Here is an 84,049-nt window from a genome sequence, read left to right as displayed (position 1 = left end):
TCGCTGTGTCGGGTTCTGTCTTTTGGGTTGCGCGGTCGCCCGTTGCCTTCTGGGGCCGTGTACCGCGAGCCGATGGGCTGTCCGTCGCCATGCCGGGCCGTGTCTCCTGGGCTGTTCGGCTGTCTGCTGCCATGTGGGGCCATACCTCTGGGGCCGACGGGCTGTCCGTCGCCTGTCGGGTCCTGTCTTCGAGGCTGCCCGGCTGTCGGTCTCCTCGTCGGCTGCCGTCTATCGGGCTGCCCGGGCGTCTGGCGTCTCGTCGGGTGCCCTCTTGGGGGCCGTCCGGCTGTCCGTCGTGTTGCCGTGCTCCGTCTCCTGGGCCGTCCGGCTGTCGGTCTCCTCGTGGGGTCGTGTCTCCCGGGCCGGCTGCCCGGTCGGGCGGGTGTCGTTCGCCGCCGCGGCTTCGTCCTTCCGGCGGCCGAAGGCGCGAGCTGCCCGTCTAACCACACTCGTCACACGCGTCATGCGCTGCGAGTATCCGCGTGACCGGGGGTTTCACGCCGCCTCATGCGAGCGGACTGTCGCGCAGGGACGACAGAAGATGCGCGGGGTCGGCGTAGACCGCGTCCGCGCCGGACTTCTCCAGGTCGGTACGCGGGATGCCGCCGCACAGGACCCCCACACAGCGCACCCCGGCGCGGCTGCCCGCCCGCATGTCCCACACGGTGTCCCCGACGAAGACCGCCCGCTCCGCCGGCACCCCGGCCAGGTCCAGGGCGTGCTCGACGGGCTCGGGCGCGGGCTTGCCCGCGTCCACGTCATCGGCGCCGGCCGTGGCGGTGATGACGTCGTCCGCGTCGATCGCCCGGCGCAACGCGCTCAGCTCCGCACCGCCCGCCGAGGTGGCCAGCACCACGGCCCAGCCGTCCCGGTGCAGCCGCCGCATCAGCGCCCCGGCCTCCGGCAGCGCGGGCAGCCGGTCGAAGTACTGCCCGTACAGCGCCTTGTGGGCGGCGCTGATCCCCGCGTCCTGGCCCGTGTCCCGGTCCTCGCCGAGCAGGTGCGCGACGAGGTCGGTGGAGGCCAGGCCCACGGCCCGGTGGACGGCGTGCATCGGCACGTCGTGGCCCGCCTGGCGGAAGGCCTCCCACCACGTCACGACGTGCAGGTGATTGGTGTCGACCAGCGTGCCGTCGACGTCGAACACGGCCGCCCGCTCCGCCTTCGCCATACGTGCGATCCCTTCCTCTCCGGCCTGCTCTCCGGCCCGCCGGGTACCACCTCAGCCGCCCGCCACGCCGGACGGCACCCGCCGTTCACGGGTCCAGGCCAGCAGCTCGTCCAGGGACCACGTCGTCACCACCCGCTCGGGCGGCACCCCGCACTCCTCCGCCCGCGCGCACCCGTTGATCTGCCAGTCCAGCTGTCCGGGCGCGTGCGCGTCGGTGTCGACGCAGAACAGCACACCCGCGTCCACGGCCCGGCGCAGCAGCCGCCGCGGAGGGTCGAGCCGCTCCGGCCGGCTGTTGATCTCCAGGGCCGTGCCCGTCTCCGCGAGCGCCGCGAACACCTCGTCCGCGTCGAACTCCGACTCGGGCCGCCCCCGCCCGGTCAGCAGCCGCCCCGTGCAGTGCCCGAGCACGTCCGAGTGCGGATCACGAACGGCGGCCACCATCCGCCGGGTCATCGACCGGGCGTCCATGCGCAGTTTGGAGTGCACCGACACCACCACGACGTCGAGCCGGTCCAGCAGCTCCGGCTCCTGGTCGAGCGAGCCGTCCTCGAGGATGTCGCACTCGATGCCGGTCAGCAGCCGGAACGGCGCCCAGGTCTCGTTCAGCTCCGCCACCACGTCCAGTTGCTCCCGCAGCCGCTCGGCCGACAGCCCGCGTGCCACCGTCAGACGCGGCGAGTGGTCGGTCAGCGCCGCCCACTCGTGCCCCAGCGCCGCCGCGGCCCGGCCCATCTCCTCGATCGGGCTGCCGCCGTCCGACCAGTCGGAGTGCAGATGGCAGTCGCCCCGCAGCAGCGCCCGCAGCCGTTCGCCGCCCCGCACGGCTCGCGGCTCCTTCGCCTCTCCCTCCAGTTTCCGCAGATAGCCCGGCACCTCACCGGCCAGTGCCTCCCGCACCACCTGCGCGGTCTTCGGACCGACCCCCTTGAGCGACCCGGCGTCCGCCCGCCGGCGCACCTCGTCCTCACCCAGCTCCTTCAGCACCCGGGACGCCGTACGGAAGGCGCGTACGCGGTACGTCGGCGCCAGGGACCGCTCCAGCAGGAAGGCGATCCGGTCCAGTGCCTCGACGGGATCCATCGCCACCTCCACCCCACAAGGGTTCCCCAGCGCCCGGCGGGCCGCACGACGGGCGGGTGGTTTGCCCGGTACGCACCCGGGTACTGCGATGCCTCGTCCCGAATCCTCGACGAGGAGGCCTGTCATGTCCGCCCCCACCGCGCCCCGCCACCAGGTCGCCGTGATCACCGGCTCCGACTCCGGCATCGGCAGGGCCACCGCCGTACGGCTGGCCCGGGCGGGCATGGACGTCGGCATCACCTGGCACAGCGACCACAAGGGAGCGGAGGAGACGGCCGAGGAGGTCCGGGCGCACGGGCAGCGGGCCGAGGTCGCCCGGATGGACCTCACCCGGCTGCCCGAGGCGGCCGACACCGTCGACGAGCTGTGCGAGCGCCTCGGCCGTATCGACGTGCTGGTCAACAACGCGGGCACCGGCACCATGACGCCCTTCCTCGACCTGGAGCTGTCCGACGTGCGCGAGGTCCTCGACGTCGATCTCGTCGGGCCCTTCCTGTGCGGGCAGAAGGCGGCCCGGCGCATGATCCGGCAGGGCGACGGCGGGCGGATCGTCAACGTGACGTCCGTCCACGAGCACCAGCCGCGCGTGGGCGCCGCCCCGTACTGCGCCGCCAAGGGCGGTCTCGGCCTGCTCACCCAGGTCATGGCGCTCGAACTCGCGGAGTACCGCATCACCGTCAACGCCGTCGCACCCGGCGAGATCTCCACGCCCATGACCGGGCAGGAGGACACCGACCCGCACACCGAGAGCCGCCCCGGCGTGCCGCTGGGACGGCCCGGCGACGCCCGCGAGGTCGCCGCCGTCATCGCCTTCCTCGCCGGCCCGGACGCCTCCTACGTCACCGGCGCCTCCTGGAGCGTCGACGGCGGCATGCTCCGCATGGGGCCGCAGGCCGGCTCGCACCTGACGAGCGACGACTGGCGCCGCCCCTGAGCGCACCGGCCGGACCGGCCGGCCGGTGCCTGGACTCCGCACTACCGCGGGATGCGCTCTACGCTCGATGCATGACCGAAAGCGCGAGCCCGTACATATCCCACCCGCGGATCATGGTGCTCGGGGTGCAGCCGGGCACACCGCCGTTCCGGATCGTGGAGATCGACGGCCAGGTGATCGGGGAGGCCAAGGCCGTCACCGACGTCCTGGCGGCCGCCGCCGCGTTCGGCATCACGGTCCACGACCTGGACGATCCGGACGTGGTCCGCTGGGTCGGCGGCGACAAGTTCACCTGGACCGTGCACTAGCCACCCGACCGTGGGCTGGACCTGACCGTGGCCTAGGACCTGCCGGACGCCGGCTTCTTCCCCGCCCGGCCGCCGCGGGGCCTGCGCGCATGGACCGCGCGGCTCAGCCGGCGGCCCAGCAGCAGGTAACCCACCAGCGCGCCCGCGGTGTTCAGGATGACGTCGTCGATGTCGAAGGCGCGGCCGGTGACCAGCGCTCCCTGGGCGAACTCCACCAGCAGCATCACCACGGTGGTCAGCAGCAGCAGGCGCAGGATGCCGCGGGTGCGGGGCGCGACGACGGGCACGAGGACGCCGAAGGGGACGCCCAGCAGGATGTTGCCGCCGATCTGCCGGACGGCGTCCCGCAGTTCCGGCTGGTCGAGATAGGCCTTCAGCGAGCGGCCCGGATGCAGATTGGTGTGGGTCAGCGCCTCCGACGCGGGCGAGGGCTGGAGGGTCAGCCTGGCCAGCACCACGGCGAAGGCCACCATGAACGCGAAGGCGCACAGCATGGCCAGCAGCCGGACGAGCAGCGGCAGCGGGCGTCGCTCGCGGCCGGAGCCGGCCGTACGGAGACGTGAGGCTGCACCGGCCATTCTGTCCTCCAGACTTCAACTTTCTTGAGTGATAAGGCGGTTACCCACGGGCGCGCCGACGATGCCGCCACGGCCCGTTCCCGGCCACGGCTTCCCCGCGCTCCGTCGCGTCCCTCAGTTCCCGTACGAGACGCGTACCTCCTTGAAGCCCAGGGAACGCAGCAGGCCTTGCAGCATGCCGGTGGTGTTGGTCTCGGCGCGGGCGGTCAGCTCGCTCTCCTTCGCCGCGTCGCCGATGTGGCGCACCGCGAGTTTCTGCACGGCCTGTTCGCCGTTGGGGTTGTCCGAGAAGAGGTCGCCGAGGCGGTCGAAGAGGCCGCGCTGCTTGGAGACGGCGTAGGAACGGTCGGGGTCGAGGGCAGGCTTCCCCAGTTGCGCGTGGGGCAGCCGGAGCGTGGCGGACGTGCGGTCGCCGTTGACCTGCACGTCGTTGTCGCCGACCTTGCCCAGGTCGACGTAGGCGTCGACGGTGCCCGCACCGACGTACAGGGTGCGGGTGCCGCGGATCGCGTCGGGGAGGAACTTGGCGTCCTTCTCCAGGTCCACGACGACCTGGAAGTTGCCGGAGGCGGCGTCGTAACGGCTGAGGTCCTGGATGGATTTCAGCAGCGCGGGGCCGGACCGGTCGTGGGTTTCGGTGCCGAACAGGTCCTTCAGGCCAGGGATCACGCTCAGCCGGATCCCGGCGAAGAACACGACGAGCACCAGCACCAGCGCGCCCACCACCTTCGCCCAGCCGGGCACGCGCCTGGGGAGACGCTTGACGGGAGTCGTCATGCGACGGCCCTCCTTCCTACTGTCCGGATGCCCGCCACGGGCCGTGCCAGACCGGCCGGTTGAGGATGGAGGACGTCAGCGGAAGCGCTGAAGGGCGCACTCGGGCATCACATCGGGCCGGACGCCGCCTCCGGCTGCTCCAGGGCCGCGTCCAGCGTCGGCTGTGGGGGCAGCACCCGGGACAGGCCGGTGATCCGCAGGACGCGCAGCGTCAGCGGGTGGGCGCAGACGAGGAGCAGATGCCCGTCCCGGTCGAGCACCCGGCTCCTGGCCCGGTACAGCAGCCGCAGGCCCGAGCAGTCGAAGAACTCGATCCGGCTGAGGTCGATCACGACCCGGGCGGCGCGGCGGTTCGTCTCCCGGTCCAGGTGCGGGGCGATCTCCGTGGCCGCGGCGAGGTCGATCTCGCCACGGAACTCCAGCACCGTGTGCCCCCGTTCCTGGCGGACGCGCAGATGCCGGGTGAGCGGTGCAGGTTCCTGCCGCACGACGAGATCGCCTCCAGCCTGCTCCGTGCGTGGGGAGGGGCCGCGGTCCTCAAAACCGTTCCCCGCCCTGCAAGTTACCCTCCAACGAGTGAATTTGAGCATGTTCGATTGACATATGTCTCTGAATTGCGGCCGAGTTGGCCGAGGTTCGCGCGGGGGCGTGCGCGGGCGTGAGTGCGGGCGTGATCCCCGGCGTGTGCCTCGGGTTACGACAGGGCGTGCCAGGCCTTGGTGAGGGCCTGGCGGAACTGCTCGGTCTGGTGTGCCGTGAGGTCGCGCACCATCCGCTCCTCCAGCTCCCGGACGGGCCCGGCGTGCCGTGCGAGCAGCTCCCGGCCGGCGTCGGTGAGCAGGATCAGCAGCTCGCGGCGGTTGCGGGGATTGCGCTCCCGGCGCACCAGCCCGCGACCCTCCAGGGAGCGGACGAGGTCGGCGATGGACTGCGCGGTGACGAAGGAGTCCCGCGCCAGCTGGGCCGCCGACAGTCCGTCGTGTCGCTCCAGCACGGTCAGCGCGGTGTACTGGAGAGCGGTGATCCCGGAGGGTCTGACGAGCTCGTCCAGATGGGAGCGCACGACGAGCTCCACCTGCTTGACCATGTAGAGCAGGGAAGGGGGCGCCTTGGTCACCTGTGCGTCGAGCATGGACGCAGGCTAGAGCATTGACAGGAAACCTGTCTGTAAAGAGACTGCGAACCAACAGGAATCCTGTTTGTTGAAATCTTGGCGACGACGCTGAGGAGCGGCGATGACCACCTTCGAGAGGGAACCCGGACAGCTGTTCATCGGGGGACAGTGGCGCGAGGCCGCCGACGGGGCGCGCACCGAGGTGGTCGACCCCTCCCGGGGCACGGTCGTCACCACCGTCGCGGAGGCGGGTCCGGCCGACGTCGACGCGGCCGTACGGGCCGCCCGCGAGGCCTACGACGACGGCGCCTGGTCCGGTCTGAGCGGCCGCGAGCGGGGCCGGGTGCTGCACCGCGTCGCCCAGTTGATCCGCGAGAACGCCGACGAGATCGCCGCGCTGGAGAGTCTCGACGTCGGCAAGCCGATCACGCTGTGCGGCGCGGTCGACGTGACGAACGCGGCCAACGACTACGAGTACTTCGCGAACCTCGCGCAGAGCCAGCACGGCGCCCTGCGCGACACCCCCATGAACGCCCTCGCCTACACCAAGCGCGAGCCGCTCGGGGTGGTCGCCGCGATCACCCCGTTCAACTTCCCGCTGATCCTCGCCGGCACCAAGCTCGGCCCCGCGCTGGCGGCCGGCAACACCGTCGTCCACAAGCCCGCCGACGAGACCCCGCTGAGCGCCCTGTACATGGCCCGGCTGTTCCAGCAGGCGGGCGTGCCCGACGGCGTGGTCAACGTCGTGACCGGCAGCGGGCCGGTGGCCGGCGAGGCGCTGCTGCGCCACCGCGGTGTCGACAAGGTCGCCTTCACCGGCTCCACCGCGATCGGCAGGCATGTCGCGAGCGTCGCCGGCGAGGCCCTCAAGCCCGTCACCATGGAGCTCGGCGGCAACGCGGCCCACCTCGTCTTCGAGGACGCCGATCTGGAGAAGGCGGTGGGCGCGGTCATCAAGGGCTTCGTCTTCAACACCGGCCAGTTCTGCATGGGCGGACCGCGCCTGCTGGTGGCCCGCTCGGTGTACCCGACGCTGCTCGGCATCCTCGCCGAGGCCGTACCCGGCGTGCCGGTCGGCGACCCGCGCGACCCGGCCACGGTCATCGGCCCGATGGCGGCCGAGAAGCACCTGAAGAAGGTCGAGGAGTACGTCGCCCTGGCCCGCAAGGAGGGCGCCCGGATCGTCTGCGGCGGCGAGCGGCTCGACCTGGACGGCGGCTACTACTACCAGCCGACCGTCATCGCCGACCTGTCGAACGACTCCCGCGTGATCCAGGAGGAGATCTTCGGCCCGGTCCTCACCGTGCAGCCCTTCGACGACGAGGACGAGGCCGTCGCCCTCGCCAACTCCACCTCCTACGGCCTGGCCTCGGGCGTCCAGACCACCAACCTCGCCCGCGCGCACCGGGTCGCCGACCGGCTTCAGGCCGGCATCGTCTGGGTCAACGACTGGGCGATGCTCGACTCCGCCATGCCCTTCGGCGGCGTGAAGGACTCCGGCTACGGCCGCGAGTACGGGCCCGAGGCGCTCGCCGGTTACACCAAGGTCAAGTCCGTCGTCGTCTCGCTCGACTGAGACAGTCGTCAAGGAGCTCTTGCGATGCCCACCACCACCCGTGCCGCGGTCGTCGAGTCCGGCGGCGCGCCCTTCACCCTCTCCGACGTCGTCCTCGACGAACCCGGCCCGCACGAGGCGCTGGTCCGCATGGTCGCCACCGGCCTGTGCCACACCGACCTCGGTGTGGCGAGCGGCGGACTGCCCTTCCCGCTGCCCGGGGTCCTCGGCCACGAGGGCGCGGGCGTCGTCGAGGCCGTCGGCGCCGCCGTCACCGGCGTCACGCCCGGCGACCACGTCCTGCTCTCCTTCACCTCCTGCGGCGACTGCCGCAACTGCCGCGGCGGGCACCCCGCGTACTGCGCGACCTGGCTGCCGCTGAACCTGCTCGGCGGCGGCCGGGCCGACGGCACGAACACCATCAGCCGTGGGGGTCAGGCCCTGGGCGGGCACTTCTTCGGCCAGTCCTCCTTCGCCGAGCGGGCGCTGGCCGACGAGCGCAGCCTCGTCAAGGTCGACCCGGACGTGCCGCTGGAGTCCATCGCCCCGCTGGGCTGCGGCGTACAGACCGGGGTCGGCGCCGTCTGGAACGTCCTGAAGCCGGACACGGGCAGCACGGTCGTCGTCCTGGGCGCCGGAGCGGTCGGCCTGTCGGCCGTGATGGCGGCGGCCCTCACCCCGGCCACGCGGATCGTCGCCGTCGACCGGGTCGCCGAACGCCTTTCGCTGGCGAGGGAGCTGGGCGCCACGCACACCGTCGACACGAGCGGGACGGACCTCGCCCCGGCCCTCGCCGAGATCACCGGCGGCCAGGGCGCGGACGGTGTCGTGGAGACCACGGGCAACGTCGGCGTCCTGCGCCAGGGCGTCGACGCGCTCGCCGCCCGCGGCACCCTGGTCGTGGTCGGCGCACCGCCCTTCGGCACGGAGGTCGCCCTGGACGTCAACGGCCTGCTCGGCGGCAAGCGGATCGTCGGCCTCACCCTCGGCGACAGCGAGACCCAGACCGTGATCCCCGCCCTGGTCCGCCTGGTGAAGGACGGCCGGCTCCCGCTGCACCGCCTGATCAGCACGTATCCCTTCGGGGACATCGACCGGGCGGTCCAGGACATGAGGTCGGGCAAGACGATCAAGCCGGTCCTGACGTTCTGACGCGGCCGGCCGGGCGGGCCCGGGCAGGCCGGCGTATGACAGGCGGGTCCGGGTGGCCGGCGCCGGTCGGCTCCGGAGGTGGTCGAACGGCCAGAGCCGACCGGCGGGGCACCACCGTCCGGCGCGCCGACCGCCACACGCCTCTGCCGCCCCGGGCCGTCGGGCCCTGTCGAGGCCGTGCCGTCTCACCAGCCATCCGGTGCCCGTGACCGGCCGGCAGATCCGGTACGGCCGAACGTGGGCGGCCGGCCCGGCACGCGGAACCGACCGCAACGGGCTGCCCGGCCGTTCGGTTCAGTCGTTCACCAGGACCAGCTTCCCCGTCGTCCGGCCAGTGTCGCCCGAGGCGTGCGCCTGCGCGGCGGCGGCCAGCGGGAAGGTCCCGGCGATCGTGGCGCGGAGCCTGCCCGTTTCGGCCAGTTCCGCGATCGTCTCCATGCCGGTGCGGTCGGCGTCGACCAGCATTCGGACCGCTCGCACACCGAGCCGCTCGGCCTCCCGGTAGAAGTCGTCCGAGCCCCCCGGCAGGATCGACACCACGACCCCGCCCGGGCGCAGCACGCGCAGCGAGCGCAGGGCGTTGTCGCCGCCGATCGTGTCCAGGACGACGTCGACGTCCTTCACGGCCTCGGTGAAGTCCGTCTCCCGGTAGTCCACCGCCTCGTCCACGCCGATCTCCCGCAGGAACTCGTGCTTGCCGGCGCTCGCGGTGCCGATCACATAGGCGCCGCGCGCCTTGGCGATCTGCACCGCCACGTGTCCGACCCCGCCCGCCGCGGCGTGGATCAGAACCCGCTGCCCGGGCCCGAGGTCCGCGTGCTCGACCAGTGCCTGCCACGCGGTCAGCGACACCAACGGCAGCGCGCCGGCCTGGACGTGGTCGATCCCGGCCGGCTTGCGGGCGAGGGCGCGGACCGGAGCGATCACGTACTCGGCGTGCGAGCCGTGCCCGAACGGATACGGCAGCATGCCGAAGACCTCGTCACCGGGCGCGAACGCCGCGACGCCGATGCCGACCGCCTCCACCACCCCGGAGACGTCCCAGCCGAGGACGAAGGGCGGCTCGCCCAGGAAGCCCCCGGTCGCGCGGTGCTTCCAGTCGGTCGGGTTGACCCCGGCGGCCCGCACCCGGACCAGCACCCCGTTCGGCCGGGGTTCCGGGCGCTCGACTTCCACTTCCTTCAGTACCTCGGGGCCGCCGAGGACGTCCTGGCTGATGGCTCGCATCGTGTTCTGTGTGCTCATGGTGTCCCAGCGTGCCGGTCCGCCCACCGTCCGCCAATGGCAGAATTGCCAACCTTCGATAGGATCGTGCCATGCGGCGTGAACGAGTGGTGGTCCTGGCCCTGGACGGCGTGTACCCCTTCGAACTGGGCATCCCCAGCCGGATCCTCGGCGCGGCCGACGGCCGGTACGAGGTCCTGACCTGTTCGGTCGACGGCGGCCCGGTGCGCACCAACGCGGACTTCGGCGTCACCGTGGAGCACGGCCCGGAAGCCCTCGCCACGGCCGACACCGTGGTGATCGCGCCCGTCGAGCCGGCCCGTCTCAGCGACGACGTGCCCGACAAGGTCCTGGCCGCGCTCGCCCTCATCCGCCCCGGGACGCGCATCGTCTCCATCTGCACCGGCGCCTTCGTCCTGGCCTCCGCCGGGCTCCTCGACGGACGCAGGGCGACCACCCACTGGCAGGTCGCCGACCGGTTCCGGCGCTTGTTCCCGCACGTCGACCTCGACCCGGACGTGCTGTTCGTCGACGACCACCCGTTCCTCACCTCCGCCGGAGCCGCCTCCGGCGTGGACATCTGCCTGCACCTGGTCCGCAAGGACCACGGCAGCCGGCTGGCCAACACCGTCGCCCGCCGCTGCGTGGTCCCGCCGTTCCGGGACGGCGGCCAGGCCCAGTACATCGAACAGCCCGTCCCCGAACAGGGCGCCGCGAGCACCGCGGCCACCCGCTCCTGGGCCCTGGAACGCCTCGGCGAACCGCTCACCCTGGCCGACCTCGCCGCCCACGCTCGGATGAGCCTGCGCACCTTCGCCCGCCGTTTCCACGACGAGGTGGGCCTCAGCCCCGGCCGCTGGCTGATCCAGCAGCGCGTGGCCCGGGCTCGGCACCTGCTGGAATCCAGCGACCTGACGGTGGATCAGATCGCCGGCCGGGTCGGCTTCGCGACCGGCGCCTCCCTGCGCCAGCACCTGAACGCGGCCATCGGAGTCACGCCGCAGGCCTACCGCCGCACGTTCCAGACCGCTCGCTGACCCGGGCGCGACGCCGTGGCCGCCCAACTGGGCAAACTGCAAAACAATTTGCCGACGTGTTTCTTTCTGTCGGAGCGTGACCGGAACCCTCGCGTCGGGCGGGGATGAGGTTGATCCTTGCGGGTCCAAACCCGATAAGGTTCCCATCAGCGCTGCGAGTTGAGGCGATCGCGTCCAGTCGACTCGCGGTGCGTACTCATGAGTGCGGTCCCCCCCCGTTCGATCGTGTTGCTTCTAAGGATGCAGATGGAACTCGCCACTCCGCCACCGGCGGCGCGGGCCCCTGTCGCCTGGTACAGCTGGTGGTTGATGCCGCTGGGCTTGGGAGGCGGGACGGTTGCCGCCACGTTCATGAGCTCGGAGCGAATTACCGCGGCCGTCGCCGGTGTCGCGGCGACTGCGGCCGGTGCCGTGTGCGTACGCCTGCTGCTGCGCACACGGGCCCAACTACACCGGGCGGAGGGCTCCTTCCGCACCACGCAGGCCGAGCACAACCAGCAGTGGCAGCAGCACGTGGCGGGCCTGGAACGGAAGTTCTCCGCCGAGCGCGCCGCCCTGGAGTCCCAGCTCACCGAGCAGAACGCGGCCTACGAGCGGCGCCTCGCCGACCAGAGCGCCACGTACGAGTCGCAGCTCGCCGACCAGTCCCGGGCGTACGAGGAACGGCTGACCGAGCAGGCAAGGTCCTACGAGGCCCAGCTCGCCGACCAGGCCGAGGTCTGGCAGGAGCAGCTGTCCCACCAACTCGCCGCGGTCGCCCGGCTCGCCGACGAGCAGCTGCCCGACGCGATGGAGAAGCTGCGTTCCGGCGAGGCCATCGACGACATCCTGCCGACCGTCAACCAGTGCGCGAAGGTCAGTGCCGACCTCCAGGCGGAGCTGCGCAAGCTGCTGCGCACCGCCCTGATCGGCCTGGAGGCGGAGTTCGACCGCTCCACCTCCGCCGAGCAGTCCGTGATCAGCATCGGCAACCGCATCCACGTGCTGACCAGCAAGCTCCGCGGCCGGCTGCACGAGATGCAGGGCGAGCACGGCAGGCTCCCGGCCGTCGCCCGGGGTCTGATGGAGCTCGACCAGGAACTCGGCCCCGCCGACTCGCTTGCCGCGAGCATCGGTGTGCTCGGCGGCTCGGACCGGCCCGGCCGGCAGTGGCAGGAGCCGCAGCGGCTGCTGAGTGTGGTGCGCGGCGGCATCGGCCGGATCAAGGACTTCCACCGCGTCCAGGTGCGCCATCTGCCCGAACTCGGCGTCGACGGCGGCCTGGTGGACCACCTGACGCTGATCTTCGCCCACCTCCTGGACAACGCGGCCCGCTACTCGCCGCCCACCGAGCCGGTGCTCATCTCCGGCAAGGAGGTCCCCAACGGCGTCGGCATCGAGATCCAGGACTCCGGCAAGGGCCTGAGCGAGGAGAAGAAGCGCGAGGCCGAGCACGCCCTCGTCGGCACCGCGCCCGGCGCGGGCCTCGGCGGCATCACCGAGGACGCGAGCATCGGCCTGCGCGTCGTCGGCGCCCTCGCCCGCCGCTACGGCATCCGTGTCACCTTCGCGGACTCGCCGTGGCTCGGCACCTCCGTGGTGGTCGTGGTTCCGCACAAGTACTTCAGCCCGCTGCCCGCGGCCGCGACCACCCAGGCCGCGCCCGCCCCGGAGGCCCGCCCCGCCGCGGCCCCGGCCCGAGAGACGGTCACCGCACCGGAACCGGCCGCGGAGTCCGGGGCCGTGGAGACCACTCCCGGCGGACTGCCCCGGCGCCGCAGCAAGCGGAACGAGGCGGACGGGCCCAGGCAGGTCGAGCGGACCGACCGGAGCGCCGTCTCCGCCGTTCCGCCGGATGCCTCCTTCTCCGGTCTGGCCGCCTTCGCCACCGCCGGACGCGACGCCCAAGAGGCTGCCCAGGCGGCCGACGACCGCGGCACCCCCGCCGGACGCGAGTCCACAGAGCACCGCATCGAAGAGAGCGACTAGTCCTCATGACGCAGCAAGGAACAGATGTGAGCTGGGCGCTCCGCGATCTCGTCGAGAGCATCCAGGAGATCCGCTTCGCCCTGGTGGCCTCCAGTGACGGCAAGGCCATCACCTCCTACGGCGCCGAAGACCCCGACGACGTCGACCGCTTCGCCGCCGTGGTGGCCGGCCTCCAGGCGCTGGCCCAGCCGGTCGCCGAGCAGTTCCCCAAGTACGCCGGGCAGCTGCGCCTCGCGATGATCGAGGTCGATGGCGGCCATCTCTTCGTCGTCCGCGCGGGTGTGGAGACGTACCTCGGTGTCCTCGCCAGGGAGGGCCTCGACCAGGGCCTGCTCGGGCACCAGATGAGAGACCTGGCCCGCAGGATGGGCGAGCTCCTCGGCACCACTCCGCGCCTGGAGGAGCACTCTGGATGAGTGCTCCCCGCAGGCCGTCCGACCCGTCCGGTCTCGAGCGTTACTACGTCCTCACCGGAGGGCGCAGCGGACCGGGCGGTTCGGCGTCGAGCCTCGACGTGGCGACTCTCGTCGTCGCCCGCGCCGCCCCGTTACCGGGCATGCAGCACGAGCACGAGGAGATCCTCCGCCGCTGCCGCGATCCGCTGTCGGTCGCCGAACTCGGCGCCCACCTCGGACTGCCCTTCAACATTCTCGCCGTGCTGCTGTCGGACCTGCTGGACGCAGGTCGCGTCGAAGCCCGTAATCCCATCCCGGCACACGACGCCGGCCGCGGGCCCGACCTCGCGCTCCTTGAGGAGGTACTCAGTGGACTTGAAAGGCTTTGACCAACCCGGAGGGCGGGCGGCCGGGGACACCCGCTCGGTGAAAGTGATGATCGCCGGCGGTTTCGGCACCGGGAAGACCACCATGGTCCGGTCGGTCAGCGACATCAAGCCGCTCACCACCGAGGAGACCCTCACCCAGGCCAGCGTCGACGTGGACGATCTCATCGGCGTCGCCGACAAGACGCAGACCACCGTCAGCCTGGACTTCGGCAAGATCAGCATCAACGAGAGCCTGGTGCTCTACCTGTTCGGCACGCCGGGCCAGGAGCGGTTCTGGTTCCTGTGGAACGGGCTGTTCAAGGGGGCGCTCGGCGCGATCGTCCTGGTGGACACGCGCCGCCTGGATTCCAGCTTCCGGGCGATCGAGGAGATGGAGCGGCAGGAAGTCCCGTTCGTCGTCGCGCTGAACGTCTTTCCCGACTCCCAGAACTACCCGGTCGATGAGATCCGGGACGCCCTGGACATCCCCGAGCACACCCCCGTCGTGGCCTTCGACGCCCGCGACCGGGCCTCCAGCCGTGACGTCCTCGTCGCCCTGATCCACCACCTGAAGGAACGCTCGGCCGTGGCCTTGGAGCCCCGATGAACGATTCGACCGACCACACCCTCCAGGCCGGTCGGGGCTGCCCCGTCGCCCACCACGGGGCCGATCTGACCCGGCTGTACGGACCGGAGGCGGCGACCGACCCGGCGGGCATCTACGAGCGGCTGCGCAAGGAGCACGGCTCCGTCGCGCCGGTCCTGCTGGAGGGCGACGTACCCGCCTGGCTGGTGCTGGGCTACCGCGACAACCGGCGGGTGCTCGACAACCCCCGCCAGTTCAGCCGCGACGCGCGGATCTGGCGGGACTGGCGGGAGGGCCGGATCGAGGAGACCTCGCCGATCATGCCGATGGTCGGCTGGCGCCCCGACTGCGTGTCCCAGGACGGCGAACCGCACCGCAGGCTGCGCGGCGCCGTCACCGACGGGCTGCAGGCGGCGGCCGTCCGGGGCATCCGGCGGCACGTCACGCACTTCGCGAACAAGCAGATCGACGCGTTCGCCGACGCCGGGCGCGCCGACCTCGTGGCCGACTACGCCGAGCAACTGCCGATGCTCGTGCTCACCAGGATGCTGGGCCTTCCCGCGGCGGACGGGCTACGCCTGATCGAGTCGTGCGCCCAGGTCCTCAAGGGTGGTGAGGGCGCCCTCGAGCACAACGACCAGATCATGCAGATCCTCGCGGAACTCGCCGAGCGCAAGCGGGCCGAGCCGGGCTCCGACTTCGCCACGGCCCTGCTGGAGCACCCGGCCGGCCTCGACCACGACGAGGTCGTCAGCCATCTGCGCCTAGTGCTGATCGCCGCGCACACCACCACCAGCAACCTGCTGGCCCGGGTCCTGCAACGGGTCCTCACCGATGCCGCCCGGCTGACCGGTCTGGTCAGCGGGGAGCTGAACATCTCGTCAGTGGTGGAAGAGGTCATGTGGGACACCCCGCCGCTGTCCGTGCTGCCGGGCCGGTTCGCAACCGCTGACCTGGAGTTCGGAGGCCATCACGTCCAGGAGGGAGAACTGCTCATCCTGGGCCTGGCCGCAGGCAACCTCGACCCGGAGGTACGGCCCGACGCGGCCGTCGCCGTGCAGGGCAACCAGTCGCACCTGGCGTTCAGCGCCGGACCGCACGAGTGCCCGGGGCAGAACATCGGCCAGTCCATCATCGAGATCGGCGTGGACGTCCTGCTGCACCGGCTGCCGGACCTGCGCCTGGCCGTACCGCCGGAAGAACTCAGCTCGACCGCCTCCACGTGGGAGTCCCGGCTGGACAGCCTGCCGGTCGAGTTCGCCGTCTAGGCCACGCCGGCAGACCGTTGCCCGGCCGGTTTCCGGCCGGGCAACGCCGTGCGTGGGTGCAGGCGGTGGCTCACACGCCCAGCAGGTCGTCAACCGAGCTGCGTCCGGGGAGTTCGGCACGGGGCACTCCTCGGTGGCGGCGTAGCGGCCGATGGTCCGCTCGACCTTGGCCTGGACGGCGTGGTGGAGGCCGTCGCCGCGCTGCGGGCGGCCACGCCGGCCTTGCGGTGCCGCGGCGCTGTCCTCTTCATCGCCCTTCAGCAGGGGCCGTTCGTGGCGTTTGCGGTGGGGACGATCAGGCCGGTGTCGAGGTAAGCGCCGTCGCCGGGTACGGCCATGCCCTGGCAGTGCTTTCGCGTCCGCGGTGGGGCCGGGCACAGGCCGGGCCCTTACCACCACCAGGCGGGTGCGAGCAGCGGCCCGAGCCTTCAGGACCGAGGCGTCAGCCGTCGAGCCAGTCGCCTGCGACGCCCGTGGGACGGTATCCCGTGGCGTTCCAGAGGAAATGCGGGTGGGCACAGCCGAACATGTAGGCGAGCAGTGCGGTGTCTTCCCTCCCGGTCTGAGGGTCGTGCAGGGTGTGGAACCTCTCGGATCCGACTACGCCGGCGTCTTGTTGGACATGACGGGCGCGGTCCGGCGATGGTGCGCTGGATGCCTCCACGGCGGCGATGTAGGTGCGGCGCAAGATCTCCCATGTGCTGTCCGTGTTGCCGTACCAGGGGCCGTGCAGTGCTTCGAAGGCATGAAGCTCGGCGTCGAAGAGGGCCCATGTCCGAGGGTATTGGGCTCGACAGCGTGCGGACAGCTCGGCGGTCCGGGTGCTCAGTGCTGGTGCGGTGGGCCGCGGGGCGATGGTGAGGGTGGTGCCGTGGGTGAGGATGCCGGTGCATGGGTTGGGCTGCAGGTCGCACAGCGGGCACTCCTCGGCCGGGGGGAGGCCCTGGGTGATGCCGTCGAACCACAGGGCGTGGCGGCCCGTGAGCCCCATCCAGACGATGGTGGTGGTCATCAGCCAGGTGTTCCACATCGGGCTGTGGGCCTCGGGCATGCAGCCGTACTTGACGAGGGCTATCGCGCAGGCAGCGTAGAGCGCCTTGGTGTGGGTGGGCATTTCGGCGAGCCAGAAGTTGCTGATCTCGCCGGTGAGGGCGTCGGCTCGTACATCGGCCATGTCGTCGATGACGCGGCACAGCAGCAGGGAGGCGAGGTTTTCCTCCTGCCAGAGTTCGGTGTCGGGGGCGACTTGCCAGAACAGGCAGTCCAGCATCTGCAGGGCTGAGTAGGCGCTCTGGTTGAGCGGGTTGGTCTGAGGGAGCATGACGCTGCCCGCGTCGTGCTGCTGGAGCCAGTACTCGTCGACGGATCGCTTGTGAGCTGCGAAGAGTCCGGAGACCAGAGCCCGTGCGCTGTTGGTGCTGAAATTCTCGGCCAGGCGGCCTTCGACGTGTTGGGTGAGGCGCGTTGTGTCGATGGTGTCGATCACGCGTTTGTATTCGTGGAAGACGAGGATGTCGTCCTCGAAGCGGTGGCGGTGGCCGAGGTCTCGTTCGAGGTCGTTCATCTGCCGGGTCCAGGACCATCCACCAGTCAGGACGCTGTCGAGTTCCCGGCGGTATGGCCAGGTCTTGACGGTGAGGGGACGACCGGCGCTCTGCCGCCAACGGTAGTCGTCCAGCGTGCGTGCGGGGGGCGTGGGCAGCCGACGGCACAGAGGGCAGGCGCAGACGGTTGTCTGCTCCTCCTCGCGCGGCGGGGTGAGTGCCCGGCTCCTCCAGGCCCCTTCCAGCATCGTGCAGGTCAGTCTGCAGACCTCAATGTCGGTGCTGACTTGGGGGAAGGCCGCTTCGATCATGCGCAGGCTGGTGTCGAGGTGCCTCAACCTGGCGTAGCCCTCCTCGTCGGGCGGGAGGAACGCGGGCCGCGCCAGATGGAGGGCTCCCTCCACATGCAGCGTGGTGCTGGAGTGGGGGGAGCCGAATGCGTTCAGCCGCTGCTGAGCGGCGTTCTGGGACCTTCGGTACTGCTCCGTGCTCCCATTGATGTGTTTCACCAAGAGGCGGGCCAGGGTGTTCCCCGCCTCCGTGGGCTGGAGCTGGGCGCTTGGCTGCGCCGGGAGCGAGCTGTCGGCGGACGCCTTCGGAACAGCACCTGCGACTCGAGATTTCACACCGGTCTCCCAATAAGCTGTGGTCCTGGCAACGGAATCGATCGACCGTGGTCGTTGACCGGCCGTGTCCGGGAATCTTCTGTACTTTCCGTGACGGCCTCGCCGGACAGCCGGACTCACGCGACCGGCTTTGGATCCTGCTACGAACGACCGCGAGGGGCACGACTGCTGCGTTGACGGCACTCCTGCTGCAACGCGAGCACCTGCATCGCCGCCTCAGCTGTGTTGATCAGGAAGCACTCGCGGCCCGTCAGGTGTGGCGCGACCACTGGATCCGAGATGTGCTACTTCGCCCGAGGCGTGTGGGTAGCTGACAGGGGGGTCGAAGGGCAGGTCGAACCGGACGTCCTGAGGCATGCGCTTCCTTTCGGGAGACGGACCGCAGAGTCCCCCCACCCCTGAGAACGGACGGTGCCGTGACCGCCCGCACACTCGAACTGGGCTTCGCAGTCCGAAAGTTGAACCGAGAAGCGGTACGAGGCTGCCCACGACGTGAATGACCATTCCGTGGCCCTGCCGTGATCTCCGTTACTGCCCGAAGCGCATGAGCTGCGTATACTCCCTCGTCCCTCACCCGGTACCGGCTTGTCCGCCGAGCCTTCGGAGGCCCGGAACGCCACACTGGTCGGAGTCCGTTCGACGACTCTCCAGGAGGCGCACCGACGATGATGTCCGCTCCCGCACGCAGCGCTGAGCAGCGTACGAAGGACACCCTGCACCGTCTCGAACACGACGTGGACGCCTGGGTCGCCACGGCCGACGGCACGTCGGGGACGCCGTACCTCGTCCCGCTGTCGTTCCTCTGGAACGGCTCGTACCTGCTGTTCGCCACCCCCGCGTCGAGCCCCACCGGACGGAACCTCGCCGCGACCGGCCGGGCCCGGGTGGGCATCGGGCCGACCCGCGACGTCGTCATGGTGGAAGGCGTGGTGGAGACCGTCCAGCCCGCCGAGCTGACCGAGCAGGACGCCGAACTCTTCGCCGCCAAGACCGGGTTCGACCCCCGCCGGCTGGCCACGCCGTACCTCTACTTCCGTGTCGTGCCGCAGCGGGTACAGGCCTGGCGGGAGGCCGACGAACTGGACGGCCGCGAACTCATGCGCGACGGACGGTGGTTGACGGCCGACTGAATCGGCCGGACCGGGATAACCGCAAGGTAGGGCCGTGGGGCACGACCGCCCCACGGCCGGAATCCTGCGGAGGAGACATGGCACTGGTGAAAGCGGGTGTCCTGGTGCTCGACTGTGCCGAGCCCGAGAAGCTCGCCGTGTTCTACAAGGAGCTGCTGGAGGGGGAGGAGGCGGACGCGACCGCCAACCGGGTGGAGATCAAGGGCGCCGACGGTTTCCGCATCGCCCTGCGCCGGGACGTCAACGCGACACCGCCCAGCTGGCCCCGCCCCGAGAACTCCCTCCAGGCGCACCTGGAGTTCGTGGTGGACGACCTCGACGCGATGGAACGCCGGGTCGTCGCCCTCGGAGGCCGGCCCCTGGAGGCCAAGGAGGCCTCGGGCCCCCTGGAGGAGCGCGGCTACGCCGACCCGGCAGGCCACTCCTTCGTCCTGCGCCGCACCCCACCGACCGCACCGAAGCAGGGCTGATCCGGCCGGGGTGTCCTTCGGATCAGGCGGTGGAGGTGAAGGGCGAGGTCGTGTGCGCTGCGGGCCGGGGCGCTGTCGTGGTCGGCGGTCCCCGGCTCGGCGGGCGAACACGGTGCTGGACGCCGTCCGGGATGAGGGAGCCGAGCAGGCCCCGGCGATCGCGCTGCCGGCCCGGCTCGGTGGCAGTCAGCGCGTACGCCTCGTCGGTGAGCGCGAATGTGCTGTACGTCCTGGTGAGACGCCCCCGCACCCGGTGCAGGGGGAAGGACAGGGCGTAGAGGACGTGCCGCGCCTGCACCAGGAACGCGGCCACGGCGATGGACGCCGGCGGCGCGGCGGGGTCGTGCCCGGCGGCGCGCCGCAGCAAGGGCCCGTCCGGGCGGTGGACGAGGGTGTTCCGGGAGCGCAGACCGACGACGTCCTCGCGCAGGAGAGAGAAAGGCGGCCCATGAAGACGATCAAGGCGGACGGCTGAGGACACAGGCCGACCTCGCCCGGCCGGGGCCGGGCGAGACCGAGGCGCGCTGTCAGTCGCGGCCGCCCTTCTCCCCGGCCGGCCACGTGCCGGTGGAACGCTCGATGGCCTTGGCGCCCGCGCGGTCCACCGCGCTGCGCACCACGGCGAAGATGGCGCCCTGGACGGCGGCGGCCAGCAGGATCTCCCCCCAGCCGCGGTCCTTGTCCAGCGCGTCGGGCGCGTCCTCCTCGTTCCGGATCGCCATCCATGTCTTGCGGAAGGCCAGCCCGGCCAGCCAGCCGCTCGACCAGCCCAGCACGAACCCGAGGGGCTGGTAGGCGAAGGGAAGCTTCTTCTTCTTGGCCACGTGAATCTCCTTGCTCGGTGAGGGTGGGTGGAAGTGGTCAGGGTGTGCCCGCGGCCGGGACCCGCTCCTCGGCGCGGACCGGCCCGGGCGGCGTGCCGTCACCGAACGGCCGGTCGCCCAGTTCCTCGCGGTGGTGCGGGGTCAGCCAGCCGGACAGGTCCGGGCCCAGCGGCACGACGCGGGTCGGGTTGATGCCCGTGTGCACCTGGTAGTAGTGGCGCTTGATGTGGTCGAAGTCGACGGTGTCGCCGAAGCCGGGCGTCTGGTAGAGGTCCCGGACGTACCCCCACAGCACCCGGTTCTCCGTCAGCTTCCAGCGGTTGCACTTGAAGTGGCCGTGGTAGACCGCGTCGAAGCGGACCAGCGTGGTGAACAGCCGGATGTCCGCCTCGGTGATGGTGTCGCCGACGAGGTACCGCTGCCGCTCCAGCCGCCCGGCGAGCAGCTCCAGCCGCCGGAACACGCCCGCGCAGGCGGTCTCGTACTCCTCCTGCTCGGTGGCGAAACCCGCCCGGTACACGCCATTGTTGACGTCCTCGTAGACGTCCGCCATCACCTCGTCGATCTCGTCGCGCAGCTTCTGCGGGTACAGGTCGGGCGCGCCCTCCCGGTGCAGGGCCGTCCATTCGGTCGCGAGGTCGAGCGTCAGCTGCTGGTAGTCGTTGGTGACCAGCTTCCCGCTGGGCACGTCCACGACGGCCGGCACGCTGACACCGCCGGGGTAGTCGGTCTCCCGCCGGTCGAAGGCCTCACTCAGATAGCGGATGCCGAGGACCGGGTCGCGGCCGTCCTCGTCCAGCGTGAAGCGCCAGCTGCGGTCGTCCTGGATCGGGTCGGCGACGGCCAGGGACAGCGCGTCCTCCAAGCCGAGCAGCCGCCGGGAGACCAGCGACCGGCTCGCCCACGGGCAGGCTCGGCTGACGACCAGGCGGTAGCGGCCGGCCTCCACCGGCCAGCCGTCCCGGCCGTCGGCCGTGATCCGGTCCGTGAAATGCGCCTTGGACCGCTTGAACGCCCTCCTTCCGTAGGCGCTGTTGCCGTCGTCGCCGTCGTCGCGGCTCATGGGGATGACCTCCTTCGGCGTACGTGTGGCCTGCTTGTCGTGCGTGTGCCCTGGTGAACGCGTTCCCCTTTTTCCGCCGACGGCACGGTGTGAGCACCGCCGACCGGGGCAATCGGCGGGGGTGACTGGAGAAGGATCTGATCGGAGGACACGCGTCACCGTGCTGGTGGCGCTCGCTGCCAATCTCGTGATCGCGGCGGCCAAGGCGGTCGGCGGCCTGGCCGCGGGATCACCGGCACTGCTGTCGGAGGCGGCCCACTCGGTGGCCGACAGCATGAACGAGGTGTTCTTACTCGCGGCGCTGCGCCGCAGCCGCCGCCCCGCCGACCGGCGTCACCCCTTCGGCTACGGCAAGGAGCGGTTCTTCTGGTCGCTCCTCGCGGCCGTCGGGATCTTCGTCATGGGCGGGTGCTTCTCCTTCTTCCAGGGCTTCGAGGCCCTGGCGAGCGGAGGGGAGGAGAAACTCGGCGGCTATGTCGCCGGCCTGATCGTGCTCGGTATCGCCCTCCTCGCGGAGGGTGCCTCTCTGCTGCGCGCGCTGTACCAGGTGCGCCGGCAGGGCGGCACGGGCGCCGGGCTGCGCGACCCCGCCCTGCGCACGGTCGTCGCCGAGGACGGCACCGCGGTGCTCGGCGTCACGCTGGCCATGGCCGGTATGGCGCTGCACATGGTCACGGGCCAGGTGGTGTGGGAGGCGTCCGCCTCCCTGGCGATCGGCGCGCTGCTGGTCTACGTCGCCTACCGGCTGGGCCGTGACGCCCGCGACCAGCTGATCGGCGAGGCGGCCGACCGGGAGGCGAGCGGGCGGATCCGGGAGCTGCTGTGGGCACAGCCCGAGATCGACAGCGTGGAGGCGCTGTTCACCATGAAGACGGGCCTCGACTCGGCCCTCGTGGCCGCCCGCGTGGATCTCGTGCCCGGCATGGACAGCGAGCGCGTCGAGGACGTCGCCGTCCGCATCAAGCGCTCCATCGCCCGAACGGTTCCCGAGGCCGACCAGATCTTCCTCGACGTCACCGACCGTCGCGCGCGGGAGGCAGCAGAAAGCCCCGCCGCGACGGGGGAACGCGGCGGGGCCTGACCCACGCGTGCCCCGTCGCCGACGGTTCATGCAGCGCCCCGGAGAAATTTTTCGCCGACCGTCCCGGACAGGCGGGTCGGCTTGGCTTCTCCGGCCCGCTCCGGGAGGTCGTCGTTCCGGGCGGGGCCAGGTGGTCGTCGATTCCGGCGGGGCAGGCGGGACTTTGCCGCTTCACCCCTGCGGCCGGAGACATGGCACCTGGCGGCGGGCCGCTGCCGGCCCGCCCGAAGCCCCCGGGGACTCACCCGCCGTCAGCCGGCTCCAGCACGAACACCGGTATCTCCCGGTCCGTCTTCTTCTGGTAGTCGGCGTACGCCGGATACGCCGCTACGGCGCGCTCCCACCACTCGGCCTTCTCCTGGCCCGTGACCTCACGGGCGATCATGTCCTGCTTCACCGGACCGTCCTGGAGCTCCACGTGCGGATCGGCCTTGATGTTGAAGTACCAGACCGGGTGCTTGGGTGAGCCACCGAGGGAGGCGACCGCGGCGTAAACCCCCTCGTGCTCCACCCGCATCACCGGTGTCTTGCGCAGCTTGCCGCTCCTGGCACCGCGTGAGGTCAGCACGACCACCGGCATCTTCGAGCCCTGGAGGGTCGTCCCCTCCGTGCCGCCGGAGCTCTCGTACAGTTCCACCTGCTGGCGCACCCACTGCGTCGGGCTGGGTTCGTACTCGCCCTCGAGAGGCATGGCATCCGTCCCATCGTCGCGTCTCGGCTGACCGGTTCCCGCCTTCAACACCGGTACGCCCGCGAATCATCCGCACCACGACACATCCCGGCCGGGTCGCGCACCTCACCCCGGCGCCACCGCCATCCGCACGGCCAGGACCGTCATCACCCCGCTCGCCACCAGCGCCGTCGCCAGCCGGCCCCGGTGGCCGGTCAGCGCCCGCCCCAGCAGGGCTCCGCTCCCGGCGAGCAGCACCTGCCAGCTCGCGGAGGCCGCGAAGGCGGCGAGCACGAAGACGCCCTGCTCCAGGGGCCCGGCCGGGCCCGTCGCCTGGGAGCCCAGCACGAGCGCCGCGAAGTAGATCACGGTGGTGGGGTTGAGCAGGGTGATGCCGAGCAGTCCCAGGAAGGCCCGGGCGGGCCCCGGGGGAGCGGGGGCCGCCCGCGTGGTGAGCCGGTGGCCGCGGTACTCGCGCACGGCGGTGACCGCGCCCCACGCCGCCAGCGCGAACAGCACCAGGACACAGACCCACCGCAGCGGCCCGAGCACCGGCCGCAGCGCGCCGGCCAGGGCCGTGCCCCCGAGCGTGGCCGCGAGGGCGTAGAGCCCGTCGGCGGTGGCGACGCCGAGCGCGGCGCAGACACCGGTGCGCAGGGACGTGCGGGCGGTGAGGGAGACGAGGTACGTCCCGACCGCGCCGACGGGGATCGCGATGCCGTACCCGGCGAGCAGCCCCGCGACGAGCGCGGCCGTCATGACCGCGGCGGCGTCGGCCCTCCACGGCGGCCGGACCGCTGCTGTTGGCGCGCGGCAGGAGCGGCGGCGGACAGCGGCGGAAGGACGGCGAAGGTAGGCATGGCTGGATCCTGGGCCATGTCCCGTCCCACCGACAACCGGTTTTCGAACCAGCGTCGGCGCACCTCCGCTTCCGGGAAGCGCCCAGCTCGCAACCCGGCCCCCGACGCCCGGTGTTCGAACTGGAAGACGGCATTGCTCGGCCAAGTTGCCGCCGCCACCGATCTGGCCGAACTTCGCGTCGCCCCATAGATGCCCGAGGCATCTAATGAGGGTCGGCACGACGCACACTTCGTCTGCGAGGTCTCCATGACGGAAACGACCGCACCCGTCGCCTACCCCCAGAGCCGGACCTGCCCCTATCAACCGCCCGCCGCCTACGATCCGCTGCGGGGCGAGCGCCCCCTGACCCGTATCACCCTCTTCGACGGCCGTGAGGCGTGGCTGGTCAGCGGGCACGCGACCGCACGCGCGCTGCTGGCCGACCCGCGCCTGTCGTCCGACCGCAGCCGTCCCGGCTTCCCCTTTCCGACGCGGCGATTCGCCGGGATCAAGAACCGCAGGACGGCCCTCCTCGGCGTCGACGACCCCGAGCACCGCACCCAGCGGCGGATGGTGGTCGGCGACTTCACCCTCAAGCGGGCCGTCGAACTCCGGCCACGGATCCAGCAGATCGTGGACGAACGGCTCGACGCGATGATCGCCCAGGGCCCGCCCGCGGACCTGGTGAGCGCCTTCGCGCTGCCCGTGCCGTCCATGGTGATCTGCGCCCTGCTCGGCGTCCCGTACGCCGACCACGACTTCTTCGAGACCCAGTCACGACGGTTGCTGCGCGGCCCGGAGACGGCCGACGTGGAGGACGCGCGCGACCGGCTGGAGGCGTACTTCGGCGAGTTGATCGACCGCAAGCAGCACGACCCCGGCACCGGCCTGCTGGACGACCTGGTCCACCGGCAGTTGCGCGACGGCGCGCTCGACCGTGAGGGTCTGATCGCCCTGGCGCTCATCCTGCTGGTCGCCGGCCACGAGACGACCGCCAACATGATCTCGCTCGGCACCTACACCCTGCTCCAGCACCCCGAGCGGCTCGCCGATTTGCGCGCCGACCCGGGGCTGCTGCCGGCCGCGGTCGAGGAACTGATGCGGATGCTGTCGATCGCCGACGGCCTGCTGCGCCTGGCCGTCGAGGACATCGAGGTGGCCGGGACGACGATCCGCAAGGGTGACGGCGTGGTCTTCGCGACCTCCGTCATCAACCGCGACGAGACGGTCTACCCCGACCCGGACACGCTCGACTGGAGCCGCCCCGCCCGGCACCACGTCGCCTTCGGCTTCGGCATCCACCAGTGCCTCGGCCAGAACCTCGCCCGCGCCGAACTGGAGATCGCCCTGCACACCCTCTTCGACCGGCTGCCCACCCTGCGCCTGGCCGCTCCCGCCGAGGAGATCCCCTTCAAACCGGGCGACACGATCCAGGGGATGCTGGAACTCCCCGTGACCTGGTAAGAAGCTTCCGTCATGCACATCGACATCGACAAGGACGTCTGCATCGGTGCGGGCCAGTGCGCCCTGACCGCCCCGGACGTGTTCACCCAGGACGACGACGGCTACAGCGCCCTGCTGCCCGGCCAGGAGGACGGCGGCGGCAGCCCGCTGGTGAGGGAGGCGGCCCGGGCCTGCCCGGTGAGCGCCATCACCGTCTCCGAGACGGTGGGCTGACACCGGATCACGCGATCTCCAGGAGCAGCCGGGCCGCCTCGCGCGCCTCGGCCGCGGGCTCGGCGCTCCTGGTGACACCCGCCGTGACCATGGCACCCTCGGCGAGCAGGAACAGCTGCCCGGCCAGCGCGCCGGGCAGCCCCGCCGCGTCGACGAGTGAGGCGAGGTGGTCCCGGAAGGCCCGCTTGTGCGCGCGCACCTGGCCGGCCACGCGCGCGGACGTCGCGCCGAGCTCCCCGTACGCGTTGATCCACGCACAGCCCCGGAACCCCGGCTCGCCGAACCACCGGCCCAGCCAGTCGAACACGGCCAGGATCCGCTCCCGCGGCTCGCCGTACTGCTCGACGTACTCGGCCAGTTGCCCCCGCCAGCGCGCGTCACGCCGCTCCAGATACGCCTCCACAAGCTGCTCCTTCGCCGGGAACAGCTGATAGAGCCGCTTGAGCGAGACCCCGGACGTGCCGCGGACGTCGTCCATGCCGACGGACTGCACGCCCCGCCCGTAGAACAGCTCCTCGGCGGCGTCCAGCGCCCGCTCCCGGGCCACTGCGCTGTCCATGTACGACCACTCCTTGACGCGAGAACGAGCGTTCTCCTACGGTAGCAGCCGCTGCGGAGAACGCTCGTTCTCCACTGTCGATCAGGGAGGACCCATGACCGACCGCCCGCCGCTGCCGCCCTTCACCCGGGACACCGCAACGCAGAAGGTCCAGGCCGCCGAGGACGCCTGGAACACCCGCGATCCGCACAAGGTCGCCCTCGCCTACTCGGAGGACTCCGTCTGGCGCAACCGCGACACCTTCGTCACCGGCCGCGCCGAGATCGCCGAGTTCCTGGCCCGGAAGTGGGAGCGCGAGCAGGAGTACGCGCTGCGCAAGGACCTGTGGGCCTTCGACGGCAACCGCATCGCCGTCCGCTTCCAGTACGAGTGCCGGGACACCGAAGGCCGGTGGTGGCGTTCCTACGGCAACGAGCTGTGGGAGTTCGACGAGCACGGCCTGATGACCCGCCGCGAGGCGAGCATCAACGACGCACCGATCGAGGAGCGGGAGCGCCGCATCCTCGGCCCTCGGCCGGACTCGGAGCGCGGAGCCACGTTCCCCGTCCGGTGAACACCGCGGAGTCACTAGGGTTTCCGGGATGACCGAACAGTCCAACGGGAAGCCCTTCCTCTACGTCGTCGTCTGCGCCGCCGGCATCGCCGCGGACGTCAGCAAACTGATCACCGCCGCGCAGGAGCGCGACTGGGAGGTCGGTGTCATCGCGACGCCCGTCGCCATGAACGGCTTCTTCGAGACCGCGGCCGTCGAGGCACAGACGGGCCGCCCGATCCGGTCCGCCTGGCGAACCCCGGGCGAGCCGCGCCCGTTCCCGGCGCCCGACGCCGTCGTCGTCGCGCCCGCCACCTTCAACACCGTCAACAAGTGGGCGGCCGGCATCGCCGACACCCTCGCCCTGGGCACCCTGTGCGAGGTCGCCGGGCTCGGTGTGCCGATCGCCGTCCTGCCGTGCGTGGCCGACGCGCTGGCCTCCCACCCGGCCTACCGGGACAGTCTCGAACGGCTGCGGGGGATGGGCGTGCGGTTCGGGCAGCCGTACACCGGAGAACCGGACCAGGACGGCGGGCGGCCGGAGTTCGGCTGGGAACGGGCGCTGGACCTGGTCGAACGCGGCTGACGGTCAGGCGCAGCCGACCGTGGACCCCTCCACCATGCCGCCGGTGCGCAAACCGCGCACTGCCGTCGCCCTGTTCGCTGTCGCGGTACACCCGGTACGGCAGCGCGTCGTGGTGCCGGGGCGCAGGGTGCGCCCGTCGACCTCGACGCGGTGCGTGGGCTTCGGTTTCGGCGCGCTCAAGGTCAGGGTGGCCCGGACCGTGCCGCGCAGGTACACACCAGCCGGCTCGGAACGGACGTACACGGTGGCGGTGACGTCGAACGTCCCCGGGCCGGGGTACGGCTGCGAACCTGGCAGGGTCCCGGAGGCGACCGTCGCGCCCTCGCGTCGCGCCCTCGCGTCGCGCCGTCCAGGTGCCGGAGGTGAGACAGGCGTACCGGACGGACGTCCCGGGGCGGTGGCGGGTCGCGGGCGCCGAGACCGCCATCATCGGCGTGCCGCTCCCCGCGCACAGGCTGACGGCGGCCCGCTGACCTTCCGCGCCGCGCAGGACCCCCGCCGGTGCGCACAGCGTCGCGGGCCCGGCCGCCGCCGGTGCCTTGGCCCGGGCCTCGGGCCGCGGCGGAACCGGCCGGCTCCATGCGGTCCAGGCGAGAGCGAGGGACGCCGCGGCCGCCCCGGTCAGGATCCTGAGTGTCCTGCGTCGTGCCGCCACGGCCTCCTCCCGTTCGCACCGACCGGCCGGGCGCCGGTCACCTGCGCCGAGGATGCGCCGGCGGTCCCGCCGCCCGGCCGCTCCCACGCCGGTCGGTCACCTGGGGCAGCAACGATGACGGGCCGTCAGCCGGTGCCGCCCGACTCGCCTTCGAGTGCACACGAGCACGTACGCTCCGCCTGGAACACAGCCCGAAGGCAGGAGCAGCAACGATGCAGTACGTGAAGCTCGGTTCGACGGGCCTGGACGTCTCCCGGATCTGTCTGGGGTGCATGACCTACGGCCTGCCGGACCGCGGCAGTCACGAGTGGACCCTCGACGAGGAGGCCTCGCGCCCCCTGATCCGGCAGGCCGTCGAGGCGGGGATCAACTTCTTCGACACGGCGAACGTCTACTCCGACGGCACCAGCGAGGAGATCGTCGGCCGGGCCCTGCGCGACTTCGCCCGCCGCGACGAGATCGTGCTGGCGACGAAGGTGCACGGCAGGATGCGGCCCGGGCCCAACGGCGGCGGACTGTCCCGCAAGGCGATCATCAGCGAGCTCGACCAGAGCCTGACCCGCCTCGGCACCGACTACGTCGACCTCTACCAGATCCACCGCTTCGACCCGCACACCCCGGTCGAGGAGACGATGGAGGCCCTGCACGACGTCGTCAAGGCGGGCAAGGCCCGCTACATCGGGGCGAGTTCGATGTACGCCTGGCAGTTCTCCAAGGCCCAGTACACCGCCCGGCTGAACGGCTGGACCCGCTTCGTCTCCATGCAGAACCACTACAACCTCCTCTACCGCGAGGAGGAGCGCGAGATGCTGCCCCTGTGCGCGGACCAGGGCGTCGGCGTGCTGCCCTGGAGCCCGCTCGCCCGCGGCCGCCTCACCCGCGACTGGGACGCCACGAGCGAGCGCGGCGCCACCGACCCCTTCAGCAGCAACCTCTACCCGGAGGGCGACCGCACCATCGTCGAGGCGGTCACCCGCATCGCCGGGGAGCGGGACGTGCCCCGCGCCCAGGTCGCCCTCGCCTGGCTGCTCCACCAGGACACGGTGACGGCCCCGATCGTCGGGGCGTCGAAGCCGCAGCACTTGGCGGACGCCGTGACAGCGGTAGAGCTGGAGCTCAGCGACAAGGAACTCGAGGAACTGGAGCGGCCCTACACGCCGCATCCGATCGCCGGTCACTGAAAGCAGGGGTGCCTTTCCCGCGGAGCGCTCAGTGGGGCCCCTGCGGCGTGAACTCCGTCCCGCAGGGGCCCGCCCCCTCACTCTCCGGCAACTCCACCCTCGCCCCGTTCATCGTCAGCGTCCGGTAGAACCCCCCGATCCGCTCCGCCGACCGCCCCACGTAGTGCCCGATGAACGACCGCCGGAACCGATCCACCGCCCGGTTCGGCTGCGACCCGTGCACCAGACTGCCGTTGAAGAACAGAACATCCCCCGGCTCCATGTCCACCGGCACGGCGGCCAGGCCGGGCGGCGGCGGAACGTACTCCCGGGCGAAGGACACCTGCGCATCCGCCTGCTCCGGACAGAACAGGTCCATCCGGTGCGTGCCCGGCACGACCTCCAGCCCGCCGTTCTCCCGGTCGATCGCCTCGCAGGCCAGCCACGCCGCCACACACGTGCCCGGCTCCACCCGCAGATAGAAGTTGTCCTGGTGCAGCGCCTGTCCCCGGGCGCCCGGCGGCTTGAAGTAGAACATGCTCTGCGCGGCCAGGACCTCCTCCCCGAGGAGCACCTCCAGCACCGACCGCAGCCGGGCGTCCAGCAGGACGTCGCGAGCGAGGTCGTTGATCTCGTGCGGGTGCATCACCCGCGGCCAGGCGTGCAGCGGATCGGCGCCCGGCCCGGACTCGCGCGGCTCGAAGTGCCCGGGAACCGGGCCGGCCGCACGCAGCGCCGCGAACTCCTCGCACAGCCGCTCGGTCTCGTCGCCCCCGAAGAGTCCGCGCACGACCGTGAAACCGTCCTCCTCGAAACCCTCCCGGTACCGCCGGAGCGCGGCAGGGTCCAGGATGGGAGCGCCGGCGGCGCCGTTGCCCGTGACTGTCATGAGTGCACTCCTCGGTCAGTGGTCTCCCGGCACGACACGCTAGGTCACCGAGCCATCGAGGGGGATGCCCATGCGTGCTGACGGGTTGCCCGGTACTGCTGAGCACGGGCCCGACGGGGATCCCGCACCGCCGCCCGGTCTGGTCGTGCTCGGCCACTTCGACCAGCCGCCCGGATACGGCGTCAACCGGCCTCGCGGGTCCGCGAGTTGGCTCTTCACCTGGACCACGAAAGGCCGCGGACGGCTCTGGCAGGGCGGGGTGCAGACCTCGGCCGGCGCGGGCCACCTGGTGGTGCTCGCCCCGGGCACCCCGCACGGTTACGCGGTCGAGCCCGGCGCCCGGCGCTGGCGGTTCTGGTGGGCGCACTGCCAGGCCCGCCCGTCGTGGGCCGCTTGGCTGCGGCCGTACGACGCCGGTGACGGGCTGTACGTGGTCACCTCCGCCCCGGCCGGAGTGCACGGCCGTGTCGAAGCGGCGTTCCGGCGGATGCACGCCGACGCCCGCCGGCCCGGCGCCGGGGCACCGCCCGACGCGGCGGCCCCGGACGGGCAGATCGCCGTCGCGCACGGCAGTGCCGCCCGCGAACTGGCGCTGTGCGCACTGGAGGAGATCGTCCTCCTCACCACCGCCGGTGCCCGGCCTGCGACCGCCCGGGTCGGCCTCGATACACGGATCCACCGGGCCCAGGAGCTGATCGACGCCGACCCGGGCGCGCCGCACACCGTCCGCTCGCTGGCCGGACAGGTCTCCCTGTCGCCGTCCCGCTTCGCCCATCTGTTCAGCCGTCAGCTCGGCCAGTCGCCCATGCGCGCCCTGCGCGAGGCGCGGCTGCGGCACGCCGCCCGGCTGCTGGAGGCGACCGACCTGCCCGTGGAACGCGTCGCCACGGCCTCGGGTTTCGCCAGCCCGTTCCACTTCAACCGCGTCTTCCGCGAGCGGTACGGGACACCTCCCGGGGCGTACCGGAACGCGGTTCACGGCGGCCCGCGGGACTGAGCAGCGGTGGGGCCATTGGTTCCAGGGGAGTCCTCGAAAGAGTCATGCCGGGAAGGTCCGAGGGTGTGAGCTGCTGTGCAGGCGGCAGTTCAATGGTTTCCGGGCGACGCCCGTAGCCGGGCGGAAAGGCGTCGCAAAAAACAGAAGGGACAGCGCGGAAATCCCTTTTGCACTGCACCTTGACACTTTGTCAAAGGTCCTGGCCGCGTACGCAATGCACGAAACCGCAAGATCCCTTGTTCCTTGCCGCTGACCTGTGTAAAGGTGTGCCTTGTCGGCGTTCGGACAAGACGCCATTCTTCGTGTGCGCGAGGCCACCGGGCCGGCATACCCCTTGGTATGGACTTTCTTCCGCATGTCCTTGAGAGGAATGCAGCCGTGAACGACGCAGGCCCGTCGAATTCCCCGGGTCCGGCCCGCAGGATCGGCGCGACGGACGAGCAACTGAGCGCCGAGCTCAGGAAGTGGACAGGGGCGACCCCCGCGCTTCACCCCGTCGGCGAACTGCTGGACCGGCACTGGGAGGCGGCCTCCGCCTACGCCCGGCTGTGCACCGACGGTCCGCGTTCCGCCGGAATACTCACCACCGCCGCATTCACCCGTATCTTCGGCGAAACCCTGCGCCAGAACGGCCCCACCTCCGCGTGGCGGCCCCACCTGCTCGTCACCGTACGGCGTATCGCGGCCGAGTGGGCCACCGACCACAGACGCGACATGCTGCACCCGGAACTGCTGTCCGGGGCCGGCGAGGGGGAGCGGGTGGCCGCCCGGCTGCTGCCGCAGCAGCACCGGCGCCTGCTGTCCGGCGCCTTCCAGCGGCTGCCCCAGTCCGCGCGCTGCCTGCTGTGGCACGTCGAGGTCGAGGCCGAACCGCTCACCGTCCCCGCCGGGTTGCTCGGCCTGGACGAGGAGGGCGCCGGCGTCGAACTGGGCCGGGCCCGTGACCGGCTGCGCGAGGAGAGCCTCCAGCTGCACCGCGAACTCGCGCCCGACGAGGAGTGCCGGCGCTACCTGCGCCTGCTCGACGTCACGTACCGGCGTGGCGCCCTCGACATCGACCCCGATCTACGCGCGCATATCCAGGGCTGCGGGCACTGCGCCGCTACCGCGGACCAGCTCGACCAGTTCAACCACGGGCTCGGTCTCGCCCTGGCGGAGGGCGTGCTGGGCTGGGGCGGGCGGGAGTACGCTCAGAGCAGACCGAGCGCCGCCGCCGAGAGCGACGCGACCGGCGCCCCGGTGCCCGGCACGGAGACGGCCGCCGCGGAGAACGGGCTCCCCGGGGGTGTGGCCGGTGAGGCCTTCCCCGACCCCGTGGTCCTCGCGGGCATGGTCGGGGAGTCGTTCACCGACCCGGTCGGCACTCCGGCCGCGCCACCCGCCCCCGCCACAGAGGAAGCAGCGCAGGCTCCCGCCCACGACGGCTTCCCCGCCCCGCCCGACGCCCCGCCGGCCAGTGGAACCGCCCCTGCCCCCCGTGCCGAAGGCCACCGCACAGCGGCCCGCAGATCCGCACACAAGGCGGCCCGCCGTGCCGCCCGCCGCCGCAACCTCACCGCGGGCATCCTGACCGTCAGCGGCCTGGTCGTCCTCCCGCTCGTCGTGTGGTCCCTGGGCAACTCGGGCGAGGGCACTCCGCAGGCCGGTGCGGGCCGGCCCTCCGAGACGCCCGGCTCAGGTGCGGGCGAGTCGACGAGCGACTCCTCCTGGGTCGGGGCGGGCGACGCCGAGAAGGGCGCCCTGCGGGGCCGGCTGCACAACGTCGCCTCCGGACTGTGCGTCGGCATCGAGGGCGACAAGGCAGTCGAGGACGCGGAGGCCGAGCTGACCACCTGCTCCTCGGCCGCCGTCCAGCAGTGGACGTACGAGACCGACGGCCTGCTGCGCAACGGCGCCGACCCCGACCTGTGCCTGGACTCGCACCTCGGCTACTCGGTCCGGCTGGCCCCCTGCACGGAAGCGTCCCGGCCGGAGACCAAGAACATCCGCTACGACTTCACCCTCCAGGGCGCCCTGGTGCCCCGCTGGGACCAGGACCTCGCCCTGGCTCCGGCCGCGACCGACGGCTCGGGAGCCCTCGTCCTCAAGGCCCGGGCGGACGAGGAGGGCCAGCGCTGGGCGATCGACACCTCCAAGGCGGACCTCCAGTTGGAGGTCGTCAACTGGAGATCCGCCGCCCCGGCGCCGCGCTCCACGCCCTCGAAGACGCCCACGGCGACACCGACCCGGTCCGCCACCCCGTCGACGGCACCGCAGCCGACGCCGACCAGTGCGCCCCCCTCCGAATCGCAGTGCCACGGCTACCACTGCGACGGGGACGGCCAGTACGGCTACCCCGGTTATGGCTACGGGTACGGCGGCTACGGTGGCGACGGAGGCGGCCACCACTGACCGGACGCGGGCTCAGACCCCGACGACGCGCAGCGACAGCCACAGCGCCACCACGGCCGGCACCAGCGCGGCCGGCACCGCGAGCAGCCCGAGCCGGGTGAACTCCCCGAGCCCGACCCGGTGTCCGTGCTGCTGCACGATCCGCCGCCACAGCAGGGTCGCCAGCGATCCGGCGTAGGTCAGGTTGGGACCGATGTTCACGCCGAGCAACACCGCAAGCACGGCACCGGGACCGGCCCCGGCGGTCAGCGGCAGCAGCACCAGAACCGCGGGCAGGTTGTTGACGAGGTTCGCCAGGACGGCGGCCAGCGCCGCCACGCCCAGCAGCGTGAGCAGGCCCGAGCCGTCGGGCAGCACCCGGTGGAGCGCGTCGGCGAGCCCGTGGTCGACGACCGCCCGCACGACGACGCCGAGGGCGAGCACGAACGCAAGGAAGGCCGGAGCGGCGGACCGCACCACCGTCAGCGGGGTGGCCTTCCGCCGCAGCAGCGCCCGCCCTGCCACAACCAGCGCCCCGGCCAGGGCAGCCCACGCCGGCGCGATCCCGACGGCCGAGGCCACGACGAACCCGGCGAGCGTGCAGCCGACCGTGACGAGAGCGAACAGCGGCAGCGGCTCGGGAGGTGTCAGCAGGACGACGGTGGCGTCCAGACTCAGCACGGCCGTGATGACACGGTGACCGCGCATGCGAGTAAGGCCGCCCGGCGTACGGACTGAGACGTTGTGGCCATGCCCTTCCGGGTGTCCGCCGCGGCAATGGAGAAACGGCGGCAGCGGAGAAACAGCGTCCGATCACATCCCGTTGAGCAGTTCCAGCTCCGCCCAGATCGTCTTGCCCTCGGCGGTGTGCCTGCTGCCCCAGCGCTGGGTGAGCTGGGCGACCAGCAGCAGACCGCGGCCCCCCTCGTCCCAGGTCTTGGCGCGGCGCAGGTGCGGCGCCGTGTGGTTGGTGTCGGACACCTCGCAGATCAGCGTGGACGCGTCGTGGATCAGCCGCAGCCGGATGGGCGGGGCGCCGTAGCGGATGGCGTTGGTGACCAGCTCGCTCACCACCAGCTCCGCGGTGAACGTGGCCTCGATCAGCCCCCAGCGGTCGAGCTGGTCGACGACCTGCTTGCGGATGGGGGCCACCAGCGCCGGGTCGGCGGGGATGTCCCAGGTCGCCACCTGGGCGGACGGCAGGCCGCGGGTGCGGGCCAGCAGCAGGGCCACGTCGTCGGCGGAGCCGCCCGGCGGGAGCAGGGCGTGCAGCACGCGGTCGCAGATCTCGTCCAGGGAGTCGGAGGGAGCCGACAGGGCCTCGCGGAGCATCCGGTGGCTCGCGTCGACGTCCCGCTCGCGGCTCGCGAGCAGCCCGTCCGTGTGGAACGACAGGACACTGCCCTCCCGCAGCTCCACCTCGGCGGACTCGAACGGCAGCCCCCCGACACCGAGCGGGGGACCGGAGGGCAAGTCGAGCTGCCGGGCCGGGCCGTCCGGCGGGACCAGCAGGGGCTGCGGGTGCCCGGCCCGGGCCAGGGTGCAGCGTCGCGACACCGGGTCGTACACCGCGTACAGGCAGGTCGCGCCGACCTCCCCGGTGGCGGCGCCGCTGCCGGACTCCTGGGACAGCCGGACGACCAGGTCGTCGAGGTGGGTGAGCAGCTCGTCGGGGGCCAGGTCGATGTCGGCGAGGGTGCGGACGGCGGTGCGCAGCCGGCCCATGGTGGCCGAGGCCTGGATGCCGTGGCCGACGACGTCGCCGACGACCATCGCGACGCGCATCCCGGACAGCGGGATCACGTCGAACCAGTCGCCGCCCACGCCGGAGCGGGTGGCGGGAAGGTAGCGGGAGGCCGCCTCCACCGCCGGGGTGCGCGGCAGTGTGCGGGGCAGCAGGCTGCGTTGCAGGGTGAGCGTCGTCTCGCGCTCGCGGGAGTAGCGGCGGGCGTTGTCGATGCAGACGGCGGCCCGGGCCGTGACCTCCTCGGCCAGCAGCACGTCGTCGGCGGTGAAGGGCTCGGGGCGCCGGAAGCGGGTGAAGACCGCGACCCCGAGGGTCGAGCCCCTGGCCTGGAGCGGAACGGACATCGTGGAGTGGATGCCGTACTCGCGGACCCGCCGGAACCGGACCGGGTCCCAGGCCAGCCACTTCTCGAGGTTGCCGCCGTCCGCTCCGGAGGCCACGACCGCGTGACCGGCGATGAGCGAGGCGACCTGCGGGGAGTCCTCCGGATAGACGTCCACCTGCCCCGGCTTGGCCACGGCCTCGGGGCTGCCCGGGTTGACCGACTGGTGGGCGGCCCGGCGCAGGCTCACCGGAGGGGTTGGCGGGCCGGCGGACTCGCCGCCGTGCTCCCGTGCGTCGAGCAGGTCGACGCTGACGAAGTCGGCGAGCGCCGGGACGCACACGTCCGCCAGCTCCTGGGCCGTACGGGTGACGTCGAGGGTGGTGCCGATGCGCACGCTCGCCTCGTTGACCAGCTGGAGCCGCTCCCGTGACCGGTACTGGTCGCTGAAGTCGTGGGCGGTCACGCACACGCCCCGCACCCGCCCCGAGTCGTCGGTGAGCGGTGCGAGCCGGGCCAGCCAGGCGTGCGCGGCCCGGCTCTCGCCGCTGGCCTTCATGTACGTCTGCATGTCCTGCCGCCGGCCGGTGCTCAGCACGCGGCGCAGATACTCCTCGAGCTCCGCGTTCTGCGGCCGGCTGCCGATGTCGGTGGGCCGCAGGCCCCGCAGCCGTTCGGCCGGCAGCCCGACGAGGTCCGCCATGGCGTCGTTGACGCCGCGCAGCCGCAGCCGCTCGTCGAAGATCATCGTGGCGCAGGGCGACTGCGTCAGGGCCGCCCGCACCAGCGGGTCGTCCGGCAGCTGGGGACGGGGAGCCTCGGGCGGGGACACGGCGAGCCACTCGGCCGTCTCCGGGCCGTCCGGCGGCCTGCGGTGGGCGAGCACCCACGCGGAGACCGTGTGCCCGTCGCGGTGACGCAGCGTGAGCGTCCCGCTCCAGCGGGCGTCGGCCGGCACGGGCGGCGGTTTTGCTCCGTCGGCCAGCAGCTCGGCGGCCGGGCGGCCCAGGACCTCGGCGGCCGTGTGGCCCAGCAGACGGTATGCGCCCTCGCTCCACTCGGTGAGCGTGCCGTCGGCGGCGATGACGGCACGGGCGGCCACGCCATCGTCGAACGGCTCGTCCGGGCTCATCGTCGCCACTCCATACGGACACTCACAGTGATCAGGGAGGTCGCTTGAGTTCCAGCCTAGTCCGTGGGCGTCCGACGTGGACCGGTAACCCCTGTGCCACCCGGCCGAGCACGGTCAAGGCGCAAATCCGGCCGATGTGACGCCCGGGACAGAACGACGCTGCCGCACCCTTGACGGCCCTGTGTGACACCTCGACAGAATCTGTTTGTTCACGATGAGTTGTGAGTACTTCTGGGCCCTGATGAGGGAGAGCCGCCATGTCGGTCACGCGTAGATCGGTCCTGCTCGCCTCCGCCGCCGCGCCCGCGGCCGGAACACTGCTGGGCTCCCCGGAGGCGTGGGCCGCGGAGGTGGCGCGCGGGGTGTCCGGCCGCCGCACCGTCCCCCTGCGCGACGGCTGGCGCTTCGCGCTGGTCAACCCGGGCGGGCTCACCGACCCGACCGGCGCCTACGCCGACGCCCACCTTCCCGGACACGACGACTCCGGATGGCGCGAGGTCGCGGTCCCGCACGACTGGAGCATCGAGCAGACCCCCACCACCGAGCACGGCACCACCAGCGGCACCGGCTTCCTCCCCGGCGGCCTCGGCTGGTACCGCCTCGCCTTCACCCTGCCGCCCGCCCTCGCGGGCAAGCGGATCTCGGTGGAGTTCGACGGCGTCTACATGGACTCCTCCGTCTACTGCAACGGCAAGGAGGCCGGCCGCCACCCCTATGGCTACACCGGCTTCGCCTTCGACCTGACCGACCTGGTGCACACCGACGGCACCACCGAGAACGTGATCGCGGTCAAGGTCCAGAACCGGCTCCCCAGCAGCCGCTGGTACTCGGGCAGCGGCATCTACCGCGAGGCCCGCCTGGTGATCACCGAGCCGGTGCACGTGGCCCGCTGGGGCACCCGCGTCACCACACCCCGGATCTCCGCCGAGCGGGCCGTCGTCCGGGTCGACACGTCGGTCGTCAACGCGTCGGGCGCGGGCGCCGACGTCGAGGTCGTCTCCCGGATCGTCGACCCGAAGGGCCGGACGGTCGCCCGCACCTCCTCCACGGCCGCCGTCACCGACGAGAGGACCGAGACCCACGAACTCACCGTCCGGCGCCCCGAGCTGTGGGACATCGCGGCCCCGCACCGCTACACGCTGCACACCGAACTGCGCGTCGGCGGCAGGATCACCGACACCTACCGCACGCCCTTCGGCTTCCGCACCTTCCGCTTCGACCCGGACGAGGGCTTCTTCCTCAACGGCAAGCACCACAAGCTCAAGGGCGTCGACCTCCACCACGACCTGGGTGCGCTCGGCGCGGCCGTCAGCATCGACGCGGTCCGCCGCCAGATGGAGATCATGCGGTCCATGGGCGTCAACGCCCTGCGCACCTCCCACAACCCGCCCGCGCCCGAGGTGATCCAGGTCTGCGAGGAACTGGGCGTCGTCATGCTGGTGGAGGCGTTCGACTGCTGGCGCACCGGGAAGAACCGGTACGACTACGGCCGGTTCTTCGAGGAGTGGTGCGAGAAGGACGCCACAGAGATGGTGCTGGCGGCCCGCAACTCGCCCGCCGTGCTGATGTGGTCCATCGGCAACGAGGTCCCCGACTCCACCTCCACCGCCGGCCTCGCCATGGCCGACCGGATCATCGCCGCGATCAGGGCCGCGGACGACACCCGCCCGCTGATCATCGGCTCCGACAAGTACCGCCGCCTTCCCGCCAAGGGCTCCGCGGCCGACCTGATGCTGGCCAAGCTGGACGGCCTCGGCCTCAACTACAACACCGCCAAGTCGGTGGACCAGCTGCACGCGGCCTACCCTCACCTCTTCCTCTTCGAGTCCGAGTCCTCGTCGGAGACCTCGACCCGGGGCGAGTACCAGGAGCCCGAACACCTCAACACCGGCGAGAACTACACACCCGGAAGGCGCGGGACCTCCTCGTACGACAACAACCTCGCCTCCTGGACCATGAGCGGCGAGTACGGCCACAAGAAGGACCGGGACCGCAAGTGGTTCACCGGGCAGTTCCTGTGGTCGGGCATCGACTACATCGGCGAGCCCACGCCGTACGACGTCTTCCCGGTCAAGGCGTCCTTCTTCGGCGCGGTCGACACCGCGGGCTTCCCCAAGGACATGTACTACCTGTTCCAGAGCCAGTGGACCGACAAGCCGATGGTCCACCTGCTGCCGATGACCTGGAACCACGCCGAGGGCGACACGGTCGAGGTCTGGGCGTACGCCAACGTCGACACCGTCGAGCTGTTCCTCAACGGAAAGTCCCTGGGCGTACGGCGGTTCGACACCAAGAAGACCGTCGACGGCCGCACGTACCTGGAGACGACCGAGGCGACCGGCGACGACAAGAACTTCACCGACGGCCCCTACCCCGGCAGCTACACCAGCCCCAACGGCAGCGCCGGCAAGCTCCACCTGACCTGGAAGGTGCCCTACCGGCCGGGCGAGCTGAAGGCCGTCGCGCGGCGGGACGGCAAGGTGGTGGCCACCGACGTGCTGCGCACCGCCGGCGCCCCGCACGCGATACGTCTGACGCCGGACCGCAAGTCCCTGGCCGCGGACGGGCGTTCGCTGGTCTTCGTGACCGCCGAGGTGGTCGACCGGCGCGGTGTGGTGGTGCCCGACGCGGAGCACCTGCTCTCCTTCGAGGCGGCGGGCGGCTCCCTCGCCGGGCTCGACAACGGCCGCCAGGAGAGCGCCGAGCGCTACCAGGCGAGCACCCGCACCGCCTTCCACGGCAAGGCCCTCGCCATCGTCCGCTCCGGCACGAAGGCGGGCACGGTGAAGGTGACCGCCCGCGCCGACGGCCTGCGCGCCAGCACGGCGACCGTCCGCGCCACCCGGGCGGGGGACCGGACCGAGACCGCTCCGCCCGCCTTCCGGCCGGAGCACCCCGCGCCCCTCGACTACCCGCATGCGGACGCCAGTTACTCCGGCCGCCCGGACGCCCTGCCCGCCGCCATGCTCGACGGCGACCCGGCCACCGGCTGGTCCAACGGCTTCTACAAGCAGGCCACGGCCCTGCTGCCCGCCTTCGACGGGGCCCGCACCGAGGACTGGGTCACGGTCGACCACGGACGCACCCGCGGCTTCGACCGGGTGGACGTCTCCTTCACCGTGGACGCCACGCACAGCCTGCCCGCGGCGATCGAGGTGGCGGTGTGGGACGGCCGTGCGTGGCGGGCCGTGGAGGACGCGGCGATCGACTGGGCGACCGCCTCCGACGCCCCGACCGTGATCACCTTCAAGGCCGTCCGCGGCTCCCGGATCCGGCTCACGATGACGAGCCGCCACCCCGACGAGGCCCGGGGTGCCCTCCGCATCAGCAGGCTGGAGACCCCGGCCGCCTGAGCCCTCGGATGCGACGGTCCGGGCGGGCGGCGAACAGGCCAGTCCCGTCCGGACCGTTGACGGGGCGTCACATCAGCCACAACCATGGCGTGCATCCGCATCTGGGAGCGCTCCCACGCCGAGCGCCACCCGCACCTCCCCAGAGGAGCCCAGACGTGAAACGACGCAGAACCGCCCTGTTGTCCCTGACGGCCCTCCTGGCGACCGCGCTCACCGCGCTGCCCTCCGCACCGGCCGGGGCCGAAGAGACCGAGCAGGTCAGGAACGGCACCTTCGACACCACCACGGACCCCTGGTGGACGACCAGCAACATCACCGCGGGTCTGTCCGACGGCCGGCTCTGCGCCGACGTCCCCGGCGGCACCACCAACCGCTGGGACGCCGCCGTCGGGCAGAACGACATCACCCTGGTCAAGGGCGAGTCGTACCGCTTCTCCTTCAGCGCGACCGGCACGCCCGCGGGACACGTCGTGCGGGCGATCGTGGGTCTGTCGGTGTCGCCCTACGACACCTACCACGAGGTGACACCGCAGCTCAGCGTCTCCGGCGACACCTACTCCTACAGCTTCACCTCGCCCGTGGACACCGCCCAAGGCCAGGTCGCCTTCCAGCTCGGCGGCAGCGCGGACCCCTGGCGCTTCTGCATGGACGACGTCTCGCTGCTCGGCGGGGTGGCGCCGGAGCCGTACGAGCCCGACACCGGGCCCCGGGTCCGCGTCAACCAGGTCGCCTATCTGCCCGCCGGACCGAAGAACGCCACCCTGGTCACCGACGCCACGGCGAAACTGCCCTGGGAGCTGAAGACCTCCGGAGGGAAGGTGGTCGCCCGGGGCACGACCGTGCCGCGCGGCGTCGACGCCTCCTCCGGGCAGAACGTCCACTCGATCGACTTCGGCGCCTACCGCACGAAGGGCACGGGCCTCACGCTGGTCGCCGACGGCGAGACCAGCCGCCCCTTCGACATCGACGCGAGCGCCTACGAGCGGCTCCGGGTGGACTCGGCGAAGTACTACTACACCCAGCGCAGCGGCATCGCGATACGCGAGGACCTGCGGCCCGGCTACGGCCGCCCGGCCGGGCACGTGGGCGTGGCACCCAACAAGGGCGACACCTCCGTGCCGTGCCAGCCCGGCGTCTGCGACTACAGCCTGGACGTCAGCGGCGGCTGGTACGACGCCGGCGACCACGGCAAGTACGTCGTCAACGGCGGCATCTCCACCTGGGAGGTGCTGAGCACCCACGAACGCGCGCTGCACGCCCGCACCGGCGACGCCGGCAAGCTCGGCGACGGCACGCTCGCCATCCCCGAGAGCGGCAACAAGGTCCCCGACATCCTCGACGAGGCCCGCTGGGAGCTGGAGTTCCTGCTCAGGATGCAGGTTCCCGACGGAAAGCCGCTGGCCGGCATGGCCCACCACAAGATGCACGACGAGCAGTGGACCGGGCTGCCGCTGCTGCCCAGTGACGACCCGCAGAAGCGCGAACTGCACCCGCCGTCCACCGCGGCCACTCTGAACCTCGCGGCCACGGCCGCACAGGCGGCCCGCCTCTACCGGCCCTACGACAAGGCGTTCGCCGGCAGGGCGCTGGCAGCCGCCCGCAAGGCCTGGTCGGCGGCGCTCGCCCACCCCGACCGCTACGCCTCCGAGAGCGACGGCATCGGCGGCGGCGCCTACCCCGACAGCGACGTCACCGACGACTTCTACTGGGCGGCGGCCGAGCTGTACCTCAGCACGGGGGAGAAGCGGTTCGAGGAGTACGTCCTGAAGTCGCCGGTCCACAAGGCCGACATCTTCAGCCCGCTCGGCTTCGACTGGGCACGCACGGCCGCGGCGGGGCGGCTCGACCTCGCCACGGTGCCGAACAAGCTGCCCGGCCGGGACAAGGCCCGCCGGTCCGTCGTCCAGGGCGCCGACCGCTACCTGGCCACGCTGAAGGCACACCCCTACGGCATGCCGTACGCCCCGGACGGCAACAAGTACGACTGGGGCTCCACCCACCAGATCCTCAACAACGCCGTCGTCCTCGCCACCGCGTACGACATCACCGGCGTCACGAAGTACCGGGACGGAGCGCTCCAGAGCATGGACTACATCCTGGGCCGCAACGCCCTGAACATCTCCTACGTCACCGGCTACGGCGAGGTCAGCGCCCAGAACCAGCACAGCCGCTGGTACGCCCGCCAGCTCGACCCGAACCTGCCGAACCCGCCGAAGGGCACCCTCTCGGGTGGGCCGAACTCGAGCATCCAGGACCCCTACGCACAGAGCAAACTCCAGGGCTGTGTCGGCCAGTTCTGCTACATCGACGACATCCAGTCCTGGTCGACCAACGAGCACACGATCAACTGGAACGCCGCCCTGACCCGCATGGCCGCCTTCGTGGCGGACCAGGGGTAGGGGGTGTCCGCGAAGTCCCGCCTGCCCTGCGACGCCCGGCACGCTCCCCCAAGCTCTTCGAGCAGGGGGGACCCCCACTCGCCGCACCGGTCGAACACCCGCGTACAACCAGTACGCGGGCGTCCGCCCGGCACGCCGAGAGCACGCACCGAACGCCGCAGTGCCCGCCCTCCGGGCGGACGACGGGACTTCGCGGACACCCCCTGACCTGACGAGCGCGCCGGGTGCCGGGGGAGTGGGCCGACAGGACGCCTCCGGCACCCGCGCGTAGCGTGGTGACATGCACGCGGTGCGGGTAGACGGCATCGAGGTCGCCTACGACCGGGTGGGTCAGGGCCCGCCCCTGGTGCTCGCGCACGGCGCCACCACCGACGCCCGCCTGTGGCGTCCGCAGGTCGCGGACCTGGCAGACGAGTTCACCGTGGTCGCCTGGGACGAGCCCGGGGCCGGCCGCTCCTCCGACGTACCGCCCTCCTTCGTGCTGGCGGACTACGCCCGCTGTCTGGCGGCCGTCATCGAGGACGTGGGCCTCGGCCCCGCCCATGTCGCGGGCCTGTCCTGGGGCGGGACCGTCGTACTGGAGCTCTACCGGCACCACCCCGAGCTCGTCCGGACGCTGGTCCTCGTCGACACCTACGCCGGGTGGAAGGGCTCGCTGCCCCCGGCGGAGGTGCGGTCGCGGGTCGAAGGGGCGGAGCGGATGCTCGCCGTCCCGGCCGAGGAGTTCGCGCCGACGATGCCGGCCCTGTTCGCCGGGGAACCACCCGCCGAAGCCGTACGCCTGCTGTCCCTGATGTCGGGCGACACCCGCCCCCAGACCCTGCGGAACCAGCTCACCAACATGGCGGAGGCCGACCAGCGCGACCTGCTGCCCAGGATCGAGGTGCCCACGCTCCTGCTGTGGGGCGAGCTCGACACGCGCTCGCCGGTGGAGCTCGTCGCCCGCCCGTTCCTCGAAGCGATCCCGGACGCCACGCTGGTCGTGCTCCCGGGCACCGGGCACTTCAGCAACATCGAGGCCCCGGAGCCGTTCAACCGGACCCTCCGGGAGTTCTGCCGCGCCCGTTCCTGACCGGACCGGCCACGGCCCGGCGCGGCCTGTCGTGCCCGACGAGTTCCCCGGGCCGTTCGTGGGCGGTCAGGGTGTGCAGGCGGGCCTGGTCGAGCGGCTCGTGCACCTCGACGTACTCGCCGTGCGGCAGCCGCTTGATCACGCCGGTCTCCCGGCCGTGCAGCACCAGCTCCCGGTCGCGCAGCTGCAGCCCCAGGCAGATCCGCCGGGTGACGACGAAGACGACCGCCGGGACGAGGAACATCGCGATCCGCACCGCCCAGGTCACCGTGTTGATCGACAGATGGAAGCGGGTCGCCACGATGTCGTTGCCGCCGCCCGCCAGCAGCACCAGGTAGAGGCTGATCCAGGCCGCCCCGATCGCCGTGCGGACCGGGCGGTTGCGCGGCCGGTCCAGCAGATGGTGCTCGTGCCTGTCCCCGGTGAACCTGGCCTCCAGGAGCGGGTACACGCCGATGAAGAGCAGCAGCAGCGGGAACACCACGATCGGGATGAACACGCCCAGCACCAGCGTGTGGCCCCACAGTGTGATCTCCCAGCCGGGCATGATCCGCACCAGTCCCTCGGCGAAACCGAGGTACCAGTCGGGCTGGGCGCCCGTGGACACCTGGTCGGCGCGGTAGGGGCCGTACGACCACACCGGGTTGATCGTCGCCACCGCCGCCATCAGCGCGAGCACCCCGAACACCAGGAAGAAGAAGCCGCCCGCCTTCGCCAGGTACACCGGCATGAAGGGCGCGCCCACGACGTTGCGTTCGGTGCGCCCGGGGCCCGCGAACTGGGTGTGCTTGTGGTATACGACCAGCAGCACGTGGACGACGATCAGTGCCGCCATGACCCCGGGGATCAGCAGGACGTGCAGCGAGTAGAAGCGGGCCACGATGTCGTCGCCGGGGAACTCGCCGCCGAACAGGAACATCGCCAGGTACGTCCCCACGATCGGCACCGACAGCAGCGCGCCGTGCACGAACCTCAGGCCCGTGCCCGACAGCAGGTCGTCCGGCAGCGAGTAGCCGAACAGGCCCTCGAACAGGCCGAGGAAGAGCAGCAGCCAGCCGAACAGCCAGTTGACCTCACGCGGCTTGCGGAACGAGCCCGTGAAGAAGTGCCGCATCATGTGCGTCAGCATCCCGGCGACGAAGACCAGCGCCGCCCAGTGGTGCAGCTGCCGGATCAGCAGGCCGCCGCGCACGTCGAAGCTGATGTCCAGCGTGGAGGCGTACGCCTCGGACATGCGCACGCCGTTCAGCGGCGTGTAACTCCCCTGGTAGGTCACCTCGTTCATCGACGGATGGAAGAACAGCGTCAGATACACGCCGGTGAGGACCAGCACCACGAAGCTGTACAGGCAGATCTCGCCGAGCAGGAAGGACCAGTGGTCGGGGAACACCTTGCGCAGGTACTTCCGGCCGAGCGTGTGGGTGCCGAGCCGGCCGTCGAACCAGTCCGCGAGCCGCTCACCGCGTCCGGCGCTCACGCCGCCTCCCTGGGCAGGTGGGCGAGCTTGTCCGGGTTGGCGACGACGTAGATGCCGCACACCCGGTCGCCCTCCGGGGTGAGGTCCAGGACCAGGACGGCGTAGGGCGCGTCGCCGTCGAACAGGACCGCCGCGTCGTCGCCGTTGACGCGCCGGTAGCGGAACACCGGGTTGCTCGGGCCGCCTCGTCCGGAGGTGAGCAGCCGGGCCACCTTGTCCCGGCCGTGCACCGGGCGCAGGCTCGCCGGCCTGCGCTTGCCGCCGGCGTCCGTCCACGCCGTGACGTCCGGCGCGAGCACCTCCATCAGCTCGGCGATGTCCCCGCCGAGCGCCGCCCGCACGAACCGCTCGGTCGCCTCCCTACGCACCCGCGGATGCGCCTCGTACCGGGGCCGCCGCGCGTGCACATGCTCCCGGGCCCGGTGCGCCAACTGCCGTACGGCGGCGGGGGAGCGGTCGATGATCTCGGCTATCTCTGCGTGCGGGTAGCCGAACACCTCGCCCAGGACGAACACGGCCCGCTCCAGCGGGGTCAGCGCCTCCAGGACCACCAGCATCGCCAGCGACACCGACTCGGAGCGCAGGGCCGGGCCGTCGGCGGTGTCGGCTCCCTCGTCGGCGACCAGGGGTTCGGGCAGCCAGGAGCCCACGTACGTCTCCTGCCTGCGGCTGATCACGGCGCGGCGCCGCAGCGCGTGGTTGACCGCCACCCGAACCAGATAGGCCCGGGGATTGTCGACGCCGGCCAGGGGAGCGCCCCCGCCGCGGGCCGTCCAGGACAGCCATGTCTCCTGCAGGACGTCCTCGGTGTCGGCGACGCTGCCGAGCATGTTGTAGACGACGCCGAACAGCAGCTCGCGATGGTCGACGAACACCCCGGTCGCCTCGTCGAGCGGGGCTGCGGTGCCGGTTACGGGGATCTCGGTCATGCGTGGTCCTCCCAGAGACGCGCTCACTACTGCGAGCCGGGCGGGGCCCCGGAATGTGACATCGGGCGGTGTGATGTGATGCAGGTCTCAGCGGATGACCGACGGCGCACTTCCTCCGGTACCGTCGGTCCTACCATCTGACCTGGGGGTATTTACGAGTCAGTACCCGAGCGGTACCGTGAAGGCATGCCAGCTCTCAACGTGGAGTTCAGCGACCGCGAACTTGAGGACCTGCGGCAGATCGCCAAGGAGCGCGGTACGTCCATGAAGGCACTCGTGCGGGAGGCGGCCGCGGCCGACATAGCCCGCCACCGGGCCCTCCAGGAGGGCGCGGAGGCCTTCCGCAGGTTCTTCGCGACCCACGCCGATGAGTTCGCCGCCGCCTTCCCCGACGACGAACCGCCCAGCAAGGGCGAAGGGCGGGCCGCCTGACCGATGGCACCCGTCATCCATATCGACGTGCCGTGGCTGCTCCAGCGCCACGAGGAGGTCCTGCCGGACCAGCCCACCGTCAACGACTTCTCCGCGCTCGTCGCCGCCGTCGCCCGGCACCGCGTCGACCCGCCGCGCCTCGGGGTGAACTCCGACGCGGCCTGGCGGGCCGCCGCCCTGCTGCACACCATCACCGTGCTCCGGCCGCTGCCCTCGGCCAACGCCCGCTTCGCGTGTGCGACGGCCGTGGCGTACATGTTCGTCAGCGGTGTCGGCATCGACCCGCCCTACGGCGCCCTCGTCGACCTCGCCCGCGACCTGATGTCCGGCACGGCCGACGTCTACGGCGCGGCGGACCGGCTGCGGTCCTGGCAGATCTGAAAATGTCGAAAACCGGTGCGACCGGCGCGTATCCGTTCCCGTTTCTGACTTTCTGTCAAGGGCCTTGATGTTGCACGGGCGCCTTGTTGGTCGTGTGGGGGTTGTGCAAGAGTGAAACGCACGTGCGGGGGGAATGGCCGAGTGTCGCACGCGTTTTGCAGACCGGGTCCGATTCGCCGTCGGTGAATTCGCACCCCCCGCGCCGCGCCAAAAAAGGTACGCACCAACCGGGCTCCTTTTTCGGCGGCAGGACTTCTGTGTGTCGCTTGCGCGTGGGAAGGAACCATCTCAGTGCCCACCCCCCACCCCCCTCGTCCCCCCTATCCCCCGCCCGGCGGGGATCACGGGGAATCCGATGAATCTCTCGCCGCCCCGCTGAGAGGCAGCCCGGAGGGCGAGGTCGCCGCCCATTCCGTCGCGCTGCTGATGGCGCGGCACTGGCAGCCGGTGCACGAGTACGCGGTCATCTGTCTCGCCTCGTCGGCGCAGGTCGCCGAGATGGTCACGGGAATCGCCTTCCACCGGACGCTGAACCGCCTCGCCTTCGGCGAGTCGGCGGTCGCGCTGCGCCCGGCGCTTCTGGTGACCGTGCGCGACACGGTCCGGGAGTGGTCCGGCGACGACCGGATATCCGCCGTACTGTCGGCGTTGCAGAAACCGGCCGGAGGGCGCGGGCTGCGCGCGGCGACGTCCATGACGCCCGAAAATCGCGTCCTCGCGGAGCGGGCATTTCAGGCACTTCCCGCAGTCGCGCGCTGTTTGCTCTGGCACGTCGAGGTCGAGGCCGATCCTTTAAGCGTCCCGGCCGGTCTGCTGGGTATAGATACCGACATCGCGTCGGCCGCACTCGAACAAGCGCGTGACAAATTCCGCGAGGGTTGTGTACATGCCCATCGCGAACTCGCGCCGACCCAGGACTGCCGCTTCTACAACCGCCTCCTCGACGTCCCGATCCGCCGGGGCGGCGCACTGCTGCCCGACGTCCAGGAGCATCTGGCGGAGTGCCGTCATTGCCGGAACGCGGCCGAACAACTGAGCCATTTCGAGGGCGGGCTGGGCACGTTGATCGCCGAAGCGGTGCTCGGCTGGGGCGCCCGCCGCTACCTCGACTCGCGCCCGGGCCGGTCTTCGCACGGCACGCGGGGCGGGCGCGCGGGCCGGCGCGGCTCAGGGCGGGGCGACGGGCGGCCCGTGGGCGGGCGCCACCGCCTGCTGTCACGGATCCCCATGCAGGTCCGCCGGGTTCCGGGCGTGCGCATCCCGGGAGCGCTGCGCTCCTCACGGGCGCTGCTCTCGGGCGTCGGCGCGGTGTCGGCCGGGGTACTGGCGACCGTGCTCATCATCAGCGCGTCGTCCTACGACGGCGGCCAGGCCGACCCGGCCGGCTCCAACAGCGCCGCCGGCGGCAACGGCGCCGAGTCCCTCACGCCGCCCGGCACGGCCGGGCTTCCCACGGCACCGGGCGTGACGCGGCTGCGCAACGCCGGCGCCGGCCTGTGCCTCGACGTCCGGGACCTGCCCAAGGAGGGCTCGGGGACGCAGCTGGCGGAGTGCTCGACGGCGTGGACCCAGCAGTGGACGTACGAGAACGACGGGCTGCTGCGCAGCGTCGCCGATCCCGGCCTGTGCCTGGACTCGCACAAGGACGCCGGCGTCGTCGTCCTCGGCACCTGCGCCGAGGACGACGCCGAGCGGGGCCACGACGTGCGCTACGACCTCACCGTGCAAGGGGAGTTGCTGCCCCGCTGGGACGAGCAGCTCGCCCTCGCCTCCACCAACGACGACCCCGGTGCCGACGTCGTGGTCAAGGTCCGCGACCGCTCCGACGCACAGCGCTGGCAGGCCGAGCCCGTCCCGACGACGGCGGGTTCCCTGTCGATCGAGGAGCAGGAGGGGCCCACGGCCCGGCAGGTGACCCTGCCCCACGGCCGTACGGTGTGACCACGAGTCCCGGGGCCTGAGCGGGGCTGCGCGGCGCACGCGTCGCGCAGCCCACCTGTCAGGCCGGAGCCTCGATGAGGTCGCCCGGACCGATTGTGCCCGGCGTGGCGTGGCCCGACAGGGCCAGAGTGAGGTCGAGTTCGGCCAGCAGACACCGGATGACGTGTTCGACGCCCGGCCGGCCGTCGAGACCGAGACCGTAGACGTACGGGCGCCCGACGAGGACGGCGCGGGCGCCGAGGGCGAGTGCCTTGAAGATGTCGTCGCCGGTGCGGATGCCGCTGTCGAAGAGGACGGTGAGCCGGTCGCCCACGGCCTGAGCCACGCGGGGCAGCGCGTCGGCCGCCGCGACGGACCCGGCCACCTGGCGCCCGCCGTGGTTGGAGACGACGACACCGTCCATGCCCGCCTGTGCGGCCTGCCGCGTCGTCCGGGTGCAGCACTCCCTTGAGGACGATCGGGCCGTCCCAGTTCTCCCGCAGGAACGCCAGGTCCGGCCAGCTCTTCGCCGGGTCGGCGAACATCCCGACGAAGTGCATCACGGCCGCGTTCGGATCCTCGTGCACCGGCTTGGCCAGACCCGCCTGGAATGCCGGGTCCGAGAAGTAGTTGGCCGTGCCGACGCCGTGCAGGAACGGCAGATACGCCTGGTCGAGATCGCGCGGCCGCCACGCCAGCAGCGGCGTGTCCAGGGTGACCACGAGCACGCTGAACCCGGCCGCCCTCGCTCGGCTCAGGAAACTGCGGGCCACCTCGGGGTCCCTGGGCCAGTACAGCTGGAACCACCGCTCGGCGTCGCCCATCGCCTCGGCGACCTGCTCCATGGGCGTGCTCGACGCGGACGACAGGACGAAGGGCACGCCCTGCGCGGCGGCGGCCCGGGCCGCGGCGGACTCGGCGTCCGGGTGCATGATCGACAGCACGCCGACCGGGGCCAGCGCCAGCGGAGCCGGCAGGGCGCGGCCCAGCACCTCGACCGACAGGTCCCGTTCGTGCACGTCCCGCAGCATGCGCGGCGCGATCCGACGACGCTCCAGGGCCGCCCGGTTGGCGCGGGCCGTGCTGCCGTTGCCCGCGCTGCCCGCCACATAGCCGACCGGGCCGGGCCCGAGCCGCTGCTCGGTCAGCTCCTCCAGCCGGGTCAGATCGGTGGGCAGCCGCGGTACGGCACCCGTCATCCCGTTCAGATAGATCTCGTACTGGAAGTCCGCCCAGTGCTTGCCCACCGTACGCAACCGCCTCTCGCTGTCTCTTCGTTGAGACCGTGCCCCACGGCCGACGATACCGAGCGGTATGCGCGACGGCGGATCAGGGGCGGCTCCCCGCCGCGTCCAGGAGGCGGGCGAGTGCGTGCGGCTGCGAGAACATCGGCCAGTGTCCGGTGTCCAGCTCCACGAGCTCCCAGCTGTCGCTCTTGAGGAGTTCGGCCACCGCCGGCATCGGCTCGTCCCCGTCGAGCAGGCACTTCACATACGTCGCCGGGAGTTCGCCCAAGGAACCGGCGAGCACGGCCGGTTCGGTGAGCGTGGCACCCGGGTGCGGGGTCGAACCGACGATCCGGGCGATCTGCTCGTCCGTCAGCCCCTGCCCCGCGTAGTCCGGCGCGCCGAGCGGCGGCCAGAACCCGTCGTGCTCGGCGATCGACTGCCGTACGGGGTCGCTCGGCCAGCCCGACAGGAACGACTCGCCGTCCACCGGCACGTTCGCGTCGACGAACACCACGCGCCGCAACCGCTCCCCGATCCGCTCGGCGGCCTGCCCGACCGGTATGCCCGAGTAGCTGTGCCCCACGAGGACGACATCGCGCAGGCCGAGGCGCTCCACCTCGTCGACGATGTCCCGCACGTGCGTCTGCTGCCCGGCCGCCGCACCCTGCTTCTCGGCGAGGCCCGAGAGCGTCAGCGGATGGACGTCATGCCCGGCGCCGCGCAGCTCCGCGGCCACCTCGTCCCACGCCCACGCCCCGAGCCACGTCCCTGCCACCAGTACGAAGTTGGTCATGCCGACAACTTAGCCGAGGGGTCCGACAACGCCCCCTCGGCACCGGGCCCGGTGATCGGCGGCACCGGCACGTCGGCCGTCCGGGCCAGCCGCGCGCCCTGCGGCCCGTACACCGCACGGGGTTCGGGGAACAGCCGCAGCAGCGTCAGGAACAGCACCGCCGCCGCCACCAGCGACACGGGCAGACCGATGTCGACGCCGTTCGCGAGGTCGCCGAGCGGCCCGACGAACTGCCCGGGCATGTTGGTGAAGAGGACGCCGATCAGCGCCGAGACCCACCAGGCGGTCATGCCCCGCCAGTTCCAGCCGTGCGCGAACCAGTAACGGCCGCCGCGCTGACGGCGGTTGAAGACCTGGAGCGCCTCCGGGTCGTACCAGCCGCGCCGCGTCCAGTAGCCCAGCATCATCACGACCATCCACGGAGTGGTGCAGGTGACGATCATCGTGGCGAAGGTCGAGATGGACCGCACGAGGTCCAGCCCGAACCGGCCCGCGAAGACGAACCCGATCGACAACGCGCCGACCAGCAGCGTCGCCCGGACCCGGGACAGCCTCGGGAACACCGACGAGAAGTCGAGCCCGGTCCCGTAGAGCGCCGTCGTGCCCGTCGCCATGCCGCCGATCAGCGCGAGCAGGCACACCGGCAGGAAGAACCAGCCCGGCGAGATCGCGAGCAGCCCGCCCACGAAGTCGGGGGCTGCCGGATCGACGTACTGCGGCGCCTTGTTCGCGATGATGCTCGCGGTCGTCAGGCCGAACAGGAACGGCAGCAGCGTCGCGAGCTGCGACAGGAACGCGGCCCCGATCACCTTCCGGCGCGGGGTGCTCGCCGGGATGTAGCGCGACCAGTCGCCGAGGAACGCCCCGAACGACACCGGGTTCGACAGCACGATCAGCGCCGCCCCGATGAACGACGGCCAGAACAGTGCCGTCGTCGCCGCGTCCGCCGAGTCGGTGAAGACGCCCGCGTACGAGGGGTCGAAGTCATCCGCGAACGCCGCGGCGCCGAGCAGGAACAGCGCGCTCGCCGAGGTCACCGCGATCTTGTTGACGAACAGCATGAACCGGAAGCCGTAGACGCACACCGCGAGGACCAGCACCGCGAACAGCGCGTACGCGACGGCGTAGGACAGGTCTTCCCGGGCGAGACCGAAGAGCCGGTGGGCGCCGCCGACCAGGGCGTCGCCGGAGCTCCATACCGAGATGGAGAAGAACGCCACGGCCGTCAGCAGGGACAGAAACGAGCCGACCACGCGGCCGTGCACACCCAGGTGCGCGGACGACGACACGGCGTTGTTGGTGCCGTTGACCGGGCCGAACACCGCCATCGGGGCCAGGATCAGCGCGCCCGCGACGACCCCGAGGAGCGTGGCCGCGAGGCCCTGCCGGAAGGAGAGGCCGAACAGGATCGGGAAGGCGCCCAGGACGCAGGTGGAGAAGGTGTTGGCGCCGCCGAAGGCGAGCCGGAACAGGTCCAGCGGGGTGGCGGTGCGCTCGGCGTCGGGGATGCGGTCCACACCGCGGGTCTCGACCTCCGTCAGGGACGGGGGAGACGGGGCGGGGGAGGGGAGGTCGGTGCCCGGGGGACGTTCGGCCGACGAGGACAAGAGGGCTCCAGCGGAGACGGGGCGGTGGCGCGGCGGCGTGGCGGACGGCCGCTCGCCGGTGCCTGGGTGTGCGGCGGCGTGCGGATCCCGTCCTCTGGGGTGCTGCCGACGGTAGGGGGCCGCTGGCGAACGACACCAGAGGACGGTTCATCCAGTCGCGGTGTTGTCAGTGGACGAATCCTCCACTGAGGCGGTCACTCCTCGTCATCCGTGTGCTCGGCGTGATCCGCTTGGTCGGGCTCGGCGTCCGGCCCCTGGGCCCGGACCCGCTGTACGTGTTCGAGGGAGTCGCGCAACTCCGTGAGCCAGTCGTCGGTGTGACGCTGGACCAGGCGTACGCACCAGGCCAGCGCGTCGCTGCGGCTGCGGGCGACGCCGCCGGCGATCAGGGTGTCGAGGACCTGGCGCTCCGGCTGGCGCAGCCGCGTCATGACGGGCGCGGCCACGTGCGTGAAGAGGGTGCGCCGCCCGCCGCACTCCACACCCCAGGACACCTTCCGGCGGAACCGGTGCTCGGCCTCCCGGGCCACGGCCATCCGGTCCTCACGCGTTCGTTCCCGGAACTCCTGCACCCGGCTCTCCAGGGCCGCCTCCCGCTCGGCGGCCGGGGCGTCCTCGGCCAGCCGGGGTTCGGGGATGCGGCCGATCACGGTGATCTCCTCGCGGTCGACCGTGATCTCGGTCAGCTCCTCGAAGAGGTCGTCGGGAAGACGGCCGGCGAACCAGCCGCGCAGTTTCTCTCGCTGCTCTGTCGTAATCATGTAATGACGATTACTCGCCCGGAGCATGAACACAAGGGGCCGCAAAGCAGTCGGCCCAGAGCGGAATCGGAATGTTTCAGGCCTATTGACGAACACGCAGAAATCAGCCATCTGGCCGCTTCGTGACCTCGGAGTCCGCGCAGTTACGGGCTTCACGCGGGCGCATTCCGTAACTTCGCGCCACTGATTCAATACGCAATGTTACTGAAACCGGTGGGGTCGATGTGTGTTTCGGTGGCGGACTCGGCAGACTCGCGCTCGCCGTCCCGGGCACCGACCGAGCACGGGCCGGCACACCCTGTAATCGAGCGGAAGGATGCACACAATGCGGAACACCGCGCGCTGGGCCATGACCCTCGGCCTGACGGCCACCGCCGTCTGCGGACCCCTCACCGGGGCCGCGCTCGCCAGTCCGGGTCAGGCCCCCACCGCGCTCTACGCCCCGTCGGCCCTCGTTCTCACGGTGGGCCACGGGGAGGGCGCGGCCGCCGCGACTCCGGAACGCGCGGTCACCCTGACCTGTGCCCCGACGTCCTCCGGCACCCACCCGGTCGCTGGCTCCGCCTGCGCGCAGCTGCGCGGCGTCGGCGGCGACATCCACGCCCTGACCGCGAGGGACGGCGTGATGTGCACCAAGCAGTACGACCCGGTGGTCGTCACCGTCGACGGTGTCTGGCAGGGCAAGAGGGTCTCGTACGAGCGCACGTTCTCCAACGAGTGCGTGAAGAACGCCTACGGTTCCGGCGTCTTCGCGTTCTGATAGGCCGGGATCGCGCCGTTCCCGTGAGGCACAGGGGCTCGAGGCTGGGGAGCCGGGCCGCTGTCGCGGGGACCTGCGATCTCGTACAAGGGGGCCGGCGGGCGGTGTGGGGCCGCCCGCCGGCCCCTGGACTCACCGGCCACCGCGCACCGGGCTCAGACCCGGTCGCGGTGGCTCGTGTCGCACCACGGATAGCGGCGGCTGCGGCCGCAGGTGCACAGGGCCACGCGGAAGCGGTCCGAGGTGACGACGGAACCGTCCTCCAGCTCCACCTCCACCGGGCCCTCCACCAGCAGCGGGCCCTTGCGCTGGACCGTGATGCGGCGCGGCGCCGCGGACCGGTCAGACGGGGAGTTCGGCACGGACGACCACCAGCTCTTCCTTGTCCTCGGCGGCGGGCAGCAGCCCCCGCTCCCGCAGCCAGCGTTCCCGGCCGAGCAGCACCGGGCCGAACGCGATCCGTCGCCGGCGCGTCACCGCGGCCTTCAGGCCGGACGAGCGCAACTGCCCGACGCTCAGCTCCGGGCCGCTGAGCGCGGACTGCACCACCAGCAGCACCCCGCCCGGACGCAGCAGGCCGGGCGCCTCCCGGCAGATCCGGTCCACGACCAGCCGTCCGTCGTCGCCCGCGTCCCAGGCGCGGGCCGCGCCCCTCGCCCGTCCGGCACCGCCCGGCGCCGGCACGTACGGCGGGTTGGCCAGGATCAGGTCGAACGACTCCCCGCGCACCGGGTCGAAGAGATTCCCGTGCCGGATACGGACGGGGAGTCCCGCCCGCGCAACGTTCAGCCGCGCGGCCCACACCGCCCTCCATGACACGTCCACGGCGGTCGCACGAAAGCCCCGGCGCGCGGCCTCCAAGGCCAGGGCACCGGTGCCGGTGCCGACGTCCAGGACCTCCGCGCCCGGCGGCAACGGCTCGTCGGACAGGGCGCCGGCCAGCAGCTCGGTGTCCTCCTGCGGGGCGTAGACGCCCGGGGGTACCAGTGGGTTCACGGCGCTCGGGTACCCGGGTATTCAGGGTATATGGGCTGCTTCGCGGGCAAGCGGGGCATGTAGTGACGAACGTGACGCACGCCAGTCGGCGAGCAGCCGGGCGCCGAAGCGGTCCTCGACGAACCCGGTGGCGTCGATCCCGAGCGCGACGTCCGGGGCCAGGTGCGGTTCGGCCTGAAGCAGACCGCCGATGACGTCGTGGCGCACCACCTGTTCGTGGACCGCGTCGGCCTCGACGTGCTCGTCGTAGAAATGCTCGGCCGCGGGCCCGGCACCGGTGCGGCGCATCGCCTCGGCGAGTCGCCGCGATCCCGGTGACGAGGTGATCTCGACCGTCGCGAAGTGGCCGACCAGGGCGCCCCTGAGGGCCCGGTGCAGGCCGAAGAGGGACATGAGGTTCACCGTGACCAGGGCCTCGGCGCACGCCGCGTCGAGGTAGCGGCCGTACGTGGTGTCCAGGCCCAGGTCCGTCATCAGGTCCGCGAACAGCCGGGCGTGCACACGGTCGGCGCGGCCACCGCCCCACTCGTCGAACTCCACCGCCGCCATCGCCGCCTTCGCCCGGCCCCACAGCCGCGGCAGCACCCAGGCGTGCGGGTCCGCCTCCTTGAGGTGGTAGAGGGAGCGCTGGGCCGCGTACTCGCGCAGGTGCCACAGCTCGCCCTCGTCGCGCAGGAAGTGGGTGACGCCCGTGCCGTCGACGGGCTCGACCAGGAGGTCCGCCAGTGCCTCGTCCACGCTGTCGTGGACCCGGGCGTCGGTGCGCAGAGCGGACAGGAAGCGGTGCTCGAGGGCCGCCCGGGTGCGCAACAGGTCGGGGTCCCACTCGCGATCGGGGGACACACCCGCGAACCCGCGGTAGTGCAGCTCGTAGCACAGGTACAGGGCGAGCTGGAGATCCTCGCCGTACACCGAGGCACGGACGACCTCCTCAAGGCCGGGCAGCCGGCCCGCGCCCCGCAGGTATGCCGCGACGGCCCTGCTCAGCGGGCCGCGCGGGGCGGGCAGTCCTGGCTCATCACGGTGGTGCTCCATGCGCGCCGGGTACCCGGCCGGCGTGTGGGGTCACCCACTCGCGCAACACCGGCGCGGCGGGGTACTCCGGCACCCCCGGGGGTGACCAGCGAGCCGGTGCACGAGGGCGACGCCTGGCCGGGCGTGCACGACCGGCTGCTGGAGTCCGAGATCCTCGTCATCGCCTCGCCGACCTGGCTCGGCGGGGCGTCCTCCGTCGCCCAGCGGGTGCTGGAGCGGATGGACGCGATGATGTCCGAGACCGACGACGAGGGCCGGCCGGTCGCCTACGACCAGGTGGCGGGCGTGGTCGCACCGGCAACGAGGACGGGGCGCATCATGTGATCAACGAGATCCCGGGCGTCCTGGAGGACATCGGCTGCACGATCCCCGGCCAAGCGTGGACCTACTGAACCAGGGGCCGGGCCCGGGCCCGGCTTCATCGACGCCGAGCGCGGCCGCGACTGGTCGCGGTCGACCGGGCGGGCCATGGCGGCCAACCTGCTCGGCGTGGCCCGGGCCCTGGCGCAGCGGCCGCTCGGCCCGCCGCCGCAGTGGCCCGGGCCCGCCCGGCCCCTCCTTATCGGTCCCCCTGGGACTCCTCCTGGGCGCGCGTGTTCGGGGTGATGGCCTCTGCGGCCTCGCCCCGGTGGCGTCGCTGCTCGGCGGAGTCCTGGGTGTGGTTCTCGGCGTCCTCGATCTCGCGCAGGACCTCCTCCAGCGCCGTCTCGGGCTTCTTGTCGGAGCCGTCGTGGTTCTTGTCCTGGGACACGGGGGTCTCCTTCCTGCGTTCGGTGCGTTCCTTGTCGTCTGCCGGTGCTCAGCTGGAGGCGATGCGCAGCGGCACCGGGTCGGGCGGGGCCGCCTCCTCGTTGCGGCGGGTGACTTCCGCCCACCAGGCGGGGCCGTCCTCGATGTGCCGCAGCAGCACGCCCTCGCGGATCGCCCAGGGGCAGACCGTGACGGACCTGATGCCGGTCAGTTTCATCGCGGTGTGCCCGACCACCGCTCCGGCCAGGCTCTGCGCGGCCCGCGGCGCTGAGATGCCGGGCAGCTGCGCGCGTTCGGCCGCGGGCAGGGCGGCCAGCCGAGGGATCGCCTCGCGCAGCGCCGCGCGGTGCAACTGCCGGTCCACGAACGGGCCGTGGCGTCCGGGCGGCGTACCGCACAGCCGTCCCAGTTGCTGGAAGGTGCGGGAGGTGGCGACCGCGGTGCGCGGGCCCTCCCAGCGGATCCGCGCCGCGACGTCCCGCAGCTGGTGGCGGACCTTGCGGCGCAGCGCCCGCACTCGCTCCGGCGACGGCGGGTCCTCGTCCTTGAAGAACTCGTGGGTGAGCCGCCCCGCGCCCAGCGGCAGCGACGCCACGAAGTCGGGCAACCGGCCGCGCCCGAAGGCGACTTCGAGCGAGCCGCCGCCGATGTCGAGCAGCGCGAGCGGCCCCGACCGCCAGCCCATCCAGCGCCGGGCACCGAGGAACGTCAGTTCCGCCTCGACCTCGCCCGGCAGCGTGCACAGGTCCACGCCGGTACGGGCCCGGACGGTGTGCAGCACCTCGTGCCGGTTCGGCGCGCTGCGCACCACGGCGGTCGCGAACGCCAGCGGGCAGGCCGCACCCCACCGGGTGGCGGTCCGGCTCGCCTCGGCGACCGCGTGCACCAGTTGTTCCACGGCCGGCTCCGGGATGGGTCCCCCCGGTGTGACCTGCTCGGACAGCCTGAGCCGCCACTTGGCGGTGTGCACCGGAAGCGGTACGCCACCGTCCGCGTCCGCGACGACCAGTCTGACCGTGTTCGATCCCACGTCCACCACGCTGATTCGCATGGGCCGTGGGTACCCACTTCTGGGAGAGGCCAACGATCGGGCCCCCGGAGTACGGCGAAGACACGCCACCGGGCAGGCCGGGGATCGTCACGCCATCTGGCGCCGCACCAGCTCGTGCAGCCGGCCGCTCGTGTCGGCGAGCAGCTGGGCGGGCGGGCCCTGCTGGACGACCTTGCCGTCCTCCATCACCACGACCCGGTCGGCGTCCAGCACGGTCGACAGCCGGTGGGCGATGACGATCCGGGTGGCGTTGAGGGCCTTGGTGCTCTCGATGACCGTGCGCTGGGTCTCGTTGTCGAGGGCGCTGGTCGCCTCGTCGAAGAAGAGGATGCGCGGCCGGCGGATCAGCGCCTGGGCGATCATCAGCCGCTGGCGCTGGCCGCCGGAGACGGCGCCGCTGCCCGAGACGATGGTGTGCAGGCCCATCGGCATCCGCTTGATGTCCTCGGCGAGACCGGCCATCTCGGCCGCCGCCATCGCCTCCTCCGGCGTGTACGGCTCCGTGCCGCAGATGACGTCCAGGATCGAACCGGTGAACGGCTGCGCGTGCTGGAGCACCACACCGCACTGGCGGCGCACCGCCGACTGGTCGAGCGCGGCCAGGTCCTGACCGTCGTAGAGGACGCTGCCCGACACCGGGCGGTCGAAGCCGATCAGCAGGCGCAGCAGTGTCGACTTGCCGCAGCCGCTCGGGCCGACGACCGCGACGAACTCGCCCGGCCGCACCTCGAACGACACGTCGTCCAGGACCAGCGGGCCGTCGTCCGAGTAGCGGAAGGACAGCCGCCGCGCCTCCAGCGCCCCGGACAGCGGGCCCGGACGCGTGCTCGCCGTGCGTACCTCCGGCGTCGCGTCCAGCACCGGTTTGATCTCCTCGAACATCGGCAGCGCGGCCACGGCCGAGACGAACGCGCTCGTCAGCTGGGTCACCGAGGTCAGCACCATCGTGACCGAGGTGTTGAAGGTGAGGAACGCGGCCGCCGACATCGAGCCCCGGGCCGGACCCGCCAGCAGCATGAACATCAGCAGCGTGCACAGCGGCAGATACACCGCGCCCAGCACCGACGTGAGGTTCTTGATGCGGCCGACCTTCTGCTGGAGCTCCCGGCTGCGCGCGAACTGGGACGCCCACGCGGCGTACGCGTAGTTCTCGGCGGCGGCCACCCGCAGCTTGGGCAGACCGCGCAGCGTCTGGAAGGCCTGGTTGTTCAGCTTGTTGGAGAGCACCACCAGCCGCCGCTGCCACCGCACCTGCCACAACCCGAGCCCCAGGAACACGGCCGCGATGACGACGAGCATGCCGATCGCGGCCATCGCCATCGGCACGCTGAACCACAGCAGCAGCCCCAGGTTCATCGCCCCGACCGTCACCGACTGGGTCACCGTCGGCCCGACTCCCGCCAGCAGCCTGCGGATCGAGCTGATGCCCATGGCAGCGCTGGCCAGTTCGCCGGTGGAGCGCTCGGTGAAGAACCTCGTCGGCAGCCTGAGCAGCCGGTCCCACACGGCCGGCTGGAGGGTGGCCTCGATGCGGCCCTCCAGCCGCAGGATGGTCAGGTTCTGCAACAGCATGAAGGCTGCCGCCACCACGCTGCTGAGCATCACCGCCAGGCACACCTGCACGATCAGGTCCGTCTGCGCCTTCGGCACGAACTCGCCGAGCACCTTGCCGGTCGCGATGGGCACCAGCGCGCCGATCGCCACCGTGACCAGCCCGCTGAGCAGCAGCCCCGTCAGGTCGCCGCGCGTGCCCTGCATGCAGAACCGCAGCAGTCTGAGTGGGCTGAGCCGCCGCTCGGGCAGCGGGCGGTAGAACATCACCGCGCGCGGCTCGAACTCGTCGGCGTTGGCCTTCTCGATCGGTGTCTCACGACCGGTGGACGGATGGACCGCCACATATCCGCCGCGCCGCCACAGCAGCGCCACCGGCGCTCCGGACAGGGCCCGGTGGCCGACCAGCGGCCCGACGTCGTCCCGCCACCAGCGGCCGTCCAGGCGCACGGCCCGGGTACGGACGCGGGAGGCCAGGGCGACCTGCTCGACCGGGTCGAGACGGTCGCCGCCGATGCCCTTCTGGGTGGGCTCGGTGAGGCTGATCCCGGCCGCCTGCGCGACGAGCTTGCACGCCGCGTACGTGGCGTCGGCGTCGGCCGCGGTGGTCCGCTTCGACGACCGCTTGCCGATGGAGGCGAGCAGTGTCTGGTCGGCCTGGGCGCGCACCGCCTCACCGGCCTTGATGCCCTCGGCCGTGCGCGACTCGTGGGTGCGCTCCAGCTGCTCGATCCAGCGGTCCAGCGTGGTCAGGAGCCGGTACTGCTGGTCGACCATGGTCTGCCACAGGGCCGGGTCCATCAGCAGGTCGGCCGCGGCCTCCGCGCCGTACAGCGAGCCGTACTGGACGCTGCCCGGTGGCACCTGCATCCAGAACACGTCGTCGTCCGTGGGCGCGGCGGCCCGCTCGGTGGCCATCGGCGCCTGGAAGAGGATGGACAGGCTGCGGCCCACCCCCAGGGCGAGGGCGTACTCCAGCGGACTCGTCGTCGGCGGCACGTACTGCGGGTTGCCGTACTCGTCGTACGACCAGGTCGCGGTGCTGGCGGGCTGGTACAGCTCGCGCAGGCCGATGCGGTGCACCACGCAGTCCCGCAGCGGGCGGGCCACCAGGGTGTGCTGGGGCCCCGCCACCGGTCCGAGCACCAGCGAGCCCGCCTCCAGGCGGCCCAGGTGGTGCCAGTGGCCCTGCTGGCCGGCGTCCACCGCGAACAGGTCGACGGCACCCGACGCGACCAGCCACAGCACCTGCGGGCCTTCCAGGTCGAGGCGGTTGAACCCGGCGCAGTCGATGCGCGAGCCCATCTGCCCGAACGCGTTGAGGACGAGGTCACCCTCGTGGCCCTGAACGGCCGTCATCTCAGTGCTCCCTGACCAGTGCCGCGTACGCTCCGCCGCGCGCCACCAGGTCCTCGTGCCGTCCCCGCTCCACGACCGTGCCGTGCTGGAGGACGACGATCTCGTCGCTGTCGCGGACCGTGCTGAGCCGGTGCGCGATCACCACACAGGCACAGCCGCGCCTGCGCAGGTTGTCCATCACGACCAGCTCGGTCTCCGCGTCCAGCGCGCTCGTCACCTCGTCGAGGACCAGGATGCTCGGCCGGCGCACCAGCGCCCGCGCGATCTCCAGGCGCTGGCGCTGCCCGCCGGAGAAGTTGCGCCCGTCCTGCTCGACCTTGCTGTGGATACCGCCGGGACGCCGCGTGATCACGTCGTGCAGGGCGGCGTCCCGCAGCGCGTCCTCCACCGCCTCGTCCGGGATCGACGGGTCCCACAGCGCCACGTTGTCGCGGACCGTGCCCTCGAAGAGGAACACGTCCTGGTCGACGAAGGAGACGGAGGCGGCCAGCGCCCCGCGCGGGATGTCCTCGATGCGCTGTCCGTCGATGCGGATCACGCCCTCCCACGGCGCGTACAGGCCGGAGATCAGCCTGGACACCGTGGACTTGCCGCTTCCGGACCCGCCGACCAGCGCGACCTGCTGCCCGGGACCGACCGTGAGGTCGAAGCCGGTGAGCAGGGGCTTGTCGAGCGGGCTGTAGCCGAAGGTGATGTTCTCCAGCTCGACGTGCCCCTGGAGGCGGCGCGTCGACTCGCCGGACTCGGGGCGGCCGTAGAGCGGGTCGGCCTTGAAGTTCTCCACGTCCTTCAGCCGCGCCACGTCGGCCGCGAAGTCCTGGATGCGGCCCGCGACGCCGTTGAGCCGGGTCAGCGGGGCGGTGAACCGGGTGACCAGGGCCTGGAAGGCGACCAGCAGGCCGACCGAGATGTGGCCCTCGACCGCCCGCATGCCGCCGATCCAGAGGATCAGCGCGCTGTTGAGGGTGGCCAGCGTCGGCGCGACCACGCCCAGCCAGGCGCTCGGCACACCGAGCCGCTGCTGCTCCTCCAGCGTGGTGGCGTGCTGCCCGGCCCACTTGCGGAAGTAGCCGTCCTCACCGCCGGTCGCCTTCATCGTCTCGATCAGCTGAAGACCGGTGTACGCGGTGTTGGTCAGCCGGGCCGTGTCGGCGCGCAGCTTCGCCGTGCGCGTGGCCCGCAGCCGGATGACCACCCGCATGGCCACGATGTTCAGCAGCGCCACGCCGATGCCGACGAACGTCAGCTGCGGGTCGTAGGTGTACAGCAGCACCGCGTACAGGACGACGACGACCGCGTCCACGCCCGCCGCCGCGAGGTCGCGGGACAGCGTCTCGGCGACCGCGTCGTTGGACTGGAGCCGCTGCACCAGGTCGGCCGGGCTGCGCTGGGAGAAGAACGTCACCGGCAGCCGCAGCAGATGGCGCAGGAAGCGGGCGCTGGAGAGGGTCGAGGAGATGATGCGGCCGTGCAGCAGGTTGGCCTGCTGGAGCCAGGTGAGCACGACCGTGAGCAGCACGCACGCCGCCATCGACGCGAACAGCACGCCGAGCAGCGAGGTGTGGTTCCCGATCAGGAACTCGTCGATGTAGGTGCGGCTGAGCGCGGGCACCGCCGCGCCGACCGCCACCAGCAGCAGGCTCGCCAGGACGGCGGCGGGCATCGTGCCCGCGGTGCCGCGCAGCCGGGCGGGCATCGCGCCCAGGACGCCGGGCTTGCGGCCACCCCGGGTGAAGTCCTCGCCGGGCTCCATGACCAGCACGACACCGGTGAAGCTGCCGTCGAAGTCCTCCATGGGGACGAAGCGGCGGCCCTTGCCGGGGTCGTTGATGTAGACGCCGCGGCGGCCGAAGCGGCGGCCCATGCCGTCGTAGACGACGTAGTGGTTGAACTCCCAGAACAGGATGGCCGGCGACTTCACCTCGGCGAGGGCGGCCAGGTCCATCTGCATGCCCTTGGCCGTCAGGCCGTAACTGCGGGCCGCCTTGAGGAGGTTGCTGGCGCGAGAGCCGTCGCGGGAGACGCCGCAGGCGATGCGCAGCTCCTCCAGCGGGACATGCTTGCCGTAGTGGCCGAGCACCATCGCCAGGGAGGCGGCGCCGCACTCCACGGCCTCCATCTGGAGCACGGTGGGCGTGCGGACGGTCTTCGCGCCGGCCTTGGGCACCTTGCGCTTCGGCGGGGCGGCGCGGCGTCGGCCCCGGGTGTCCGGTGCGGTCGCGGTCACGGCAGCAGCCAGTCGACGGGATGCTGGTCGGCCAGCCGGATCGACCCCGAGGCCAGCGTCATGGAGTTCAGCTTGAACGGCGGCCCGTCCGCGGACGACCACTTGTAACCGCTCTTCGTGGCGGACGACTTGTCCAGCCGGACCGTCACGGCCACCGGCCTGCCCTTCTTCGTGAACTGCTCGCCCAGCTGGCTGTCCCCGAGGAACGCGGCGATCTGCTGCGGAGACTGGGCCGAGCGGTCCACCGACTTCACGTGGCCGCGCAGCACGCCGTACTCCTGGGTCGGCACCGACTGCACGGTCAGGTCGACGTCGGCGTCGTCGGGGATCGAGGCGGCGTTCTCGGCGGGGACGTAGACCGTCGCGTACAACGCGTCCTTGGTGTGGGCGACCTTCTCGACGGCGGCGACGTTCGCGCCGGTCTGGATGATCTGCCCGACGGTCGCGGCGAGCGCGGAGACACGGCCCGCGTCGAGCGTGCGGACGACGGTTTCGCCCTTGGGCGTACGGACCTTGAGCACGGGGGAGTCGGCCGGCAACCGCTCGCCCTGCTGCGCGAGCACCGCGGTGACCTGGCCCGCGACCGGGCTCTGGAGGAGATAGCTGCCCTGCCCGTGCGTGAGGATGGCGGGTGCGCTGACGGTGGAGGTCACCGAGCCGGTCACCGCCCATACCGAGGCGGCCGCCATCGCGACCACCGTCACCGAGAGCACCAGCCAGCCCTGCGGGCGGGCGAAGCGCACCGGAAGGTCGAGTTCCTCCGGTGACTGGAGCTTGGCGAGGGCCTGTTGGCGGAACTGCAAGGAACTTCCCTCACCCGTAGAAGAGGTTCTTACGGCCGCAACAGAGGCTGTTACGGCACCCGAAGATCCCGGAACCGCCGGCTGCGGCTCCGGGAGTCAACGGCAATGGGGCCAGATCAGAGGCCGGAGACCAGGTTGGTGACCGGGGCCGTGTTCAGGCCGGTGGCGCCCTCGACGGTGCCGACGGCCGTGTTGACCAGGCCGGAAACCGGGGCGATGCCGTCGACCGTGTCGGTGACGGTGTTCACGGCGTTCACGGACAGGCCGCCGGAGATGGCGTCGAGCTGGGCGTCAGCGATCTCGACGGTCTCAACCTGGGGGGTGGAGTTCATGATGGAACTTCCCTTCATATGGATATCTCACAAGGGGGGAGCGGCCCCCTCTGGGGACAGATGACGGCCGCGACCGCGAGTGCCGGACTCCCGTTTCCGAGTGCCCTGTGCGGCCCCCGCGGTGCGATGGATCAAAGCACGCTGCGGGCGCGCGCTTCCAATCAACCAGCTGTCCCACCAGGCAACTTGCGCCCCAGCCGCACCGAAGAGTGCAGGTGTGTGCACGCCTTGGTGGCGACTTCTTCACACGCGCCACGGCATCGGCTCATCGGACCCCTTGTTCCGTGGGGCGGCGAATCCGGCACTCCCGCCCCAAAGGCGTGGCCGACGCGGTCGGCGCGCGGATAACCCTCGACTCGGTGACCGGGTTGAGCATTCGATGTGCAGATTCGCTGAAGGTGAGATTCCACTCTGCGATCGCAACAGACGGTTTCCGGTCGGATACGGATCGTGTTCGTTCGGTATGCCGTCCTGAAGCCCGTGACTGAAACACCGTCATCCGGCCAGTTGGCTGATTTCACGGTGCGAACGGATCGCTTGCAAACGGAATTGAACGCCCCGGGCGGCCCGTGCGTACCAACAGCCATCCAGGCGCCCCCCAGAAGCTGCCGGACGGCGGCACCTACTCCGTTCCCCAGGAGGAGAGAAGTTTGAGTCACAAGCGAATTCCGAAGCGCAAGGCCGCGATAGCGGCGGGCAGCGTGGTGGCGCTCGGCGCGGCCGCGATCCTGCTCCCCAACGCCAACGCCTCGCAGGACGGTTCGTCCGACGACGCGGCGGCCGCGCCGAAGACCCTGAAGGCGGGCGACGCCTCGGATCTCGCCTCGCAGCTCTCCGGGCTCCTCGGTGAGGCGTTCGGCGGCTCCTACTACGACAGCGACAGCCAGCAGCTCGTCGTCAACGTCGTACCGGGCGACAACAACAACGTGATCGTGCAGGCGAAGGCGGCGGGCGCGAAGGTCCGCGAGGTCGACAACAGCTGGTCGGAGCTCCAGAGCGGGGCGCAGACCCTGAAGTCGGACGCGACCATCGCGGGCACCTCGTGGTCGATCGACCCGCGCACGAACAAGCTCCTGGTGACGGCCGACAGCACCGTCACCGGTGCCAAGTGGGACAGACTGGAGTCCACCGTGCAGAGCCTCGGCTCCGGCATGGCGACCATCAAGAAGTCCGCGGGCACCTTCAAGCCGTTCGTCTCGGGCGGCGACGCCATCTTCGCGGGCGGCTCGCGCTGCTCCCTCGGCTTCAACGTCACCGCGGGCGACGGCTCGCCGGCCTTCCTGACGGCCGGTCACTGCACCCTCGGCGGCAACGAGTGGTCGGACACGCAGGGCGGCCAGCCGATCGCCACCGTCGACCAGTCCACCTTCCCCGGCGACGGCGACTTCGCGCTCGTGAAGTACGACGACCCCGCGACCGAGGCGCCCAGCGAGGTCAACACCGGAGACCAGACCGTCCAGATCACCGAGGCCGCGGAGGCGACCGTCGGCCAGGAGGTCTTCCGGATGGGCAGCACCACCGGGCTCGCCGACGGCCAGGTCCTCGGACTCGACGCCACGGTGAACTACCCGGAGGGCACCGTCACCGGCCTCATCCAGACCAACGTCTGCGCCGAGCCCGGCGACAGTGGCGGTTCGCTGTTCACCCAGGACGGTCTCGCGATCGGCCTGACCTCGGGCGGCAGCGGCGACTGCACGGTCGGCGGCGAGACGTTCTTCCAGCCGGTGACCACCGCCCTGGAGGCGGTCGGCGCGACCCTCGGCGCGGGCGGCGCGGCCGGTGGCGCGGGTGAAGAGGCCGGTGCCGGCGAGGACGCCGGTGCGGGCGAGGACGCCGGCGCCGGTGCTGGTGCCGGTGCCGGTGAGGAGGCCGGGGCCGGTGGCGACGCCGGTGCTGGTGCGGGCGAGGAAGCCGGTGCCGGTGAAGAGGCCGGCGCTGGTGCAGGTGCCGGTGAGCAGGCCGGAGGCGAGGACGCGGGCGCCGGAGCCGGCGAGGGTGCTGGTCAGGACACGGGCCAGGGTGTCGAGGACAACTCCGGTCTGACCGAGTCCCGCTGACCCGAAACCGTCGGCAGCCGGTCCGACGCTGCCGGCCCGGTTCCGCCCCCTTCCTGGCGGGACCGGGCCGGCCCACCGGCGTTCCCAGCCACCGACCGGCCTGAGCCGTGGTTCCGGCCGGCGGTGGGCCGGGCCGGTCCTCCGGCGGGAGGACCGGCCCGGCCTCGTGCACGGCGGCGACCTGCCCTACCCGACCGCCCTGAGCAGCAACAGGGCGATGTCGTCTAGCCGTTCCTCGCCCTCCGTGCGGTGGGGCTCCTGGCGGACTAGGCTGTCGGCCAGTTCGTCCAGCGGCTGGTCCCCGGCGTCGGCCAGACGGCGGCCCAGGCCGGCGAGGGCCTCCTCGAAGTCGGTGCCGGGGGACTCGACCAGCCCGTCGGTGTAGAGGACGAGCAGGGAGCCGGGGGCGAGGGCGACCTCCGTCGTCGGGTACACCGCGCAGGCGTCGATGCCCAGCAGCGGGCCACCGGCCAGGTCGAGCACGCGCACCCGCCCGTCCGGGCGTCTCAGCAGCGGCGGCGGATGACCCGCCCGGGACATCACGGCCCGGCCGTGCGCCGGGTCGAGGCGCAGGTACAGACAGCTGGCGAACAGGTCGGCCTCCAGGTCGAGCAGCAGCCGGTTGGTGCTGCGCATGACCTCCTCGGGCGCCTGGCCCACGGCCGTGTACGCGCGCACCGCGGTGCGGACCTGCCCCATCAGCCCGGCCGCCGTGACGTTGTGCCCCTGCACGTCCCCGATCACCGCCGCCGCCATCCCCTGGGTGCGCACCAGGTCGTAGAAGTCGCCGCCGATGTCCATGCCCTGGGTGGCCGGCACATAGCGGGCGGCCGCCTCGATGCCGGGCAGCGACGGCAGGGAGTGCGGCAGCAGCGCCTCCTGGAGGCCGTGCGCCAGCCGGTGCTTGGCGTCGTAGAGCAGCGCCCGCTCCAGCGCCTGGGCGATCAGCCCGGCCAGGCTGGTCATCACCGCCCGCTCCTCCGTCGGGAAGGGGTGCGGCTCGGCGTAGGAGAGCACGCACGTCCCCACCGGCCGGCCCTGGGCGATCAGGGGCAGATACGCCCAGGCCGCGAACCCGTCGGGCGTCGAGAGCCGCGCCGGGTAGAGGCGCTCCAGATGTTCCTGCGACTCGAAGAAGGCGGGCACGCCCGTCCGCAGCACCTGCGTGCCGGGGGTCGACTCGGTCAGCGGCATCCCGTCGAACCGCTCCACGACGTGCGCGTCCGGATACCCGCGATGCCCGAGCACCCGCAGCCGGTTCGCCCGCGAGCCCAGCACGACCAGCGCCTGGCTGCCCACGGCCGGGGCGATCTCGTCCGCGACCAGCTGCACCACGTCCTGCACCCCCACCGCCTCGGTGAGCGCACCGGCCAGGTTCAGCACCTGCGAGATGGTGACCAGCCGGGACGGCGTCCCGTCGGGCGGCGGTGCGGCCCGGTTCATCTCCGCCACGGCCCGGGCCCGGGTGATCCGGACGCTCAGCCCCGTCGTGCTCGGATACAGCCGGAACGACAGCCACTCGCCGGGCGGGCGCAGCGCCACGAAGGAGGCGGTGTGCTGGCTCATCAGCGCGGCCCGGTAACGGTCCTCGTACACCGGGTCGTTGAGCCACGGCACCGACGCCCACAGCTGTGTGCCGAGCAGCCGGCTGACCGGGACGTTCAGCAGCTCGGCCGCCGCCGCGTTGACGAAGCCGATCCGTCCGTGCAGATCCAGCGAGACCAGCCCGTACGGCAGCCGGCTCACCATCCGGGCCGCCTCGACCGTGCCGAGCGTGCCGGCCATCCCGCCCACCAGGGGCGAGGCGACCAGATCGGTCTCGGGGTGCGGCGGGATGCTGTGCTCGGCGGCTCGCTCCAGCCGGACCGCCAGCCGGCCGCAGGCCGCGGTCAGATGCTCGCGCTCATGGTCGGACAGCTCCGGCGGATGCGCGCCCGGCCAGGTCACGAACACCGCGCCGTACACGGTCGACTCGGTGGCCACCGGCACCGCGGCCAGGGCGAACGGATAGGGCAGTACCACGGCGATCCGCGGATAGCGGCGGGCCATCTCCTCCTCGCCGCCGACCCACACCAGCTTGCGCTCGCGCGCCGCGTCGGCGACCGGGATCGGCGCGCTCAGCCCCACCCGCTCCCAGGGCGCCGCGAAGGCCCGGGGCAGCCCCGCCATCACCGCCATCTCCAGCACCGGCCGGTCCTGCGCCAGCAGGTACACGGCGCCGGAGTGGGCATGCACCTCGTCCATCATCGAGGCCAGCGCCAAGGACAGCAGGGGACGGCCGACCGGCGTCCTGGCGGCTGCCGGCGCCTGCGCGAACGACTGCCCGTCGGACACGCCGACCACCTCCTCGCACGGCCGCGCGCCGGGCTCAGGAACAAATCTCCTCCCTGGCGGCCCGTCGCGCACGACGAGCGGCCCCGGGGGACGGACCTGGTTACTGTCGGTCACAGACGCATGGCCCCGTCGAAGGAGCCCGACCGCCGCGACCCATGCCGCCGAAGTCGAAGCGCGGCCGGTGTGCGGGCGTCGCGCGTGCGCCCCCACGCAGCCTGATGTCCGGTTCTCCGCGCTCACGCAGGGTCATGGTCGCGAACAAGGGGGCACGCGCTCGACACGACGACGGGACGTACGGCGAGCGGTAGGGGGCGGCAGTGACGCAGTAGTCCCACACGATCCCGGCGATCTGTTCCGCGTTCGCCCGGGTCGCAGAGGCGTGGATCTTCCAGCCCTGTGCCGGACCCGCCGGCGGCTCGCCGTCCGGGCCGAGCGGTGTCATCGTCAGCCAGTCGCCGGTCCGAGCCGCCTCCCAGCCCTCGGGCACCGGCCGGCGGGCCGTCTCGTAGAGGCGCCCGGCCGCCCCCTGCGCGGCCTCCTGCCCGCCCGGCGCCAGCCGGGTCCGGCGTCCCGTGGAAATGCCGGTCGGCGAGCGCGTACACCTCGTAGCGCTTGTCCGTGCGTCCCCCTGTCGTGACGGGCACCGAGCCTTCCGGCCACGCGACGGGCCCGGACAGTCACGCCTGTCACGAGAACACGTGTGGAACGCACGGGTAAAGACACGTTCGGTGGCTTTCGAGCGCCGGCGCCAGCTCGGCTCCACGGAACGGTCACAGGGGCTGCGCAGGTATCTCATAAGCGCTGTAATGGCCAACGTGGTCAGTGAGGGCGCCCAAGAGCGCGGAACGCGAACGCTGCGTGCCGAAGGTGCCCTCAAAGCGATCGCGGTCGATCAGGGGTCGCCCGAACGCGTGCACCGCGCTCTCGAACAGGCGCTCGTCTTCGCCGGTGCGGCGTTCGTCGCCGTGTACGCGCCCGGTCAGGACGGCGAACTGCTCTGCCTCGTCGAGTCGGCCGGGGTGCCCAGGACGCTGTACGGGCTGCGCGACAGCTACCCACGCGCCGGGCGGTCCCCGGTCGCCGAGGCCCACCGCGGTGGACGGCCGGTCTCGCTGGGCCCGGCCGAACTCGCCGAGCACGCCGAGGCCCGGCGCGTGCCGTCCCGGGACTTCCACCTGGTCGCCCTGCCCGTGCCCGGGAACGGCGGCGGCTGCCTGCTCGCCGTGAGCGAGCGCCCCGCCGGGTTCGACACCGACGACCGCAAGTGCCTGGAGCTCATCTCCGAGGCGGTCGCCTTCACCGCCCCGGCCGTGCTTGCCGAGGGCGGTGAACTGCCCCCGGGCGCCTTCAGCCTCGCCATGGACACCGGCCGCGTCCGGGTCGGCGACGAGCTGCTGGACCTGTTCGGCCTGGACCCCGTGGAGTTCGACGGCCGGGTCGAGACCCTGCTCGGCCTGACCGTGCCGGAGGACCTGCCCTCGCTGATGTCCGTCGTGGAGGCGGACCACATGTCCATCGGCGACCGGGAGCTGGAATTCCGCGTGCTCCAGCCCACCGGGCCGCCGAAGTGGCTCCGGCTGAGCGGGCGGCTCCTGCCCGGCGGCGACGGCCACCCGGCGCGGCTCGTGGGTACCGTCGCCGACGCCTCCACGCTGCGCTCCGACGTCACCGACGTGGCCCGCGTCCAGCGCCTGGCCAGCGCGCTGGCCACCGCCGTCACCGTCCGCGACGTCGGCAACGCCGTGGTCGCCGCCTTGCGCCGACCGCTGAGGGCGGACCGGATCGCCCTCGCCGAGCTGGAGAGCGACCGGCTCGTCGTCACCGTCCTCGACCCACCCGACCCCGAGGCCTGGCCCGAGCTGTGGCGCACGGAGTGGCGCGGCGAGTGGCCCGACGCGCCCGTGCGCGCCATGCCCACCCTCGCCGCCGCGCTGCGCGAGGGCCGGGCCCGGATCTGGCCCGCCGGCAGCCCTCTGGAAGGCGCCCTGGCCGAGGTCGGCCCCGGCGGCCTCGCCGTCCTGCCGCTGCCCGCCGGGAACCGCATGGCCGGAGCCTGCCTGATCGGCTGGGACGCCCCGCACGACTTCGGCACCGACGAACGCGCCCTGCTCACCGCCTGCGCCGGCCTCGCCGGGCAGGCCCTGATGCGGGCCCGGGCATTCGACGCCGAACACGAACTCGTCGGCATGCTCCAGCGCCAGCTGCTGCCGCGCCGCCTGCCACGGCTGCCGGGCGCGGTGGCCGTCGCCCGCTATCTGCCCAGCACGGCCGGACTCGAACTCGGCGGCGACTGGTACGACGTCATCCCGCTGCCCGACCACCACGTCGCCCTGATCATCGGCGACGTCCAGGGACACAGCGCGGGCGCCGCCACCCTCATGGGCCAGATGCGCACCGCCCTGCGCGCCTACGCCGTCGAAGGGCACCCGCCGGATGTCGTGGTCTCGCACGCCAACCGACTGCTCATGGACATGGAGAGCGACCTCTTCGCCACCTGCGCCTACGTCGACATCGACCTGGAGGAGGGCTCCGCCTGGTGCGTGCGCGCCGGGCACCTGCCGCCGGTGCTGCGGTACCCGGACGGCCGGACCGAGATCGCGGAGGCCGAGGGCGGCCCGCCCCTCGGGGTGGTCACCCAGGCCGACTTTCCCATGAGTCCGCTCCGGCTGCCGCCCGGCACCGTGATCGCCCTGGCCACGGACGGCCTCGTGGAGACCCCCGGCACCGACATCGACGAGGGCATGGACCGCCTCGCCGGCCGGCTGGCCGCAGCCGCCCCCGCCGACCTGGGGCTCGTCGCCGACGCCCTCCTCGGCAACGCCCCGCGCAGCGACGACGTCGCGCTGCTCCTCATGCGCTACGACGGCATGGACCTGCGCCCGCTGCGGGAGAGCTGGACGGTGTGGCGCGTCCCGCAGGCAGTCGGGCACGCCCGCCGCTTCGCCCGGCGCACCCTGCGCTCCTGGGGCGTCACCGAGGACTTCGACGCCGTCCTCCTCGTCGTCTCCGAACTCGTCACCAACGCCCTCGTCCACACCGACGGCCGGGTCCGCATGGACCTCACGCTCATCAACAACCGCCTGCGTGTCGCCGTCGCCGACGCCTCCCCGCGCAGCCCGGTCCGGCCGACCAGCATCGGCTGGGAGGCCACGGGCGGCCGGGGCATCCTCCTCGTCGAGGCCGTGTCGGCGACATGGGGGACTTTGCCGGTCAGCGGCGGGAAGCAGGTGTGGGCGGAGCTGGTGCTGGGACGGTGAACCGTTCCACGATCACCTGGTGACCGGGCCGGTTGGCCGGGTACCCGGGCGGCGCAAGACGGAGAACCCGCAAGGAGCCGAAGGAAGAGGAACGTCATGGCTCAGCATGTCCGCGACATCATGACCAGCGATCCGGCCACGGTCGAGCCGCAGACCTCCGTCGCCGAGGTGGCCCGCATCATGCGCGACGAGGACGTCGGCGTCGTCCTGGTGACGGACGGCGACGATCTGCGCGGTGTGGTCACCGACCGTGATCTGGTGGTCCGGTCGATCAGCCAGGGCGGTGACCCGGAGCAGACCACCGTGGCCGGCGCGTGCAGTGACGACCTGGTCACCGTCAGCCCCGACGAGAACCTGGGGCACGCGGTGGAGCTGATGCGCGAGCACTCCGTGCGCCGCATCCCGGTCGTCGACCACGGCCATCCCGTGGGCATCGTGTCCCTGGGCGACATGGCCATGGAGCGCGACCCTGACTCGGCGCTGGGCGACATCAGCGCCGCGCGTCCCAACACGTGACAACAGCCCCCGGCCGGCCGGTCCCGCGCACACGCGGTGCGCGGGACCGGCGTACGTGCGGGGAACAACCTTGAGGTGAGGGGGAGTTCAGCGCCCGGCCGAGACGTCACGACCCGTGTTTGTTCGGTTTGTTCATGGGGACTCGAACGGCAGCGGATGCAGAAGGAAGATGATGAGTCGTGACCTCCATGGACACCAGTGACAAGCCCGTCGTCCGTCGGCCCGAGACCGGCTGGTCGAAGGCACGCCGCCTGCGCGACAAGGCCGCGCTGCGGACCTGCCTCCCCGCCGTGGAGGACCGGGCCACCACCCGAACCGCGCGCTCCGAGCCGGACTGGAACATCGTCAGGGGCGAGGACTGACCGCTCCCCAGGAGGCCGCGCGGTGACGATCCGGGTAACGGCGCGCATCGACAACCCGAAGAAGTGATGTTCACATCCGCCGGATCACGACTATGGTGAACCGAATGAAGGCTCTCGTGCTGTCCGGCGGCGCAGGAACAAGACTGAGGCCGATCACACACACGTCGGCCAAACAACTGGTGCCAGTGGCCAACAAGGCCGTGCTTTTCTATGGGTTGGAGTCGATCGCCGAGGCCGGCATCACCGACGTGGGAATGATCGTCGGGGACACGGCCGCGGAGATCGAGGAAGCGGTGGGCGACGGGTCGCAGTTCGGCCTGAAGGTCACCTACATCCCCCAGGAGCGGCCCCTGGGGCTGGCCCACGCGGTACTGATCGCCCGGGACTACCTGGGCGACGACGACTTCGTGATGTACCTCGGCGACAACTTCATCGTCGGCGGCATCACCGGACTCGTCGACGAGTTCCGCAGCAACCGGCCCGACGCCCAGATCCTGCTCACGCGCGTGGCCGACCCACGCGCCTTCGGCGTCGCCGAACTCGACCCCTCCGGCCAGGTCATCGGCCTGGAGGAGAAACCCGACCAGCCCAAGAGCGATCTGGCCCTGGTCGGCGTCTACCTGTTCACACCCCTGATTCACGAAGCGGTACGCGCCATCGAACCCTCCTGGCGCGGCGAACTGGAGATCACCCACGCCATCCAGCACCTGATCGACTCCCGCGCCGACGTGCGCTCCACGGTCATCACGGGCTACTGGAAGGACACCGGCAACGTCGGCGACATGCTCGAGGTGAACCGCATGGTCCTCGAGGGCATGGACCGCCGGATCGACGGCGACGTGGACACCGCGTCGGAGACCATCGGGCGAGTGGCGGTGGAGGAGGGCGCGCGGATCGTCAACTCCCGCATCGTCGGCCCCGCCGTCATCGGTTCCGGAACCGTCATCAGCAACTCCTACGTGGGTCCCTTCACCTCCATCGCGGAGAACTGCCGGATCACCGACAGTGAACTGGAGTTCTCCATCGTGCTGCGGGACTCCTCGATCCAGGGCGTCGGCCGGATCGAGGCCTCGCTGATAGGCCGGCACGTCGAGGTGACGCCGGCCCCCAGCGTCCCCAGCGCCCACCGCTTCGTCCTCGGAGACCACAGCAAGGTGCAGATCACTTCATGAACCTCCTCGTCACCGGCGCCGCCGGGTTCATCGGCTCCCGCTACGTGCGCGCAACTCTCGCCTCGGACGCGCCCGACGCGCCGCGCATCACCGTGCTGGACAAGCTCACCTACGCCGGCACCCTCGACAACCTCGAACTCGGCCATCCCCGGCTGGAGTTCGTGCAGGGCGACATCTGCGACGCCGAGCTGGTCGACAAGCTCATGGCCGACGCGGACCAGGTCGTGCACTTCGCGGCCGAGTCCCATGTGGACCGCTCGATCAGCGGCGCGGCCGACTTCGTCCGCACCAACGTGCTGGGCACCCAGACCCTGCTGGACGCCGCCCTGCGCCACGGCGTGGGCCCCTTCGTGCACGTCTCCACCGACGAGGTCTACGGCTCCATCGAGACCGGCTCGTGGCCGGAGGACCACCCGCTGCAGCCGAACTCCCCGTACTCGGCCTCCAAGGCCTCCTCCGACCTGCTCGCCCTGGCCTACCACCGCACCCACGGCCTGGACGTGCGCGTCACCCGTTGCTCCAACAACTACGGCCCGCACCAGTTCCCCGAGAAGGTCATCCCGCTGTTCGTCACCAACCTCCTCGACGGCCACAAGGTGCCGCTGTACGGCGAGGGCCGCAACGTCCGCGACTGGCTGCACGTGGACGACCACTGCCAGGGGATCGACCTCGTCCGCACCAAGGGCCGGCCCGGCGAGGTCTACAACATCGGCGGCGGCACCGAGCTCACCAACAAGGAACTCACCGGCCTGCTCCTTCAGGCCTGCGGCGCGGACTGGGACCGCGTGGAGTACGTCGAGGACCGCAAGGGCCACGACCTGCGCTACTGCGTCGACTGGTCCAAGGCCCGCGACCAACTCGGCTACCGCCCCCGCCACGACTTCACCACCGGCCTCGCCGAGACCGTCGCCTGGTACCGCGACAACCGCGTCTGGTGGGAGCCCCTGAAGCAGCGAGTCGCCCAGGAGCGCGCATGAAGTGGCTGGTCACCGGGGCGGGCGGGATGCTCGGCCGGGACGTCGTCGAAGAGCTCACCCGGCGCGGCGAGAACGTCGTGGGCCTCGACCGCGCCGCCCTGGACATCACCGCGCCCGAGGCCGTCGACACCGCTCTCGGCGAGCACCGCCCCGACCTCGTGGTCAACTGCGCCGGATACACGGCCGTCGACGACGCCGAGAGCGACGAGGCCCGCGCCCTGCAGATCAACGGCGACGGCCCGCGCCTGCTCGCCCGGGCCTGCGCCGCGTACGACGCCCGGCTGATCCACCTCTCCACCGACTACGTCTTCTCCGGCGAGGACCGCACCGCCCCCTACCCGGAGGACCACCCGCCCGCCCCCCGCACCGCCTACGGCCGCACCAAGCTGGCCGGCGAGCGGGCCGTGCTGGAGGAACTCCCCGGGGCGAGCGCGATCGTGCGCACGGCTTGGCTCTACGGGGCGGGCGGCACTAACTTCGTGCGGACCATGATCGGTCTCGAAGCCCGCCGCGACACCCTCGACGTCGTCGACGACCAGCGCGGGCAGCCCACCTGGAGCGCGGACGTCGCCGAACGGATCGCCGACCTCGGCCCCCGGATCGGACCCGACGCGCACGGCGTCTTCCACGCCACCAACTCGGGCGAGGCCACCTGGTACGAGCTGGCCCGCGAGGTGTTCTCCCTCATCGGCGCCGACCCGGACCGGGTGCGCCCCACCAGCAGCGCGGCCTTCCCCCGGCCCGCGCCCCGCCCGGCGTACAGCGCCCTCGCGCACCGCCGGTGGCAGGAGATCGGCCTGCCGCTGCCGCGCGACTGGCGCTCCGCCCTGCACGAAGCACTGCCCCATATCCGCAAGGAAGGTCCCCTTCGTGAAACGCCATGAGTTCCTCCGGGAACTGCACAAGGTCAGCGCCAATCGCAACTACCTGGAGATCGGCGTCAACGACGGTCGCAGCCTGCGTCTGTCCCGCGTCCCAAGCATTGCGATCGACCCCGCCTTCAAGGTGGTCTCGGAGCTGAAGTGCGACGTCCACCTGGTGAAGGCCACCAGTGACGACTTCTTCGCCCGTGACAACCCCTTGCAGCACCTCAAGGGCGGTCGTCACCCGCTGCGCAACCTGCGCAGAGGCCGCAGCCCCATCGGCTACTGGCGCCGCACGACTGTGGACCTGTCGTTCATCGACGGCATGCACCTGTTCGAGTACGCGCTGCGTGACTTCATGAACGTCGAGAAGCACTCGGACTGGTCCAGCGTGATCGTCTTCGACGACATGCTGCCGCGCAGCGTGGACGAGGCGGCCCGGGACCGGCACACCAACGCCTGGACCGGCGACGTCTACAAGATCGCCGAGGTCCTGACGCGCTACCGCCCCGACCTGGTCGCGGTCCAGGTGGACACCGCACCCACCGGCCAGCTCGTCGTCTTCGGTGCCGACCCGAACAACCGGGTCCTGCACGACAAGTACGACGAGATCATGGCCGAGTACAAGGTGCCCGACCCCCAGAAGGTCCCCGAGGCGATCCTGGAACGGGCCGGTGCGGTACGCCCCGAGGCCCTGCTGGAAGCCGGCTTCTGGCGCCCCCTCACCCAGGCCCGCAACCGCGGCCTGCCCCGCTCCATCGGCTGGGAGCCCCTGCGCAAGGCCCTGGAACAGGTGGGCGTCAGCCGCTGACCACCGACGTCGGCCTGCTCGACGTCCCTCGGGCCCGGGCGCTGCGTGCGCCCGGGCCCGAGGCGTGCCAGGGTGACGTGGCCCGGCCTTTCCGGCGTGGGGCGGGACGCCGCGCGGACCGGCCCTACGGCGTGTCGGGGGCGTGAGCCTCTCCGGGCTGCGGCGGGTGTCGGGGCTCCAGTACTGCGCGCCCGACCCCGCACGCGTCCCGTACGGTCCGTCGGGTCAGCCTCGGGCACTACGCGCAGCGCGAGGTGCCCGACGGCGAGCCTGACCTGGTCCTCGGCCGACGGCGTCCGCAGGGCCGGGACGCGTGGCGCTCGCACGCCACGCCGGGAACCTCGCGCTCGCACGGATGCTGCGGCGCAGCCCCACCGGGCTGCGACCGCACGACCTCGATCTCCCCGCGGCCTGGCACGCCCCGCATGCCGGAGAAGACGTCAGCCGTCCTCCCGGCCACCCCGCAGCTCCTCGTAATACGCCAGGCAGGCCTCGTACGACGGCAGCAAGCCCTGGCGTTCCGCCTCGGCCAGGGTCGGGGCCTGGTCGTCCTTCGGGGAGAGGAGCGGCTCGATTCCGGCGGGCCACTCGATGCCCAGGGCCGGGTCGAGCGGGTGGATGCCGTGTTCGCGTTCCGGGGCGTAGCCCGCGGAGCACAGGTACACCACCGTCGCGTCGTCGGTCAGGGCCATGAACGCGTGGCCCAGCCCCTCCGCGAGGAACACCGCGTGCCGGGTGTCCTCGTCGAGCCGTACGGCCTCCCACCGCCCGTAGGTGGGGGAGCCCACGCGGATGTCGATCACCACGTCCAGGACGGCACCGCGCACACACGTGACGTACTTGGCCTGGCTGGGCGGCACATCCGCGAAGTGCACACCCCGCAGCACGCCCCGCCGGGAGACCGAGCAGTTGGCCTGGGCCAGCGACAGGTCGTAGCCCGTGGCCTCGCGGAACTCCGCGCCCCGGTACCACTCGTGGAAGCTTCCCCGTTCGTCCGGGAAGACCTTGGGCTCCAGAACCCAGGCGCCCTCTATCCCCAGTGGTCGCATGCCGTCACTGCCCTCCGATCCTGATACGGGAAACCTTCCGACGCACGGCAGCGAGCACGCGTCGCGCACGCCGCGCCACCCGCAGTGCCACGCCGGGCTGCGGCACCGGCGCCACCTGTACACGCCCGCCCGCCGCGCGCAGCGCGAACGGCAGCCCGGTGTACTGCGGCCGGTCGGCGTCCGGGGCCAGGCACAGGGCCACCCGCCAGACGCCGCGCGAGAGGCTCTCCGCGGGCGGGGCCGCCGCCAGCACCGCCCCCGTCCCGTCCGCGGCGGGGGAGAGCGTGCCGGGCGCCTCGAAGATCTGCTGGGCGGAGATGAACCGCAGCCGCACCTCGGTGTCGCCGGGGACGTGCAGCGCAAGCAGCGCACGGACACGGTCGCCGGAGACGGTGACGTCGGACTGCCGCACGCGGCCCAGCCCGAGCCGCTTGCCCCGCACGCCGAGTTCCAGGGAGAGGTTGCCGTGCGGCTCCGTCCAGTACGGCAGCGCCGGACGGCCTCCGACGATCCCCACGCCCGGCGTGGGCCGGTTCGCCCGCGGGGCCGGGCCCAGCCGGCATTCCTTGGTCCAGCCGCCCAGCTTGACCCGGACGAGCGCGTCCCAGACGCCGTCCTTCGGCAGGTCGGCCGGATCGACGGTGGCGGTCGCCCGCAGCACCAGCCGGACCTCCCCGTCGTCCCCGACCGGCACCGTCTCGCGGGTGAACCGCACGGGCTGGAAGTACTGCGCGGCACTGGACCGCTCCCGCAGCAGCAGGTCCGCGGTGGCCTGGCCGAAGCGCGCGGCGGTCTGCGAGGCCACCCACTCCACCGCTTCCGCGACGTCCTTGGGCGCGTCGTTCAGCGGCGTCGCCTCGGCGTCGGCCGGGAAGGTCATCGGCTCGCCGCCGGACGTGTACTCGGCCGTGAAACCGACGCTGAGGCAGCCGTCCCGCCACTCCACGTGGGAGGGGGCCGCCTTGGGTGCGACACCGGCCTCCCAGCGGGCGAAGGACACGACGTCGTCGTACCGGTCGGCCGCGGTCAGCGCCGCGACGACCTGTTGCGTCGGCTGAAGCCCGGCCGCGACGCCGGGACCGAACCGCTCGACGACGACCTCGTGGATCTCGGCGAACAGCTCCCTGCGGTAGTCGTCGGGCAGCTTCAGCAGGCGCCGGGCCCGCAGCCGCTCGACCATCTCCACGCGCAGCCAGCGCCGGAAGAGCTTGTCGCGCACCGGTCCGGGCTCGGTGTACCGCTCGACGACGTCGAGGGCCTCACGCAGGTTCTTGAAGTAGCCGACCGGATCGAAGCGCTCGAAGCCGGCGTTGGAGCCGTCGTCCCGCCGGAGGTGGTAGTAGCAGACGTAGTCGCTGATCACGGAGACGTTCTCCGCGCGCAGATACGCCTCGGCGATGAAGACGTGGTCCTCCAGGCGCCGTCTGCCCTCGGGGAAGCGCAGGCCGATGCGGTCCAGGAAGGCGCGGCGGAACATCTTGTGCGGGGTGAGGCTGTCGATGAGCGGGGCGTTGTCGACGGTGGCGCGCGGATGGTTGCGGCGGAACAGCTCCACCGGCACCGCGCGGCCCTTGCCGGCCATCTTGCCCACGACGACGTCGGCGCCGTTGGCCACGCCGTAGTCGTACATCCGCTCCAGGGCCTCGTCGCCCAGGTAGTCGTCGTTGTCGACGAACATGACGAACTCGCCGCGGGAGGCCTCGATGCCGACGTTGCGGGGCTTGCCCGACCAGCCGGAGTTCTCCTGGTGGATGACCTTCATCCGGGGGTCCTCGGCGGCGAGCGCGTCGAGCCGGGCCGGTGTCTCGTCGGTCGAGCCGTCGTCGACGAAGATCACCTCGTACTCGTCGGGAGGCAGCGACTGCCTCTTGAGCGAGGCGATGCAGTCCTCGATGTAGATCCCCGGGTTGTAGACGGGGACGATGACGCTGACCTTGACCGGCATCGGGTTTCCGGGCCCCTTCGGGTCGCTTGCCGTAGACGTCCTGTTGTACTGCGCGTTGCCCGATGCTAACCCGGTCGGCGATGTCGCCCCACCTTTCGAGACCGGGCCGTGATCATCTTCGGCCACGGGGCAACTGAGCTGCGCGGTCTGTCTGTTTGAAGACCGATCGGGTTCCCGGGCGGGGCGACCGGAAGCCTCTAGGGTGAGAATGTGCGCCTGCTTTTCATGTCCGATACTCACCTGCCCAAGCGGGCCAAGGTCCTGCCGACTCCCCTGCTCGCCGAACTCCCGCACGCCGACGTCGTGTTCCACGCCGGGGACTGGGTCGACACGGCCACCCTCGACCTGCTGGAGGGCCGCTGCCGCAGGCTCGTCGCCGTGTACGGCAACAACGACGGACCGGACCTGCGCGCCCGGCTGCCCGAGGTGGCGTCCGTGGAACTGGGCGGGCTGCGCTTCGGAGTGATCCACGAGACGGGCCCCGCCCAGGGCCGCGAGAAGCGCTGCGCCGCCCGCTTCCCCGACCTCGACGTGCTGGTCTTCGGCCACAGCCACATCCCCTGGGACACCACGGCCCCCACCGGCCTGCGCCTGCTCAACCCGGGTTCCCCGACGGACCGCCGCCGCCAGCCCCACTGCACGTACATGACCGCCACCGTCGCCGACGGCCGCCTCACCGAGGTGGAACTGCACCGGCTGCCGCCCCGCACACCCAGCTAGGGCCTGTCCGGCCGCTGCGGGAACCGCCATGACATGATCGGCGCATGGCGCGGGACAAGGGATACCTCCTGGACAACCGGCAGGCCGAGGCCGGTACGCGCTTCGACGCGCTGGCCGCCCTCTTCGACGCCTCGACGTTCCGGCACTTCGAGACGGTCGGTGTCGCCGAGGCGTGGCGGTGCTGGGAGGTCGGGGCCGGCGGGCCGAGCGTCGCCGCGTGGCTCCGCGAGCGCGTCGGGCCGCGCGGGCGCGTGCTCGCCACCGACATCGACGTCTCCTGGACGGAGGCGGCCGCCACCGACGGAGTCGAGGTGCTCCGCCACGACGTCGGCCGCGACGAGCCCCCGGCCGGGCCCTTCGACCTGGTCCACGCCCGCCTCGTCCTGGTCCACGTGGCCGAGCGCGACGCCGCGCTGCGCACCATGGTCCAGGCGTTGCGCCCCGGCGGCTGGTTGCTCGTCGAGGACGCCGATCCCGCGCTCCAGCCGCTGATCTGCCCCGACGAGTACGGCCCCGAGCAGGAGCTGGCCAACCGGCTCCGCACCGGCTTCCGCCGGCTGCTGCGGCAACGGGGTGCCGACCTGGCCTACGGACGCAGGCTGCCGCGGCTGCTGCGCGAGGCCGGCCTCGCCGACGTCGAGGCCGACGCCTACTTCCCGGTCACCTCGCCCGCGTGCGACGTCCTGGAGGCGGCCACCGTCCGGCAGGTGCGGGACCACCTCGTCGCCGAGGGCCTCACCACGGACGAGGAGATCGAGCGGCACCTCGCCAACGTGGAGGCGGGGTGCCTGGACCTCGCCACCTCACCGATGATCTCGGCCTGGGGCCGTCGGCCCGGCGCCTGACTCACCGTCGACGGGGCGGATGCACCGCTCCCTCGGTCAGGGTCAGTGGGGCGCCGGTACCGCCCCACCGCAGCGCCACGATCTCGGCCGCGACCGACACCGCCACCTCCTCGGGCGTACGGGCCCCGAGGTCGAGACCGACCGGTGAGCGCAGCCGGGACAGCTCCCGCTCGGTGAGCCCGGCCTCGGCCAGCCGCTTCGCCCGGTCGGCGTGGGTACGGCGGCTGCCCATCGCCCCGACGTAGGCGGCGGGCCGGCGCAGTGCCTCCTGGAGCAGAGGCACGTCGAACTTGGGGTCGTGCGTGAGGACGCAGACGACCGTGCGCTCGTCGGTGTCCGTCTCCCGCAGGTAGCGGTGCGGCCACTCGGCGACCACCTCGACGCCCTCGGGGAAGCGCCGGGGCGTGGCGAAGACGGGGCGGGCGTCACAGACCGTGACCCGGTAGCCGAGGAAGTCCCCGATGCGGGCGACGGCCGCCGCGTAGTCGATCGCGCCGAAGACCAGCATCCGCGGCGGCGGTGCGAAGGACTGCAGGAACACGCTGACGGAGTCCTCGCGGCGCTGCCCCTCGGGCCCGTAGTGCCGCAGGCCGGTGGCACCGAGAGCGAGCTCGCCGCGCGCGTCGGCGGTGACGGCCGCGTCCAGGCCGCTCGCGCCCAGCGTGCCCGACACCCGGTCCGGCCGGACGGCGAGCGTCGCTCCGCGCGGCGCCGGGCCGCCGGTCACCGTCGCCACGGTCACCGGCTCTCCGGACGCGACGCACTCCACGACCTCGCCGAAGGCCGGATCCACCTCGGACGTGACGGGACGCACGAGCAGCGTGATCTCACCGCCGCAGGTCAGGCCGACGGCGAAGGCGTCCTCGTCGCTGTAGCCGAAGGTCTCCAGCCGGGCCTCGCCGCTCGCCACGACCTCCTGCGCGAGCTCGAACACCGCACCCTCGACACAGCCCCCGGACACACTGCCCACGACCTCCTCGTCCGGCCCCACCGCCATCGCCGCGCCCGGGTCGCGCGGCGCGCTGCGGCTGACCTCGACGACCGTCGCGAGGCCGAACGGGATCCGGGCCGCGTACCAGCGGCCGAGCACCGGGAGGATGTCACGCACGACCGGCTCCTTCCACACAGCCCACCGGGTACCCAACCGGCGATTAATTCCGTTGTGGCCCACCGGGACGGTCTGCTGCACTGCACGGGTCGACGACGTCACCGAGTCCTTCAGGAGCCTCAGATGCGCACTGCGTCCATGTCCCCCCAGACAGGAACGGCTCTCTCTCCGAAGGACATGACGCTTCGTGCAGTTGCTCAACCTTGGAATTCTCGCCCATGTCGACGCAGGTAAGACCAGCCTGACCGAGCGGCTGCTCCATTCGGCCGGGGTGATCGACGAGGTCGGCCGCGTCGACGACGGGAACACCCGTACCGACACCCTCGCGCTGGAGCGGCAGCGTGGCATCACCATCAAGTCCGCCGTCGTCTCGTTCCCGCTCGACGGTGTGACGGTCAACCTCATCGACACACCCGGTCACCCGGATTTCATCGCCGAGGTGGAGCGGGTGCTCGGCGTGCTGGACGGCGCCGTCCTCGTGATCTCCGCCGTCGAAGGGGTGCAGGCGCAGACGCGGGTGCTGATGCGCACGCTCCAGCGGCTGCGCATCCCGACCCTGCTCTTCGTCAACAAGATCGACCGGCGCGGGGCGCGGGACGAGGAGGTGCTGCGGTCGGTCTCGGCCCGCCTGACACCCGCGATCGTGCCGATGGGAACCGCCACCGGCCTCGGCACGCGCGCGGCCCGTTTCGTCCCGGGGCCCGGTCCGGCCGCCGCCCTCGACGTCCTCGCCGACCACGACGACACCCTGCTGTCCGCCTACGTCGAGGACACCGTCACGGACGCCCTCCTGCGCAGGTCCCTCGTCGCGCAGACCCGGGAGGCCCTGGTCCACCCGGTCTACTTCGGCTCCGCCGCCACAGGCGCGGGCGTGGACGCGCTCCTGTCCGGCATCGAGGAATTGCTGCCGGCCGCCGACGGGGACGCGGACGGGCCGGTCTCCGGCACCGTGTTCAAGGTCGAGCGGGGCCCGGCGGGGGAGAAGGTCGCCTACGCCCGGATGTTCTCCGGCACCCTGCGCACCCGCGACCGGATCCCCTTCGGAGCGGACTGCGCCGAAGGCAGGATCACCGGAATCAGCGTCTTCGGCCACGGCACGGACACCCGTGCGGACGCCGTCGCCGCCGGGGAGATCGCCCGGCTGTGGGGGCTTGCCGACATCAGGATCGGCGACGCGATCGGCGAACCCCGCAAGGCGTACGAGCACTTCTTCGCCCCGCCCACCCTGGAGACGGTCGTCGTTCCGGGGCCCGGTGTGAACCGAGGCGCACTGCACCTCGCGCTCACCCAACTCGCCGAACAGGACCCGCTGATCGGCCTGCGCCACGACGAACGCCGGCAGGAGACCTCCGTCTCCCTCTACGGCGAGGTGCAGAAGGAGGTCGTCCAGGCCACCCTCGCCGACGAGTACGGTCTCCACGTCACCTTCCGCGAGACCACCCCGCTGTGCGTCGAACGGCTCGTCGGCACCGGGCATGCCGTGGAGTTCAACAAGAAGGACTCGAACCCGTTCCTGGCGACGGTCGGCCTGCGGGTCGATCCCGCACCCGTCGGCTCGGGCGTCGCCTTCCGGCTGGAGGTGGAGCTCGGCTCCATGCCGTACGCCTTCTTCAAGGCCGTCGAGGACACCGTGCGCGAGACCCTCGATCAGGGGCTGTACGGCTGGCAGGTCACCGACTGCACGGTCACCATGACCCGCAGCGGCTACTCACCCCGCCAGAGCCACGCCCACCAGGGCTTCGACAAGAGCATGTCGAGCACCGGAGCCGACTTCCGCGGCGTCACCCCGCTGGTGCTCGTCGAGGCGCTGCGGCGGGCCGGGACACGGGTGCACGAGCCGATGCACCGCTTCCGTATCGAGGCCCCGGCCGACACCCTCGGCGCCCTGCTGCCGGTCCTCGCCGGGCTCGCGGCCGTACCGGAGGCGACGCGGAACCGGGGCGACCTCTGCGTCATCGAAGGCACCGTGCCGGCGGCCCGGGTGCACACTCTCGGGCAACTGCTGCCGGGGCTGACCCGCGGTGAGGGGGAACTGGAGAGCGCCTTCGACCACTATGCGCCAGTCACGCACGGCACGATTCCCGAGCGTCCGCGCACCGACCACAACCCGCTGAACAGGAAGGAGTACTTGTTGAACGTGACACGAAGGGTGGGTGGTTGAGGTGTGGGAGCTGTCCGAGAGGGAACTTACTCCAGAGTCAGGGGTGTTGACGGTGTCCTGATATCACCGGACTGTAGTGGACATGCCGACTATCCGAGTACGTCTGCTGGTTGTCCTGGCTGTCCTCTTCGGCTCCCTGTCGGTGGCGGGCGTCCCGCCCGCCACCGCCGCGCCCCCTTCCGGCTCCCTCTGGTTCGACGACCCGGCCGTCACCGTGAACAACGGCCGCTTCACCGACGCCTCCGGCCGCGAGGTCGTACTGC

General features: G+C 71.9%; 73 protein-coding genes and 5 pseudogenes (1 of these 78 only partly in view). 40 read left to right on the top strand and 38 right to left on the bottom strand.

The features are described from left to right. Window positions 1–505: 505 nt before the first annotated feature. Together ACIBNA_RS06725 and ACIBNA_RS06720 are read right to left on the bottom strand one after the other, a co-directional pair. A complete protein-coding gene (locus ACIBNA_RS06725) occupies window positions 506–1,171 on the bottom strand; it encodes an HAD family hydrolase (protein WP_399164166.1) in 666 nt (221 codons plus the stop codon). A gap of 51 nt (window positions 1,172–1,222) precedes the next feature. Further along, window positions 1,223–2,254, bottom strand: coding sequence for a PHP domain-containing protein (locus ACIBNA_RS06720; protein ID WP_399164165.1), 1,032 nt, complete (start codon window positions 2,252–2,254; stop codon window positions 1,223–1,225). A gap of 124 nt (window positions 2,255–2,378) precedes the next feature. Between ACIBNA_RS06720 and ACIBNA_RS06715 the strand changes: the two genes are divergently transcribed. Together ACIBNA_RS06715 and ACIBNA_RS06710 are read left to right on the top strand one after the other, a co-directional pair. Beyond that, a complete protein-coding gene (locus ACIBNA_RS06715) occupies window positions 2,379–3,188 on the top strand; it encodes an SDR family oxidoreductase (protein WP_399164164.1) in 810 nt (269 codons plus the stop codon). Between the two features lie 71 nt (window positions 3,189–3,259). Beyond that, window positions 3,260–3,496 (top strand): hypothetical protein, encoded by a 237-nt coding sequence (locus tag ACIBNA_RS06710; RefSeq protein ID WP_094056730.1) that lies wholly within the window; start codon window positions 3,260–3,262, stop codon window positions 3,494–3,496. A gap of 32 nt (window positions 3,497–3,528) precedes the next feature. On the opposite strand, the gene ACIBNA_RS06705 is transcribed toward ACIBNA_RS06710, so the two are convergent. The 4 genes from ACIBNA_RS06705 to ACIBNA_RS06690 all read right to left on the bottom strand — a co-directional run bounded on the left by ACIBNA_RS06705 (window position 3,529) and on the right by ACIBNA_RS06690 (window position 5,983). Beyond that, a complete protein-coding gene (locus ACIBNA_RS06705; RefSeq protein WP_399164163.1) occupies window positions 3,529–4,074 on the bottom strand; it encodes a VanZ family protein in 546 nt (181 codons plus the stop codon). Between the two features lie 114 nt (window positions 4,075–4,188). Beyond that, on the bottom strand, window positions 4,189–4,851 hold the full coding sequence (locus tag ACIBNA_RS06700; protein WP_399164162.1) for a DUF4230 domain-containing protein: 663 nt from the start codon (window positions 4,849–4,851) through the stop codon (window positions 4,189–4,191). A 107-nt stretch (window positions 4,852–4,958) separates the two neighbouring features. Next, window positions 4,959–5,339 carry an anti-sigma factor antagonist gene (locus tag ACIBNA_RS06695; protein WP_399164161.1) on the bottom strand — a complete coding sequence of 127 codons (381 nt, stop codon included), beginning with the start codon at window positions 5,337–5,339 and terminating at the stop codon, window positions 4,959–4,961. A gap of 206 nt (window positions 5,340–5,545) precedes the next feature. Then, window positions 5,546–5,983 carry a MarR family winged helix-turn-helix transcriptional regulator gene (locus ACIBNA_RS06690; protein WP_274821565.1) on the bottom strand — a complete coding sequence of 146 codons (438 nt, stop codon included), beginning with the start codon at window positions 5,981–5,983 and terminating at the stop codon, window positions 5,546–5,548. 103 nt (window positions 5,984–6,086) lie between these two features. On the opposite strand from ACIBNA_RS06690, the gene ACIBNA_RS06685 reads away from it, so the two are divergent. Both ACIBNA_RS06685 and ACIBNA_RS06680 read left to right on the top strand, forming a co-directional pair. Beyond that, entirely contained in the window at window positions 6,087–7,541 is a 1,455-nt protein-coding gene (locus tag ACIBNA_RS06685) for an aldehyde dehydrogenase family protein (RefSeq protein WP_399164160.1), read from the top strand. 24 nt (window positions 7,542–7,565) lie between these two features. Next, window positions 7,566–8,672 (top strand): NAD(P)-dependent alcohol dehydrogenase, encoded by a 1,107-nt coding sequence (locus ACIBNA_RS06680; RefSeq protein WP_399164159.1) that lies wholly within the window; start codon window positions 7,566–7,568, stop codon window positions 8,670–8,672. A gap of 294 nt (window positions 8,673–8,966) precedes the next feature. On the opposite strand, the gene ACIBNA_RS06675 is transcribed toward ACIBNA_RS06680, so the two are convergent. Beyond that, on the bottom strand, window positions 8,967–9,917 hold the full coding sequence (locus ACIBNA_RS06675; protein WP_399164158.1) for an NADP-dependent oxidoreductase: 951 nt from the start codon (window positions 9,915–9,917) through the stop codon (window positions 8,967–8,969). 71 nt (window positions 9,918–9,988) lie between these two features. Here ACIBNA_RS06675 and ACIBNA_RS06670 point away from each other — a divergent pair, with 71 nt between their 5' ends. The 6 genes from ACIBNA_RS06670 (at window position 9,989) to ACIBNA_RS06645 (ending at window position 15,518) form a co-directional block, all read left to right on the top strand. Beyond that, on the top strand, window positions 9,989–10,933 hold the full coding sequence (locus ACIBNA_RS06670) for a GlxA family transcriptional regulator (protein WP_399164157.1): 945 nt from the start codon (window positions 9,989–9,991) through the stop codon (window positions 10,931–10,933). A gap of 246 nt (window positions 10,934–11,179) precedes the next feature. Further along, window positions 11,180–12,901, top strand: coding sequence for an ATP-binding protein (locus tag ACIBNA_RS06665; RefSeq protein WP_399164156.1), 1,722 nt, complete (start codon window positions 11,180–11,182; stop codon window positions 12,899–12,901). 5 nt (window positions 12,902–12,906) lie between these two features. Next, window positions 12,907–13,317 carry a roadblock/LC7 domain-containing protein gene (locus tag ACIBNA_RS06660; RefSeq protein WP_003994857.1) on the top strand — a complete coding sequence of 137 codons (411 nt, stop codon included), beginning with the start codon at window positions 12,907–12,909 and terminating at the stop codon, window positions 13,315–13,317. Next, window positions 13,314–13,685 (top strand): DUF742 domain-containing protein, encoded by a 372-nt coding sequence (locus ACIBNA_RS06655; RefSeq protein ID WP_078650896.1) that lies wholly within the window; start codon window positions 13,314–13,316, stop codon window positions 13,683–13,685. The genes ACIBNA_RS06660 and ACIBNA_RS06655 overlap by 4 nt, the downstream gene beginning before the upstream one ends. Further along, window positions 13,666–14,271: a GTP-binding protein gene (locus tag ACIBNA_RS06650; protein WP_399164155.1), complete on the top strand. Its 606-nt coding sequence runs from the start codon at window positions 13,666–13,668 to the stop codon at window positions 14,269–14,271. Before ACIBNA_RS06655 ends, ACIBNA_RS06650 begins: the two co-directional genes overlap by 20 nt. Then, complete coding sequence (locus ACIBNA_RS06645; RefSeq protein ID WP_399164154.1) at window positions 14,268–15,518, top strand: cytochrome P450; 1,251 nt, start codon at window positions 14,268–14,270, stop codon at window positions 15,516–15,518. Before ACIBNA_RS06650 ends, ACIBNA_RS06645 begins: the two co-directional genes overlap by 4 nt. Window positions 15,519–15,686: 168 nt before the next feature. On the opposite strand, the pseudogene ACIBNA_RS06640 reads toward ACIBNA_RS06645, so the two are convergent. Further along, window positions 15,687–15,932, bottom strand: a pseudogene (locus tag ACIBNA_RS06640) (IS5/IS1182 family transposase); the annotation flags it as partial. A 28-nt stretch (window positions 15,933–15,960) separates the two neighbouring features. Continuing rightward, entirely contained in the window at window positions 15,961–17,688 is a 1,728-nt protein-coding gene (locus ACIBNA_RS06635; protein WP_399164153.1) for a hypothetical protein, read from the bottom strand. 665 nt (window positions 17,689–18,353) lie between these two features. Here ACIBNA_RS06635 and ACIBNA_RS06630 point away from each other — a divergent pair. Both ACIBNA_RS06630 and ACIBNA_RS06625 read left to right on the top strand, forming a co-directional pair. Then, entirely contained in the window at window positions 18,354–18,818 is a 465-nt protein-coding gene (locus ACIBNA_RS06630; RefSeq protein ID WP_399164152.1) for a pyridoxamine 5'-phosphate oxidase family protein, read from the top strand. Between the two features lie 77 nt (window positions 18,819–18,895). Then, window positions 18,896–19,288, top strand: a complete 393-nt coding sequence (locus ACIBNA_RS06625; protein ID WP_399164151.1) for a VOC family protein — start codon at window positions 18,896–18,898, stop codon at window positions 19,286–19,288. Window positions 19,289–19,310: 22 nt separating this feature from the next. Here the strand turns inward: ACIBNA_RS06625 and ACIBNA_RS06620 are convergent, their stop codons facing one another. The 3 genes from ACIBNA_RS06620 to ACIBNA_RS06610 are packed head-to-tail and all read right to left on the bottom strand — an operon-like array spanning window position 19,311 to window position 21,175. After that, window positions 19,311–19,769, bottom strand: coding sequence for an AzlC family ABC transporter permease (locus tag ACIBNA_RS06620; protein ID WP_399164150.1), 459 nt, complete (start codon window positions 19,767–19,769; stop codon window positions 19,311–19,313). 46 nt (window positions 19,770–19,815) lie between these two features. Further along, the gene (locus ACIBNA_RS06615) at window positions 19,816–20,112 is read right to left on the bottom strand and encodes a DUF4235 domain-containing protein (protein WP_086565167.1); all 297 of its coding nucleotides are present in this window, start codon (window positions 20,110–20,112) and stop codon (window positions 19,816–19,818) included. A gap of 37 nt (window positions 20,113–20,149) precedes the next feature. Continuing rightward, window positions 20,150–21,175: a glutathione S-transferase family protein gene (locus tag ACIBNA_RS06610; RefSeq protein ID WP_399164149.1), complete on the bottom strand. Its 1,026-nt coding sequence runs from the start codon at window positions 21,173–21,175 to the stop codon at window positions 20,150–20,152. 160 nt (window positions 21,176–21,335) lie between these two features. Between ACIBNA_RS06610 and ACIBNA_RS06605 the strand changes: the two genes are divergently transcribed. After that, entirely contained in the window at window positions 21,336–22,256 is a 921-nt protein-coding gene (locus ACIBNA_RS06605; protein WP_399164148.1) for a cation diffusion facilitator family transporter, read from the top strand. A gap of 241 nt (window positions 22,257–22,497) precedes the next feature. Here the strand turns inward: ACIBNA_RS06605 and ACIBNA_RS06600 are convergent, their stop codons facing one another. Then, complete coding sequence (locus ACIBNA_RS06600; protein WP_399164147.1) at window positions 22,498–22,947, bottom strand: nitroreductase family deazaflavin-dependent oxidoreductase; 450 nt, start codon at window positions 22,945–22,947, stop codon at window positions 22,498–22,500. 105 nt (window positions 22,948–23,052) lie between these two features. Beyond that, complete coding sequence (locus ACIBNA_RS06595; protein ID WP_399164146.1) at window positions 23,053–23,685, bottom strand: LysE family transporter; 633 nt, start codon at window positions 23,683–23,685, stop codon at window positions 23,053–23,055. A gap of 348 nt (window positions 23,686–24,033) precedes the next feature. Here ACIBNA_RS06595 and ACIBNA_RS06590 point away from each other — a divergent pair, with 348 nt between their 5' ends. Both ACIBNA_RS06590 and ACIBNA_RS06585 read left to right on the top strand, forming a co-directional pair. After that, complete coding sequence (locus tag ACIBNA_RS06590) at window positions 24,034–25,230, top strand: cytochrome P450 (protein ID WP_399164145.1); 1,197 nt, start codon at window positions 24,034–24,036, stop codon at window positions 25,228–25,230. A gap of 12 nt (window positions 25,231–25,242) precedes the next feature. Then, a complete protein-coding gene (locus ACIBNA_RS06585) occupies window positions 25,243–25,443 on the top strand; it encodes a ferredoxin (protein WP_274821580.1) in 201 nt (66 codons plus the stop codon). A gap of 7 nt (window positions 25,444–25,450) precedes the next feature. Here ACIBNA_RS06585 and ACIBNA_RS06580 read toward each other — a convergent pair whose 3' ends face one another. After that, window positions 25,451–26,002, bottom strand: a complete 552-nt coding sequence (locus ACIBNA_RS06580) for a TetR/AcrR family transcriptional regulator (protein WP_399164144.1) — start codon at window positions 26,000–26,002, stop codon at window positions 25,451–25,453. A gap of 94 nt (window positions 26,003–26,096) precedes the next feature. On the opposite strand from ACIBNA_RS06580, the gene ACIBNA_RS06575 reads away from it, so the two are divergent. The 3 genes from ACIBNA_RS06575 (at window position 26,097) to ACIBNA_RS06565 (ending at window position 28,956) form a co-directional block, all read left to right on the top strand. Beyond that, window positions 26,097–26,555 carry a DUF1348 family protein gene (locus ACIBNA_RS06575; protein ID WP_399164143.1) on the top strand — a complete coding sequence of 153 codons (459 nt, stop codon included), beginning with the start codon at window positions 26,097–26,099 and terminating at the stop codon, window positions 26,553–26,555. A 28-nt stretch (window positions 26,556–26,583) separates the two neighbouring features. Further along, window positions 26,584–27,120, top strand: a complete 537-nt coding sequence (locus ACIBNA_RS06570) for a flavoprotein (protein ID WP_399164142.1) — start codon at window positions 26,584–26,586, stop codon at window positions 27,118–27,120. A gap of 867 nt (window positions 27,121–27,987) precedes the next feature. Then, a complete protein-coding gene (locus tag ACIBNA_RS06565) occupies window positions 27,988–28,956 on the top strand; it encodes an aldo/keto reductase (protein ID WP_399164141.1) in 969 nt (322 codons plus the stop codon). Window positions 28,957–28,984: 28 nt separating this feature from the next. On the opposite strand, the gene ACIBNA_RS06560 is transcribed toward ACIBNA_RS06565, so the two are convergent. Beyond that, the gene (locus tag ACIBNA_RS06560) at window positions 28,985–29,824 is read right to left on the bottom strand and encodes a phytanoyl-CoA dioxygenase family protein (RefSeq protein WP_399164140.1); all 840 of its coding nucleotides are present in this window, start codon (window positions 29,822–29,824) and stop codon (window positions 28,985–28,987) included. A gap of 70 nt (window positions 29,825–29,894) precedes the next feature. Here ACIBNA_RS06560 and ACIBNA_RS06555 point away from each other — a divergent pair, with 70 nt between their 5' ends. Both ACIBNA_RS06555 and ACIBNA_RS06550 read left to right on the top strand, forming a co-directional pair. Further along, window positions 29,895–30,821, top strand: coding sequence for a helix-turn-helix domain-containing protein (locus ACIBNA_RS06555; protein WP_399164139.1), 927 nt, complete (start codon window positions 29,895–29,897; stop codon window positions 30,819–30,821). A gap of 378 nt (window positions 30,822–31,199) precedes the next feature. Beyond that, complete coding sequence (locus ACIBNA_RS06550) at window positions 31,200–33,212, top strand: ricin-type beta-trefoil lectin domain protein (RefSeq protein WP_399164138.1); 2,013 nt, start codon at window positions 31,200–31,202, stop codon at window positions 33,210–33,212. Window positions 33,213–33,224: 12 nt separating this feature from the next. On the opposite strand, the pseudogene ACIBNA_RS06545 reads toward ACIBNA_RS06550, so the two are convergent. Together ACIBNA_RS06545 and ACIBNA_RS06540 are read right to left on the bottom strand one after the other, a co-directional pair. After that, window positions 33,225–33,833 (bottom strand): annotated as a pseudogene (locus tag ACIBNA_RS06545) (ArsB/NhaD family transporter); the annotation flags it as partial. Window positions 33,834–34,004: 171 nt separating this feature from the next. Then, window positions 34,005–36,392: a SpoIIE family protein phosphatase gene (locus ACIBNA_RS06540; protein WP_399164137.1), complete on the bottom strand. Its 2,388-nt coding sequence runs from the start codon at window positions 36,390–36,392 to the stop codon at window positions 34,005–34,007. Between the two features lie 257 nt (window positions 36,393–36,649). Between ACIBNA_RS06540 and ACIBNA_RS06535 the strand changes: the two genes are divergently transcribed. The 3 genes from ACIBNA_RS06535 to ACIBNA_RS06525 all read left to right on the top strand — a co-directional run bounded on the left by ACIBNA_RS06535 (window position 36,650) and on the right by ACIBNA_RS06525 (window position 43,216). Continuing rightward, window positions 36,650–39,745 carry a glycoside hydrolase family 2 TIM barrel-domain containing protein gene (locus ACIBNA_RS06535; protein WP_399164136.1) on the top strand — a complete coding sequence of 1,032 codons (3,096 nt, stop codon included), beginning with the start codon at window positions 36,650–36,652 and terminating at the stop codon, window positions 39,743–39,745. A 155-nt stretch (window positions 39,746–39,900) separates the two neighbouring features. Then, a complete protein-coding gene (locus ACIBNA_RS06530; protein WP_399164135.1) occupies window positions 39,901–42,144 on the top strand; it encodes a glycoside hydrolase family 9 protein in 2,244 nt (747 codons plus the stop codon). A gap of 280 nt (window positions 42,145–42,424) precedes the next feature. After that, a complete protein-coding gene (locus tag ACIBNA_RS06525) occupies window positions 42,425–43,216 on the top strand; it encodes an alpha/beta fold hydrolase (RefSeq protein WP_399164134.1) in 792 nt (263 codons plus the stop codon). Here ACIBNA_RS06525 and ACIBNA_RS06520 read toward each other — a convergent pair. Both ACIBNA_RS06520 and ACIBNA_RS06515 read right to left on the bottom strand, forming a co-directional pair. Then, on the bottom strand, window positions 43,176–44,693 hold the full coding sequence (locus ACIBNA_RS06520; RefSeq protein ID WP_399164133.1) for a cytochrome bc complex cytochrome b subunit: 1,518 nt from the start codon (window positions 44,691–44,693) through the stop codon (window positions 43,176–43,178). The genes ACIBNA_RS06525 and ACIBNA_RS06520 overlap by 41 nt on opposite strands. Next, window positions 44,690–45,622, bottom strand: coding sequence for a sigma-70 family RNA polymerase sigma factor (locus tag ACIBNA_RS06515; protein ID WP_399164132.1), 933 nt, complete (start codon window positions 45,620–45,622; stop codon window positions 44,690–44,692). The genes ACIBNA_RS06520 and ACIBNA_RS06515 overlap by 4 nt, the downstream gene beginning before the upstream one ends. A gap of 186 nt (window positions 45,623–45,808) precedes the next feature. Here ACIBNA_RS06515 and ACIBNA_RS06510 point away from each other — a divergent pair, with 186 nt between their 5' ends. From ACIBNA_RS06510 to ACIBNA_RS06500, 3 genes are all read left to right on the top strand, one after another. Then, window positions 45,809–46,054 (top strand): hypothetical protein, encoded by a 246-nt coding sequence (locus ACIBNA_RS06510; protein WP_003994883.1) that lies wholly within the window; start codon window positions 45,809–45,811, stop codon window positions 46,052–46,054. Window positions 46,055–46,057: 3 nt separating this feature from the next. Next, a complete protein-coding gene (locus tag ACIBNA_RS06505) occupies window positions 46,058–46,435 on the top strand; it encodes a toxin Doc (protein ID WP_399164131.1) in 378 nt (125 codons plus the stop codon). Between the two features lie 291 nt (window positions 46,436–46,726). After that, complete coding sequence (locus ACIBNA_RS06500) at window positions 46,727–48,376, top strand: RICIN domain-containing protein (RefSeq protein ID WP_399164130.1); 1,650 nt, start codon at window positions 46,727–46,729, stop codon at window positions 48,374–48,376. A gap of 58 nt (window positions 48,377–48,434) precedes the next feature. On the opposite strand, the pseudogene ACIBNA_RS06495 reads toward ACIBNA_RS06500, so the two are convergent. The 4 genes and pseudogenes from ACIBNA_RS06495 to ACIBNA_RS06480 all read right to left on the bottom strand — a co-directional run bounded on the left by ACIBNA_RS06495 (window position 48,435) and on the right by ACIBNA_RS06480 (window position 52,745). Then, window positions 48,435–49,602: pseudogene (locus tag ACIBNA_RS06495) on the bottom strand (lactate 2-monooxygenase). A gap of 82 nt (window positions 49,603–49,684) precedes the next feature. After that, complete coding sequence (locus ACIBNA_RS06490; protein ID WP_399164129.1) at window positions 49,685–50,377, bottom strand: alpha/beta fold hydrolase; 693 nt, start codon at window positions 50,375–50,377, stop codon at window positions 49,685–49,687. Beyond that, the gene (locus tag ACIBNA_RS06485; protein ID WP_399164128.1) at window positions 50,374–51,984 is read right to left on the bottom strand and encodes a purine-cytosine permease family protein; all 1,611 of its coding nucleotides are present in this window, start codon (window positions 51,982–51,984) and stop codon (window positions 50,374–50,376) included. Before ACIBNA_RS06485 ends, ACIBNA_RS06490 begins: the two co-directional genes overlap by 4 nt. Window positions 51,985–52,178: 194 nt before the next feature. Beyond that, window positions 52,179–52,745, bottom strand: a complete 567-nt coding sequence (locus ACIBNA_RS06480; protein WP_399164127.1) for a hypothetical protein — start codon at window positions 52,743–52,745, stop codon at window positions 52,179–52,181. A gap of 325 nt (window positions 52,746–53,070) precedes the next feature. Between ACIBNA_RS06480 and ACIBNA_RS06475 the strand changes: the two genes are divergently transcribed. Beyond that, window positions 53,071–53,505, top strand: a complete 435-nt coding sequence (locus ACIBNA_RS06475; RefSeq protein ID WP_399164126.1) for a protease inhibitor — start codon at window positions 53,071–53,073, stop codon at window positions 53,503–53,505. 155 nt (window positions 53,506–53,660) lie between these two features. On the opposite strand, the gene ACIBNA_RS06470 is transcribed toward ACIBNA_RS06475, so the two are convergent. From ACIBNA_RS06470 to ACIBNA_RS06460, 3 genes are read right to left on the bottom strand one after another with little or no spacing between them, the layout of a single operon-like run. Further along, entirely contained in the window at window positions 53,661–53,867 is a 207-nt protein-coding gene (locus ACIBNA_RS06470; RefSeq protein ID WP_274821600.1) for a CDGSH iron-sulfur domain-containing protein, read from the bottom strand. Then, window positions 53,848–54,501, bottom strand: coding sequence for a HemK2/MTQ2 family protein methyltransferase (locus tag ACIBNA_RS06465; protein ID WP_399164125.1), 654 nt, complete (start codon window positions 54,499–54,501; stop codon window positions 53,848–53,850). Before ACIBNA_RS06465 ends, ACIBNA_RS06470 begins: the two co-directional genes overlap by 20 nt. A 21-nt stretch (window positions 54,502–54,522) precedes the next feature. Continuing rightward, the gene (locus ACIBNA_RS06460; protein ID WP_399164124.1) at window positions 54,523–55,536 is read right to left on the bottom strand and encodes an iron-containing redox enzyme family protein; all 1,014 of its coding nucleotides are present in this window, start codon (window positions 55,534–55,536) and stop codon (window positions 54,523–54,525) included. Window positions 55,537–55,611: 75 nt separating this feature from the next. Here ACIBNA_RS06460 and ACIBNA_RS06455 point away from each other — a divergent pair. Next, a pseudogene (locus tag ACIBNA_RS06455) lies at window positions 55,612–56,067 on the top strand (flavodoxin family protein); the annotation flags it as partial. 28 nt (window positions 56,068–56,095) lie between these two features. On the opposite strand, the gene ACIBNA_RS06450 reads toward ACIBNA_RS06455, so the two are convergent. The 6 genes from ACIBNA_RS06450 to ACIBNA_RS06425 all read right to left on the bottom strand — a co-directional run bounded on the left by ACIBNA_RS06450 (window position 56,096) and on the right by ACIBNA_RS06425 (window position 63,609). Beyond that, window positions 56,096–56,287 carry a hypothetical protein gene (locus ACIBNA_RS06450; protein WP_399164123.1) on the bottom strand — a complete coding sequence of 64 codons (192 nt, stop codon included), beginning with the start codon at window positions 56,285–56,287 and terminating at the stop codon, window positions 56,096–56,098. Between the two features lie 48 nt (window positions 56,288–56,335). Beyond that, window positions 56,336–57,337, bottom strand: coding sequence for a Ppx/GppA family phosphatase (locus ACIBNA_RS06445; RefSeq protein ID WP_399164122.1), 1,002 nt, complete (start codon window positions 57,335–57,337; stop codon window positions 56,336–56,338). 87 nt (window positions 57,338–57,424) lie between these two features. Beyond that, window positions 57,425–60,247 carry an NHLP bacteriocin export ABC transporter permease/ATPase subunit gene (locus ACIBNA_RS06440; RefSeq protein WP_399164121.1) on the bottom strand — a complete coding sequence of 941 codons (2,823 nt, stop codon included), beginning with the start codon at window positions 60,245–60,247 and terminating at the stop codon, window positions 57,425–57,427. Window position 60,248: 1 nt separating this feature from the next. Continuing rightward, window positions 60,249–62,474, bottom strand: a complete 2,226-nt coding sequence (locus ACIBNA_RS06435) for an NHLP family bacteriocin export ABC transporter peptidase/permease/ATPase subunit (RefSeq protein ID WP_399164120.1) — start codon at window positions 62,472–62,474, stop codon at window positions 60,249–60,251. Then, entirely contained in the window at window positions 62,471–63,277 is an 807-nt protein-coding gene (locus tag ACIBNA_RS06430; RefSeq protein ID WP_399164119.1) for an HlyD family efflux transporter periplasmic adaptor subunit, read from the bottom strand. The genes ACIBNA_RS06435 and ACIBNA_RS06430 overlap by 4 nt, the downstream gene beginning before the upstream one ends. A 116-nt stretch (window positions 63,278–63,393) precedes the next feature. Next, window positions 63,394–63,609, bottom strand: a complete 216-nt coding sequence (locus ACIBNA_RS06425) for a type A2 lantipeptide (RefSeq protein ID WP_399164118.1) — start codon at window positions 63,607–63,609, stop codon at window positions 63,394–63,396. 650 nt (window positions 63,610–64,259) lie between these two features. On the opposite strand from ACIBNA_RS06425, the gene ACIBNA_RS06420 reads away from it, so the two are divergent. After that, window positions 64,260–65,666 (top strand): S1 family peptidase, encoded by a 1,407-nt coding sequence (locus tag ACIBNA_RS06420; RefSeq protein WP_399164117.1) that lies wholly within the window; start codon window positions 64,260–64,262, stop codon window positions 65,664–65,666. 186 nt (window positions 65,667–65,852) lie between these two features. Here ACIBNA_RS06420 and ACIBNA_RS06415 read toward each other — a convergent pair whose 3' ends face one another. Together ACIBNA_RS06415 and ACIBNA_RS06410 are read right to left on the bottom strand one after the other, a co-directional pair. Beyond that, window positions 65,853–68,009 carry a SpoIIE family protein phosphatase gene (locus tag ACIBNA_RS06415; RefSeq protein ID WP_399164116.1) on the bottom strand — a complete coding sequence of 719 codons (2,157 nt, stop codon included), beginning with the start codon at window positions 68,007–68,009 and terminating at the stop codon, window positions 65,853–65,855. A 283-nt stretch (window positions 68,010–68,292) separates the two neighbouring features. After that, window positions 68,293–68,644, bottom strand: a pseudogene (locus tag ACIBNA_RS06410) (hypothetical protein); the annotation flags it as partial. Window positions 68,645–68,806: 162 nt separating this feature from the next. On the opposite strand from ACIBNA_RS06410, the gene ACIBNA_RS06405 reads away from it, so the two are divergent. From ACIBNA_RS06405 to ACIBNA_RS06375, 7 genes are all read left to right on the top strand, one after another. Further along, a complete protein-coding gene (locus tag ACIBNA_RS06405) occupies window positions 68,807–71,257 on the top strand; it encodes a SpoIIE family protein phosphatase (protein ID WP_399164115.1) in 2,451 nt (816 codons plus the stop codon). 96 nt (window positions 71,258–71,353) lie between these two features. Continuing rightward, entirely contained in the window at window positions 71,354–71,773 is a 420-nt protein-coding gene (locus tag ACIBNA_RS06400; RefSeq protein WP_399164114.1) for a CBS domain-containing protein, read from the top strand. Between the two features lie 179 nt (window positions 71,774–71,952). Next, window positions 71,953–72,135, top strand: coding sequence for a hypothetical protein (locus ACIBNA_RS06395; protein ID WP_399164351.1), 183 nt, complete (start codon window positions 71,953–71,955; stop codon window positions 72,133–72,135). A 104-nt stretch (window positions 72,136–72,239) separates the two neighbouring features. After that, entirely contained in the window at window positions 72,240–73,307 is a 1,068-nt protein-coding gene (locus ACIBNA_RS06390) for a glucose-1-phosphate thymidylyltransferase (RefSeq protein WP_399164113.1), read from the top strand. Beyond that, window positions 73,304–74,284, top strand: a complete 981-nt coding sequence (gene rfbB / locus ACIBNA_RS06385; RefSeq protein WP_399164112.1) for a dTDP-glucose 4,6-dehydratase — start codon at window positions 73,304–73,306, stop codon at window positions 74,282–74,284. The genes ACIBNA_RS06390 and rfbB overlap by 4 nt, the downstream gene beginning before the upstream one ends. Beyond that, window positions 74,281–75,168, top strand: a complete 888-nt coding sequence (rfbD, locus tag ACIBNA_RS06380) for a dTDP-4-dehydrorhamnose reductase (protein WP_399164111.1) — start codon at window positions 74,281–74,283, stop codon at window positions 75,166–75,168. The genes rfbB and rfbD overlap by 4 nt, the downstream gene beginning before the upstream one ends. After that, window positions 75,155–75,958 carry a class I SAM-dependent methyltransferase gene (locus ACIBNA_RS06375; RefSeq protein WP_399164110.1) on the top strand — a complete coding sequence of 268 codons (804 nt, stop codon included), beginning with the start codon at window positions 75,155–75,157 and terminating at the stop codon, window positions 75,956–75,958. Before rfbD ends, ACIBNA_RS06375 begins: the two co-directional genes overlap by 14 nt. Window positions 75,959–76,398: 440 nt before the next feature. On the opposite strand, the gene rfbC is transcribed toward ACIBNA_RS06375, so the two are convergent. After that, a complete protein-coding gene (gene rfbC / locus ACIBNA_RS06370) occupies window positions 76,399–77,007 on the bottom strand; it encodes a dTDP-4-dehydrorhamnose 3,5-epimerase (protein ID WP_399164109.1) in 609 nt (202 codons plus the stop codon). 4 nt (window positions 77,008–77,011) lie between these two features. Then, window positions 77,012–78,952 carry a glycosyltransferase family 2 protein gene (locus tag ACIBNA_RS06365; protein WP_399164108.1) on the bottom strand — a complete coding sequence of 647 codons (1,941 nt, stop codon included), beginning with the start codon at window positions 78,950–78,952 and terminating at the stop codon, window positions 77,012–77,014. Window positions 78,953–79,162: 210 nt separating this feature from the next. On the opposite strand from ACIBNA_RS06365, the gene ACIBNA_RS06360 reads away from it, so the two are divergent. Then, window positions 79,163–79,672 carry a metallophosphoesterase family protein gene (locus ACIBNA_RS06360; RefSeq protein ID WP_399164107.1) on the top strand — a complete coding sequence of 170 codons (510 nt, stop codon included), beginning with the start codon at window positions 79,163–79,165 and terminating at the stop codon, window positions 79,670–79,672. 44 nt (window positions 79,673–79,716) lie between these two features. Continuing rightward, entirely contained in the window at window positions 79,717–80,517 is an 801-nt protein-coding gene (locus tag ACIBNA_RS06355; protein WP_399164106.1) for a methyltransferase domain-containing protein, read from the top strand. A gap of 1 nt (window position 80,518) precedes the next feature. Here the strand turns inward: ACIBNA_RS06355 and ACIBNA_RS06350 are convergent, their stop codons facing one another. Further along, window positions 80,519–81,625, bottom strand: a complete 1,107-nt coding sequence (locus ACIBNA_RS06350) for an XdhC family protein (RefSeq protein WP_399164105.1) — start codon at window positions 81,623–81,625, stop codon at window positions 80,519–80,521. A gap of 187 nt (window positions 81,626–81,812) precedes the next feature. On the opposite strand from ACIBNA_RS06350, the gene ACIBNA_RS06345 reads away from it, so the two are divergent. Both ACIBNA_RS06345 and ACIBNA_RS06340 read left to right on the top strand, forming a co-directional pair. Beyond that, window positions 81,813–83,786 carry a GTP-binding protein gene (locus ACIBNA_RS06345; RefSeq protein ID WP_399164104.1) on the top strand — a complete coding sequence of 658 codons (1,974 nt, stop codon included), beginning with the start codon at window positions 81,813–81,815 and terminating at the stop codon, window positions 83,784–83,786. 82 nt (window positions 83,787–83,868) lie between these two features. Continuing rightward, window positions 83,869–84,049, top strand: the 5' end (the start) of a protein-coding gene (locus ACIBNA_RS06340) for a cellulase family glycosylhydrolase (protein WP_399164103.1). It continues 1,679 nt past the right edge of the window; 181 of the gene's 1,860 nt are visible here — the first part of the coding sequence; it begins with the start codon at window positions 83,869–83,871; its stop codon lies beyond the right edge, outside the window.

Source organism: Streptomyces sp. NPDC050164 (assembly GCF_044459945.1).
Lineage (GTDB): Bacteria > Actinomycetota > Actinomycetes > Streptomycetales > Streptomycetaceae > Streptomyces > Streptomyces coeruleorubidus_A.
This window is presented reverse-complemented; position numbering and strand designations above follow the sequence as displayed.

What these genes read in the sequence shown, in the direction of transcription:
- ACIBNA_RS06725 (WP_399164166.1), bottom strand. Translation starts at nt 1,171, where the DNA reads ATGGCGAAGGCGGAGCGGGCGGCCGTGTTCGACGTCGACGGCACGCTG.
- ACIBNA_RS06720 (WP_399164165.1), bottom strand. Translation starts at nt 2,254, where the DNA reads ATGGATCCCGTCGAGGCACTGGACCGGATCGCCTTCCTGCTGGAGCGG.
- ACIBNA_RS06715 (WP_399164164.1), top strand. Translation starts at nt 2,379, where the DNA reads ATGTCCGCCCCCACCGCGCCCCGCCACCAGGTCGCCGTGATCACCGGC.
- ACIBNA_RS06710 (WP_094056730.1), top strand. Translation starts at nt 3,260, where the DNA reads ATGACCGAAAGCGCGAGCCCGTACATATCCCACCCGCGGATCATGGTG.
- ACIBNA_RS06705 (WP_399164163.1), bottom strand. Translation starts at nt 4,074, where the DNA reads ATGGCCGGTGCAGCCTCACGTCTCCGTACGGCCGGCTCCGGCCGCGAG.
- ACIBNA_RS06700 (WP_399164162.1), bottom strand. Translation starts at nt 4,851, where the DNA reads ATGACGACTCCCGTCAAGCGTCTCCCCAGGCGCGTGCCCGGCTGGGCG.
- ACIBNA_RS06690 (WP_274821565.1), bottom strand. Translation starts at nt 5,983, where the DNA reads ATGCTCGACGCACAGGTGACCAAGGCGCCCCCTTCCCTGCTCTACATG.
- ACIBNA_RS06685 (WP_399164160.1), top strand. Translation starts at nt 6,087, where the DNA reads ATGACCACCTTCGAGAGGGAACCCGGACAGCTGTTCATCGGGGGACAG.
- ACIBNA_RS06680 (WP_399164159.1), top strand. Translation starts at nt 7,566, where the DNA reads ATGCCCACCACCACCCGTGCCGCGGTCGTCGAGTCCGGCGGCGCGCCC.
- ACIBNA_RS06675 (WP_399164158.1), bottom strand. Translation starts at nt 9,917, where the DNA reads ATGAGCACACAGAACACGATGCGAGCCATCAGCCAGGACGTCCTCGGC.
- ACIBNA_RS06670 (WP_399164157.1), top strand. Translation starts at nt 9,989, where the DNA reads ATGCGGCGTGAACGAGTGGTGGTCCTGGCCCTGGACGGCGTGTACCCC.
- ACIBNA_RS06665 (WP_399164156.1), top strand. Translation starts at nt 11,180, where the DNA reads ATGGAACTCGCCACTCCGCCACCGGCGGCGCGGGCCCCTGTCGCCTGG.
- ACIBNA_RS06660 (WP_003994857.1), top strand. Translation starts at nt 12,907, where the DNA reads ATGACGCAGCAAGGAACAGATGTGAGCTGGGCGCTCCGCGATCTCGTC.
- ACIBNA_RS06655 (WP_078650896.1), top strand. Translation starts at nt 13,314, where the DNA reads ATGAGTGCTCCCCGCAGGCCGTCCGACCCGTCCGGTCTCGAGCGTTAC.
- ACIBNA_RS06645 (WP_399164154.1), top strand. Translation starts at nt 14,268, where the DNA reads ATGAACGATTCGACCGACCACACCCTCCAGGCCGGTCGGGGCTGCCCC.
- ACIBNA_RS06630 (WP_399164152.1), top strand. Translation starts at nt 18,354, where the DNA reads ATGATGTCCGCTCCCGCACGCAGCGCTGAGCAGCGTACGAAGGACACC.
- ACIBNA_RS06625 (WP_399164151.1), top strand. Translation starts at nt 18,896, where the DNA reads ATGGCACTGGTGAAAGCGGGTGTCCTGGTGCTCGACTGTGCCGAGCCC.
- ACIBNA_RS06610 (WP_399164149.1), bottom strand. Translation starts at nt 21,175, where the DNA reads ATGAGCCGCGACGACGGCGACGACGGCAACAGCGCCTACGGAAGGAGG.
- ACIBNA_RS06600 (WP_399164147.1), bottom strand. Translation starts at nt 22,947, where the DNA reads ATGCCTCTCGAGGGCGAGTACGAACCCAGCCCGACGCAGTGGGTGCGC.
- ACIBNA_RS06595 (WP_399164146.1), bottom strand. Translation starts at nt 23,685, where the DNA reads ATGACGGCCGCGCTCGTCGCGGGGCTGCTCGCCGGGTACGGCATCGCG.
- ACIBNA_RS06590 (WP_399164145.1), top strand. Translation starts at nt 24,034, where the DNA reads ATGACGGAAACGACCGCACCCGTCGCCTACCCCCAGAGCCGGACCTGC.
- ACIBNA_RS06585 (WP_274821580.1), top strand. Translation starts at nt 25,243, where the DNA reads ATGCACATCGACATCGACAAGGACGTCTGCATCGGTGCGGGCCAGTGC.
- ACIBNA_RS06580 (WP_399164144.1), bottom strand. Translation starts at nt 26,002, where the DNA reads ATGGACAGCGCAGTGGCCCGGGAGCGGGCGCTGGACGCCGCCGAGGAG.
- ACIBNA_RS06575 (WP_399164143.1), top strand. Translation starts at nt 26,097, where the DNA reads ATGACCGACCGCCCGCCGCTGCCGCCCTTCACCCGGGACACCGCAACG.
- ACIBNA_RS06570 (WP_399164142.1), top strand. Translation starts at nt 26,584, where the DNA reads ATGACCGAACAGTCCAACGGGAAGCCCTTCCTCTACGTCGTCGTCTGC.
- ACIBNA_RS06565 (WP_399164141.1), top strand. Translation starts at nt 27,988, where the DNA reads ATGCAGTACGTGAAGCTCGGTTCGACGGGCCTGGACGTCTCCCGGATC.
- ACIBNA_RS06560 (WP_399164140.1), bottom strand. Translation starts at nt 29,824, where the DNA reads ATGACAGTCACGGGCAACGGCGCCGCCGGCGCTCCCATCCTGGACCCT.
- ACIBNA_RS06555 (WP_399164139.1), top strand. Translation starts at nt 29,895, where the DNA reads ATGCGTGCTGACGGGTTGCCCGGTACTGCTGAGCACGGGCCCGACGGG.
- ACIBNA_RS06540 (WP_399164137.1), bottom strand. Translation starts at nt 36,392, where the DNA reads ATGAGCCCGGACGAGCCGTTCGACGATGGCGTGGCCGCCCGTGCCGTC.
- ACIBNA_RS06535 (WP_399164136.1), top strand. Translation starts at nt 36,650, where the DNA reads ATGTCGGTCACGCGTAGATCGGTCCTGCTCGCCTCCGCCGCCGCGCCC.
- ACIBNA_RS06525 (WP_399164134.1), top strand. Translation starts at nt 42,425, where the DNA reads ATGCACGCGGTGCGGGTAGACGGCATCGAGGTCGCCTACGACCGGGTG.
- ACIBNA_RS06515 (WP_399164132.1), bottom strand. Translation starts at nt 45,622, where the DNA reads ATGACCGAGATCCCCGTAACCGGCACCGCAGCCCCGCTCGACGAGGCG.
- ACIBNA_RS06510 (WP_003994883.1), top strand. Translation starts at nt 45,809, where the DNA reads ATGCCAGCTCTCAACGTGGAGTTCAGCGACCGCGAACTTGAGGACCTG.
- ACIBNA_RS06505 (WP_399164131.1), top strand. Translation starts at nt 46,058, where the DNA reads ATGGCACCCGTCATCCATATCGACGTGCCGTGGCTGCTCCAGCGCCAC.
- ACIBNA_RS06490 (WP_399164129.1), bottom strand. Translation starts at nt 50,377, where the DNA reads ATGACCAACTTCGTACTGGTGGCAGGGACGTGGCTCGGGGCGTGGGCG.
- ACIBNA_RS06480 (WP_399164127.1), bottom strand. Translation starts at nt 52,745, where the DNA reads ATGATTACGACAGAGCAGCGAGAGAAACTGCGCGGCTGGTTCGCCGGC.
- ACIBNA_RS06475 (WP_399164126.1), top strand. Translation starts at nt 53,071, where the DNA reads ATGCGGAACACCGCGCGCTGGGCCATGACCCTCGGCCTGACGGCCACC.
- ACIBNA_RS06460 (WP_399164124.1), bottom strand. Translation starts at nt 55,536, where the DNA reads ATGGAGCACCACCGTGATGAGCCAGGACTGCCCGCCCCGCGCGGCCCG.
- ACIBNA_RS06445 (WP_399164122.1), bottom strand. Translation starts at nt 57,337, where the DNA reads ATGCGAATCAGCGTGGTGGACGTGGGATCGAACACGGTCAGACTGGTC.
- ACIBNA_RS06440 (WP_399164121.1), bottom strand. Translation starts at nt 60,247, where the DNA reads ATGACGGCCGTTCAGGGCCACGAGGGTGACCTCGTCCTCAACGCGTTC.
- ACIBNA_RS06425 (WP_399164118.1), bottom strand. Translation starts at nt 63,609, where the DNA reads ATGAACTCCACCCCCCAGGTTGAGACCGTCGAGATCGCTGACGCCCAG.
- ACIBNA_RS06405 (WP_399164115.1), top strand. Translation starts at nt 68,807, where the DNA reads ATGGCCAACGTGGTCAGTGAGGGCGCCCAAGAGCGCGGAACGCGAACG.
- ACIBNA_RS06400 (WP_399164114.1), top strand. Translation starts at nt 71,354, where the DNA reads ATGGCTCAGCATGTCCGCGACATCATGACCAGCGATCCGGCCACGGTC.
- ACIBNA_RS06390 (WP_399164113.1), top strand. Translation starts at nt 72,240, where the DNA reads ATGAAGGCTCTCGTGCTGTCCGGCGGCGCAGGAACAAGACTGAGGCCG.
- rfbB (WP_399164112.1), top strand. Translation starts at nt 73,304, where the DNA reads ATGAACCTCCTCGTCACCGGCGCCGCCGGGTTCATCGGCTCCCGCTAC.
- rfbD (WP_399164111.1), top strand. Translation starts at nt 74,281, where the DNA reads ATGAAGTGGCTGGTCACCGGGGCGGGCGGGATGCTCGGCCGGGACGTC.
- rfbC (WP_399164109.1), bottom strand. Translation starts at nt 77,007, where the DNA reads ATGCGACCACTGGGGATAGAGGGCGCCTGGGTTCTGGAGCCCAAGGTC.
- ACIBNA_RS06365 (WP_399164108.1), bottom strand. Translation starts at nt 78,952, where the DNA reads ATGCCGGTCAAGGTCAGCGTCATCGTCCCCGTCTACAACCCGGGGATC.
- ACIBNA_RS06355 (WP_399164106.1), top strand. Translation starts at nt 79,717, where the DNA reads ATGGCGCGGGACAAGGGATACCTCCTGGACAACCGGCAGGCCGAGGCC.